At 68.2% G+C, this 112686-nt stretch carries 111 protein-coding genes, 1 tRNA gene and 2 pseudogenes (2 of these 114 cut by a window edge); 53 read left to right on the forward strand and 61 right to left on the reverse strand.

Going from position 1 to position 112686, the window contains the following annotated elements; translation table 11 throughout:
- Together RPX00_RS12265 and RPX00_RS12270 are read right to left on the reverse strand one after the other, a co-directional pair.
- A protein-coding gene (locus RPX00_RS12265; protein ID WP_406639641.1) for an ABC transporter ATP-binding protein crosses the window boundary here: on the reverse strand, positions 1 to 11 show its 5' end (the start). It extends 736 nt beyond the left edge of the window; 11 of the gene's 747 nt are visible here — the first part of the coding sequence; it begins with the start codon at positions 9 to 11; the stop codon falls past the left edge of the window.
- 78 nt (positions 12 to 89) lie between these two features.
- Positions 90 to 857, reverse strand: a complete 768-nt coding sequence (locus tag RPX00_RS12270; protein WP_406639642.1) for an SDR family NAD(P)-dependent oxidoreductase — start codon at positions 855 to 857, stop codon at positions 90 to 92.
- A gap of 61 nt (positions 858 to 918) precedes the next feature.
- Here RPX00_RS12270 and RPX00_RS12275 point away from each other — a divergent pair, with 61 nt between their 5' ends.
- Together RPX00_RS12275 and RPX00_RS12280 are read left to right on the forward strand one after the other, a co-directional pair.
- The gene (locus RPX00_RS12275) at positions 919 to 1788 is read left to right on the forward strand and encodes a hypothetical protein (protein ID WP_406639643.1); all 870 of its coding nucleotides are present in this window, start codon (positions 919 to 921) and stop codon (positions 1786 to 1788) included.
- Between the two features lie 240 nt (positions 1789 to 2028).
- Positions 2029 to 5214, forward strand: a complete 3186-nt coding sequence (locus RPX00_RS12280; RefSeq protein ID WP_406639644.1) for an arabinosyltransferase domain-containing protein — start codon at positions 2029 to 2031, stop codon at positions 5212 to 5214.
- Positions 5215 to 5258: 44 nt separating this feature from the next.
- Here RPX00_RS12280 and RPX00_RS12285 read toward each other — a convergent pair whose 3' ends face one another.
- The gene (locus RPX00_RS12285; RefSeq protein WP_406639645.1) at positions 5259 to 6407 is read right to left on the reverse strand and encodes a glycoside hydrolase family 105 protein; all 1149 of its coding nucleotides are present in this window, start codon (positions 6405 to 6407) and stop codon (positions 5259 to 5261) included.
- A gap of 281 nt (positions 6408 to 6688) precedes the next feature.
- Here RPX00_RS12285 and RPX00_RS12290 point away from each other — a divergent pair.
- Positions 6689 to 7333: pseudogene (locus tag RPX00_RS12290) on the forward strand (hypothetical protein); the annotation flags it as partial.
- A gap of 302 nt (positions 7334 to 7635) precedes the next feature.
- Here the strand turns inward: RPX00_RS12290 and clpB are convergent.
- From clpB to RPX00_RS12310, 4 genes are all read right to left on the reverse strand, one after another.
- Positions 7636 to 10230 carry an ATP-dependent chaperone ClpB gene (gene clpB, locus RPX00_RS12295; protein WP_406639646.1) on the reverse strand — a complete coding sequence of 865 codons (2595 nt, stop codon included), beginning with the start codon at positions 10228 to 10230 and terminating at the stop codon, positions 7636 to 7638.
- 93 nt (positions 10231 to 10323) lie between these two features.
- Positions 10324 to 11511: an MFS transporter gene (locus tag RPX00_RS12300; protein ID WP_406639647.1), complete on the reverse strand. Its 1188-nt coding sequence runs from the start codon at positions 11509 to 11511 to the stop codon at positions 10324 to 10326.
- A gap of 138 nt (positions 11512 to 11649) precedes the next feature.
- Complete coding sequence (locus RPX00_RS12305) at positions 11650 to 13770, reverse strand: MFS transporter (RefSeq protein WP_406642885.1); 2121 nt, start codon at positions 13768 to 13770, stop codon at positions 11650 to 11652.
- Between the two features lie 38 nt (positions 13771 to 13808).
- Positions 13809 to 14297, reverse strand: a complete 489-nt coding sequence (locus RPX00_RS12310) for a MarR family winged helix-turn-helix transcriptional regulator (protein ID WP_406639648.1) — start codon at positions 14295 to 14297, stop codon at positions 13809 to 13811.
- A 344-nt stretch (positions 14298 to 14641) separates the two neighbouring features.
- Here RPX00_RS12310 and RPX00_RS12315 point away from each other — a divergent pair, with 344 nt between their 5' ends.
- Together RPX00_RS12315 and RPX00_RS12320 are read left to right on the forward strand one after the other, a co-directional pair.
- Positions 14642 to 15820, forward strand: coding sequence for a globin domain-containing protein (locus tag RPX00_RS12315; protein WP_406642887.1), 1179 nt, complete (start codon positions 14642 to 14644; stop codon positions 15818 to 15820).
- Positions 15821 to 15855: 35 nt separating this feature from the next.
- Positions 15856 to 16563, forward strand: a complete 708-nt coding sequence (locus RPX00_RS12320) for a dienelactone hydrolase family protein (protein WP_406639649.1) — start codon at positions 15856 to 15858, stop codon at positions 16561 to 16563.
- Here the strand turns inward: RPX00_RS12320 and RPX00_RS12325 are convergent.
- A complete protein-coding gene (locus tag RPX00_RS12325; protein WP_406639650.1) occupies positions 16542 to 17240 on the reverse strand; it encodes a hypothetical protein in 699 nt (232 codons plus the stop codon). The genes RPX00_RS12320 and RPX00_RS12325 overlap by 22 nt on opposite strands.
- Positions 17241 to 17375: 135 nt before the next feature.
- On the opposite strand from RPX00_RS12325, the gene RPX00_RS12330 reads away from it, so the two are divergent.
- The gene (locus tag RPX00_RS12330; RefSeq protein WP_406639651.1) at positions 17376 to 18434 is read left to right on the forward strand and encodes a sensor histidine kinase; all 1059 of its coding nucleotides are present in this window, start codon (positions 17376 to 17378) and stop codon (positions 18432 to 18434) included.
- Positions 18427 to 19086, forward strand: coding sequence for a response regulator (locus RPX00_RS12335; protein WP_406639652.1), 660 nt, complete (start codon positions 18427 to 18429; stop codon positions 19084 to 19086). Before RPX00_RS12330 ends, RPX00_RS12335 begins: the two co-directional genes overlap by 8 nt.
- Before the next feature lies 1 nt (position 19087).
- On the opposite strand, the gene RPX00_RS12340 is transcribed toward RPX00_RS12335, so the two are convergent.
- Positions 19088 to 20020, reverse strand: a complete 933-nt coding sequence (locus RPX00_RS12340; protein WP_406639653.1) for an SDR family oxidoreductase — start codon at positions 20018 to 20020, stop codon at positions 19088 to 19090.
- Between the two features lie 83 nt (positions 20021 to 20103).
- Between RPX00_RS12340 and RPX00_RS12345 the strand changes: the two genes are divergently transcribed.
- A complete protein-coding gene (locus RPX00_RS12345; protein WP_406639654.1) occupies positions 20104 to 20679 on the forward strand; it encodes a TetR family transcriptional regulator in 576 nt (191 codons plus the stop codon).
- A gap of 103 nt (positions 20680 to 20782) precedes the next feature.
- On the opposite strand, the gene RPX00_RS12350 is transcribed toward RPX00_RS12345, so the two are convergent.
- From RPX00_RS12350 to RPX00_RS12380, 7 genes are all read right to left on the reverse strand, one after another.
- Positions 20783 to 21217, reverse strand: a complete 435-nt coding sequence (locus RPX00_RS12350) for a heat shock protein transcriptional repressor HspR (RefSeq protein ID WP_406639655.1) — start codon at positions 21215 to 21217, stop codon at positions 20783 to 20785.
- Positions 21218 to 21222: 5 nt separating this feature from the next.
- A complete protein-coding gene (dnaJ, locus tag RPX00_RS12355; protein WP_406639656.1) occupies positions 21223 to 22407 on the reverse strand; it encodes a molecular chaperone DnaJ in 1185 nt (394 codons plus the stop codon).
- 33 nt (positions 22408 to 22440) lie between these two features.
- On the reverse strand, positions 22441 to 23094 hold the full coding sequence (gene grpE, locus RPX00_RS12360) for a nucleotide exchange factor GrpE (RefSeq protein ID WP_406639657.1): 654 nt from the start codon (positions 23092 to 23094) through the stop codon (positions 22441 to 22443).
- Positions 23095 to 23143: 49 nt separating this feature from the next.
- A complete protein-coding gene (gene dnaK / locus RPX00_RS12365) occupies positions 23144 to 25003 on the reverse strand; it encodes a molecular chaperone DnaK (RefSeq protein ID WP_406639658.1) in 1860 nt (619 codons plus the stop codon).
- Positions 25004 to 25191: 188 nt separating this feature from the next.
- Positions 25192 to 26598, reverse strand: a complete 1407-nt coding sequence (locus RPX00_RS12370) for an alpha/beta hydrolase (RefSeq protein ID WP_406639659.1) — start codon at positions 26596 to 26598, stop codon at positions 25192 to 25194.
- Positions 26595 to 26813: a hypothetical protein gene (locus tag RPX00_RS12375; RefSeq protein WP_406639660.1), complete on the reverse strand. Its 219-nt coding sequence runs from the start codon at positions 26811 to 26813 to the stop codon at positions 26595 to 26597. Before RPX00_RS12375 ends, RPX00_RS12370 begins: the two co-directional genes overlap by 4 nt.
- A 19-nt stretch (positions 26814 to 26832) precedes the next feature.
- Positions 26833 to 27609, reverse strand: a complete 777-nt coding sequence (locus tag RPX00_RS12380; protein WP_406639661.1) for a DUF4097 family beta strand repeat-containing protein — start codon at positions 27607 to 27609, stop codon at positions 26833 to 26835.
- A 162-nt stretch (positions 27610 to 27771) separates the two neighbouring features.
- Between RPX00_RS12380 and RPX00_RS12385 the strand changes: the two genes are divergently transcribed.
- Positions 27772 to 28311, forward strand: coding sequence for a YbhB/YbcL family Raf kinase inhibitor-like protein (locus RPX00_RS12385; protein ID WP_406639662.1), 540 nt, complete (start codon positions 27772 to 27774; stop codon positions 28309 to 28311).
- A gap of 1 nt (position 28312) precedes the next feature.
- Positions 28313 to 28789 (forward strand): NUDIX hydrolase, encoded by a 477-nt coding sequence (locus RPX00_RS12390; protein WP_406639663.1) that lies wholly within the window; start codon positions 28313 to 28315, stop codon positions 28787 to 28789.
- On the opposite strand, the gene RPX00_RS12395 is transcribed toward RPX00_RS12390, so the two are convergent.
- The 3 genes from RPX00_RS12395 to RPX00_RS12405 are packed head-to-tail and all read right to left on the reverse strand — an operon-like array spanning position 28766 to position 30097.
- A complete protein-coding gene (locus RPX00_RS12395; RefSeq protein ID WP_406639664.1) occupies positions 28766 to 29191 on the reverse strand; it encodes a GNAT family N-acetyltransferase in 426 nt (141 codons plus the stop codon). The genes RPX00_RS12390 and RPX00_RS12395 overlap by 24 nt on opposite strands.
- A 22-nt stretch (positions 29192 to 29213) precedes the next feature.
- The gene (locus RPX00_RS12400) at positions 29214 to 29774 is read right to left on the reverse strand and encodes a TetR/AcrR family transcriptional regulator (protein WP_406639665.1); all 561 of its coding nucleotides are present in this window, start codon (positions 29772 to 29774) and stop codon (positions 29214 to 29216) included.
- On the reverse strand, positions 29771 to 30097 hold the full coding sequence (locus RPX00_RS12405; protein WP_406639666.1) for a DMT family transporter: 327 nt from the start codon (positions 30095 to 30097) through the stop codon (positions 29771 to 29773). The genes RPX00_RS12400 and RPX00_RS12405 overlap by 4 nt, the downstream gene beginning before the upstream one ends.
- 169 nt (positions 30098 to 30266) lie before the next feature.
- Here RPX00_RS12405 and RPX00_RS12410 point away from each other — a divergent pair, with 169 nt between their 5' ends.
- The 3 genes from RPX00_RS12410 to RPX00_RS12420 all read left to right on the forward strand — a co-directional run bounded on the left by RPX00_RS12410 (position 30267) and on the right by RPX00_RS12420 (position 34632).
- Complete coding sequence (locus tag RPX00_RS12410) at positions 30267 to 32558, forward strand: (Fe-S)-binding protein (protein WP_406639667.1); 2292 nt, start codon at positions 30267 to 30269, stop codon at positions 32556 to 32558.
- A 132-nt stretch (positions 32559 to 32690) separates the two neighbouring features.
- Positions 32691 to 33629 carry a hypothetical protein gene (locus RPX00_RS12415; protein WP_406639668.1) on the forward strand — a complete coding sequence of 313 codons (939 nt, stop codon included), beginning with the start codon at positions 32691 to 32693 and terminating at the stop codon, positions 33627 to 33629.
- A 10-nt stretch (positions 33630 to 33639) separates the two neighbouring features.
- Entirely contained in the window at positions 33640 to 34632 is a 993-nt protein-coding gene (locus RPX00_RS12420; RefSeq protein ID WP_406639669.1) for a cation diffusion facilitator family transporter, read from the forward strand.
- Here RPX00_RS12420 and RPX00_RS12425 read toward each other — a convergent pair.
- Complete coding sequence (locus RPX00_RS12425; protein ID WP_406639670.1) at positions 34626 to 34928, reverse strand: CAP domain-containing protein; 303 nt, start codon at positions 34926 to 34928, stop codon at positions 34626 to 34628. The genes RPX00_RS12420 and RPX00_RS12425 overlap by 7 nt on opposite strands.
- 31 nt (positions 34929 to 34959) lie before the next feature.
- On the opposite strand from RPX00_RS12425, the gene RPX00_RS12430 reads away from it, so the two are divergent.
- On the forward strand, positions 34960 to 35298 hold the full coding sequence (locus RPX00_RS12430; RefSeq protein ID WP_406639671.1) for a hypothetical protein: 339 nt from the start codon (positions 34960 to 34962) through the stop codon (positions 35296 to 35298).
- Between the two features lie 110 nt (positions 35299 to 35408).
- Here the strand turns inward: RPX00_RS12430 and rph are convergent, their stop codons facing one another.
- The 4 genes from rph to RPX00_RS12450 form a co-directional block, all read right to left on the reverse strand.
- Positions 35409 to 37874 carry a rifamycin-inactivating phosphotransferase gene (rph, locus tag RPX00_RS12435; protein WP_406639672.1) on the reverse strand — a complete coding sequence of 822 codons (2466 nt, stop codon included), beginning with the start codon at positions 37872 to 37874 and terminating at the stop codon, positions 35409 to 35411.
- The gene (locus RPX00_RS12440) at positions 37871 to 37999 is read right to left on the reverse strand and encodes a hypothetical protein (protein ID WP_406639673.1); all 129 of its coding nucleotides are present in this window, start codon (positions 37997 to 37999) and stop codon (positions 37871 to 37873) included. Before RPX00_RS12440 ends, rph begins: the two co-directional genes overlap by 4 nt.
- A gap of 156 nt (positions 38000 to 38155) precedes the next feature.
- Positions 38156 to 42100: a hypothetical protein gene (locus RPX00_RS12445; protein WP_406639674.1), complete on the reverse strand. Its 3945-nt coding sequence runs from the start codon at positions 42098 to 42100 to the stop codon at positions 38156 to 38158.
- A 105-nt stretch (positions 42101 to 42205) separates the two neighbouring features.
- Positions 42206 to 42676 (reverse strand): MarR family winged helix-turn-helix transcriptional regulator, encoded by a 471-nt coding sequence (locus tag RPX00_RS12450; RefSeq protein ID WP_406639675.1) that lies wholly within the window; start codon positions 42674 to 42676, stop codon positions 42206 to 42208.
- 71 nt (positions 42677 to 42747) lie between these two features.
- On the opposite strand from RPX00_RS12450, the gene RPX00_RS12455 reads away from it, so the two are divergent.
- Entirely contained in the window at positions 42748 to 43944 is a 1197-nt protein-coding gene (locus RPX00_RS12455; RefSeq protein WP_406639676.1) for an FAD-dependent oxidoreductase, read from the forward strand.
- On the opposite strand, the gene dcd is transcribed toward RPX00_RS12455, so the two are convergent.
- Positions 43941 to 44522 (reverse strand): dCTP deaminase, encoded by a 582-nt coding sequence (gene dcd / locus RPX00_RS12460; protein ID WP_406639677.1) that lies wholly within the window; start codon positions 44520 to 44522, stop codon positions 43941 to 43943. The two genes, RPX00_RS12455 and dcd, sit on opposite strands and share 4 nt — an antisense overlap.
- A 9-nt stretch (positions 44523 to 44531) precedes the next feature.
- On the reverse strand, positions 44532 to 45686 hold the full coding sequence (locus tag RPX00_RS12465) for an oxygenase MpaB family protein (RefSeq protein WP_406639678.1): 1155 nt from the start codon (positions 45684 to 45686) through the stop codon (positions 44532 to 44534).
- A 115-nt stretch (positions 45687 to 45801) separates the two neighbouring features.
- Here RPX00_RS12465 and RPX00_RS12470 point away from each other — a divergent pair.
- Positions 45802 to 45872: transfer RNA gene (locus tag RPX00_RS12470), tRNA-Gly, on the forward strand.
- A gap of 767 nt (positions 45873 to 46639) precedes the next feature.
- Here the strand turns inward: RPX00_RS12470 and RPX00_RS12475 are convergent.
- From RPX00_RS12475 to RPX00_RS12490, 4 genes are all read right to left on the reverse strand, one after another.
- A complete protein-coding gene (locus RPX00_RS12475; RefSeq protein WP_406639679.1) occupies positions 46640 to 46951 on the reverse strand; it encodes a DNA-binding protein in 312 nt (103 codons plus the stop codon).
- Positions 46952 to 47009: 58 nt separating this feature from the next.
- Positions 47010 to 48383, reverse strand: a complete 1374-nt coding sequence (locus RPX00_RS12480) for an amino acid permease (protein WP_406639680.1) — start codon at positions 48381 to 48383, stop codon at positions 47010 to 47012.
- Positions 48384 to 48516: 133 nt separating this feature from the next.
- A complete protein-coding gene (locus RPX00_RS12485) occupies positions 48517 to 49167 on the reverse strand; it encodes a hypothetical protein (RefSeq protein WP_406639681.1) in 651 nt (216 codons plus the stop codon).
- A 2-nt stretch (positions 49168 to 49169) separates the two neighbouring features.
- Positions 49170 to 49838, reverse strand: coding sequence for a hypothetical protein (locus RPX00_RS12490; protein ID WP_406639682.1), 669 nt, complete (start codon positions 49836 to 49838; stop codon positions 49170 to 49172).
- Between the two features lie 114 nt (positions 49839 to 49952).
- On the opposite strand from RPX00_RS12490, the gene RPX00_RS12495 reads away from it, so the two are divergent.
- Together RPX00_RS12495 and RPX00_RS12500 are read left to right on the forward strand one after the other, a co-directional pair.
- The gene (locus RPX00_RS12495; protein ID WP_406639683.1) at positions 49953 to 50330 is read left to right on the forward strand and encodes a nitroreductase family deazaflavin-dependent oxidoreductase; all 378 of its coding nucleotides are present in this window, start codon (positions 49953 to 49955) and stop codon (positions 50328 to 50330) included.
- A 12-nt stretch (positions 50331 to 50342) separates the two neighbouring features.
- Positions 50343 to 50873: a GNAT family N-acetyltransferase gene (locus RPX00_RS12500; RefSeq protein ID WP_406639684.1), complete on the forward strand. Its 531-nt coding sequence runs from the start codon at positions 50343 to 50345 to the stop codon at positions 50871 to 50873.
- Position 50874: 1 nt separating this feature from the next.
- Here the strand turns inward: RPX00_RS12500 and RPX00_RS12505 are convergent, their stop codons facing one another.
- The 4 genes from RPX00_RS12505 to mug all read right to left on the reverse strand — a co-directional run bounded on the left by RPX00_RS12505 (position 50875) and on the right by mug (position 54923).
- Positions 50875 to 51150 carry a GlsB/YeaQ/YmgE family stress response membrane protein gene (locus RPX00_RS12505; RefSeq protein ID WP_378303507.1) on the reverse strand — a complete coding sequence of 92 codons (276 nt, stop codon included), beginning with the start codon at positions 51148 to 51150 and terminating at the stop codon, positions 50875 to 50877.
- Positions 51151 to 51309: 159 nt separating this feature from the next.
- A complete protein-coding gene (locus RPX00_RS12510) occupies positions 51310 to 53154 on the reverse strand; it encodes an acyl-CoA dehydrogenase (protein WP_406639685.1) in 1845 nt (614 codons plus the stop codon).
- 157 nt (positions 53155 to 53311) lie between these two features.
- Entirely contained in the window at positions 53312 to 54100 is a 789-nt protein-coding gene (locus RPX00_RS12515; RefSeq protein ID WP_051728643.1) for a response regulator transcription factor, read from the reverse strand.
- A gap of 244 nt (positions 54101 to 54344) precedes the next feature.
- Positions 54345 to 54923, reverse strand: a complete 579-nt coding sequence (gene mug / locus RPX00_RS12520) for a G/U mismatch-specific DNA glycosylase (protein ID WP_406639686.1) — start codon at positions 54921 to 54923, stop codon at positions 54345 to 54347.
- A 322-nt stretch (positions 54924 to 55245) separates the two neighbouring features.
- Between mug and RPX00_RS12525 the strand changes: the two genes are divergently transcribed.
- Positions 55246 to 55455 carry a hypothetical protein gene (locus RPX00_RS12525; RefSeq protein ID WP_406639687.1) on the forward strand — a complete coding sequence of 70 codons (210 nt, stop codon included), beginning with the start codon at positions 55246 to 55248 and terminating at the stop codon, positions 55453 to 55455.
- A gap of 183 nt (positions 55456 to 55638) precedes the next feature.
- On the opposite strand, the gene RPX00_RS12530 is transcribed toward RPX00_RS12525, so the two are convergent.
- Together RPX00_RS12530 and RPX00_RS12535 are read right to left on the reverse strand one after the other, a co-directional pair.
- Positions 55639 to 56280, reverse strand: a complete 642-nt coding sequence (locus RPX00_RS12530) for a VanZ family protein (protein WP_406639688.1) — start codon at positions 56278 to 56280, stop codon at positions 55639 to 55641.
- Positions 56281 to 56383: 103 nt separating this feature from the next.
- Positions 56384 to 56509 (reverse strand): hypothetical protein, encoded by a 126-nt coding sequence (locus tag RPX00_RS12535; RefSeq protein WP_406639689.1) that lies wholly within the window; start codon positions 56507 to 56509, stop codon positions 56384 to 56386.
- Between the two features lie 169 nt (positions 56510 to 56678).
- Between RPX00_RS12535 and RPX00_RS12540 the strand changes: the two genes are divergently transcribed.
- Positions 56679 to 58367 (forward strand): bifunctional metallophosphatase/5'-nucleotidase, encoded by a 1689-nt coding sequence (locus RPX00_RS12540; RefSeq protein ID WP_406639690.1) that lies wholly within the window; start codon positions 56679 to 56681, stop codon positions 58365 to 58367.
- Between the two features lie 76 nt (positions 58368 to 58443).
- A complete protein-coding gene (locus RPX00_RS12545) occupies positions 58444 to 58785 on the forward strand; it encodes an MmcQ/YjbR family DNA-binding protein (RefSeq protein ID WP_406639691.1) in 342 nt (113 codons plus the stop codon).
- Here the strand turns inward: RPX00_RS12545 and RPX00_RS12550 are convergent.
- The 4 genes and pseudogenes from RPX00_RS12550 to RPX00_RS12565 form a co-directional block, all read right to left on the reverse strand.
- On the reverse strand, positions 58775 to 60433 hold the full coding sequence (locus RPX00_RS12550; RefSeq protein WP_406639692.1) for a VanW family protein: 1659 nt from the start codon (positions 60431 to 60433) through the stop codon (positions 58775 to 58777). The genes RPX00_RS12545 and RPX00_RS12550 overlap by 11 nt on opposite strands.
- Entirely contained in the window at positions 60430 to 60615 is a 186-nt protein-coding gene (locus tag RPX00_RS12555) for a hypothetical protein (protein WP_406639693.1), read from the reverse strand. The genes RPX00_RS12550 and RPX00_RS12555 overlap by 4 nt, the downstream gene beginning before the upstream one ends.
- 24 nt (positions 60616 to 60639) lie before the next feature.
- Positions 60640 to 60972, reverse strand: coding sequence for a GroES family chaperonin (locus tag RPX00_RS12560; RefSeq protein WP_406639694.1), 333 nt, complete (start codon positions 60970 to 60972; stop codon positions 60640 to 60642).
- A gap of 1 nt (position 60973) precedes the next feature.
- Positions 60974 to 62802, reverse strand: a pseudogene (locus tag RPX00_RS12565) (NHL domain-containing thioredoxin family protein).
- Between the two features lie 171 nt (positions 62803 to 62973).
- Between RPX00_RS12565 and RPX00_RS12570 the strand changes: the two are divergent.
- Complete coding sequence (locus RPX00_RS12570) at positions 62974 to 63546, forward strand: hypothetical protein (RefSeq protein WP_406639695.1); 573 nt, start codon at positions 62974 to 62976, stop codon at positions 63544 to 63546.
- A gap of 3 nt (positions 63547 to 63549) precedes the next feature.
- Here RPX00_RS12570 and RPX00_RS12575 read toward each other — a convergent pair whose 3' ends face one another.
- Together RPX00_RS12575 and RPX00_RS12580 are read right to left on the reverse strand one after the other, a co-directional pair.
- Positions 63550 to 64005, reverse strand: coding sequence for an SRPBCC family protein (locus tag RPX00_RS12575; protein WP_406639696.1), 456 nt, complete (start codon positions 64003 to 64005; stop codon positions 63550 to 63552).
- A 17-nt stretch (positions 64006 to 64022) separates the two neighbouring features.
- A complete protein-coding gene (locus tag RPX00_RS12580; protein WP_406639697.1) occupies positions 64023 to 66326 on the reverse strand; it encodes an oxidoreductase in 2304 nt (767 codons plus the stop codon).
- A gap of 248 nt (positions 66327 to 66574) precedes the next feature.
- Between RPX00_RS12580 and RPX00_RS12585 the strand changes: the two genes are divergently transcribed.
- From RPX00_RS12585 to RPX00_RS12600, 4 genes are read left to right on the forward strand one after another with little or no spacing between them, the layout of a single operon-like run.
- A complete protein-coding gene (locus tag RPX00_RS12585) occupies positions 66575 to 67084 on the forward strand; it encodes a hypothetical protein (protein WP_406639698.1) in 510 nt (169 codons plus the stop codon).
- Positions 67085 to 67690 carry a DUF3558 domain-containing protein gene (locus RPX00_RS12590; protein ID WP_406639699.1) on the forward strand — a complete coding sequence of 202 codons (606 nt, stop codon included), beginning with the start codon at positions 67085 to 67087 and terminating at the stop codon, positions 67688 to 67690.
- Position 67691: 1 nt separating this feature from the next.
- Positions 67692 to 68906 (forward strand): hypothetical protein, encoded by a 1215-nt coding sequence (locus tag RPX00_RS12595; RefSeq protein WP_406639700.1) that lies wholly within the window; start codon positions 67692 to 67694, stop codon positions 68904 to 68906.
- 27 nt (positions 68907 to 68933) lie between these two features.
- The gene (locus RPX00_RS12600; RefSeq protein WP_406639701.1) at positions 68934 to 69674 is read left to right on the forward strand and encodes an ESX secretion-associated protein EspG; all 741 of its coding nucleotides are present in this window, start codon (positions 68934 to 68936) and stop codon (positions 69672 to 69674) included.
- 37 nt (positions 69675 to 69711) lie between these two features.
- On the opposite strand, the gene RPX00_RS12605 is transcribed toward RPX00_RS12600, so the two are convergent.
- The 3 genes from RPX00_RS12605 to RPX00_RS12615 are packed head-to-tail and all read right to left on the reverse strand — an operon-like array spanning position 69712 to position 72369.
- The gene (locus RPX00_RS12605) at positions 69712 to 70485 is read right to left on the reverse strand and encodes an amino acid ABC transporter ATP-binding protein (RefSeq protein WP_406639702.1); all 774 of its coding nucleotides are present in this window, start codon (positions 70483 to 70485) and stop codon (positions 69712 to 69714) included.
- Positions 70482 to 71435 carry an amino acid ABC transporter permease gene (locus RPX00_RS12610; protein ID WP_406639703.1) on the reverse strand — a complete coding sequence of 318 codons (954 nt, stop codon included), beginning with the start codon at positions 71433 to 71435 and terminating at the stop codon, positions 70482 to 70484. The genes RPX00_RS12605 and RPX00_RS12610 overlap by 4 nt, the downstream gene beginning before the upstream one ends.
- A 19-nt stretch (positions 71436 to 71454) precedes the next feature.
- On the reverse strand, positions 71455 to 72369 hold the full coding sequence (locus RPX00_RS12615) for an ABC transporter substrate-binding protein (protein ID WP_406639704.1): 915 nt from the start codon (positions 72367 to 72369) through the stop codon (positions 71455 to 71457).
- A 166-nt stretch (positions 72370 to 72535) separates the two neighbouring features.
- Between RPX00_RS12615 and RPX00_RS12620 the strand changes: the two genes are divergently transcribed.
- From RPX00_RS12620 to RPX00_RS12630, 3 genes are read left to right on the forward strand one after another with little or no spacing between them, the layout of a single operon-like run.
- Positions 72536 to 74197 (forward strand): circularly permuted type 2 ATP-grasp protein, encoded by a 1662-nt coding sequence (locus RPX00_RS12620; protein WP_378303474.1) that lies wholly within the window; start codon positions 72536 to 72538, stop codon positions 74195 to 74197.
- A gap of 14 nt (positions 74198 to 74211) precedes the next feature.
- Complete coding sequence (locus RPX00_RS12625) at positions 74212 to 75159, forward strand: alpha-E domain-containing protein (protein WP_406642889.1); 948 nt, start codon at positions 74212 to 74214, stop codon at positions 75157 to 75159.
- Positions 75156 to 75998, forward strand: coding sequence for a transglutaminase domain-containing protein (locus tag RPX00_RS12630; RefSeq protein WP_406639705.1), 843 nt, complete (start codon positions 75156 to 75158; stop codon positions 75996 to 75998). Before RPX00_RS12625 ends, RPX00_RS12630 begins: the two co-directional genes overlap by 4 nt.
- Here RPX00_RS12630 and RPX00_RS12635 read toward each other — a convergent pair whose 3' ends face one another.
- Positions 75999 to 76979, reverse strand: a complete 981-nt coding sequence (locus RPX00_RS12635; RefSeq protein ID WP_406639706.1) for a FecCD family ABC transporter permease — start codon at positions 76977 to 76979, stop codon at positions 75999 to 76001. It lies immediately after the preceding gene.
- Positions 76976 to 77992 carry a FecCD family ABC transporter permease gene (locus tag RPX00_RS12640; RefSeq protein ID WP_406639707.1) on the reverse strand — a complete coding sequence of 339 codons (1017 nt, stop codon included), beginning with the start codon at positions 77990 to 77992 and terminating at the stop codon, positions 76976 to 76978. The genes RPX00_RS12635 and RPX00_RS12640 overlap by 4 nt, the downstream gene beginning before the upstream one ends.
- Positions 77993 to 78054: 62 nt before the next feature.
- On the opposite strand from RPX00_RS12640, the gene RPX00_RS12645 reads away from it, so the two are divergent.
- Positions 78055 to 79068, forward strand: coding sequence for an ABC transporter substrate-binding protein (locus RPX00_RS12645; RefSeq protein ID WP_406639708.1), 1014 nt, complete (start codon positions 78055 to 78057; stop codon positions 79066 to 79068).
- Between the two features lie 43 nt (positions 79069 to 79111).
- On the opposite strand, the gene RPX00_RS12650 is transcribed toward RPX00_RS12645, so the two are convergent.
- Positions 79112 to 80533: a M20/M25/M40 family metallo-hydrolase gene (locus tag RPX00_RS12650; protein WP_406639709.1), complete on the reverse strand. Its 1422-nt coding sequence runs from the start codon at positions 80531 to 80533 to the stop codon at positions 79112 to 79114.
- Between the two features lie 361 nt (positions 80534 to 80894).
- On the opposite strand from RPX00_RS12650, the gene pdhA reads away from it, so the two are divergent.
- The 12 genes from pdhA (at position 80895) to RPX00_RS12710 (ending at position 91733) form a co-directional block, all read left to right on the forward strand.
- Complete coding sequence (gene pdhA / locus RPX00_RS12655) at positions 80895 to 82133, forward strand: pyruvate dehydrogenase (acetyl-transferring) E1 component subunit alpha (protein WP_406639711.1); 1239 nt, start codon at positions 80895 to 80897, stop codon at positions 82131 to 82133.
- Entirely contained in the window at positions 82133 to 83125 is a 993-nt protein-coding gene (locus RPX00_RS12660) for an alpha-ketoacid dehydrogenase subunit beta (RefSeq protein WP_406639712.1), read from the forward strand. The genes pdhA and RPX00_RS12660 overlap by 1 nt, the downstream gene beginning before the upstream one ends.
- Before the next feature lie 16 nt (positions 83126 to 83141).
- Positions 83142 to 84521: a dihydrolipoamide acetyltransferase family protein gene (locus RPX00_RS12665; RefSeq protein WP_406639713.1), complete on the forward strand. Its 1380-nt coding sequence runs from the start codon at positions 83142 to 83144 to the stop codon at positions 84519 to 84521.
- Positions 84522 to 84630: 109 nt separating this feature from the next.
- Entirely contained in the window at positions 84631 to 85197 is a 567-nt protein-coding gene (locus tag RPX00_RS12670) for a TetR/AcrR family transcriptional regulator (protein WP_406639714.1), read from the forward strand.
- A 20-nt stretch (positions 85198 to 85217) separates the two neighbouring features.
- Positions 85218 to 87152, forward strand: coding sequence for an ABC transporter ATP-binding protein (locus RPX00_RS12675; protein WP_406642891.1), 1935 nt, complete (start codon positions 85218 to 85220; stop codon positions 87150 to 87152).
- 10 nt (positions 87153 to 87162) lie between these two features.
- Entirely contained in the window at positions 87163 to 87768 is a 606-nt protein-coding gene (locus RPX00_RS12680) for an ATP-binding cassette domain-containing protein (RefSeq protein WP_406639715.1), read from the forward strand.
- A complete protein-coding gene (locus RPX00_RS12685) occupies positions 87765 to 88949 on the forward strand; it encodes a hypothetical protein (protein ID WP_406639716.1) in 1185 nt (394 codons plus the stop codon). Before RPX00_RS12680 ends, RPX00_RS12685 begins: the two co-directional genes overlap by 4 nt.
- Positions 88950 to 88966: 17 nt before the next feature.
- Positions 88967 to 89467 carry a DNA topology modulation protein FlaR gene (locus RPX00_RS12690; protein WP_406639717.1) on the forward strand — a complete coding sequence of 167 codons (501 nt, stop codon included), beginning with the start codon at positions 88967 to 88969 and terminating at the stop codon, positions 89465 to 89467.
- A 33-nt stretch (positions 89468 to 89500) separates the two neighbouring features.
- Complete coding sequence (locus RPX00_RS12695; RefSeq protein WP_406642893.1) at positions 89501 to 89626, forward strand: SEC-C metal-binding domain-containing protein; 126 nt, start codon at positions 89501 to 89503, stop codon at positions 89624 to 89626.
- A 75-nt stretch (positions 89627 to 89701) separates the two neighbouring features.
- Positions 89702 to 90166: an FxsA family protein gene (locus RPX00_RS12700; protein WP_406639718.1), complete on the forward strand. Its 465-nt coding sequence runs from the start codon at positions 89702 to 89704 to the stop codon at positions 90164 to 90166.
- Between the two features lie 12 nt (positions 90167 to 90178).
- Complete coding sequence (locus RPX00_RS12705; RefSeq protein WP_101436811.1) at positions 90179 to 90607, forward strand: very short patch repair endonuclease; 429 nt, start codon at positions 90179 to 90181, stop codon at positions 90605 to 90607.
- A 10-nt stretch (positions 90608 to 90617) separates the two neighbouring features.
- On the forward strand, positions 90618 to 91733 hold the full coding sequence (locus RPX00_RS12710) for a DNA cytosine methyltransferase (protein ID WP_406639719.1): 1116 nt from the start codon (positions 90618 to 90620) through the stop codon (positions 91731 to 91733).
- On the opposite strand, the gene RPX00_RS12715 is transcribed toward RPX00_RS12710, so the two are convergent.
- Positions 91730 to 92308 (reverse strand): alkyl sulfatase C-terminal domain-containing protein, encoded by a 579-nt coding sequence (locus tag RPX00_RS12715; protein ID WP_406639720.1) that lies wholly within the window; start codon positions 92306 to 92308, stop codon positions 91730 to 91732. The genes RPX00_RS12710 and RPX00_RS12715 overlap by 4 nt on opposite strands.
- Positions 92309 to 92337: 29 nt before the next feature.
- The gene (locus tag RPX00_RS12720; protein WP_406639721.1) at positions 92338 to 92982 is read right to left on the reverse strand and encodes an SCP2 sterol-binding domain-containing protein; all 645 of its coding nucleotides are present in this window, start codon (positions 92980 to 92982) and stop codon (positions 92338 to 92340) included.
- Positions 92983 to 93102: 120 nt separating this feature from the next.
- Here RPX00_RS12720 and RPX00_RS12725 point away from each other — a divergent pair, with 120 nt between their 5' ends.
- Positions 93103 to 93762 (forward strand): TetR/AcrR family transcriptional regulator, encoded by a 660-nt coding sequence (locus tag RPX00_RS12725; protein ID WP_037364354.1) that lies wholly within the window; start codon positions 93103 to 93105, stop codon positions 93760 to 93762.
- Here RPX00_RS12725 and RPX00_RS12730 read toward each other — a convergent pair.
- Both RPX00_RS12730 and RPX00_RS12735 read right to left on the reverse strand, forming a co-directional pair.
- On the reverse strand, positions 93751 to 94587 hold the full coding sequence (locus RPX00_RS12730; RefSeq protein WP_406639722.1) for a MaoC/PaaZ C-terminal domain-containing protein: 837 nt from the start codon (positions 94585 to 94587) through the stop codon (positions 93751 to 93753). The genes RPX00_RS12725 and RPX00_RS12730 overlap by 12 nt on opposite strands.
- A gap of 3 nt (positions 94588 to 94590) precedes the next feature.
- Positions 94591 to 95925: a 3-oxoacyl-ACP reductase gene (locus RPX00_RS12735; RefSeq protein ID WP_406639724.1), complete on the reverse strand. Its 1335-nt coding sequence runs from the start codon at positions 95923 to 95925 to the stop codon at positions 94591 to 94593.
- Between the two features lie 96 nt (positions 95926 to 96021).
- On the opposite strand from RPX00_RS12735, the gene RPX00_RS12740 reads away from it, so the two are divergent.
- Positions 96022 to 97311, forward strand: coding sequence for an acetyl-CoA C-acetyltransferase (locus RPX00_RS12740; RefSeq protein WP_406639726.1), 1290 nt, complete (start codon positions 96022 to 96024; stop codon positions 97309 to 97311).
- A gap of 51 nt (positions 97312 to 97362) precedes the next feature.
- Here the strand turns inward: RPX00_RS12740 and RPX00_RS12745 are convergent, their stop codons facing one another.
- A complete protein-coding gene (locus RPX00_RS12745; protein WP_406639728.1) occupies positions 97363 to 97869 on the reverse strand; it encodes a DoxX family protein in 507 nt (168 codons plus the stop codon).
- A gap of 195 nt (positions 97870 to 98064) precedes the next feature.
- Between RPX00_RS12745 and RPX00_RS12750 the strand changes: the two genes are divergently transcribed.
- From RPX00_RS12750 to RPX00_RS12770, 5 genes are all read left to right on the forward strand, one after another.
- Positions 98065 to 98823 carry a MerR family transcriptional regulator gene (locus RPX00_RS12750; RefSeq protein WP_406639730.1) on the forward strand — a complete coding sequence of 253 codons (759 nt, stop codon included), beginning with the start codon at positions 98065 to 98067 and terminating at the stop codon, positions 98821 to 98823.
- Positions 98824 to 98977: 154 nt separating this feature from the next.
- The gene (locus RPX00_RS12755; RefSeq protein WP_378303426.1) at positions 98978 to 100168 is read left to right on the forward strand and encodes an AAA family ATPase; all 1191 of its coding nucleotides are present in this window, start codon (positions 98978 to 98980) and stop codon (positions 100166 to 100168) included.
- A 257-nt stretch (positions 100169 to 100425) separates the two neighbouring features.
- Positions 100426 to 100575, forward strand: coding sequence for a hypothetical protein (locus RPX00_RS12760; RefSeq protein WP_162836041.1), 150 nt, complete (start codon positions 100426 to 100428; stop codon positions 100573 to 100575).
- Positions 100576 to 100785: 210 nt separating this feature from the next.
- Positions 100786 to 101754, forward strand: a complete 969-nt coding sequence (locus tag RPX00_RS12765) for a GNAT family N-acetyltransferase (protein WP_406639731.1) — start codon at positions 100786 to 100788, stop codon at positions 101752 to 101754.
- The gene (locus tag RPX00_RS12770; protein WP_406639732.1) at positions 101755 to 102042 is read left to right on the forward strand and encodes a hypothetical protein; all 288 of its coding nucleotides are present in this window, start codon (positions 101755 to 101757) and stop codon (positions 102040 to 102042) included.
- Here RPX00_RS12770 and RPX00_RS12775 read toward each other — a convergent pair.
- Positions 102030 to 102605, reverse strand: a complete 576-nt coding sequence (locus tag RPX00_RS12775) for a peroxidase-related enzyme (protein ID WP_344282747.1) — start codon at positions 102603 to 102605, stop codon at positions 102030 to 102032. The two genes, RPX00_RS12770 and RPX00_RS12775, sit on opposite strands and share 13 nt — an antisense overlap.
- 63 nt (positions 102606 to 102668) lie before the next feature.
- On the opposite strand from RPX00_RS12775, the gene RPX00_RS12780 reads away from it, so the two are divergent.
- Both RPX00_RS12780 and RPX00_RS12785 read left to right on the forward strand, forming a co-directional pair.
- Positions 102669 to 103973: a pentapeptide repeat-containing protein gene (locus RPX00_RS12780; RefSeq protein ID WP_406639733.1), complete on the forward strand. Its 1305-nt coding sequence runs from the start codon at positions 102669 to 102671 to the stop codon at positions 103971 to 103973.
- Between the two features lie 45 nt (positions 103974 to 104018).
- Positions 104019 to 104669, forward strand: coding sequence for a hypothetical protein (locus RPX00_RS12785; RefSeq protein ID WP_406639734.1), 651 nt, complete (start codon positions 104019 to 104021; stop codon positions 104667 to 104669).
- A gap of 7 nt (positions 104670 to 104676) precedes the next feature.
- On the opposite strand, the gene mctP is transcribed toward RPX00_RS12785, so the two are convergent.
- Positions 104677 to 106341 (reverse strand): monocarboxylate uptake permease MctP, encoded by a 1665-nt coding sequence (mctP, locus tag RPX00_RS12790; RefSeq protein ID WP_406639735.1) that lies wholly within the window; start codon positions 106339 to 106341, stop codon positions 104677 to 104679.
- The gene (locus RPX00_RS12795) at positions 106338 to 106616 is read right to left on the reverse strand and encodes a DUF3311 domain-containing protein (RefSeq protein WP_378303414.1); all 279 of its coding nucleotides are present in this window, start codon (positions 106614 to 106616) and stop codon (positions 106338 to 106340) included. The genes mctP and RPX00_RS12795 overlap by 4 nt, the downstream gene beginning before the upstream one ends.
- Before the next feature lie 304 nt (positions 106617 to 106920).
- Between RPX00_RS12795 and RPX00_RS12800 the strand changes: the two genes are divergently transcribed.
- A complete protein-coding gene (locus tag RPX00_RS12800; protein WP_116199468.1) occupies positions 106921 to 107190 on the forward strand; it encodes a helix-turn-helix domain-containing protein in 270 nt (89 codons plus the stop codon).
- A 534-nt stretch (positions 107191 to 107724) separates the two neighbouring features.
- Here RPX00_RS12800 and RPX00_RS12805 read toward each other — a convergent pair.
- Positions 107725 to 108561, reverse strand: a complete 837-nt coding sequence (locus tag RPX00_RS12805) for a LysR family transcriptional regulator (RefSeq protein WP_406639736.1) — start codon at positions 108559 to 108561, stop codon at positions 107725 to 107727.
- A gap of 77 nt (positions 108562 to 108638) precedes the next feature.
- On the opposite strand from RPX00_RS12805, the gene RPX00_RS12810 reads away from it, so the two are divergent.
- Positions 108639 to 109352, forward strand: a complete 714-nt coding sequence (locus RPX00_RS12810) for an SDR family oxidoreductase (protein WP_406639737.1) — start codon at positions 108639 to 108641, stop codon at positions 109350 to 109352.
- 4 nt (positions 109353 to 109356) lie between these two features.
- On the opposite strand, the gene RPX00_RS12815 is transcribed toward RPX00_RS12810, so the two are convergent.
- The 4 genes in view from RPX00_RS12815 to RPX00_RS12830 are tightly spaced (at most 46 nt apart) and all read right to left on the reverse strand, a layout consistent with a single transcriptional unit that may run on beyond the window.
- On the reverse strand, positions 109357 to 109932 hold the full coding sequence (locus tag RPX00_RS12815) for an EndoU domain-containing protein (RefSeq protein WP_406639738.1): 576 nt from the start codon (positions 109930 to 109932) through the stop codon (positions 109357 to 109359).
- Positions 109933 to 109978: 46 nt separating this feature from the next.
- Positions 109979 to 111247, reverse strand: a complete 1269-nt coding sequence (locus RPX00_RS12820) for a hypothetical protein (RefSeq protein ID WP_406639739.1) — start codon at positions 111245 to 111247, stop codon at positions 109979 to 109981.
- Entirely contained in the window at positions 111241 to 111855 is a 615-nt protein-coding gene (locus tag RPX00_RS12825; RefSeq protein ID WP_406639740.1) for an ATP-binding cassette domain-containing protein, read from the reverse strand. The genes RPX00_RS12820 and RPX00_RS12825 overlap by 7 nt, the downstream gene beginning before the upstream one ends.
- Positions 111843 to 112686: the 3' portion of a TIGR03621 family F420-dependent LLM class oxidoreductase gene (locus tag RPX00_RS12830; protein ID WP_406639743.1), read on the reverse strand. Its footprint extends 44 nt past the window's final position; the window shows 844 of its 888 coding nt (coding positions 45–888); the start codon falls outside the window, past its right edge; the stop codon is at positions 111843 to 111845. Before RPX00_RS12830 ends, RPX00_RS12825 begins: the two co-directional genes overlap by 13 nt.

Genomic DNA, 112686 nt, shown 5'->3' on the forward strand with positions numbered 1-112686 from the left:
CCAGTCGCCATGGGGAAAACGCTATGGGCTGGCGCGGGAAAACACCCTGGGGCACACCTGCCGGGACGGGGTAGGGCTGTCCCTACCCCTCAGGTGCGGCGGCGGTTGCCGAACCCGCCGGCGAGCTTGCGCAGCACCGGGCGCGGCAGCAGTCCGCCGAGGCCGACCAGGGCTTTGTACTGCAGGCTCGGCACCGAAATCACCTTGCCGCGACGCAGGTCAGCGAGCGCTTCGTCGACCACCTGGGCCACGTCGAGCCAGAACGCCTTCGGACCCTCTCGCCGCAGGCCAGCACGCTCGTGGAATTCGGTGTAGGTGAAGCCGGGGCACAGCGCCATCATCCGCACGCCCGCCGGGAGCGACATCGCGATGCCCTCGGTGAACGACGTGACCCAGTTCTTGCTGGCGGTATACGTCGAGCCGCGTCCCGAAAAGAAGCCAGCAACACTGCTGACATTAATAACGTCGCCGCGGCCGCGTTCGACCATGCCGGGCAGTACCGCCCTGGTCAGCTGCAGGACAGCGGTCACGTTCACGTCGAGCTGACGCTGCAGCTCGTCCGCCGGAATCTCCCAGAACTCGCCGCTCAGCCCGAAGCCGGCGTTGTTGACCAGCAGGTCGACCGGCTGGGTTTCGAGCAGCTCAGCGACCCGGCGACGGCCGTCCACTTCGGACAGATCGGCGGACAGCACGGTCACCTCGACGCCGTGCCGCGCGCGCAGCTCCTCGGCCTGCGTGTTCAGCCGCTCCTCGTCGCGGGCGACCAGCACGAGGTCGTGTTTCTCGGCAGCGAGCCGGCGGGCGAATTCCGCGCCGATGCCCGCGGTGGCTCCGGTGATCACAGCAGTGGTGGTCATGTGGGTGAAGCTACCCGTTTTTCAGCTGCGTTTGCGCTGGTGGCGCAGTATGGTCCGGCACATGGGCAAGCACACCAAGCGGACGCCCGGATATTTGCCCCGGATGGCCGCCGGTGCGGCGCCCCTCGCTCTGCTGCTCGCCGGCCCGGCTTCGGCGCTGGCGGACACCCCGCGCGGGGGACTGCCGCTCGACCTGCACCAGCACGGTTCCTCCTCCGACCTCCAGTTCACCCGCGACGAGACGATCGCGACGCGCGACCTGCCTGCGTCCGCCGCGTCGAACCTGAGCCAGACGCTCGACCAGGACACCGCCGGCCAGTCCCAGACCCACGACCTGCGCCTCGGCGCGCCGGGCCGCGCGTTCACCGGCAACGACCTCGACGTGCACCACACCCGGCCGTTCGACGACGCGCACGTCGCCGGTCTGGACCAGTCGATGCGGCACGGCGTCCAGCTGCCCCACGGCGTCGACGCGCTCTCCAGCAGCAAGACCGGGGCCGAGACCGGTTTGGCCGGGCGGTTCTCCGGCGACCTGATGAGCGGCACCCGCGTCGAACGCACGTCGGCCGATGCCGTCGACCTCGGCCCGGCGGGTTCGGTGGTCGCGAACTCGGACGAAAGCATGCTCGGCCAGTTCACCGGCACGCTCGACGTGGCGCGGCTGGAGTCGACCGAACGCCACAGCGTGTCCGGCGACCTCGGCCCGGTGCACGCGCTGGCGGCCACCAGCCAGTCGACCGCCGAGCGCACGGACCGCTTCCACGGCGAGCTGTCCGCGGCGGACATCGCGGCGGCGCGGGCGAGCAGCGGTTCTACTCTGGGTATTCCGGTTACGCGGAGCCAGCATGTAAGCACCGAAGTGCTGGGCAATCCGGTCATCGACAACGGATGGACAGTTTCCGGGCCGCCGTTCACCTTCTCGCCCGGCTAAGTTCACAGCCCCGGCTTGTCCGGTTCCGGAAACCGAGTCCGGACCGTTCCCGGATCGTGAAATCGCCCGCCAGACGAGCCGTCGCGGACCAGCCAGCTTCACCCGTTCGCCGTAAGGATGGCCGGGTTTCCTTCACCCACCGTGGTTATTCGCGGCGGGAATCCCGGTTCGACCAGGTGGGTCCGCCCCCGGGAGAGTCCCCAGCGGGAAGCCCACATCCGCTTGGATAGCCTGCGGGGCGTGGTCGACCTCGAATCCGTAGCCGCCGAAAAGGCGTCGCCGACAGCTATCGGCACGAGCCAAGCCGGGCGCCGGGCGCGGTTGCTCGCTGCGGTTTTCGGAATCGCTGGCGCGATCCTCGCGATCGCGGTCCCGTTCCTGCCCGTCACGCTTGAGCAAACCACCCTCGACTGGCCGACCGCCCAGGGCACCAGAGCGGTGTCCGCCCCGCTGACCGCGCAGGCGCCGATCTCGCTCGACGCGAAGGTTCCGTGCGCGACCGCGCGGGCCCTGGACGCGCGCACTGACGGCAGCGCCGTGCTGTTCAGCACGAACCCGCCCAACTCCGGCATCGGCGTCGTCACCGGCATGGCCCTGCAGGTCGGCGACGGCAAGCTCACGCTCTCTTCACAGGGCCAGCAGCTCGGCGACGCGCCGCTCGGCGAGGGCGACTGCACGATCGCCGTGCACAGCGACGCGAAGCACACCACCGCGTCCGTCGGCGGGACCCGGCTGGCCGATTCCACCGACGACCGCCGCCCGCAGCTCACCGGGTTCTACTCGGACCTCACCAATCAGGACGACACGCAGGGTCTCTCGGTTTCCGCGCAGGTCGACAACCGCTGGGCCAGCACCGCGACCGGCATCAAGCTGGCCGCGATCGTGCTGTCGGTGCTCTGCTTCATCGGCGCGATCCTCGCGCTGTACCGCCTGGACCGGCTTTCCGGCCGCCGCGCGCCCCGGTTCGCCGCGCGCGGCTGGTGGAAGCTGAAATTCCTGGACGTCGCCGTGCTCGGCACGCTCGTCGTCTGGTGGCTGATCGGCGCGATGACCGCCGACGACGGCTACTTCACGACCATGGCGCGCATCCGCGGCGACGCCGGTTATATCGGCGAGTACTACCGATGGTTCGCCGCTCCGGACGCGCCGATGGCGTGGTTCGTCGATGTCTACGCGGCAATGGCCAAGGTCAGCTCGCTCACCCCGTGGATGCGGTTGCCGTCGCTGCTCATGGGTGTCGCGTGCTGGATGCTAATCAGCCGCGGCGTGCTGCCCCGGCTCGGCAAACAGGTCCGGACCAGCAGCGCGGCCGGCTGGGCGGCGGGCGCGGTCTTCCTCGCGTTCTGGCTGCCTTACGACAACGGCCTGCGCCCGGAGAACATCGTCGCGCTGCTGTCGCTGATCACGATCTGCACGGTCGAACGCGCGGTGGCGACCCGGCGGCTCGGCCCGGCGGCGATCGGGCTGACCGTCGCGGCGCTGTGTGTCGCGGTCAATCCGCACGGGCTGATGGCCGTGCTGCCGTTCGTGGTCGGGCTGAAGCCGCTGGCGAAGATCGTGCTGCGGCACGCCCGCCAGTTCGGCTGGGTGCCGGTGCTCGCGCCGATCGCCGCCGCCGGGCTGGTGATCCTCGCGCTGATCTTCTGCGACCAGACGCTGCGCGGCGCGCTCGAATCGGTGCGGTTGCGGTCGTCGCTCGGCCCGACCGGCTCCTGGTACGACGAGCTGGACCGGTACTCGATGCTGTTCAGCAACGGCCCGGACGGCTCCATGACGCGCCGGTTCCCGGTGCTGCTGATCTTCCTCTGCCTGGCGACCTGCGCGGTCGTGCTGCTGCGGCGCGGGAACATCCGCGGCGCGGCGCTCGGCCCGAGCCGACGGCTGCTCGGCATCAGCGCACTGTCCTTTGTGGTCCTCGCGGTGGCTCCGACCAAGCACACGCACCACTTCGGCATGCTCGTCGCGGTCGGCGGGCCGCTCGCCGCGCTCACCGCGTTGTCGACCAGTACGACTGTGTTGCTCTCGCGCCGCAACCGCGCGGCGTTCTTCGCCGGGCTGATGGTGATCGTCGCGCTGGCCTCCACCGGGCCGAACGCCTGGTGGTACGTCTCGGCGTGGGGCGTGCCGTGGTTCGACCTGCCGCCGCAGGTGTTCGGCATCAAGCTGAGCACGATGGCGCTGGTCGCGGCGGCGGTCGCGCTCGCGATCGCGGCGATCGAGCACATGAAGCACAACGAGCACGAACCGTTCGTGCCGCCCGCGCCGGTGGCGAAGTCCGACCTGGAAAACCGCGGCCGGGCGCTGCGGCTCGGGCTCGCGCCGCTGTCGACGGTGTGCGCGATCCTGGTGCTGTTCGAGATCGGCAGCATCGCCAAGGGCATCCAGAAGCGCTGGGACACCTACAACATGGGGGCGGACAACATCCGCCAGCTGGCCGGGCAGAGCTGCGGGCTGTCCGACTACATCAAGGTCGAGCGCGACCCGAAGGCCGGGCTTCTCGAAGCCGCGCCGCAGCAGCCGCGGACCGCCGCGCCCGGCTGGCAGGCCCCCGCCGAGTACCGGACCAACCCGAACGACTGGCTCACCAGCACCCAGCAGGGCTTCGTCACCAACGGCGGGATGCCGTCGGACGACAAGTGGAAGCCGCCGTACGACTTCGGCAAGGACGGCGCGCCGATCTGGGGCAGCTACCACAAGTCCGGCGACGGCGCGGGCGACCTGCGCACCCAGTGGTACTCGATCCCGGAGCGGGCGCGCGACGGCTCGGTGCCGGTCGTGGTCTCCCTCACCGGCAAGGCCGAGGACCCGAACTCGCTGACCGCCGAATTCGGCAAGAACACCCCCGCCGGGTTCGAGGTGGTCAGCCGCGAAAAGCTCGAAGCCAAGAAGAAGAACACCGAATGGCGGGACGCGCGGGTCAGCGTGCCCGCGGGCGCTGACCAGGTGCGGATCGTGGCGAAGGGCCGCGGGCTCGGCAGCGACGGCTGGTTCGCGTTCAGCGCGCCGCGGGCGCCGAAGATCGCGAAGATGACCGACGTGGTCGGGAAGGACCCGGTGTTCCTGGAGTGGGCCGCCGCGGCGCAGCACCCGTGCTTGCGGCCGTCGTCGATCCACAACGGGATCGCCGAGGTGCCGAAGTACCGGATCAGCGCTGGTGACGACCTCCGGACGGTCGGCCGGTACTGGTCCTCGCCGGCAGGCGGCGGGCCGTTCGTGTGGATGGACGCGTCGACCCAGATGCAGACGTTGCCGACGTATCTGGAAGGCGACGTCGATCGGGACTGGGGATCGTTGTACGAGGTGAAGCCCGAGGTCTCGAACGCGCTTCCGGCTTCGGCGGCGTTGCATCAGCAGTCGGTGACGCATTCCGGGCTGTGGTCGCCGGGGCCGCTGGCCAAGCCTGCCAACCCGACTGGCGAATCGTAATTTCGTGAGGGGAACCCTGAGGTCAGGGTTCCCCTCACGGACGTTTAGCCGCGGTATCGGGTGAACTGCTCGTTCATGATCAAGAACGCGCCGAGCCCGTGGAAGTCGTTGGTCAGCCGCTTCCGCGCGAAGTAGAACTGCAGGTCGCCGACGTTCGTGCCCTCGCAAATATCGGCGATGTTCGTCAGCCCGTCGGACCCGACGGACACCTTCTGCAGAACCCCGGCGTACCCGCGCTGCGCGACCTGGGCGTAGGAAGCGGGCAGGTAGCCACGCTCGATCGCCCGGGAGACGGTGAAGGCGTACATCGACGACGCGGACGTCTCCAGCCAATTCCCTTCGTCCCCGCCGTGGTCGACCACCTGGTACCAGCGGCCAGTCCGCTTATCCTGGAACCGGCGGTACCCGTCGGCGAGGAATCTGACGATCTCGATCAGCTCCGGTCGTCGCGGATGGTCGGCGGGCAGCACCTCGAGGATGTCGATCGCCGCCATCCCGAACCAGCCGATCGCGCGGGCCCAGTGGAAGCTGGAGTGCTTGCCCGGCCCGGTCGCCCACGGCTGGGTGCCGGTTTCGTCGTAGGCGTGGTAGATCAGGCCCTTCGCGGGTTCCTTGAGGTGTCCGAAGTAGACGGACAGATTCTTGGCGGACTCCTCGTAGCAGTACTTCGGATCGTTGAAAACCTTGCCGTACAAGGCGAGGAACGGCTGAGCCATGTACACCCCGTCGCCCCACAGCTGACCCTTGCGGCTGACCGCGTGCCACATCCCGCCGTCGCTGGTGCGCGGGTAGGTCTCGAAGCGCTTGCGGATCTGGTCGGCGGCTTTGCGGTACTTGGCGTTGCCGGTTTCGTTGTACAGCAACGGAAGCATCTGGCCGGCGCGCATCGAGTCGAGGCTGGTGAAGCTGTTGGAGATGCCGTCGTCGGTGATGAACCGGTCGTACCAGGCCACGACGTAGTCGAGGTATTTGCGTTCCTTGGTGCGGCGGTAGAAGAGGTACTGGCCGTAGAAGTAGAGGCCGAGCGGGTAGCTCCAGCCGCCGATGGACGACGGGGTGTAGCGCTTCATGGTGGAGTCGATGACGGCGCGGGACCAGTCGCGCGCCTGAAGTGCCGCCGCGGTCCCGGGCAGCGCGAGCGCTCCGAGCGTCGCCGCGGTCCCAGCCAGTACCGATCTCCTCGACACGGACATGCCGGTGTCCTTCCTGCTGTCGGCGGCGGCGGGAAAGGGGTCACCCGACCTCTACCCGGTGCCGGACGGCTCCGGCAAGGATCCTGTCCGGGGATGTCCGCTGGTTTCGCTGGATAGGCGCAGCCGGGCCCTCGGTCAGCGGGAAGTCGTCCGGAATGGACACCCGAACCCGGCGATTAGCCGATTTGTCGACCTGACCTGGCCGGTTCCGGCCAAACGGGGCGCGCCGACACGGTGCGGCCGTCCCGGGAGCGGGGCCCGGCAGCGATACCCTGACCGGCGTGGGTATCTCGGCGTGGATCTGGTTCGTCATCGCCGCCGTCGCGCTGGTGGCGGGGCTTGGCCTGCTCTTCGCGGACCGGGCCAGGGAAGGCTCGCGCAACCGTGAACGGCAGCGCTGGGCCCAGTTGCGCGGGTGGCAGTTCGTGGAAGAGGACGAACGGCTGCCCCGGCAGTGGTCGGGGGCGCGATCGGCTACTTCGGCGCCGACGCGGCGGTGAACGTCGTCGCGGGCTCCACCTTCACCTCCGACGGCCGCCGTCCGGTGTTCATCTTCGACATCGAATCCCAGGGCCAGGTGCCCGCGGTGGTCGTGGCCGTGCGCTGCAACAAGACGCACCGGGTGCCGGTCGAGATGTGGCTGTCGAGCGTGCCGTTCCAGCGCGAGAACATGCCGGAGATGCTCGGCCCGATCGGCCAGCGCTACGCCTTCGCGGACGACTCCGAGGGTGCCCGCCAGGTCATCACCCAGGACCTGGTCGACGCGGCCGACCAGCTCGGCGGCGACGTCGGGGTGGCCTGGCTGGAGAACGAGTGGGTGCTGGCGAGTGTGGTGCCGGGTGCCGGACCGTCGCGGCTGGAGCGGCTGCTGCGGGATCTGGGCGAGATCGCGGACATCGTGGACCCGTTCGACGAGGACTACGACTCGAACCGCACCTGGACGCCTGCCGCGGGCACTCCGACCAGCGCGCCATCCCCGGCGGACACCCAGGCGACCCGGCCGGTCGACCCCCGCGCGGTCGAGACGTCGGCTCCGTCCCCGGCGGACACCAGGATGACGGAGCGGCAGCCTTCACCGCCCGCGCCGCGGACTCCGCCGGGCCGGGGTGAGGTTCCGCCTCCTCGGCCGGTGGAATCGGATCGTCCTGAGGATGCTTCTTCCTGATGTGAAAACCGCCCGGCCGCAGTCAGCGGCCGGGCGGTTTTTTGTGTGGCGACCTGCGTCAGGTCAGACCCGCGACACCTTCAGCGTGTCCCCGGTCTCCAGCTCCGGCAGGTCCACCTTCACGGTGTCCCCGTCCCGAACCTCACCCGACAGCAGCTGCTTCGCCAGCTGGTCCCCGATCGCCGACTGCACCAGCCGGCGCAGCGGGCGCGCGCCGTAGATCGGGTCGAAGCCGTTCAGTGCCAGCCATTCCCGGGCGCCGTCGGTCACCTCGAGGTGCAGGCGGCGCTGGGCGAGGCGCTTGGCGAGCCGGGCGACCTGGATGTCCACAATGGACGTCAGCTGCTCGGTGCCCAGCGCGTGGAACACCACGATGTCGTCCAGCCGGTTCAGGAACTCCGGCTTGAACTGGCGCTGCACGACCTCCATCACCGCGTCGCGGCGCTGGCGTTCGTCGAGTGCCGGGTCCGCGATCGCCTGCGAGCCGAGGTTCGACGTCAGGATCAGGATGGTGTTGCGGAAGTCCACCGTCCGGCCCTGGCCGTCGGTCAGCCTGCCGTCGTCGAGGACCTGCAGGAGCACGTCGAACACGTCCGGGTGCGCCTTTTCGACCTCGTCCAGCAGCACCACCGTGTACGGGCGGCGCCGGACGGCCTCGGTGAGCTGGCCGCCCTGGTCGTAGCCGACGTAACCCGGGGGAGCACCGACCAGGCGAGCCACCGAGTGCTTCTCGGAGTACTCGCTCATGTCGATCCGCTGCATCGCGCGTTCGTCGTCGAACAAGAACTCCGCCAGCGCCTTCGCCAGCTCGGTCTTGCCGACGCCGGTCGGGCCGAGGAACAGGAACGAGCCGGTCGGCCGGTCCGGGTCCGCCACGCCTGCCCGTGCGCGCCGCACGGCGTCCGCGACGACCTGGACTGCCTGGTCCTGGCCGATGACGCGGCGGTTCAGCTCCTCCTCCATCCGGAGCAGCTTGCCCGTCTCGCCTTCCAGCAGACGTCCGGCGGGGATGCCGGTCCACGCGCTGACCACGTCGGCGACGTCGTCCGCGCCCACCTCTTCCTTCAGCATGACGTTCTGCTTGCTGGCCTCGTTCGCGGCCATCGCGGCCTCGAACTCCTTCTCCAGCACCGGAATCCGGCCGTAGCGCAGCTCGGCGGCCTTGCCGAGGTCACCGTCCCGCTCGGCGCGTTCGGATTCGCCGCGCAGTTGCTCCAGCTGCTCCTTCAGCTCACGGACGGTCTCGATCGAGCCCTTCTCGTTCTGCCAACGAGCGGTCAGCGCGGTGAGTTCCTCGCGCTTCTCGGCCAGCTCGGCACGCAGTGCGGTGAGCCGTTCGAGGGAAGCGGCATCGTCCTCCTTGGACAGTGCCATCTCCTCGATCTCCATACGCCGCACGGCCCGCTCGACCTCGTCGATCTCCACCGGACGCGAGTCGATCTCCATGCGGATCTTCGACGCGGCCTCGTCGACCAGGTCGATCGCCTTGTCCGGCAGGAACCGCGCGGTGATGTAGCGGTCCGACAGCGTCGCGGCGGCGACCAGCGCGGCGTCCGTGATCCGGACACCGTGGTGCACCTCGTAACGCTCCTTCAGCCCGCGCAGGATCGCGATGGTGTCCTCCGGCGACGGCTCGCCGACCAGCACCTGCTGGAAACGCCGCTCCAGCGCCGGGTCCTTCTCGATGTGCTGGCGGTACTCGTCGAGCGTGGTCGCGCCGACCATCCGCAGCTCACCGCGAGCCAGCATCGGCTTGATCATGTTGCCCGCGTCCATCGCGCCCTCGCCGGTCGCGCCCGCGCCGACGATGGTGTGCAGCTCGTCGATGAACGTGATGACCTCGCCCGCGGAATCGGTGATTTCCTTGAGGACAGCCTTCAACCGCTCTTCGAACTCGCCGCGGAACTTCGCGCCGGCGACCATCGACCCGAGGTCGAGTGCGACGACTCGCTTGCCGCGCAACGATTCCGGCACGTCGCCCGCGACGATCCGCTGGGCGAGGCCCTCGACGATCGCCGTCTTGCCGACGCCCGGTTCGCCGATCAGCACCGGGTTGTTCTTGGTACGCCGGGAAAGCACCTGCACGACGCGGCGGATCTCGGTGTCCCGGCCGATGACCGGGTCAAGCTCGCCCGCGCGCGCCCGCTCGGTCAGGTCGACGCCGTACTTCTCCAGCGCCTTGAACGTGCTTTCGGGGTCCGCGCTGGTGATCCGGGCCGACCCGCGCACCTTCGCGAACGCCTCGCGCAGCGCGTCCGGCGTGGCACCGTGCCGCTTGAGCAGGTCCGCGACCTGCGCGCCCTCGGTGGCGAGGCCGACGAGCAGGTGCTCGGTCGACACGTACTCGTCGCCGAGTTCGGTGGCCAGCTTCTGCGCCTGCGTGAGCGACTTGACCGCGGGCGAGTCGAACTGCGGGGTCGACACGGTCGCGCCGGTCGCCGACGGCAGCGCGTGAATGATCGGCTCGAGTTCCTTGTGCACCGTCTCCGGGTCCGCCCCGACCGCGGTCAGCAGCGGTGCGGTGGTCCCGTCACCCTGCGCCAGCAGGGCGCCCAGCAAATGGGCGGCCGACACGTGCGGGTTGCCGGCCACGGTGGCCGCCTGCGCCGCGGACGAGATCGCCTGCTGGGTCTTCGTGGTCGGGTTGAAAGCGTCCATCCCTCACCTCATGCGTTCGTGGAAATACCTGGTGACAGGCCCGACCAAGGCCCATCGACAGGTATAACGTCAGCAAAGTTGAGTCTGTTCCGCTCAACTCTGAATTGGTGCCACCGCAGCCGCGGGCAGCCTCGGTCCCAGCCTGCCGAGCCCGAGCGCGGCGAGGCAAGCGCAACCCCCGACCAGAACCCAGGGTAACCATGCCGCCACGGAGAACAACGACACCACCGCCGGAGCGAGCACCTGAGCCACAGTGAACGCGTATTGGAACGCGGCGAGGTAACGGCCCTTCGCTTCGGGCGGCGCGGCGGCCTCGGCGAGCGCGCCGGAGCGTGGGCCGAACACCAGGTCACCGGCGGCGAAGAAGAGCGTGGCGGCCAGCAGATACGGCACTTGCCAGCTTCGCGGCACCAGCAGCACGCCGACGCTCGCCAGGCACCACGCGGCGAACAACGCGGACCCGGCCCGCATCGCGCTGATCCGGCTGAGCCCGCGCGTGAGCCGCAGCGCGACCGTGCCGCCGGCACTGGTCAGCACGGTCAGCAGGAACAGGATCGCGCCGGGCAGCCACGTCGGCGCGTGCAGCCGGTCGAGCACGAACACCGGCGTGCCGATGAGGAAGAAATCGAGCGACAACCCGAACAGGCCGCTCAGCAAGATCAACGTCAGGTACGGACGGTTGCGCAGCACTCCGCTTCGGACCCGGACCGCGGGCGGGAACCGGCGGCCGGGAGGGATGAACGCCGCGACGAGGCCCGCCGCCGCCAAGAACGTAAGGACGTCCACGACGAGCGCGACGCCGTAGCCGCGATCGCCGAACCAGGTGAGCAGTGCGGACGACATCAGCCCGCCGAGTCCGAAACCGCCCGCGCGCACCATCCCGACTTCGGCGAACGGCCGGTCCTTCGGCACGTCTCCGGCGACTTCGGAGATGAGCGCGAACAGGCAGCTGTAGAACAATTGTTGCCCGGCACCAAGCATGATGGCGGCCACCACAACGCCGCCGATGCCGTGCGCGAACAGATACGCGCTGATTCCGGCAGCCTGCAACAGTTGCGCCGCGAGAACTCCGGTTCTCGGACCGGCGCGGTCCACCAGCCGCCCGGCGAGCGGTGGCATCAAAAGCCCTGCCGTGGTGCCCAAAGTCACCGCTGTGCCCGCTTCGACGAGCGGGACACCGATCACCCGCGTCACGTAAAGCAGTGCGAGCGGAAGGAAAAGTCCGGAACCGAAGTTGTCGATCCCCATAGCCAGCAACATCGCGACCCTGCTTCGCGTCACATATTCGACGCTACCTCCGGGGAAGGGGGACGAGGCAGGGCCGGGAGGGCGCATCGCTCGGCGGCAAATGCCACTCCCAGTAGAAAGCTCGTGAGTGTCTATCGCGGTTCTAACCGCGATAAACACTCACGAGCCCCTTTAGTCGACGCTAAGTGTTCCTTGGTGCCTAACGAACTCTCGCTCCACGGCTTCGCTCAACTCGACATCGTGCTGTGCCGCGGCACCGTCCCCAACGGTCATCGGCTCCGCGTGCGGCGTGTATCCGTGTGCAGACACAGTGAGCGTGTAGGCGCCCGGTTCGATTCCCGTGAATCGGTACGTGCCGTCGCCGCCTGCAATGTGCGTTGCAGTAACAGTGCCCAGGCGATCGGTAAGCGTCAGCACCGCGCCTGCGACGGCGGCGTGTCGCCCGGCTGCGCGTACACGGCCCGAGATAGCGCCCTGACTGTCCAACAGCAAGTCGTGCCAACGCGCATTGCCGTTAAGTCGCACTGTCGACACCGCGGGCCGCGTCGAACCCGCTGTCGCGAGAAGCACGTGCTCGCCCGCAGTGTTCGCCGACAGTTCGTACGCGCCGGTACGTCCCGTACGGCCAACGTCGACCTGACGCCCGGCCATGTCGGTGAGCGTGAGCACGACACCGGACACGGGCTGACCGTTCGCGTCGAGAACCCGGCCACGCAACACAGTGGTCACCTCGACCGGCGCTTCGACCACGGAGACAGCCTCGGCCGAAACAGCAGCGGGAGCCGGGGCTGGCGCGTCCGCGTCGAGCGTCCGGCGCAGCGGCACCTCCTTGATGAACAGCACCGCGAGGAAGGTGACCACGGCGATGCAGCCCGCGACAAAGAACACCGTGCCGGTCGCGTCGCCGAAAGCTCCGCGCACCACCGGCTGCAGCGCTGGCGGGAGCGAGTTGATGGCGAACGTGCCGCCGCCACCGGAAACCGCGCCGCCGCTGTGAATCCCCATGTGCGACAGGGAGTTCGCGATGTTCGTGGCCACCCGCGCGGACAGCACCGCGCCGAGCGCGGACACGCCCGCCGCGCCGCCGAGCGACCGGAAGAACGTGACGACCGAGGACGACGAACCGATGTCCTTCATCGCGACCGTGTTTTGGACTACCAAAACCAGGTTCTGCATCAGGAAGCCCAGTCCGAGGCCGACCAGCGCGAGGTAGACGCCCATCAGCGTCAGATTCGTCGCGTGGTCCACCGTCGAAAGCAGGAACAGCCCGGCCAGCAGCGAAACCCCGCCAGCGATCATGAACGGCTTGGTGCGCCCGGTCCGGGAAATGACCTGCCCGGCTCCAGTCGACGCGATCGCGAGGCCCAGCACCATCGGCAGCGTCATCAGACCGGCGTGCGTGGGCGAGAACCCGCGCGCGATTTGGTAGTACTGGCCGAGGAAGACCGAGCCGCCGAACATCGCGGTGCCGACCGCCAGCGAGGCGAGCACGGACAGCGTGAAAGTGCGGTTGCGGAAGAGCCGCAGCGGAACCACCGGCTCCGCGACCCGCGATTCGACGAACACCGCCAGCGCCAGCGCGACAATCGCCCCGCCGACGTACGCGACGCTCGACCACGAAACCCACCCGAAGCTGCCGCCCGCCAGCGAAACCCAGATCAGCAGCAGCGCGACGCCGCCGACCAGCAGGGTCGCGCCCAGCCAGTCGATCCGCACCTTGCGCTTGAGCACCGGCAGCTTCAGCGTCCGGCCGAGCACGATGAACGCGACGACGGCCAGCGGCACGCACACCCAGAAACACCAGCGCCAGCCGAGCGGCGAGTCGACGATCAGCCCGCCGATCAACGGGCCGGACACGGTCGCGACGGCGAATACCGCGCCGGTGTAACCGGTGTAGCGGCCCCGGTCGCGCGGGGCGATCATCGCCGCGATGACGACCTGGATCAGCGCTTGCAGCCCGCCGAGCCCGATGCCCTGCAGCGCGCGGTAGGTGATCAGCTCGGGCATCGACTGCGCGATCCCGCCCAGCGCCGAACCGGCGGTGAAGACGACGATCGCGATTTGGTACAGCAGTTTCTTGCTGAACAGGTCGGAGAGCTTGCCCCAGATCGGGGTGGTGGCGGTCGAGGTCAGCAGGGTCGCGGTGACGACCCAGGTGTACTCGCTTTGCGAACCGTGCAGATCGGCGAGGATCGTCGGCAGCGCGTTGGACACGATGGTCGACGACAGCAACGCCACGAGCAGGGCCAGCAGCAGCCCGGTGAACGCCTTGAGGATCTCCCGGTGCGTCATCGGCTGCCCGGATGCGGTGGTTTCCACTTTTCGCTACTTCACTTTCCCGCGTGCGGGGCCTGGCCGGCGCAGTACCCGGACGGGCCGAGCGTCGCGCGCAGACCTTCGTTCAGTTCGGCGAGCTGGGACGTGAGGCCCTCGATCCGGGCCTCGTCCCATCCGCCCAATGCCGTCTCGAAGAACTCGAGATACTGCTTGCGCCACAGTTCGAGGCGCTCGAGGCCGGCCTCGGACACGCTGATCAGCGACGCGCGCCCGTCCTCGGGGGCGGGACGGCGCTGGATCAGCCCGGCGGCCTGCAACTGGGCGATCTGCCTGCTGATCACCGAAAGGTCGACGAGCCTGCGCTTGGCGACCTCGGACGGGCGGGCCTCACCGTGCTTGGCGAGGTCGGACAGCAGCATCGCCGAGGCCGGGTGCAGCCCCGGCTCGTTCTGCCACGCCTGCATGATCCACAGGTGCTGGAGCTGGGCGGACGCCTTCAGTTCCCGCAGCAGTTCGAGCCGCACATCGTCGCCGACGCTCATGGTTCCTCCTGGGCCCCTGCCCACTTGCTTGTATTCTACAAGTTTAGACACCGAAGGTTGCGTAGGGCAACTATCTAATCGGTGAGCTGCCCCACGTCCCGACCGGCCGGTAACCCGACCGGAGCAACGATGCGGGCAATCCGCCTCAGTGCGGCTACTCTGCGGACCAGACGTCCCGCGATGCCGACGCGGCGAGCACGTCCAAGGACAACGAGGAGCAGGAGTGGCGAATTCCCCCGCGCGGACGCGCGAGCCGAATCCGACAACCGCGACCGCCCCGCGCCCGTGACCGTTCCCTCCCAACCCCCGGCCTCCGGTCCCGACCCATGAACGACGACAGCCCGATGACAGCCGATTCGATCAGCCCGCTCCCGCGCACGTCCGCCGCGCCCCGGCAGGCGCCCGCGGCCGTCGTCGCGATGGTGCGGCTCATCCGCGACACCTGGGCCAAATCGGAGCCGTACGCGCCGGAGATCTCCCAGTTCTTCTACGGGATGCTGTTCACCCTCGCGCCCGCCACGCGCGATTTCTTCCCGATCAACATGGAGGTGCAGGGCGGGCGGATCATCCGCGCGCTGGCCCGCGTCGTGCAGATGGTGGACCGGCCGGACGATCTGCTGCCGTTCCTGCGCCAGCTCGGCCGCGACCACCGCAAGTTCGGCGTGGCCCCCAAGCACTACGAGGCCGTCGGCACCGCGCTGCTGGCCGCGCTGAAGAACCACCTCGGCCCGGACTGGACGCCGGAGGTCGAGCGCGCGTGGGCGGAGGCGTTCACCATCGTCGCGCGCGCGATGCAGGAGGCCGCGGCGGCGGACGAGAACCCGGCGTCGTGGTCGGCCACCGTGGTCGAGCACCGGCGGCTCACCTGGGATCTCGCGCTGGTGCGGGTGATCCCGGACCAGCCGGTGCCGTACTCGCCGGGCCAGTACATGAGCGTCGAGGTGCCGCAGCGGCCGCGGTTGTGGCGGTACCTGTCGCCGGCCAACGCGCCGCGCGAGGACGGCGGCATCGAGTTCCACGTGCGCGCGGTCGACGGCGGCTGGGTGTCGCGGGCGATCGTGAGCCACACGCAGGCGGGCGACGTCTGGCGGCTCGGCCCGCCGCTGGGCCGGATGACCGTCAACCGCGAGCAGTCGCGCGGCGTGCTCATGGTGGCGGGCGGCACCGGGGTCGCGCCGCTGCGGGCGATCCTCGACCACCTCGCGCTGTGGGGCGAGAACCCGAAGACCCGGCTGTTCTACGGCGGGCCGACCCGGGAAGACCTCTACGACCTCGAAGAACTGCGCGCGCTCGCGGCGACCAACCCGTGGCTCACCATCACCCCGGTCGTCGAGCGCGGCGACCACCTGCCCGGCTGCGAACACGGCACCCTCGCCGAGGCGGTCACGCGGTACGGCGCGTGGCCGGACCACGACATCCTGGTGTCCGGTTCGCCGGCGATGATCCGCGCGACGGTGTCCCGGATGCTGGTCGCCGGAAGCGCGCTGGACCAGATCCAGTACGACCCGTTCACCGCGGACTGAGGCGGTTCTCAGCTCGCGCGATTAGGGTCGGTGCCATGGACATCCGGATTCCGGTGGCGGACGGGGACATCGGCGGCTACCTGGCGGTGCCGTCCGGCGACGGGCCGTTCCCGGCCGTCGTGCTGATCCACGACGTACTCGGGCTGAACCAGGACGCGCGCGAGATCACCGACCGGTACGCGGCCGCGGGCTATCTCGCGCTGAGCCCCGATCTGTACTCGCGCGGCGGCATGATCCGCTGCGTGAAGCGGACCTTCCAGGACCTGTTCGCCCGCGAGGGCCGGGCGTTCGCGGACATCGAGGCGGCGCGGGTGCTCGTCGCCGGACGGGAAGACGCGACCGGCAAGGTCGGCGTCGTCGGGTTCTGCATGGGCGGCGGGTTCGCGTTGGTGGCCGCCTCCCGGGACTTCGACGCTTCCGCGCCGTACTACGGACAACTGCCGAAGGATCTGTCCGCTTTGGACGGTTCCTGCCCGATCGTCGGCAGCTTCGGCGGCAAGGACTTTTCCCTGCGCGGTGCGGCGGCCAAGCTCGAAGCCGCGCTCACCGAACGCGGAATCCCGCACGACGTCAAGGAATATCCGGACGCCGGGCACGGCTTCGCGAACCACTACCGGCCCGCACCGCTGGCCGCGCTCGCGAAGGTCACGGGGATGGGCTATCACGCGCCGTCGGATTCTGATGCCTGGCACCGAGTCATGGCGTTCTTCGAGGAGCATCTTCAGCCCAGCGTGCTCAAGTAACTGAGCGCGCCGACCGCGACCGCGCCGAGACACGCGAGGCCGACGGTGCGGCGATCCGCCCGCTGGGCTTGCGTCAGCAACCGGATCCCCGACGGCACGAAAGCCACACACAGCCCGACGGCGGCGACGATCGACCACGCCGTTGTTCCTTTGAGGACACCGAGCGGCAGGACGGTCGTGGCGGCGAGCGCTACCGAGCGCACCCGGCCGAGCACTCCGGCGCGATAGGCCGCGAAAGCCAGCAGCGGCCAGCCGAACATGATCGTGAACGACAAGAAGCTGAACAGGTGCAGATCGCCGTACGCCTCCGCGACGAAGGCGGTCGCGTAGTCCGCCCCGCGATGGCGAGCAAGATCCATTGCGGCTTGGTCGAATCCGGCGTGGAAGACCCGCTCCGCCAGCCCGACCAGCACGAGCGCACCGGACCACGCCGCCCAGCGCGGCTGCATCACCGCGATCTGGCGGACCACTGTGGACACTGCGCAGAGAAGCACCACCTGACCGGCGAGGAAACAGCTGTAAGCCGCGGTCATCTGGGCCGGATGCTGCACGGAAGCGGCTAGCTGGTGCGGAAAGAAGAACGGGTACGGCAGGCGTAGCAGCACACCGGCGAGCACGAGCACCGGACCGAGGACGAGCGCCACTCCGCCGAGGCGAGGGCCGGGAAAGGTCGACATGCCGCTCACCGTGCCCGTCCGGATACCCCGCGCACATCGGTCTGGGGCGGACAGTTCCGTGCTGCGGAACTAAACCACGGGATGACCCACCACAGCACGATGTGCACGCGCGCCGCACTGGCTAACGTAAGTGCTATGTCCCCTTTGCGAGTGAGCGACGTCGCGCTGGCGGCAGGTCTCCTCGTCGCGGACGTCGGTCTCGCCGGGAACCTGCTGATCGACGCAGAACCCTGGCGGCTGCCCGTGTCCGCTGTGATCGCGACGCTGATCGCCGCCGCGGTGCTGATGCGTCGCCGGGCTCCGGTGCCGCTATTGATCGGTGTCATGGCCGTTTCCGCGTCGGCTGCGGCTTTTGGGTTGCTGTGGGATCCCTTCGTCGGCGCGGCCGCGGTGCTGTACCTCGTGCGTCCGCCGCGCGCTTTGCCTGCGGCGGCCGGGGTTGCGGCGGTGTCGGTGGCCACGGCGGTGGTCGGGCACTGGTGGTACGCGTTCGGCGTTCCGCTCGCGTTGCTCACGTGGGGGCTTGCCGAAGCGGTCCGGTCTCGACGCGCGCAAACGGCGCGGCAGGAACGGCAACGCGAGCATCGGATCCTGGTCGACGAGCGCGTCCGCATCGCGCGCGAGCTGCACGACGTCGTCACGCACGGGATGGGCTTGATCGCGGTGAAAGCGGGCGTCGCCAACCATGTCGCGGACAGCCGACCGGAGGAAGCGCGCGACGCGTTGCGCGTGATCGAAGCGACCAGCCGCGCGGCGCTCGGCGAGATGCGGCGGTTGCTGCACGTGTTGCGCGACGACGCCGACGAGACCCCGGCAGACCCGCTCACCGCGTTGCCGGGGCTGGCCGAACGAGCACGCCAGACCGGCGTCGACGTCGAGCTGACCGTCTTGGGTACCGCACGGGTGCCAGAACCGGTCGCGCTGGCCGCGTACCGCATCGTGCAGGAAGCGGTAACGAACGTGGTGAAACACGCCGCGCCAGCCAGCTGCCGGGTGGTCGTCGCGGTCGGCGCGGACGAGATCCGGATCCAGGTCACCGACGACGGCACGGCACCGATCGGCGAACTACGGCTCGGCCACGGGCTGACCGGCATGCGTGAACGCGTCGCCCTCTATGGCGGCGAACTGCTCGCCGGACCCGGTCCGGACGGCGGGTTCCGCGTCACCGCGACCCTCCGGTGCGCCGATGGCTGACCAGATCCGCGTCGTCGTCGCGGACGATCAAGCCTTGCTGCGCGGGAGTTTCCGGCTGCTGCTCGACAGCGAACCGGACTTCACCGTGATCGGCGAGGCCGCGACCGGGGCCGAGGTGGTCGAGCTGGCCGTGGCGGAGCAACCGGACGTGGTGTTGATGGACGTCCGGATGCCGGTGATGGACGGGATCGAAGCGACCCGGCTGATCGGCGAGCGGGCCCCGGACGTGCGGGTACTCGTGCTGACCATGTTCGACCTCGACGAGCACGTGTTCGCCGCACTGCGCGCCGGAGCGACCGGCTTCCTGCTCAAGGACACCCGCCCGGCCGACCTGTGCGCGGCGGTACGCGTGGTCGCCGCCGGGGACGCGCTGCTCGGCCCGTCCATCACCCGGCGGCTGGTCGCACAGTTCGCCCGGATCCCGGACGCCCCGCCGCGTGCGGACGTCGCCGCGCTTGCCCCACGGGAACGCGAGGTGCTCACCTTAGTCGCTAGTGGACTGTCCAATGTGGAAATCACCGAGCGGATGCAGCTTTCGATGGCGACGGTGAAGACCTACGTCGGACGGCTGCTCGCGAAACTCGACGCCCGGGATCGTGCGCAGCTGGTGATCGTCGCGTACGAATCCGGCCTCGTGCGCGCCCGGCGTTGACCTACCGCCAGACCGCCTCGGCCCGGTCGCTGGCTTCCGGAGTGAAGTAGTCGCCGGTCTCCAGGTCTTCCAGCAGCGACGCGTGATTCGGCGTCCAGCCCAGCAGTTCCTGAGTGTGCGCGCTGGAGGCAGGCACGTCGAGGGAGAAAAACCTTGCCAGGAACGGGTTCCCGAGGTGTTCGGCGGCTTCTTCGAGCGTCAATGACTTTACGCGGAGGTCGAGCAGCTGCGCGATCTTCTCCGCGACGCTCTTGATCGTGACGGTTTCCCCGACGCCGTGCAGCACGCTCCCGGCAGGCGCTTTTTCCAACGCCAGCCGGAAAAGCACCGCCGCGTCATCGCGATGGACCGCGGGCCAGCGGTTCGTGCCTTCGCCGATGTACGCCGAAACCCCGGCCCGGCGCGCGCCCGCGATGAGCGCCGGGATGAACCCGTGGTCGCGCGGTCCGTGCACGGTCGGCGCGAGCCGCACGACGCTCGCCCGGACGCCACGGTCGGCGAACCCGAGGCAGGTCTGTTCGCCGGGAATCCGGAAGTAGGCCACCGATTCAGGGTCGGCCGGGTCGAGTTCGGTGCTGACCTGGCCGGCCTTCATCACCAAGGTGCCCGACGTGCTGACGAACGGTTTGCCGGTGCCGACCAGCGCCTGGCCCAGCGCGTCGATCGCCTCGCAGTCGCGGCGGATGAGGTCGTCCGGGTCGGCGTAGCTGCCGCCCTGCGCCATGTGCAGCACGCCGTCGGCGGCTTCGGCACCGCGGCGCAGGCTGTCGAGGTCGTCGAGCGACCCCTGGTGCGGCGTCGCGCCAAGCGATGCGAGCCGGGCGGCGGAGGTGTCCGAACGAGCCAAGCCGGTAACCGCGTGCCCGGCCCTGACCAGCTCGGCAACGACGGCGGGCCCGGTCTGGCCGGATCCGCCAGTGACGAAAACGTGCATTTAAGGCTCCTTAGTGTCAGTCACTGACTCTACACGTAGCGACAGTGACTGTCACTTGTGCGCGCGACAGGTAGGCTCACGACGTGCCACGGTCCGGAGCAGAAGCGCGCAGCCGCCTCAAACAGGCGGCACTGGAGCTGTACCGGGAAAACGGTTTCGACAAGACGACCACCGCGGAGATCGCCGCCCGGGCCGGCGTCACCGAGCGCACGTTCTTCCGGCACTTCCCGGACAAGCGCGAGGTGCTCTTCGACGGCGAAGCCGACCTGCGCGAGGACCTCACCCAGTCGGTCGCCGAAGCCCCGGAAGGCCTTGCGCCGCTGGAAATCCTGCTGCGGGCGTTCAAGAAGGCCGGGCGGATCATGGAGCGGAATCTCCCGTTCGCCGAACCCCGGCGGGATCTGATCGCCGCTACGCCGACACTGCGGGAGCGCAATTTGGCCAAGGCCGCGTCGCTGGCGGAGGCGCTCGCGGAGGCGTTGCGGGAGCGCGGGGTGGAGGATCGGGTGGCGCGGCTGGCGGCGCATGCCGGGTGGGCGACGTTTCACCACGCGACGCAGGCTTGGATCAGCGCGCCTGGGCGGGGGTTGGATGAGTATCTGGATGAGGCGTTCGCGGATCTGCGGGAGCTGGGGGCTGGAGTCCAGTTAGGACAGTGAGCGGGGACAGGGCAACAAAAAGCCCCTCCGGCGGCGGTCGGGAGGGGCGGGGTCTCGTGAGTGGCGATCACGGTTCTAACCGCGATCGCCACTCACGACAAGCTCAGCGGCGCTTAGGCTTCCACACCACCATCGAGGTGGTCTGCCGCAGCGGCACCAGGTCCTTGCGATAGGACGCGTGCACCGCAGCGGCGGCTTGTTCGGCGGCCGCATAAGCGGCGGCGAGTTCTTCGGTCAGCTCGTGCACCCGGGACTGCAGCGCGTCGACCTGGTTCTCCAGTTCGATGATGCGCTTGATGCCGGACAGGTTGACGCCGTCCTCCTGCGAGAGGCGCTGGACCTCGCGCAGCAGGGCGATGTCGCGCAGCGAATAGCGCCGCCCGCCGCCGGCGGTGCGGCCTGGCGAGACCAGGCCGTGCCGGTCGTAGGAGCGCAGGGTCTGCGCGTGCAGCCCGGAAAGCTGGGCCGCCACCGAAATCACGAATACCGGGGTGTCCTCGTCCGCGCCGTGCGGGAGTCCCGGATTGCCGCCGAACATCACCCTCACCTGCCTTCGAGCAACTCGGTGATCTCAGGCCTCGGGTCGTGGCCCTTCATCGCCTCGGCGTAGGTCTCGAGTGCCGACCGCGCCTTGTCGTCGAGCTTCTCCGGGACCGCCGCCTCCAGCGTGACCAGCAGGTCGCCCTGCGCGCCGTCCCGCTTCTGAATGCCCTTTCCGCGCACGCGCAACACTCGGCCACTCGCGGTACCCGCGGGCACCTTCAGTGACACCTTGCCTTCGAGCGTCGGCACCGTGACCGTCGTGCCCAGCGCGAGTTCGGTGAAGTCCACCGGCACGGTGAGCGTGAGGTTGAGGTCCTTGCGCCCGAACAGCTTGTGCGGGGCCACGTGCACGCGCACGTACAGGTCGCCCGCCTGCGCGCCGCCGCGGCCGGGTTCGCCCTGGCCGGCCAGCCGGATCCGCTGGTCGTCCTTCACGCCCGGCGGGATGCGCACGGTGAGCGTGCGGGTGCGGGTGCTGATGCCCTCGCCAGCGCACTCCGGGCACGGTTCGTCGATGATCTTGCCCCGGCCGCGGCAGTCCTGGCACGGCTCGGAGAACGCGAACGCGCCCTGGCTGCGGCTGACCAGACCGGACCCGCTGCAGGTCGGGCAGACCCGCGGCGAGGTGCCCGGCTTCGCGCCGTTGCCGCCGCAGGTGCCGCAGGTGGCCGGGCTCGACAGCCGCAACGGCAGCGTCGCGCCCTTGACCGACTCGAGGAAGTCGATCCGCACGTCGGTCTCGACGTCCGCGCCGCGCTGCGGCCGGTTCGCCGTCGCTCCGGCGGCACCGCCCCGGCCGCGGCCGAAAATGCCGCCGAGGATGTCCCCGAGGCCGCCGAAGCCACCCTGCTGACCCTGTGCGCCCGCCTGATTGAACAGGTCGCTCATGTCGAACCCGCCGGCTCCGCCGCCACCGGGGAAGCCGCCGAATCCGCCCGCGCCGCCGGAGCCGAAGAGCGTGCGCGCCTCGTCATACTCCTTGCGCTTGGCCGGATCGGACAGCACGCCGTACGCCTCGGACACGGCCTTGAACTTGTTCTCGGCCGCGGTGTTGCCCGCGTTGGCGTCCGGGTGGTTTTCCTTCGCCAGCTTGCGGTAGGCCTTCTTGATCTCGTCCGCGGTCGCGTCGGAGGAGACACCCAGCTCTTTGTAGAAGTCCTTGCCGATCCACTCCCGAGCACTCATCGGGTGTCTCCTCCTTTCGCTGCAAACCGATTGTTACTGCTGGCCGGACTCATCGACCGAACCGTCGAGCGGCAGTTCGCCGCCGACCGACCCGTCCACCGGCTGTTCCGCCGGAGCCTCGCCGGGCTCGTGGTCGGTCACGCCGACCAGTGCCGCCCGCAGCACCCGCTCGCCGAAGCGGTAGCCGCGGCGCATGACGAGGGTGACCGTCGGGCCCTTCACGTCCGGGGACGTGTTGTGCTGCACGGCCTCGTGGATGCTCGGGTCGAATTCCTCGCCCTCGGCGCCGAACGCTTCCAGCCCGGCCCGCTCCAAGCTGCTGACCAGCTTGTCGGCCACCGACTTGAACGCGCCGGTGAGGTCGCCGTGCTGCTCCGCGCGCTGGAGGTCGTCCAGCAGCGGCAGCAGATCGCCGACCACGGACGCCTTCGCGCCCTGCACCACGGCCTCGCGGTCGCGGTCGACCCGCTTGCGGTAGTTCGCGTACTCCGCCTGCAGACGCTGCAGGTCGGCGGTGCGCTCGGACAGTTGCTTCTCGACGTCGGACGCGGCCGGAACGGCTTCGTCCACGGAATCGCCCAGCGAGGGGCCCGCGTGCTGCGCGGGCTCCTCACCGGCCGGAGTCTCCTCCGCGGCGGGCGGGCGGACCTCGCCGGTCTGCGGGTCCACCCGTCGCCGATCCCGCACGACTACCGGTTCCTCGGGGCCAGTGCCCTCGGTCTCGGAGTGGCGGGGGTCACTTCTTCTCGTCCTCTTCCACGATCTCGGCGTCGACCACGTCGTCCGCCTTGCCCTTCGGCTGCTCGCTCGAGACGCCGCCCTCAGCGCCCGCGCCCGGGGCGCCCTGAGCACCTTCGGCGTTCGCGTACAGCGCGCTGCCCAGCTCCTGCGAAGCGGTGTTCAGCTTCTCAATGGACTCGCGGATCTTGGCCGAGTCGGTGCCCTTGAGCGCCTCGTTCGCCTCGTCGATCGCGGACTTGACCTTGCCCTTGAGGTCCTCGGGCAGCTTGTCCTCGTTGTCCTTGACGAACTTCTCGGTCTGGTAGACCAGCGTCTCGGCCTGGTTGCGGGTCTCGGCCTCGTCGCGGCGCTTCTTGTCCTCTTCGGCGTGCGCCTCGGCGTCCTTGACCATGCGGTCGATGTCGTCCTTCGGCAGCGCGGAGCCGCCGGTGATCGTCATCGACTGCTCCTTGTTCGTGCCGAGGTCCTTCGCGGTCACGTGCACGATGCCGTTGGCGTCGATGTCGAAGGTGACCTCGATCTGCGGCACGCCACGCGGGGCGGGCGGAAGACCGGTCAGCTCGAACATGCCGAGCTTCTTGTTCGCCGCCGCGATCTCGCGCTCGCCCTGGAACACCTGGATCTGCACCGACGGCTGGTTGTCGTCCGCCGTCGAGAAGATCTCGGACCGCTTGGTCGGGATCGTGGTGTTGCGCTCGATCAGCTTGGTGAAGACGCCGCCCTTGGTCTCGATGCCCAGCGACAGCGGGGTCACGTCGAGCAGCAGGACGTCCTTGACCTCGCCCTTGAGCACGCCGGCCTGCAGCGCGGCGCCCACGGCGACGACCTCGTCCGGGTTCACGCCCTTGTTCGGCTCGCGGCCGCCGGTCAGCTCCTTGACCAGCTCGGCCACCGCGGGCATGCGGGTGGAACCGCCGACGAGCACCACGTGGTCGATGTCGCCGACCGAGATGCCCGCGTCGCGGATGACGTTGTTGAACGGGGCCTTGGTGCGGTCCAGCAGGTCCGAGGTGATCTTCTGGAACTCGGCGCGCGACAGCGTCTCGTCGAGGAACAGCGGGTTCTTGTCGCCGTCCACCGTGATGTAGGGCAGGTTGATGCTGGCGGAGTTGGAGCTGGACAGCTCGATCTTCGCCTTCTCGGCCGCCTCGCGGATGCGCTGCAGCGCCATCTTGTCCTTGGTCAGGTCAATGCCGTTGGCGGCCTTGAACTTGTCGACCAGCCAGGTGACGATGCGCTCGTCCCAGTCGTCGCCGCCGAGGTGGTTGTCACCCGAGGTGGCGCGCACCTCCACGACGCCCTCGCCGATCTCCAGCAGCGAGACGTCGAACGTGCCGCCGCCGAGGTCGAAGACCAGGATGGTCTGTTCCTTCTCGCCCTTGTCCAGGCCGTAGGCCAGCGCGGCCGCGGTCGGCTCGTTCACGATGCGGAGCACGTTCAGGCCCGCGATCTGGCCGGCTTCCTTGGTGGCCTGCCGCTGCGCGTCCTCGAAGTACGCCGGGACGGTGATCACCGCGTCGGTGATCTCCTCGCCGAGGTACGCCTCCGCGTCGCGCTTCAGCTTCATCAGCACGCGGGCGCTGATCTCCTGCGGCGTGTAGCCCTTGCCGTCGATCTCGGTCTTCCAGTCGGTGCCGATGTGCCGCTTCACGGACCGGATCGTGCGGTCGACGTTCGTGACGGCCTGGTTCTTCGCCGGCTGGCCGGTGAGCACTTCGCCGTTCTTGGCGAAGGCGACGATGGACGGGGTGGTACGGGAGCCTTCCGAGTTGGCGATGACCGTCGGCTCGCCGCCCTCAAGGACGGCGACGACCGAGTTGGTCGTGCCGAGGTCGATGCCGACCGCTCGCGCCATGGTGCTTCCTCTCGTGTTCTTCTCCGGTGCTGATGCTATGTTCGTGACCTGCGGTTTCGAGGCACTCTTGAGTACCTTCTTAGCAGGTTCCGCCGGTCTCGCGCTCGGCCTGGTCCACCAGACTTGAGCCGACTGCACTCAACCTTGCTCTCAGGATAACGGGCAACCACCCGAACTTGTTCCCGGGTTCACCCGCAGAATTCGCCCCGCCGTGGTGTGACACCACTCACCAGATACTGGACCTCGGCCTGGCGCACGCACTCGGAGTTGAGCAGTCCGGTGTGGCCGTCGCCGAGGTACGTGAGCAGCGCCGATCCGTCGATGCTCGCGGCGAGCCCGTGCGCCCACGGCAACGGGGTCGCCGGGTCGTGCGCGCCGCCCACGACGAGGATCGGCGGGGCACCGTGCACCGGATGCGGCTGCGGCGGGTTCAGCGCCGGCAGCGGCCAGCCGGTGCAGCCCGCGGAGAGGTCCCAGTACTCGGTGTAGCGCCAACTGTGCGGGGCGACAGCGCGGATCGCCCGTGCCGTCGCGCGCAGGTCCGCCAAGCCGGTGAACGGCGACGGGAAGTCCTGGCAGCCGATCGAGCGGTACGCGCCGTAGGTGTCGCTCGCGAACTGCGAATACGTCGCGAGCGCACTCGCGTCCGGGTCCGCCAGTGCCTTGCTCAGGCTCGGCCATTGCGAAGGCAGATAGAGGTTCCCGTATGCGCCGGAGGCCAGTTCTTCGCCGGTTGCCTTGCGGCCCAACGCTTTCGCGTACGCGCCGTGGGTTACGAGGTCGTCGTAGCGGGCGAGCGCGTTCTTGCCGTGCAGCGCGCAGTCCGTCGAGCGATCGCACCACGCGGCGAACCGCAGCAAGGCGTCCTCGGTGGCCGCGGCCTCCTCGACCATCGCCTGCCGCATCGGCCGGGCATGGTCTACCGCGCCGTCGAGCACCATCGTGCGCACCCGGTCCGGATGCTTCGACGCGTACACCGCGCCCAACTCGGTGCCATACGAGACGCCGAGCCAAGAGATCTTCTGCTCGCCGAGCGCGCCGCGGATCGCGTCGATGTCCTCGGCGGCGCTCTGCGTGTCCACGTGGCCGAGCATCGGACCGGTCTTGGCGAGACAGTCTTCGCCGGCCGCGCGGTTGTGCGCGACGAAGGCGTCGTACTCCTTGTGCGTGGTGGGGAAGAGCCCGATCTTCGGGTCGTACAGCTTCGACTGGTCACAGCTGATCTTCGGGTCGCTGAACCACACGCCGCGCGGATCGAAGCCGACGATGTCGAAGCGGTCCCGCAACGGTTTCCGCGCCGAGCCGATGACCTTGGGGTCGAGCCCGCCGAACCGCACGAAACCGACCCCGGATCCGCCCGGCCCGCCCGGGTTGACCAGCAGCGAACCGATCCGGTGCGGCTGGTCGGCCGCGGGCAGGCGGGTGAGCGGGATGTGCGCCGTGCCGGTTTCCGGGTGGGCGCGGTCGATCGGCACCTCGATCTGGCCGCATTGCGCGGTCGGTTCCTGCTCGGTCCCGCACGGCGTCCAGGTCAACGCCGGAGCCGGCGCGCTGACCAGCGGAAGCACGGCCAGGACAGCCGCGGCGAGGTTCATGCGCGCCGCACCTGCACCGCCCGGTCCTCGGCCGCGGTGCGGAGCACGACGGTCTCCGCGTTCCGGACAACCCCCTGCTGCACCGGAACCTCCACCACCGCGACCGGCGTCGTGGCCTGCGGTTCAGGCGAGTGGCCGATCGCCGCGGTGATCGCGAACGCCCCCACCGCGCCCGCCAGCACCGCGGCCAGCAGCCGCGTCTCGATTTTGCGCATGATGTGTCTGCTCTCCCCTTCAGACGGCCTTGACGGTGACGCTGCCGCTGTCAGTGGTGACATCGAGCGTCTTCGCGTCCGGACCCGAGTTCTGCGGAATGTCGATGCTGCGGTGACCGCTCTCGCTGTTGCCGGTCACCTGGTAGGACCCGCCGCGCGGCACGGTCAGCTCGACGCGGCCGGAGTCGGCCTGCGCCTTGACGTTGTTGGGCTGGGTCATCGTGAGTTCGATCCGCCCGCTGCCCGCGGAAACGTCGACCGGCCCGCGCACGCCGTCGCCCTCGATCCGGCCGGACTGGCTGTGCACCCGCACCTCGCCGACGTTGTGCAGTTCCGTCCCGCCGCTGTCCAGCTGGAGCTTGACCAGCCCCGGGATGTCCCGCATCTGCGCCCGCCCGGAATCGGCGGTGACGTCGACGCTGCCGACCCCCGCGAAGTCCAGCGTGCCGGAGTCGGAGTTGCCCGTGACCGGAATGCCCGGCGGGACGATCAGCTCCATGTCGGCGGTGCAGTTGCGGCCGCAGTCGAGGATGACCAGCTGGTCGCCGTCGACGCGGTAAGCGTCGCCGGGCTCGCCGCTGAAGTGGTACCGCAGGGTCTGATGCACGCGGGCCGCGCCGGTCGCCGTGCGGATGCGCACGTCACCGGACCCGTTCTCCAGCTTCACCCCGCGGATCTCCTGCGTCAGCGTCGCGTCCCGCGACACCGTCGACCCGAACCCCCACCCGCCGAATCCGATCGCCACCCCAATGCCGATCACCGCGAGGCCGGCCAGTGCCAGAAGCGGGCGTGCCATGTCAGTTCCCCTCAGTACCACTCTCGGCTGTCTGGAGAGACGTTAGAAGGTGCGGGCCCCCGGGGACATCCGGTAAACCCCCCGAAACATCCCTGAGGCGGCGTCGCTCAACCCGGGGTCCTAACCTGGCGGCCGGAGAGCCCCGTGGATCAGGAGGAACCCATGCCCCAGCCGCCCAATCCGTACGACTACCTGCCGTCGGTTCCCTCGTTCACCCTGCGCAGCACGGACATCGCCGACGGCGAGACCCTGGCCCAGCCGCACCTGTCGGGCATCTTCGGCGCTGGTGGTGAGGACCGGTCACCGCAGCTGTCGTGGGAAGGCTTCCCGGAAGGCACCCGCAGCTTCGCGGTGACGGCGTACGACCCGGACGCCCCGACTGCCAGCGGGTTTTGGCACTGGGCGGTGTTCAACATCCCGGCTTCGGTGACTTCACTGCCGTCTGGTGCCGGAGATGCCGCCGGGTCGGGACTGCCGGACGGCGCAATCACGCTTAAGGGTGACGGTGGAGTGAAGCAGTTCCTGGGCGCCGCGCCGCCTCCCGGACACGGGCCGCACCGGTACTTCTTCGTGGTGCACGCGCTGGACGTGGAGACGCTGGAGGTGCCGGAGGACGCTACGCCGGCGTTCCTCGGGTTCAACCTGTTCGGGCACACGCTGGGCCGGGCGACTCTGGTGCCGGTTTACGAGAACAAAGGCTGAGGTGGCGGAGCCGCGGGTCGCGGTTGCGCCTGAGCAACCGCGACCCGATGTGGTCGGCGGGGTCGTCCTCAACGCCGAGGGACGCGCGTTCGTCCAGCTCCGCGGCCCGGACCGGCGTCTCTACCCGAACACGTGGGACGTCGTGAGCGGCCACGTCGAGGACGGCGAGACGCCGGTCGAAGCGCTGGCGCGAGAGGTCTTCGAGGAGACCGGGTGGCGGCTGCGCCGGATTGTCCGCGACCTCGGCAGCTTCCACTGGCCGGACAACGAAGGCGTCAAGGTGACCGGTGCCTACTTCCTGATCGAAGTCGACGGCGACCTGTCCCGCCCGGTCTTGGAGTGGGACAAGCACTCGCGCTACGCCTGGGCCGGTGCCGAGGACCTGGAGACCCTGCGGGAGAACTGCGCGCCGGACGACACCTTGATCAGGGACGTCGTCGCCCGGGCGCTGTCCTCAGTGGACCCCTTCGCGTTCTAGGTACCGACCCGCGGAATGCTCCGCGAACCCGAACTTCCGGTACAGGTCGTGCGCATCCGACGTGTGCAGCATCCAACGGAAGTTCGCGCCCGGCCCGTTGTCGATCATCTCCCGCACGATCTCCTTGCCCAGCCCGGCTCCGCGCGCGTCCGCGACGATGAACACGTCCGCGAGATACGCCATCCCGACCCCGTCGGAGAACGCCCGCGCGAACCCGACCTGCCGCCCGCTCGCCGTCTCGTACACGCCCACGACGCGCCAGGCCGTCCGCACCTGTTGCTCGACCTGCTCCCGAGTCCGCCACCGGGCCCAGTACGCCTCGGTCGACATGAACTCCCACACGACGTCGAGATCGACCCGCGAGACGTCGTCGTCCAGCTCGTAAGCACCCACAGTCCTCATGGCCGCAAGGTAATCAGCGGCGTCAAGCGGGTTTGAGCAGGTAATCCACCACCGGCCGCAGTTCCTCCGCGGACGGTGGCTCGTCGTCGATCAGGCCCTGGATCAGCAGCCCGTCGATACCCGCGAGGAACACCCGGAAGGCGACCTCGTCGTCGTGCCGGACCATCGACGTCAGCACGTCCAGCCAGCGTCGCGCGGCCGGGCGCAGTTCGGGTTTGCGCGCGGCCAGCAGGTACAGCTCGTACTCCGCCATCGTGCGACCGCGCCGGGGGCCGAGCGCTTCCGCGAGCAGGCCAGCCACTTCCTCGGCACCGCGGCTGCCGCGGGACCGGGCGCGGTCGATCATCCAGTACACCTCGGTCGCCATGTCGCGCGCGCACGAGATCAGCGTCGCCACGAGGAGGTCGTCCAGCGAGGAGAAGTGGTACGTCGTGGACGTGGTCGGCACGCCGGCTTCGGCGGCGACCGTGCGGTGCGTGACCCCGGCGACGCCGTCGCGTTCGATCACCCGCAGGGTCGCTTCGATGATCTCCGTCCGCCGCTTCTCGCCGCGGACCTTGCGGCCGTCGGTCTGGATTTTCACGATTGGCTCCCGACCTCGATGAGCACCACCCCGCCGATCACCAGCACCAGCCCGGAGATCACCGCGAGGTTGACCGGCTCCTTCAGGAACAGCACGCCGACCAGCGCGACCAGCGCCACGCCCGCCGCGGCCCAGATCGCGTAGGCCACCCCGATCGGCAGCCCGAGCTTCAGCACCCGCGACAGCGCGAAGAACGCCAGCCCGTACCCGACGATCACCAGGATCGACGGCGTCACCTTGGAGAAGCCCTCGGAAAGCTTGAGCGAAACAGTGGCGGTCACTTCTGCGGCGATGGCCAAAGCGAGGTACAAGTAAGCACCCATAGCAAAAGAAAGTACCTGAACGATCGTCCCATTTGCTAGCGAGGCGTGCACCACATCGGTGGGACTTGGGACCGTCGGACCGGTTACCCATCAGTAAGAAGCGTTACCCTGCTCGGCACCGGCGCGCTCGCGCGGCGGCACCACCACACCGGACGAAAGGCACCCGACGATGGGCGCTGTACAGCTGACGCTCGGGGGGATCTCCGTCCTCCTTGGCGTCGTCGCCTGGGGAATGTTCATCGCGACCATTGCCCGCTTCGTGCGGGTGATCAAGCTCGGCCAGCCCGACGCGACGCGCAATGGCCCGTTCATGGCGCGCTTGATGACCCTGGTCAAGGAGTTCGCGGCACACACCCGCATGGCGAAGTTCCGCCAGGTCGCCCCGTGGCACTGGCTGGTCATGTGGGGCTTCCTGATCGGGTCGCTCGCGCTGTTCGAGGCCTACGGCGAGGTGTTCGTCCCGACCTGGGGCTGGCCGATCCTCGAGGACTGGTCGCTGTGGAGCCTCCTGATGGAGCTGCTCGGCGTCGGCACGGTCGTCGGCGGCGTCGCGCTCGCGATCGTCCGGCAGGTGAACCACCCGCGCCGGGCCGACCGGCTGTCGCGTTTCGCGGGCTCGAACTTCAAGTGGGCCTACTTCGTCGAGGCCGTGGTGATCGTCGAGGGCATCGGCATCATCGGCGTGCGCGCGGGCAAGGCCGCGATGCACGTCCACGAGACGCCGACCTGGGCCGCGTTCGTGTCGAACCCGCTCAGCGAGCTGCTGCCGTCTAGCGCCGCGATGGTGTCGGTGTTCGCCTTCATCAAGCTGATGAGCGCCACGGTCTGGCTGATCGTGGTGGCCCGCACGATGACGATGGGCATCGCCTGGCACCGGTTCAGCGCGTTCTTCAACATCTACTTCAAGCGCGAGGCCGACGGCGGCGTCGCGCTCGGCGCGGTCAAGCCGATGATGAGCAAGGGCAAGGTGCTCGACCTCGAAGAGGCCGACCCGGACGAGGACACCTTCGGCGTCGGCGCGATCGAGGACTTCAGCTGGAAGGGCTGGCTGGACTTCTCCACCTGCACCGAATGCGGCCGTTGCCAGTCGCAGTGCCCGGCGTGGAACACCGGCAAGCCGCTGTCGCCGAAGCTGCTCATCACGCAGCTTCGCGACCACGCCTACGCGAAGGCGCCGTACCTGCTCGCAGGCGGCAAGCGCGACATGGCGGGCGATGAGGTCGGCCTGTCCGGCGACAACATGTACGCGGGCATCGACGTCCTCGCGATCGCTGAGTCGCAGAAGGCGCTCGTCGGCGACGACGGCGGCGTCATCGACCCGGACGTGCTGTGGTCCTGCACCTCCTGTGGCGCCTGCGTCGAGCAGTGCCCGGTCGACATCGAACACGTTGACCACATCGTCGACATGCGCCGCTACCAGGTGATGATCGAGTCGTCGTTCCCCACGGAGCTGAACGGCATGTTCAAGAACCTGGAGAACAAGGGCAACCCGTGGGGCCAGAACGCCAAGGACCGTCTGCAGTGGACGGAGGACCTCGACTTCGAGGTGCCGGTCTTCGACGGCGACCTCGGCGACGCGGAGTACCTGTTCTGGGTCGGCTGCGCCGGTGCGTTCGAGGACCGCGCGAAGAAGACCACCCGCGCCGTGGCCGAACTGCTGCACATCGCGGGCGTCAAGTACACCGTGCTCGGCTCGGAGGAGTCCTGCACCGGCGACCCGGCTCGCCGCGCGGGCAACGAGTTCCTGTTCCAGATGCTCGCGCAGCAGAACGTCGAGGTGCTGAACTCGGTCTTCGAGGGCCGGGAACGCAAGGCGCGCAAGGTGGTCGTCACCTGTGCGCACTGCTTCAACACCCTCGCCAACGAGTACCCGGAGCTGGGCGGCCAGTTCGACGTCGTGCACCACACGCAGCTGCTGAACCGCCTGGTGCGGGAGAAGCACCTGACGCCGGTCGCGCCGGTCGCCGAGGACGTCACCTACCACGACCCCTGCTACCTGGGCCGGCACAACAAGGTCTACGACGCCCCGCGTGAACTCGTCGGCGCGTCCGGTGCGCAGTTGCGCGAGATGCCGCGGCACGGCGACCGCTCGATGTGCTGTGGCGCGGGCGGCGCGCGGATGTGGATGGAAGAGAAGATCGGCAAGCGGATCAACGTCGAGCGCGTGGACGAGGCGCTCGGCACCGCTCCGTCGAAGATCGCCACCGGCTGCCCGTTCTGCCGCGTGATGCTCACCGACGGCGTCACCTCGCGCCAGAGCGACGGCATGGCGAGCGAGAAGGTCGAGGTTGTGGACGTCGCGCAGCTGCTGCTCACGGCGGTGAAGCGCAAGCCGGAGCCGGCACTGGTGGCCTCGGGCGCGCCGTCGCTGGACGAATCGGACACGGAGCTGTCCGCCAAACCGGACGTCCCGACCGACGAGAAGCCGACCGGAACGCCGTTGCCCGAGGGCGACGACTGAGGTCCGCTCCCGACGACGGCCCCTGGCATCCGCGGATGTCAGGGGCCGTTCTCGTTCCCGGGACATTTGTCAGTGCCGGATCATGATGTTCGGCCTGGGTGCGGAGATCGGCGCGCTGCGACTCTTCGCGGCATGACCTTCCGGAAGACCGCGATCGCGTCCCTGGCCGCACTTTCGCCGTTCTTCGCCGAGTTCCTGCTCGGCGACCAATACCTGTCGGGCCCGCCAGAAGTCGGCCGGCAGCTGGCCATGTTCGCGATGTTCATGACGATGTACGGGGCCGGCGCGGTGTTGATCCGCGAGGTCGCGCGGCGGAGGAATCGCGGCTGGCCGACCATCCTCGCGTTAGCGCTCGCGTACGGCGTCGTAGAAGAAGGACTGCTGACCCAGACCCTCTTCAACCCGCACTATCTCGGTCTCGACCTACTCAAGTACGCGTACGTTCCCTGGCTGGGCATGGGCGGGCAGTGGACGGTGTACGTGCTGACGCTGCACGTGGTGTGGAGCATCGCGACGCCTATCGCGATCGCAGAAGCCTTCTTCGGCCGTACGCCGTGGTTGCGCCGACCTGGCCTATGGGTGTGGAGCGGCGTATTGCTCTTCGGCTGTGCGGGAACGTTCTTCGTGACCTACCGAATGGGTCAGCACTTCCTCGCTTCTCCGGCACAGCTGATCGGCGCGTTCCTCGTGGCCGCCGGGCTCGTGTACGCAGCCCTTCGGCTGACGGCCACCCCGAAGCCGGTGCGCGGCAACGGGTGGCTCGGTTTCGCGGTCGGCCTCATCGCAAGCACTGCGTTCCAGTTCGTCATGAAGATGGCGCACCTGCCTCCGTGGCTGGCTGTGGTCGTCATGCTGGCACTGGAAGTGGCAGTGGTTGCGTACGCGATCCGCGTGCGTCCTCCCGCCATTTCGCTGGCCGCGGGTGCCACCGTCACGTACGGATGGGTCGGGTTGCTGACGGCCGTGGACGCGGGCCTCGCCGCGACGGTCGAACAGTCGGTCTTGGTCGCGGGCGCATTCGCGCTAGTCGTGGCCGCTTGCAGCAGGCGGCGCACCCCGCAGTGCGGTTAGTCTTTTCCGCGTGAGCGACCAATCCGAGGGCGGCGGCGAAAGCACCCTCACCGTTGTCCTGGCCGGCGGAGTCAACCTGGCCATCGCGGTCATGAAGCTCGTCGCGGGCATCATCACCGGGTCGGGCGCGATGCTGTCGGAGGCCGCGCATTCGGTCGCCGACACCATCACCGAGGTCCTGCTGCTCACCGCGTTGAAACGGTCCGAGCGGCCGGCTGATCGCCGCCACCCGTTCGGGTATGGCAAGGAGCGGTACTTCTGGTCGCTGCTGGCCGCGGTGTCGATCTTCGCTTCCGGTGCGGTTTTCGCGCTGTACGAAGGGTTTGCCACCGTTTTCGGCGAAGGCGGAGAGCAGACGAAACCGATCGTCGGCTACATCGTGCTGGCGCTGGCTTTCGCGATGGAGTCGGTGTCCTGGACGCAAGCGGTCCGCCAGGTCCGGCGCGACGCGAAGGCCGAGCAGCGTCCGTTCTTCGCTTACCTGCGGATGATTGACGACCCGGCCCCGAAAACGGTGCTCTTCGAGGACTCGGCCGCGCTGGTCGGCCTGCTGCTCGCGTTCGCCGGGATCGGCCTGCACCAGCTGACCGGCTCGGACGTGTGGGACGGCATCGCGTCGATCCTCATCGGCGTGTTGCTGGCGTGCGTCGCGTACCTGCTCGGCAGCACGAACCGGGGCTTGCTGGTCGGCCGTCAGGCGGATCCGCGTCTGGTCCGCGGCATCCGCGATCACCTTGGCGCGGCACCGGAAATCGACGCGCTGGTGGATTTGCAGACCATGCTGATGGGCACCGACCACGTCCTGGTGTGCGCCCGCGTGGACTTCGACGACGCGCTCGGCGCCGCGGACCTGGAACGCGCGTGCGTGCGGATGGCGGACGAGCTGAGCGAGCGGTTCCCGGACGTCGCAGAAGTGTTCATCGAGCCGGTCCCGCGCACGGATCCGAAACTGCGCGCGGCGGTGCTGGCCCGGTACGGCGTTCCGCCGCGGCCGAGTCAGTAGCCGAAGTCCTGGGTCCAGTACCAGCCGTCGGTCGCGACGCCGACGCCCAGTTTCGTCAGCGAGCAGTTGAGGATGTTCTTGCGGTGCCCGCTGGAGTTCATCCACATCCGCATCACCTGGTCGGCGCTGGTCGCGCCCTTCGCGATGTTCTCCGCGCCCGGTTTGGAGTATCCGGCGGCGGTGATGCGGTCGGCGAAGCTCTCGCCTTCCGGAGTGTCGTGGGAGAAGTAGTCGCGCTGGGACATGTCGTCGCTGTGCCCCTGCGCCGCCTTGTCTAGATGTGGTTCCTCGGTCACCGGGTCGCAGCCCGCTTTGTCCCGCTCGTCGTTGACCAGGCTGAGGACCTGCCCCACCAGCGTCGGCGAGCTGCGCGGCTTCGGCGACGGCTTCGCGCTGCTGCTCGTCGGAGTGTCCTCTTTGGACTCTTCAGCGGGCGGCGGGGGCGCGGGCTTCGCCGAGGTCGACGGGGTCGTCGTGGCCGCGGGCGCGCTGGTGGTCGGTGTCGCCGACGTGGAGGACGCCGGCGACACCGCGAACGGTCTCAGCGCGCTCGCCGACAGCTCGCTGTCACGTGTTTGCGGGACAGCGACGCTCAGTGTGCCGGGGTGCCCGGAGCGCAGCGCGAACGTCCCGCCAGCTGCTCCGAGCCCCCGAAGAGAACACTGAGAGTCACACTTACGACCCGGACGCGCACACTAATGGAGGACACAGCCGCGGAAACTATCACGAACTGATTACGATGGTTACCTCCAAATGGCGCAGCGGCCCGGTACCCACTACCGAGCGTCGAGCACCTCGAGATATCCGTCCGTCCCGTTGACCCGGATGCGCTGGCCGTCCTTGATCAGCCGGGTCGCGCCTTGCACCCCGACGACCGCGGGCAGGCCGTACTCCCGTGCGATCACCGCGCCGTGCGTCATCAGGCCGCCGACCTCGGTCACCAATCCGGTGATCGCCACGAACAGCGGCGACCAGCTCGGGTCCGTGTACGCGGTGACGAGGATGTCGCCCGGTTCGAGGTCGGCGTCGGCCAGATCCAGGATGACGCGGGCGCGTCCCTCGATCGTCCCGGCGGACACCGGCAGCCCGACCAGCGCACCTTCGGGCAGGTCGTCGCGGCGGTAGTTGCCGGAGACCGCCTCGCCGTCGGAGGTGAGCACCCGGGGCGGCGTCAGCGATTCATAGGACCGGAACGCTTCCTTGCGCTGCCGGATCAGCTCACCGTCGACCTCGTTCGTCCGCACGACCTCCTGGAATTCCTGCAGCCGCAAGAAAAAGAGGTCTTCCGGATCGCTGAGCACCCCGGCGCGCACCAGCCGTTCGGCCTCGCGAAGCAGCGCCTGCTTGTACACGAAGTAGCGGCTGATCATGCCGTACTTCGGGTACTCGCGGTATCCGGTGAAGGTCCGGACGCGCTCGATCATCCGCTGGGTTTCCTCGGCCTTCGCCTCGCCGTCCGGCAGGGCGCGCAAGCGTTCCAGCACCTCCTGCGCCTTGTCCATCGCCTCGCGCCGCCCCTCATCGAAGCGGCGCTGGCCTGCACCTGGCTCGAAGTTCTTGATGTTGGACAACAACATCGGCACCAGCGCGACCGGCTGTTCGCTCCACCGCGGCCGGGTAATGTCGATCTCGCCGACGCAGCGCATGCCGTACTTGTCGAGATACCCATGAATCGCGGCGCGCGATTCCTTCCCGCCGGCCAGCTTGGGCAGCTCGTCCAGGAACCCGTTGTCCGCCACGTCCCGCAGGAACGCGACGACCTCGGGATAGCCCCGGAGCACATCCGCGACATCGAGGAGCGCCAGGCCCATTTCCGCGGTGATGTTGTGCGGAACGGACTGGGTGAGCGTGTCGGCGACGTTCTTCTCGCCGAGCCATTCCTGGAGGTGATCGTTGAGCCACCAGGACGCCTGCATCGCCGCGGTGAACACCTGGTGGCTGCGCGGATCGAACAGGATCCGGCGCATTTCCTTCATATCCTCGAAGATGAAGTCGAGCAACTCGCTGCCCGACTTCGCGGCGATTTCGCGCTGTGCCTCAGCGATAGAGGCCTCGCTGTGCCGGATCAGTTCGGTGACGACGGTCGGATCGGTCGCGATCGTCGCCGGTTCGACGCCGGGAATCTGCTCGCCGGGACCGTCGTCGTCGGCCAGCGGGAGGAAGCCGTCGCGGGAAAGGACGGTCTCCAGCGCGTCGCCCATCAGCGGGTCGGATTTCCCCGCTACCTCAAGGAAACCGGCGCGACTCTTGGCTACCGACAGCAGCGCGGTCGCGTCGGCGAACAGCCGTCCGCCCGCTTCGGCCATCGGACGCGGGGTCGTCAGCTGCCAGACCGACAGGCCCAGCGGCTTCATCGCGTCGGTCATCATCTGCTGGTGCCCGACGGAGACGTAGACGTGGTTGCCCTCGTCGGCCGCCGCCGGAATCGGGAACAGCGTCGTGATCGGACGGCTCTGGACGATCTGGAACTCGCCGTCGGCCAGGCACCATTCGATGTCCTGCGGACGGCCGAAATGCGCTTCGATCGTGCGGCCGAGCGCCACCAGTCCGAGCACCTGCTCGTCGGTCAGCGCGGCCTGTTCCTGCTGGTCAGCGTCGATCAGCTGTTCTTGAGTGCCGCCGCCCGGCACCGCCAGGATCGCCCGCTGCTTCGCGGCGATCGCCTTGTCGATGATCTCGCCGTCGCGCACCTGGTAGCTGTCGGCGTTGACCAGGCCGGAGACCAGCGCCTCGCCGAGGCCGAAGCTGGCCTCCACGGTCGCGATCTTCCGGTTGGACGTCACCGGGTCCGCGGTGAAGAGCACCCCGGCCGCCTGCGGGAAAACCATCTGCTGCACGACCACGGCCATGTGGACTTTCCGGTGGTCGAAGCCGTTTCGCAGCCGGTAGGTCACCGCGCGCTCGGTGAACAGCGATGCCCAGCACTGACTGATGTGCCGCAGCACCGCCTCCGCGCCGATGACGTTCAGATAGGTGTCCTGCTGACCGGCGAAGGAGGCTCCCGGCAGGTCCTCCGCGGTCGCGCTTGACCGGACCGCGTAGGCGACTCCCTCGACGAGCGCGCCGGTGATCTCCGCCGCCAGATCGTCCGGGATGATGATCGCTTCGAGCACTTGGCGCACCTCTGCGCTGCCCTCGCTGATCGCGTCCCGGTCGTCCGGGTTCAGGTTCGCCAGCCGTTCCAGCGGCCCGGCCAGTTCCGGCGCGTTCTCGACGATCCGCTCGAAGGCGTCGGTCGTCACGCAAAACCGGGCGGCACGCGGACGCCGTCGATCCGCGCGAGTTCGCCCAGGTGCGCGCCCTTGCCCCCGACGATCGCGACCTGCGCCTGGTCGATCTCCTGGAGACCGAGCACGTAGCTGCCCATTCGTTCGTTTCCCCCGTACCTTGGTGTTCTCGTCTTCGCCCGCGAGTGGCAGCCTTCTGGCCGGAGATTCTGCGGTACCACCCGGGTCTTGCGGCAAGTCCCCCAGTGCGTTATAAGTTAAATACGGCAGGGAGAGGTGTTCTCCTTGCTTCTTTTTTATCGGGGGACGACCTCTGTCTTCGTGGTCGCCGCCTTCGTCACCGCACGGCCGGTCTGGTCGGTCGCGGTCGCCGTAGTCGTCGTGGTTACGTCCGCGCGGGCCGAGAGCGTGCAGGCGCGGGTCACCTGCTCACCCGGGGCCAGCTCGGCGACGGTGAACGAGCACGCCGGGTCGGTGTCGCGAACGGTCACGTCGTGCAGGGGCGCGTCGCCAGTGTTGCGGAGGGTGCTCACGTACGTCACTGGGTCGCCCGGTCGGATTGGCTGCTGCAGGTGGTCTCGCCGCAGGTCCATCGCGGGATGGAGCACCGTGAAGTCCGCCTTGCCGGTCGCGGTGACCGGCGGGCCCCACGGCGCGGCCGCGGTCACGGTGGCCGGGGTGGCGGCCGTCGCGGCAGGGGCCACGCACTGGTAGCGCTGGGTTCCGCCGACCGGCAGCTCGGCGAAGGTGTGCCCGCAGGCCGCTTCGTCCGTCCGCAGGTCGTGCAACGGCTGGTCGCCGGTGTTAGTGAGCACGACCTCGAACGGCACCGAGTCGTCGGCTCGATACGCGCGGGCGGTGGCGTGTTTGGCGACGGCCAGCGCAGGCTTCTTCACTTTGAATGACGCCTGCGCGGAGCCGCTTACCGTGCGCTGTGTCGGGTCCGTGCCGGTCACCTTCGCGGTGTTGGTGAAGCCTTCCGGACCCGCGTTGATCGTGCACTGGTACTCGATCTGAGCGTCCGGGGCCAGGCTCGGGATCTGGTGCGCGCAGGCCGGAGTGCGATCGTCCACAACGGACACCGCGGTCAGCGGGACGTCGCCGACGTTGCGGACCAGCAGCGAGAAGGTGACCTTTTCGCCCTGGCGCACCTCGTACGGCTGGGCGTCCTTCATGATCGCGATTTCCGGGTGGATGACGTCGATCTTCGCCGAGCCGGACGCGGTCACCGGGCGGTTCGTCGGGTCGGTGCCGGACAGGGTCGCGAGGACGGTGAAGTCGTCCGGTTTGGCCTTCACGGTGCACTGGTAGCTCTGCGCGGCACCGGGTTCGAGGCGGTCGAACTTCTTCGGACAGCTGGCACCGTTGCTGGTCACGCCCGTGAGCGGAACGTCGCCGGTGTTGGTGACGGAGATCGTTACGGCGAGGGTGTCGCCGACGCGGGCGACGGCCGGGTTCGCGGTCGTCATCACGGTGAGCGCGGGGTGGATCACGTCGATGTGCGCGTCGGCGGACGCGGTGAGCGGCGGGCCGACCGGCGGGTTTCCGGTCGCGTGCGCGGTGCTGACCGCGTCGTCGGCCGGGGCGGGGATGGTGCAGTCGTAGGTCTTGTTCGCCTTCGGGGCGAGAGTGTCGAGGGTTTTCGCGCACGGGCCTTGGTCGGCGACCTTGACGGCGGTCAGCGGCGCGTCACCGGTATTGGTGACGGTGAGGGTGAAGGTGACCGGATCGCCAGGGCGGAACGGGCCACCGTGAACGGCCTTCGTCAACGCCAATCCCGGGTGCACCACGGTGAACGCTGTGTCTGCGGTGGCGGTGACGGTACCGCCAATCGGGTCCGCGGCGGTCACCTTCGTGGTGTTGGAGTAGCCGTCGTGTCCGGCCTTGGCAGTGCAGGTGTACCGCTGTTCTTCTCCCGGGGCCAAAGTGGGGAAGTCGCGGGCACAGTCCGGCGTCTTTTCGTCCACAATGGACACATCGGTCAGCGGGACGTCTCCGCTGTTGCGCACGGTGACAGTGAAGGTGACTTGGTCCCCTTCGCGCACCTGCGTCGGCGCGACGGTCTGGGTGACCTGGACGGCGGGGTGGATGACGTCGACGTGCGCGCTCGCGTTCGCGGTGACCGGACGGTTGGACGGATCGGTACCGGTCGCGGTGGCGTCGCTGGTGAGGTCGTCGGTCACCGGCCGGGTGCAGGTGTAGGTCTGTTTCGCCTGCGGGGCAAGGGTTCCTAGCCGTTTGACGCATTCCGGGGCGGCTGGGTCGGTGACCTGGGTGTCGTGGAGTTCGGCGTCGCCGGCGTTGGTCACGGTCAGCGTGAACGTCGCGGGCTCGCCCGGGCGCACGACTGTCGGCGCGACGCTCTGCGCGAGCGTGATGAGCGGGTGGATGACGTCGATCGCGGCTTCGGTCGCCGCCGTCACCGGTGCTCCGACCGGCGGCTTCGCGCTGACCTGCAGCGCTTCGGTCACGTCCGCGCCCGGTGCGGTCGTGGTGCAGTCGAGCGCCCAGGAGGCTCCGGGGTCGAGCGCGTCGTGTTGCTGCGTACAGCCTTCAGCGCGGGCCATGGACGTGACGGCCAGCCCGGTGAGCGGCACGTCGCCGGTGTTCGCCACGGTCACGTGCACCGCAACGGCGTCGTTCTCCCGGAACGGTCCACCTTGGACAGTCGCGGTCAGCTTCACCGCGGGATGCTGCACGGTGAACGCCGCGCTCGCCTTCGCGGTCACTGCGCGACCGGTCGGATCCGTACCTGTTACGGCCAGGTCGTTCGTGAAGCCCTGTGCTCCGGCGACCGTAGTGCAGGTGAAGGTCTGTTTACCTTGCGCGGAAAGGGATCCGAGCGTTCGCGCACACTCCGCGACCCGGTCATCAGCCACCACGACATCACGGAACTCAGCATCGCCGGTGTTGCTTACGGTGACCGTGAACGTGACACGGTCCCCTTCGCGCACCTGATCCGGCGCGGCAACGACAGTGGCTGTCAGCGCCGGGTGCACCACGTCAACCCGCGCGTCCGCGGTTACGCGCTGTGTCGCACCGAGCTGATCTTTGCCAGTCGCGACAACGGTATTCGTCACGTCGTCCGCCGGAGCTAACTGTTCGCACTTATACGTCTCGACCGCGTTGGGAGCGAGCGTGTCGAACTTGCGGACACACCCGGGCACGCTGTCGTCAGCCACGGCGACATCGTCAAGCGGCACGTCGCCGGAGTTGCGCACGGTGACGGTGAAGGTGACACGGTCCCCTTCACGCACCTGCGCCGGGGAAGCGGCCGCAGTGACCGCCAACCCAGGATGGATCACCGTGACAGTGGCCGAGGACTTGGCCGTGACCGGTCGCCCGGTGCCGTCCGTGCCCGTCGCAGTGACGGTGTTCGTAGTGGTCTGGCCAGGATTAGCGGTGCACGAGTAGGCCTGCTGAGTGCCAGGTGTGAGCACGCCAAAGGACCGCGAGCACGCCGGATTTGCATCGTCGGTGACGTCGACCGGATTGAGCGGGCTGTCACCGGTGTTGCGCACGGTGACTTTCCAGGTGACCTGGTCCCCGCCGTGCACCACGGGCGGAACGGCCTCCTTTGAGACGGTCAACGCAGGGGCAATGACCGGGACTTTCACCTCCGCGGCCGCGCTGACGACCTTGCCGAGCGGGTCGATCCCCTTCACCGTCGCGCGGGCCCCGTTCGGCAGCGGAACCGTTGCCGTGCAGGTGCCCACCACCGACTGTCCCGGCGCGAGCGAACCAATCGCACGAGCGCACGAGGGGACCCCTGGGTCGCTAAGGGTTACGTCGCGCAACGGAACATCGCCGGTGTTCACGGTCTTGAGCGTGAAGGTCGCCTGATCGCCAGCCCGATAAGCCGGTTTGTCGACCTGCTGGCTCAACGTCAACGCCGGGCGTAGGACATCGACGTGGCTGCCCGCCGAAGCCGACAACCGCTGCCCGCCCGCACCAACGCCAGTCACCTTGACCGTCGCGACGAACCCCTTCTCCGGCGCGGCGAACGTGCACTGATACCGCACCGTGGCCCCCGGAGCCAGCGAGCCGATCTTCTTGCCACACTGCGGATTCCGCTCATCCGTGACGTCCACTTCGGACACTGCGGCCGCGGCCGGGTTCGTGACGCGTACGGTGAACGTCACCTGGTCGCCAGCGTGCACCCGATGCGGCTCGGCGACCGCGGCGACCTGCAAGTTCTGCGCTGGCGCGGCGTACGCAGCCGGAGTCAGCAGAGTGGCCATCAGGCCGAGGACTAAGAGCAGACGTTTCCCGGCCGAAACCATGCCCTCGATTTTTCCACCATCCGGTGACGTCGCGGCGATTTCCTACCCGGCAGTGGGATTACCTCACTCCGCTGAGCGATTGGTGAGACGCACGGTTGACTCGTGGGTGATCGCCGCCGCCTGATTGAGGAAACCGATCACCGTTTGGAGTTGCTCGTCGGAGTAGCCGGCCGCGACCGCTTTCGTCGCCGCGATGATGTGGTCCCACAGCGGCGCGATGCGCTCGACGCCCGCCGGGTCGATGCCGACAAGGACCTTCCGCCGATCCTCCGGATGCGGCATCCGGTTGACCACGCCCTTGCGCTCCAGCCGGTCGACCAGCGCGGTGACCGACGCCGGCGCGAGCCCCGCGTACTCGGCCAGCTCCTTCGGCGTGAGCGGACCGAGCCGGGCGAGGTAGTCGGCGACCTTGCTCTCGACCGTCGAGAGGCCGTTCCGCTCGGCGAGGGCGGTGTGGAACATGACCGTCTCGGTCGACAGCACCCTGGCGCGAAGCAGCAGCTCAGCGACCAGATCCTCGCGTTCGCTTGACATGCCCCGGAGTCTAGCGGACTATTTAGTTCGACAGAACGAATTACTTTCTAAGATATTCGAAAGGGCGAACCATGGCACGAGTCTTGATCGCGGGCGGGGGCATCGCGGGGGCGATCACCGCGATCGCGCTGCACGAGGTGGGCCACGAACCGGTGCTGTACGAGGCGTATGACCGCAGTGCGGAGGGGGTCGGCGCGTTCCTGACGCTCGCCGTGAACGGCCTCGACGCGCTCACCCCGTTAGGGCTGAAACCGCTGGTCAAAGACCTGGGATTCGACACGCCGCGGATGACGCTCGGGCTCGGCAACGGCCGTCAGCTCAGCGAATTCCCCCTCGGCGGGGCGCTGCCGGACGGCACGGTGAGCCAGACGGTTTTGCGCTCCGACCTCTACGTGGCGCTGCGCGACGAAGCGGTCAGACGCGGCGTACCGACCGAGTTCGGCAAGCGCCTCATCGACGCCAGCCAGACGGCCGACGGTGTCACCGCGACCTTCGCGGACGGCACAAAAGCCCACGGTGACCTGCTGATCGGTGCCGACGGCCTACGGTCGACCGTCCGCCGGATCCTGGATCCGTCCGCACCGTCGCCGCGATATGTGCCGCTGCTCAACACCGGCGGTTTCGCGCGCGGCCTCGACCTGGACGACGAGCCGGGCGTCATGCACATGGTGTTCGGCCGCAAGGCGTTCTTCGCGCACGTGCTCGCCCCGGACGGCGCGGTCTGGTGGTTCGCGAACGTGCCGCACGCGAGCGAACCGACGGAATCCGAACTCGCCGCAATGCGCGGCCCCGGCTGGCGGAAGCGGCTGCTCGACCTGGCCCGCCCCGACCGCACTCCGGCCACCGCGATCATCGAGGCCAGCGAAAACATCTACGAACCGTGGGCGACCTACGACTTCCCGACGGTCCCGGTGTGGCACCGCGGCCGGATCGGCCTCATCGGCGACGCCGCGCACGCGACGTCACCCGCGGCAGGCCAGGGTGCGGCGATGGCGATCGAGGACGCGGTGACGCTTGCGAAGTGCCTGCGCGACGTCTCCGACCCGGCGGCCGCGTTGACGACCTTCGAGGCCTTGCGCCGGGAGCGAGTGGAAGCCGTTGTGGCCCAAGGAAAACGCAATGGCGACGCCAAGGCCCCCGGCCCGGTCGGCCGGGTGCTCCGGGACTTCTTCATCACACGCGCGATGCGCAAACCAGCCGCGGACGACCCGAACCGGTTCATGTGGGAGCACCGGATCGACTGGGCCGAACCGGTGAAAGCGGCCTAGCGCCAGGTGTCGACGCGGTGGAAGTTCTTGTACGCCCGGCTCGGCGTCGGCCCGCGCTGCCCCTGGTAGCGGGAGCCCGCCTCGCTGGAGCCGTACGGGAATTCCGCCGAGCTGGACAGCCGGAAAATGCACAGCTGGCCGATTTTCATCCCCGGCCACAGCGTGATCGGCAGGTTCGCGACGTTCGACAGCTCGAGCGTGATGTGCCCGGAGAAGCCCGGGTCGATGAAGCCCGCGGTGGAGTGCGTGAGCAGCCCGAGCCTGCCGAGCGAGGACTTGCCCTCGAGCCGCCCGGCGAGGTCGTCGGCGAGCCGGACCTGTTCGAACGTGGACCCGAGCACGAACTCGCCGGGGTGCAGCACGAACGGCTCGTCGCCCTCTTTTTCGACCAGCGACGTCAGCTCGTCCTGCTGCAGCTGCGGGTCGATGTGGGTGTACTTGCTGTTGTCGAAGACCCGGAAGTAACGGTCGAGCCGGACGTCGATGCTGGACGGCTGGACCATGTCAGCGTCGAAGGGGTCGATGCCGAGCCGGCCGGCGTCTAGCTCTTTGCGGAGGTCACGGTCACTGAGCAGCACGGATGCAGCCTATCGGGCGGCTGGACGCGGCCGGGGCACCCCCATCCGCTTGAGGTAGCGCCGCCGCCCGAACGCCCCGAGCGCTTCCTGCAGCGCAGTCGCGCCAGGAACGAGCTGCCGCACCGTCTCCGCCGCGTAATTCACCCCCGCGGCGGCGAGCACCACGGCCTGCGCGACCGGGTTGTCGGGCAGCCCGAGGAAGTCAGCGTTGTCCCGCCCGAGCACGAGCCGGCTGATCGCGGAATGCACGCCGACGTTCACCTGCCCGAGCACCTTCCCGGCAACCCCGCGCCCCTCGCCGATCGCCGCGTGCGTATCGACGAGGGCGCGGGCGAGCCGCTTCGAGTCGTCGTCCGGGATGAACTCGGTGGCGGCCAGCATCCAGAGCAACCGCCAGGCGTCGTCCTCGTCGGCGGGCAACAGCTCGTCGGTGACGCCCATCAGCCAGCCGACGTAACGCCAAAGATGGAGGATGTCGGCCTTCTCGCGGGCGGTGTAGCGGAGGCCGAGCAGCTGCGTGCCGAAGACGTAGACGAGGGAGAAGAGGAGAAGGGTGCCAGCGGTCTGGACCTGATTGATCGGCCGGTCCCACCGGTCGTAATCCCAATCCGGCCGGTTGTTCATCGCGCGCCGGACATGCGCGTGCACCAGCCGAATCCGCAGCGCGGCCTGGTATCCGGTGCCGTGTTGCTGGAGCGCCCCCGGAGTCGTGACGTCGATCCACCACACCGCGGTCTCCACCAGCCTGCGCGGTGCCCGATACTCGATCTCACCGGTGCCGACCAGCGATTTCGTCGCGCGGGAGGCGAGGTAGCCGCCCATGAGCGACATGTCGCCGAGGGGAAAGAGACCGAGCAGCCCGGCGCGGGTGATCGCCTTGGCTCCGCTGATGAGCCGCTGGTGATCGACCCAGTACGGAGTGGCTTCAACGCTGGCCATGAAGGCTTCCAACTCCGGCGGCCCCGGTTTCCCGGCCAGCGCCTCGTCAACCCGGCTTCGGTTGTGCGGTTCCCGGTGCAGCCACTCGACGACCGCGTCGGCCAGGGCGTCTTCCTGCTGCGCGAAGGTACGAAGCCGCTTGAGCTGCCCTTCGTCGGCGGCGGAGCCTCTCGTCCGAGCCGCGAGCCGGAACCCGCCTTGACGGAACATCTCGGGGTCGTCCATCGCGCACCTCCGCACCGTGGGTCGACAACAAGTGTTGTCACTTGGCTGGCGAGGCGTCAAGGCATGCCCCCGCTGGACATGGGGGTGCCGTGGTTGTGTATGCTGGCCGAGTACTGCGGATGTAGTTCAATGGTAGAACATCAGCTTCCCAAGCTGAATACGCGGGTTCGATTCCCGTCATCCGCTCTCTTGCGAAAGCCCCAGGTCACGCAGTGTCTACTGTGGACCTGGGGTTTTTGTTTTTGCGCATTCAATTCACCTGTTGCGCCACTGGCCTGCCGGTGTTGGTGCTCCGACCGGATCATTGCCATCCAGGACTTTGCCCTTGCCCTGCGCAGTCCACGGGCTAGCGACGACCAAGCGTAGGCAGGCCGCCGCTGACGATCCGGATGTACCGACGCCTCCTTTTACCGGAACGTCGTCCATCTGCACCCGGGGAACGCTGACAGTCAGGTTGAGAAAAACTGTCGTCGACGCTCATGCGTCCTGCGTCCGAGCCAGATGGGTGACGCACCCGCGCTGGATTGGCCCCGCTTCGGGCCGGGGTTATGATCTGCGTTTCGTCGAGGCTGTTGCGGCACCGCTCCGCCCGCCCGAGGAGTTCATCTCGCCTCCGCACTTGCGCAGGCAAGTTTTCCAACGATTTGATCAAGCGGCCTGCGTCGGTACACAGCCTCAATCGCCTGTCTTCGGCGACGAGCGGGGCCTTGAGCTTGTTCTTGCCTTGAGAGACTTGGTACGTCTCCAGGTGTGCTCGCACGCCTCGTTCCAGGGCGTCGAGTCGCTGAAGCAGGCCTCGGTACTTCTTAAGGAGCCGCGTGTCTCCCCCAACGAGGTGCTGGGCGGCCACATTCCGTCCTGCCATGTCGTTTCTATCGCGCAACGCAGGCCGGACGTTCCACCTCGCCGGTCACGATCTTTGCCAGAGCCCTTGCACCGGCCGGTTTCGGCCGTCAAGGCAACAAGGTGAACGCGGATATATGCCTTGGCTTGACGACAGGGAAGTGTCGGGTGTCAAGGGTCGCGACCCGCGTAATGCCAAGCCGCTCAGCCAGTGCGCCCACGCACCAGCGGAAGATCGACTCGACGGTATAGAGCCCATCAGCGACGTCCCGAAGGAAGTCGGCCTCTGCTGAAGCGCTGGCACGCGAGCCGAGCATGTAGCCGATCTCGACTAGCAGAGGCTCCGGCAAGACCAGCGGCCTAGTGTCGAAGGCAGCAACTCCGTTGGCACGCCGACCGAGGTCAGGCTCGCCGTCGAACACGCCTACCGTGCGACACCGACGGCGAGGCGGCTCGGCCTCCGGCGGAGCGATCCCGACTCTAGTTCTGGGCGTAGGACTTGTCTGCCTCAGTCGACGAAGTTGCCCTGCGGTGAAACCAGAACAACCCGCACAACACCGCCAACCACACCACCCCGACAATCAGCGCCAGGCGGGTGTCCTCAGCGAACGCCATCACCACGAAGATGAACACCATGAACGCCATCGTCAAAATCTGGCCCACCGGCCAGAACGGCACCGGGAACTCCAGGCCCTCAGCAGGTGACTGACGCCGGGATCGGTAGTGCGTAAGCAGGATCATGAACCAAACCCACACCGTCGCAAAGGTGCCCACCGATGCGATCAGCAGAAAAGCACTGTCCGGCAACAGGTAGTTCAGAACGACAGCCAGGCTTAGGGCCGCGGCGACCACGAGGACGGTCATCCATGGGATGCCATTCCGCGTAACCCGAGCCATTACAGCAGGGGCTTGGCCACGCCGAGCCAGGCCGTAAATCATCCGTCCGGCGCCGAAGATGTCGCTGTTGATCGCGGACAACGCGGCAGTCACCACGACGATGTTCAAAACCGTTGCGGCGGAGTGCAAACCCAAGCCGGAGAAGATTTGGACGAAGGGGCTGCCGGAATCGCTGATCGTGTTCCATGGGTTCAGCATCATGATGATCGCCAGGGTCGCTACGTAGAAAAGCAGCACCCGCACGGGGACGGTGTTGACGGCCTTCGGCATGGCGGTGCGTGGGTCTTCGGACTCGGCTGCGGTGAGGCCCAGGATTTCCGTGCCGCCGAAGGCGAACATCACCAGGGCGAAGGAAGCGATGAAACCGCCGATGCCGTTGGGGAACCAGCCGCCGTGGGACCACAGGTTGGTGATACTCCCAGAATCAGCACCGAAGATCAGGATTGCTGCTCCGCCAAGGATCATCGCGACGATCGCGACTACCTTGACCAGCGTGAACCAGAATTCCAGCTCACCGTAAACCCGTACGCTGACCAGGTTCGCGGCGGCGATGACCAGGATCGTCAGCACTACCCAGATCCACCGCGGCACGTCGGGGAACCAGAATCCCATGTAGACAGCCAAAGCTGTCACGTCGGCGACGCAGACGATCACCATTTCGAACGCGTAGGTCCAGCCGGTCAGGAAGCCTGCCAAGGGGCCTAGATGTTTCCGGGCGTATTCGCCGAACGAGCCGGGGGCGGGGTCGTTGACGGCCATTTCGCCCAAGGCGCGCAGTACGAAGAAGATCGCCGCGCCACCAATAAGGTAGGCGAGCAGGACGGACGGGCCCGCTTTGGCGATGGTGTCCGAGGAGCCGTAGAACAAACCGGTGCCGATCGCCGAGCCCAAGGCGATGAACCGGATGTGCCTGCCGTTCAAGCGGCGGCTCAAACCATCCCCGGACTTCGTCGTCATTGACGCCTGCCTCCCGAAATCGGTAGCCCGCGAGTGCGAGCGGGTCGGCACAGTAGAACTGATCCGGCCCGGGCCGCCCAACCGATGGCTACCGGAAAGCGTCTGCGATTTCAGACGGTCTACAAAGGACTCCTCAGCCCTCGACCAGCTCCCACGGCGCACCGGGTTCCGCGCGGTCGAACACCTGGCCCGGCGCGGCGAGCAAGGTCGGCACGACGTCCGGGTACAGGTGCACGACGTGTTCCAGTTCCAGGCCTTCCACCTCGAAGTCCTCCGCCTCCGGGACCTCGAAGCCGACGAACAGCCAGGTGCCGTCCGGTTCCCGGACCACCTGACGGACCGCGCGCGCCGGTGCCGCGGCATCCGTGCCGATTTCGGTCAAACCGGTGCTCAGCTGGACTTCTTCGAGCGGTGAACCAGGATGCGGCCAAGCGGCGATGCGGGCGTCGCGGTGGGCGAGGTCTTCGTCGAGGTCATCCGAATCCGACACCGAGCTGAGCAGCCAGGTGAGGCGGTCCGGATCCCAGTCGGCGGCCATGCCGGCGGGCACGTCGGCCAGCGCGGTCAGGTGCGGCAGCAGGGCGACCGCCTCGCGCAGGACCATCGCGCCGAACAGCTGGCGGTTGACCTCCATGTCCTCTTCGAACTCGGCACCGTCGCTGATGAACCAGTCACCGTCGTCGTCGAGGACGACGAACGCCAGTTTTTCCGGGTGCTCCACCAATTCGTGCGCGATGATCACCGGGGATTCCGGGTCCTGTCGCAGCGGCCATTGCTCGGACATGCTCACTCCCCGTCGTCGATCATCTGCATCCACTCGGCATCCGGCGCCTCGCGGAAGAACACTTCGCCTGGCTCCGCGTCGAGCAGCTCGGCCACGTCCGGGTACAGCTGCGCCACGTGGCCCAGCTCCAGTGTGTCGACCTCGACGTCGGTCTCCTCGTCGGGATCGGGCACCTCGAAGCCGACGAACATCCACGTGCCGTCCTCGCCTCGGCTCGCGTAGCGCACGCCGCGGACCGGAGCGTCCGCCGCCGTGCTGATCTCTATCAGCCCGAAGCTGAGGTTCGCCTCGTCCATCGGCGACCCAGCGTGCGGCCAGGCGGCGGCGCGGGCCTCCCGGTACGCACGAGTTTCCTCGTCGTCGTCCGGAACGAGCGGCGAAATCAGTACCCAGGACGCGTTGCCGGCGTCCCAATCCGCACCCATCCCGGCGGGCAGCTTGGCCAGCGCCGTCAGCTGCGGCAGCAGTTCCACGACGTCGTGCAGGCACATCGTGGCGAACTGCTCCTGGTCCAGTTCCGGATCGTCGCCGAACTCCGTGCCGTCGCTGACGAACCAGCCTTCCTCGTCGTCGAGGAGGACGTGGTCCAGCTCCTCCGGATGCTCGATCAGGCCCTGCGCGACAAGCACCGCGGCATGCGGTTCCTGTCCCATCGACCAGTCTTCCGACATGCCCGCTCCCCACCTCGCGTACGACTGCGGGCCCATCCCACCAGACCCGCCCGCCCCGGTGCACAGCGCGTCTCCGGCAGGAAATTCCACGTGCGTTGGATTAGGCTGGACGGCATGGTGCTGCCCGAACGTCTCGCCCGGTTCAACCGCGTGGTCACCAACCGGGTCACGAAACCTTTCGCCGACAAACTGCCTGGATTCGGCGTGATCGTGCACCGCGGCCGCAAGTCCGGCCGCGAATTCCGCACTCCGCTGAACGTCTTCCGCTCCGACGACGGATTCGTCGTCGCGCTCACCTACGGACCGGACGCCGACTGGGTGCGCAACGTCCTCGCCGCGGGCGGCGCGGAGGTGATCACCCGCGGCCGTAAATACCGCGTGCGCGATCCGGAACTCGTGCATGATGAGTCGCGCCGGCCGATGCCGCCCGGGGTGCGGCAGTTCCTCGGACTCGTCGGCGTCACGGATTTCCTTGTGCTGAAACGAGAATAAAGGGGGAGCGGGATGCTCACCGGGAAGCTGGTGCGGCTGCGGGCGCTCGAACCGTCGGACGCCGAATCGATCTACCGGTGGATCCACGATCCGGAGGTCGGCCGGTACATGACCGGCGATTACCCGCGTTCGCTCGCCCAACTGCGCCAGCGCGGCGAGGAACGCCCGGTGAACACGTACGAAAACGTCGTGCTGGGCATCGAATCCCTCGAAGCGGACAAGCTGATCGGCATCGTCGACCTGCGCGACGCCCGCCCAGAGATCGGCCGCGCCGAGCTGGACATCTACATCGGCGAGACCGACCACTGGGACGGCGGATACGGCACCGAGGCGCTGAAACTCATGTGCCGGTACGGATTCAACGTGATGCGGCTGCACCTGATCGCGCTCTGGGTGGTCGCCGAGAACGAGCGCGCGCGGCACGTCTACCGCAAGGTCGGGTTCGTGGAGGACGGCAGGCACCGCGAATGTCATCGCGGGCCCGACGGCCGGTACCACGACATGTACCTGATGAGCCTGCTCGAACCGGAGCTGAACGACTGAGCTAGCTCTTGACCTGCCGCTTGCCCCACAGGCTGGCGGCGAGCGTCACGCCGATCGCGGCCAGCACGACCTGGGTGATGATCTCCAGCCAGTCGATGCCCTTGGTGTCCGCGTAGCCGATTCCGCGCGCGATCGCGGTGCCGACGAACGCGGCGACGATGCCCACCAGGAGCGTGAGCCAGATCGGGATGGACTGTTTGCCAGGTGCGACCAGCTTGCCGAGCAGGCCGAGGATCAGGCCGATCACGACCGCGCTGATGATGCCGGAAACCGCCATGGCGAAACTCCTTCTGCCGAGAGGACCGGGCTCGACCGGTTTAACCCGGAACCCGGGGCGCCAAACCCGGCTTACCGCCCGCTCGCGGCCACCGCCACCGGAAGCACGAAAAATGCCCCGGTCCGGGTGCGGAACGGGGCATTTTTCCAGCCAGTGCGATCAGAACGCGGCTTCGTCCACGTCCATCAGCGCGTTGTCCGCGGCCTCCACGATGGCGCGGCGCGAGGTCAGCTCGGGCAGCACGCTCTTCGCGAAGAACGACGCCACCGCCAGCTTGCCCTCGTAGAACGGCTTGTCCTTGGCCGACGCGCCGTTGTCGAGCTTCTCCAGCGCGACCTCGGCGCCCTGCAGCAGCTTCCAGCCGACCAGCAGGTCGCCGACCGACATCAGCAGCCGCACGGTGTGCTGGCCGACCTTGTTGATGTTCTGCGGGTCTTCCTGCGACGAGGTCAGGTAGCCGATCAGCGAGCCCAGCATGCCCTGGGTGTCCTCGAGCGCCTGCTTGAGCAGCGCGCGCTCGTTCTTGAGCCGGCCGTTGCCCGCCTCGGACTCGATGAACTTGGTGATCTCGCCGGCGACGAACGCGAGCGCCTGGCCCTTGTCGCGGACGATCTTGCGGAAGAAGAAGTCCAGCGACTGGATCGCAGTGGTGCCCTCGTACAGCGAGTCGATCTTCGCGTCGCGGATGTACTGCTCGATCGGGTAGTCCTGCAGGAAGCCGGACCCGCCGAGCGTCTGCAGCGACTGCACGAGCTGCTCAGTGGCCCGCTCGGAGCCGACACCCTTGACGATCGGCAGCAGCAGGTCGTTGACGCCGTGCGCCAGCTTCAGTGCGGCTTCGTCGCCCTCGCCGGTCCACAGCTGGTCCTGGAACGACGCGGTGTACAGGTAGATCGCGCGCAGGCCCTCGGCGTACGCCTTCTGCAGCATCAGCGAACGACGCACGTCGGGGTGGTGCGTGATCGTGACGCGCGGCGCGGCCTTGTTGAGCATGTTCGGCAGGTCAGCGCCCTGCACGCGCTCCTTGGCGTACTCCAGCGCGTTCAGGTAGCCCGTCGACAGCGTGGCGATCGCCTTGGTGCCGACCATCATCCGGGCGTACTCGATGACCTGGAACATCTGCGCGATGCCGTCGTGCACCTCGCCGAGCAGCCAGCCCTTGGCCGGGGTGCCGTGCTGGCCGAAGGTCAGCTCGCACGTGGTGGACACCTTGATGCCCATCTTGTGCTCGATGTTGGTGACGAAGGCGCCGTTGCGCTCGCCAAGCTCGCCGGTCTTGGAGTCGAAGTGGAACTTCGGGACCAGGAACAGCGAAAGGCCCTTGGTGCCCGGCTTGGTCTCGATGCCGGGACCCTCGGGACGGGCCAGCACCAGGTGCATGATGTTCTCGACCATGTCGTTCTCGGCCGAGGTGATGAACCGCTTCACGCCGTCGATGTGCCAGGAGCCGTCCTCCTGCTTGACCGCCTTGGTGCGGCCGGCTCCGACGTCCGAACCGGCGTCCGGCTCGGTGAGCACCATGGTGGCTCCCCAGCCGCGGTCGATCATCAGCTGGGCCCAGTGCTTCTGCTCTTCGGTGCCGTTCTTGTCCACGATCATGGCGAAGTTCGGACCGGCGAGGTACATGAACAGCGGGGCGTTCGCGCCGAGGATCAGCTCGGCCGCGGCCCACTGCACCGTCGGGGGCAGGCCGAAGCCGCCCAGCTCGTTGGTGAGGCCGAGCCGCCACCATTCGCCGTCGACGAGCGCCTGGTAGCTCTTCTTGAACGAATCGGGGATGGTCACGCTGAACGTCTTGGGGTCATACACCGGCGGGTTGCGGTCCGCGTCGGCGTAGGACTCGGCGAGCGGGCCGGTGGCGAGGTTGTTCAGCTCCGACAGCACGCCGCGGGCGGTCTCCTCGTCCGACTCGGCGAGCACGCCCTTGCCGAGCCGTTCCTGCACGCCGAGTACCTCGAAGAGGTTGAACTCCAGGTCTCGGACGTTGCTCTTGTAGTGGCCCATGTCGTCACTCCGTGTCGTGTTCGGCTTTCCGGCCGGGCACTGGTTCCCTTACTCGCCGGTAACATCAGGATATTACCTACCGGTAACCAGAGCAAGCGAATCCGCCCTTCCAGGGGTGCCGATTCGCTCGGAATAACGGGTCGACCAGGGGACCGCCTCACCGCGTGCCGCGCGCCACGGCCTCCTGCACGGCCGGCGGACCGGCACTGTCGTCAAGCTGGGGGACCAGGATGCCGCTGCGGAACGCGATGGTCACCGCGTGTGTCCGGTCGCGGGCGGAAAGCTTGCGGAGAATGCTCTTCACGTGGGTCCGCACGGTTTCGACGGACAGGAAGAGCAGTTTCGCGATCCCGGAGTTCTCCAGCCCTTCGGCGACCAGCTGCAAAACCTGGTACTCGCGCCGGGAAAGCGGCATGGCGCCCTTGGGCTGTACGAGGTGCCCGTCGACCGGAGCGGCTCTAGGCGACGGTTCGCGCTTGGGCCGCGCGGTGAGCGCGGACAGCGCCGGGTCGATGTAGCGACGGTCGTGGTGCGCGCGCCGGACGGCCTCGGCGAGCCGCCGCGAATCGACCGCGCGCGGCACGATGGCGTGCGCACCCGCCCCGATGGCGGCGGCGAGGTACTGCTGAGTGCGGTTCGTGTCGCGCACCAGGGTGACCAGCACCAGGGCCGGATCGCCCGCGTTGAGCAGTTTCGCGAGGTGGCAGTTGGGGTCGAGCGCGGAATCGAGGATCACGACGTCCGGGCGGACCTGCTCGCACAGCTGCATCGCCGCGTGGTGGCTCGCCGCCTGGCCGGACCAGTGCAGGCCCAGCGTGCGGTGCACCATCGCCGCGATGCCCTCGCGGAAAATCGGAATGGGGTCGACGACCGCGACTCCCAGGCTGCGACCGCCGGCCGGTTGACCGGCCGACATGGGCGTTCGGTGGGGCTCGATGCCACGCATCTCGGGCCTCCGTCCTCAATGGTCGCTCCCGGTGACCGGCACGCCCCCTCGGCGTGCCGCCGGTCCCCCTGCCGGAACCGGACGGGAACGACACCTTGTCCCTGGTTCGACTCCGCCGAGAGCGGCTTGTGACGCGGTTTCCCCCTCATGGCCGTAACGGCTGGTCGCAGCAAACTCTGAGTAGAAAAGTGGCCCCGAGATGCGCGTGAACGGCCCAGCGGGGGCCCGCCCACTCGGGTTAGCTCTACTGAGGGTTTAACTGCTCGGGTGAACCTCCGGTGACCGCCCGTGCGCGCAGCCGGCCGAACTCCTCGGCGAGGGTTTTCGGGGTCCAGTGGGCGTTCAAACCGCTGGGATTGGGCAGGAGCCAGACGTTCGTTGTCCCAATTGTCCGATCTTGTGGACCGACGGCGGCCCGCCGATCGCCGAACGCGACGCGGTAGGCAGTGATTCCGACCACGGCCAGCCAGCGCGGGCGGTACTTCTTTACCTTCGCGGTCAGGATCTGGCCGCCTTCGCGGAGTTCGTCGTCGGTCAGCTCGTCGGCGCGGGCGGTGGTCCTGGCTACGACGTTGGTGATGCCGAGGCCGAGGTCGAGGAGCTGATCCTGTTCGCTCGGGTCCAGCTGGCGCGGGGTGAAGCCGCTGGCGTGGAGGGCGGGCCAGAAGCGGTTGCCGGGGCGGGCGAAGTGCAGGCCGAGCGCGCCGGAGTAGAGGCCGGGGTTGATGCCGCAGAACAGGACGTTCAGGTTGGGGGCGAGGACGTCCGGGATGGTGGTCCCGTGCGCGGCGGCTTGTTCGGCCTTGGTGGGTTTGGCGGGCATGGGTTCAGTTTCCCGGGAAGGTGGGGGGATGAGCGTGACGCCTGATGGCTGCCCGGTCGATCTCTATCTGGAGCTGCCCGCGGCTGGGGAGCCGGAGGGGGTCGCGTACATCTGAGGCGCTGAGACCGTCCGCGCCCGGATCGGTGAGCTTCGGCTGGACCGGCGGTTCCCGACTGTCGTACCCGGCAGCCATCTGAACAACGGGCCGGATCGGACTCGCCAATGGCGGCAGTGGGCTCCGGTCGGGCAGCTGCTGGTCGAATGGCATCCGCCCGCCTGGTTCGACCAGGTCGCCGACGGTCCGGGCGGGCGGCTGGGCGACGTGCTGATCGCCCTCGAAGGCGTCCGCCGGGACGGCGACCGGCTCGCTGCCACCGTCCGCTACTCCCTCGGCCACCGGACCTGGAAACAGCCCTTCACCTGCGAAACCTTCCCCCTCGAACCCACCCTCGACCAAGCCGGGCTGAGGTTCGAGCGCTGGGTCACCGCTGAGCGGGACTGGTTCCTCGCGCGATCTCGACCCGCGGGGTAGCCAACCCAGCACCCCGGTCGGTAGCCTGTGTGATCCCTCGCACAACGGCGTCGATGAGGAGAGCACATGCAACTGTGGCTAGTGCTCGGCCTGGTAGCACTGATCATCGCCATCGCGTCCCTGATCGTGATCCTGGAAGACCGCCGTGCCGCGCGGCAGGCGGCGATCGCGAGGCGAGCCCGGTTAGCGCGTCTTGGCGAGGTCGATCCGCTCGCTCCGGGCAGGCTCCACGCGGAGGGTTGAAGAGATCGGCCGGAGGGCGAGCAGCAGCGCCCCGGCCAGCCAGCCGAGTCCGGCGCCGAAGGTGTTGGTCATGAGGTCGTCGACGTCGAAGATCCGGTAGACGAACGGCGCGGTTCCGAAGTTCGCCGTGAGCTGGGTGATCTCGACGGCCAGTGACACCGCGAAGCCGATCGCCAGCGCGCCGACCACGCCGCGGCGCCACAGCGTCCTGGCGAAGAAACCCAGCGGGACGAACAAGAGCACGTTCATCGCCGCCTGCTGGAAGGTCTGCGTGGTGAACCAGTCCGCCGCCGAAAGACCGTGCTTTACCAGTTCGGTGTGGATGTCGGCGATCCACTGGAACGGCTCCAGCTGCACGGTCTGCTCCAGCCGCCTGCTGTTCGGGCCGGGCAGCGGCAGGAAGACGACCGCCAGCGCCATGCACGCGTAGAACACGACCGCCGCCGAGGTCACCAGGTTGCGCAGCCGCGGGCGGCCGTGGCGCGCGATCTGGAGCACGAACTGCGGGACCAGGATCGTCGCCCATACCGCGAGGAACCCGATGAACCCGTACTGCAGGGCGGTGACCTGTGCGTTCGTCATGCCAAGAACGCTATGGATCTTGCCGCGCGGGCACTTCGGTCGAAGAGCCGGAGGGTCTGGACCACGGGTCGGCCAGATGGCCGAGTGGGCGCTGACCGATCGGTCAGCGGTCGGGCGAAGGCGGTTCGTCGTCCTGGTCCACGCGCTCGGAGCGCCAGGCCGCGAAGACGGTGCCGGCGATCAGCAAAAGGACCACGCCCAGCACGAGCACGACGAGCTGCGTTTCCATTTGTCCCCCTCGGTACCCAACGCACAGATCGGGCGGGGGCGGCCGAACGTTACCGAAACTTTCATCCGGGTCCGGCCGTTCTGCCCTGGTCCCCACCGTCCAGTTTGGGCAGACTGCTTCGCCGGGCGTCCGCATCAGGGGTCAAGCGGGCGCGAACACCGGAGGAAACATGAAGCTCTTCACCCGGCTCGCGGCCACCGCCGCGGCCGCACTGGCCACCGTGGCCGTCACGAGCGCGCCCGCCGAGGCCGCACAGACCACCGACGTCCGGATCATCACCTTCAACGACCTGCACGGGAACCTCGAACCGCCGTCCGGGTCGAGCGGCCGGATCACGCTGCCGGACGGGACCAAGGTGGACGCGGGCGGCGCGGCCTACCTCGCGACGCACGTCAAGCAGCTCGAAGCGCAGGTGCGCAATTCGATGGTGCTGTCCTCGGGCGACAACGTCGGCGCGTCGCCGGTGATCTCGGCGCTGTTCCACGACGAACCGACCATGGACTTCCTCAACGACCTCGGCGTGAAGGCGTCCGTGGTGGGCAACCACGAGTTCGACGAGGGCTACCAGGAACTGCTGCGCATGCAGTTCGGCGGCTGCAACAAGACCGACGGCTGCCAGTTCCGCAAGAGCTACGACGGCGCGCGCTTCCCGCTGCTCGGGTCCAATGTGTACTTCGACAACGGGGTGCCCGCGCTGCTGCCGTTCAGCATCCAGTTCTCCGGCGGCGTTCCGGTCGGCGTCATCGGCGCGACGCTCAAGGACCTCCCGTCGGTCGTGACGCCGGAGGCCATCAAGGGTCTCAAGTTCGGCGACGAGGTCGAGGCGATCAACCGCACCGCGAACATCCTCGACCGGCTCGGGGTGAAGTCCCAGGTCGTGGTGCTGCACCAGGGCGACGAGGCACTGCCCGGCGCCGGTCCGAACGACTGCAAGGTGCAGCCGAACGGCGCCGCCGCGACGATCGCGAAGAACGTGACGCCGAAGGTCGACGCGATCTTCACCGCGCACAGCCACCAGCAGTACAACTGCGTGATCAACGACCCCGCCGGCCAGCCGCGACCAGTGATCCAGGGCGCGTCGTTCGGCCGGCTGCTGTCGGTCGTGGACCTGAAGATCGACCTGCGCACGCGTGACGTCGTCCGGTCGCAGACCAAGGCGCACAACGAGATCGTCACCCGCGACGTCACGCCGGACCCGGCCGTGACGAAGCTCGTCGACGAGGCCAAGACGAAGGCCGCGCCGATCGCGAACAAGCAGGTCGGCACCATCACCGCGGACCTGCCCGCGGCGGGCGGCCCGTCCGGCGAATCGCCGCTCGGCGACGTGATCGCCGACGCGCAGCTCGAAGCGACCAAGTCCAACAACGCGGTGATCGCGATGACGAACCCGGGCGGCATCCGCGCCGACCTCACGTACAAGTCGTCGGCGGCGGGCGAGGGCGACGGCGTCGTCACCTATGGCGAGGCGTTCACTGTGCAGCCGTTCTCGAACATCATGCAGACGATCACGCTCACCGGCGAGAACCTGAAGAACGTGCTGGAGCAGCAGTGGGGCCAGTCCGGCGGCACCAAGATCCTGCAGATCTCGAAGTCGCTGCACTACACGTACTCGGCGGCCGCGCCGGTCGGCTCGCGGGTTTCGAACATCACGATCGACGGCAAGGCGGTCGACCCGGCAGCCAAGTACCGGGTGTCGGTGAACAACTTCCTCGCCGCCGGCGGGGACGGGTTCACCGAGTTCAAGAAGGGCACCGACCTGGCGGGCGGGCCGGTGGACCTGGACGCGTTCATCGCCTACCTCGGCGCGCATCCGGGCATCGCTCCGCCGCCCGCGGACCGGATCACCGCCGCTCCGTAATCGCCGAGGAGCCCTCGCCCACCCGGGCGGGGGCTCCTCTCGTTTCTCCAAGACAGCGCGGCGGGGGCGGGGCACGATGGTCGGCATGACGATGACCTGGGACGACGTGACCGCGTGGGCTGTGGAGGAGCTGCCGGAAACCGAGGTGTCGACCTGGTACCGCACGCCCGCGTTGAAGGTGGCGGGCAAGGGTTACGCGCGGCTGCGCACCGAGGCCGAGGGCGGGCTGGTGCTGTTCGTCGGCCTCGACGAGAAGGCCGCGCTGCTCGCGTCGGGCGATCCGGCCTTCTTCACCACCCCGCACTACGACGGGCACGGCTCGATCCTCGTGCACCTCGACCGCGTCGATCCGCAGCAGCTGCGGGAACTGCTCACCGAGTCCTGGCGATCGAAAGCCCCGGCACGGCTCAGCAAATGACGATCGGCTGCGGCGAGTACGTCGTGCTGCGGCTTTCCTCGCGGACCTCGCCGCCGCTGGCCAGGTCGTAGAACACCCGGGTGTCGCTGACGGTGAACCCGGACGCGCCCGGCGACGCGTGGCACTGACCGTCCGGCCCTGGCCCGAACTGCACCGGCGGCGGCACCTGGTTCGACGGCGAGCCGCTGCGGCCTTCGACGCGGAAGTGCTTGGTACCCCAGATCTTCACCGTCACCGAGCCGCCGCTGGCACTCGCCTGTATCGCGAATCCGGTCGGCTCGTTGTTGGCCAGCTTGAGATCCACGGCGTTGCCGGAGCTGTCGACGGCTACCGCGTCGCGGCCCGCCGGGTAGCGGTTGATGAAGTGCTCGTGCGCCGCGTGGCCGCCGTCGCCGAGACCAGCCAGGTAAGCCGCGTTGTACAAAGTGGACGAAAGCTGCGACAGTCCGCCGCCAGCCACCGCTGGGCCGGTACCGTCCTCGTCGACCGGCGCGGACGCGTAACCGCCGCCACGATAGGCGTTGAGGCTGAAGGATTCCCCCGGTTTCACGATGACGCCGTTGATGCGTCCGGCGAGCGTCGCGACGTTCGCCGCGGCCGGACCGCTGAGCCCGCCGGTGGTGTACTCGCCGATGACCTCCTTGATGCCAAGCGCGTTCGCGCCGTCAGTCGTCAAGGTCGGGTGCTTCTGGTCGTAGGCGACCGGCAGATCGCGGCCGGTCGGCTTCGCGAGCACCGCGGTGAGGGTCTTGAAAGTGTTGGCCCAGTTGATCTTTCGGCCGTCCTCGGACGGCGTGACCGCCGGTACGCCGGAGGCGAGGCTGATCTGCGCGTCCTTGCCCTCGGCCTCGGTGGACGCCAGATCCGGCTGGACGGCCGCGCGCAGTTTCTCCTGGTCGATCCGCAGTTCGAGACCGCCGCCGCCGTTCGGCTGGAACTGGAACGACGACGCGATCGCCGCCGGCGCCAGCGTGGTGTCCTTGCCCTGCCCGTGCAATACGACCGGCGCGGAAACCGCGGGCGCGACCACGGTGTCCAGCAGCCGGTGCACGTCGGAGGAGGTGGTCTTGGGCGGCGTCACGGCCATCTTCAGCGTGACCCCGCGCGGCGAAAGCCAGTCCGCCACCACGGTTTGCACCGCAGCCGGGACATCGGTCAGCTCCTGGCCCTGCCGCGGTTCGACCGCATACGCGGTGACGCCGTCCGGTGCCTTCGGCGTGAACCCGATGCTGCCTTCGACCAGCGGATGGTTGAGCTGCTTTCCAGCAAGCTGCTGCACCGCGTCGGTGACTTCGAGCTGGTCGCTGCGCGTCACGACGCCGACCTCGCGCGTGGTGAAGAACGACATCAGCCGCGTGATCGGGCTCCATGGCTGGTGACCGGCCTGGGCGAGCGTGCCCGGCCAGTCGAGGCCGAGCCCGGAATCCGCGGGCACGAGCGTGGTGGTGACGTCGCCGGCGTGCACCGGAACCGGACGCGTGAGCCGCGGCGCGAGTTCGGTGTGCAGCTTGGCTTCGGCCTCGGCGTAGGACAGGTCGCCGACGTCGATCCCGGCCACCTGCACGCCGCGCGGTACGTCGCCGGCGCTGGTCATCAGGTCGATGGTGTACAGCAGCACGAACAACCCGAGCAGGCCGCCGACGATCATGAAGCTGCGGCCGACGCGTTTGCGGAAGCGGCGGAAAGGCGTGTTCGGCGGCGGGGCGCGTCGGCCACCGCGAAGATCTCGGTGGCCAGATCGGGTTCTCCGGCCAGGGCGGGGTCGTTCAGCAGCTCGTCGCTCAGCAGGTCGTCGGCGAACGACGCCGACGAACGGTCTTCCTCACGCAACGCCTGCCTCCCCTGGTACGGGAGCTACAGGTAGAGCCCCGTCCCGTGTTCGGTCCGCTCCGTGGCCACCGCGTGGATGTCGCGTTCGCGCATCACCAGGTGACCTTCCCCCTGGATCTCGACCTCCAGCTGGTCCTCCGGGTTGAAGAGCACCCGGTCTCCCTGCTTGACGTTCCGCACGCTGTTGCCGACACCCAGTACATCACCCCAAACCAGCCTGCGCGCGACTTGCGCGGTGGCGGGAATCACGATGCCGCCGCTGCTGCGGCGCTCGCCTTCCTCCTGCGACAACCGCACGAGGACGCGGTCGTGCAGCATCTGGATCTCGAGCTTGGGCGTGTCCGGCACGCCGTCCATGCTACTGACCGGACACCGGCGCCTTGGGCTCGCCCGCCATCATCAGGCTCAGCGCCTTCCCCCTCCTGCCTCGAAACGCACCGGGACGCCCCAGTCCTGCCGGGTGATCCGGCACGCCGGGTGCTCGCCGCCGTCGTCGCAGCTCGCGGCCTGCGCCACCACCTGCAAGACACCTTCGGTCGCTCCTTCGGCGAACTTGATCCGCCGAACGAGATCAGTTCCGACCCCGGCTCCGTCGGCGAGCAGTTCCGGCGGCGACGCGGTGATCTCCAGCCGCGTCGAAGGCCCGTAGCGCTCGTCGAGCTTCTCGCCCGGCGGCGGGGTGAAGACGACGGAGAACTCGATCTCGCCCGGAGCGAGCACGGTCGGCGGACGCTGTACGGCCTGGCGAGTTCCCGCGACGGCGGTCGCCTGGCCATTGCCCCCGAGCGGGGTAACCCGGTTGCCCGCCGACTCCACGACGTACAGCTCGCCGTCGTGGCGCACCAGGCCTTGCGGTTCGGCGAAGCCGGTCGCGAGGGTCGTGACGTCGCGGGTGAACGGGTCGTAGCGGCGGATCGCGCCGTTGTAGGTGTCGGCGATCGCGACCCGGCCGTCGGACAGCACGGTGAGGCCGAGCGGATGCTGCAGCAGCGCCTGGTCGGACGGGCCGTCCGCGTGGCCGAAGGTGAACAGGTCCGTGCCGACCGCGGTGTGCACGGAGAACGACTCGCCCGCCGGTTCGATCCAGCGCAGGGCCGACGTTTCCGCGTCGACGAACCACAGTTTCTGGCCGTCCACGGCGAATCCGGACGGCTGGGCGAAGAACGCCTCGTGCACGTCACCGTCGCGCAAGCCCTCGACGGTGGTGCCGGCGAACCGGCGGATGGTGCCGGAGACCGGGTCGAACACGCTCAGCGTGTGGTTGCCCGCCATCGCGACGACCACGCCGCCCGCGGGAGCCCACCACGTGACGTCCCAGGGGCTGGTGAGGTCGATGTCCAGCGCTTTGCCGGTGTCGGTGCCGTCGCGCCACTGTTTCCCGGTTCCGGCAACGGTTTTCACCTCGCCGGTGTTGAGGTCGAGGCCGCGCAGTCGGTGTCCGGCGGTGTCCGCGACGATCGCGTGGTACCCGGCGCGCTCGGCGACCTCGTTGGGCAGCAAGGCGATTCCGGACGGTTCGGCGAACTCGGCCACGTCGAACGGCCCGTCCTGCGTGCCCCGGGTGCCGCTGCCGAAGCGGCGGATGACCGTCTCGCCGTCCGAAGCGAACTCGACGATGGAGTGATGTCCGGTGTCCGCCACCAGAATCCGCCCGCCCGCGGTGACGACGGCCTTACTCGGGAAACGCAGTTCCGTGCGCTGCTCCTCGACCGGCACGTACGGGCTGCCGCCCCTACGGAGCGTGCCCTTCGCGTCATGCTTGGCGACCAGGTCGGCGATCACGCGGCGTAGCGCTTCGCCGTGGCCTTCCCCCGCCGCGACGTGCACGACGTAGCCCTCGGGATCCACGACGACCAACGTCGGCCAGGCACGCACGGCGTACTGCGACCACAGCTCCATCTTCGGGTCGTTGACCACCGGATGGTGCACCTCGTACCGGCGCACGGCGGCCTCGATCGAGGTGCGTTCCCCTTCTCGGCTGAACTTCGGCGAGTGCACCCCCACCGTGACCAGGACATCCGCGAATTCCTGTTCCAGTGGACGCAGTTCGTCCAGTACGTGCAGGCAGTTGATGCAGCCGCTGGTCCAGAAGTCCAGCAGCACCACGCGTCCGCGCAGCTGCGCCAGAGTCAGCCGGCTGCCGCCGGTGTTGAGCCAGACGTCGCCGGTCAGCTCGGGCGCGCGCACGCGGGCTTGCCGGGCTTGCGGTGAGGAAGTCACGGGAGGAGTGAACTACATCCGGTCACGCGGTGTTCCGTCAACCACGGCCGGAGAGAAGAACCTCACCCCGGCGAGGGAGCCCATTCCGGTCAAAAAAGGGCGCGCGGACGGGGCAGGGCGCTACGTACGCTTCGGGGCATGGCACACGTTCAGCCGGCCGAAGCCTTCACCGTGGAGGAGGCCCGCATCCTGCAGCAGAATCTCGGCGAGCCCTTGCGGCCTGGCCTCACGCCCGCCGAACTGAGCGACGTCGAGGACCAGTTCGGGTTCACCTTTTCCGACGACCACCGGGTTTTCCTCACCGCGGGCGTCCCGGTCGGCGACCGCTGGCCGGATTGGCGCCACGGCGACCCGGACCAGCTGCGCAAACGCCTCGACTGGCCGGTCGACGGCGTCCTGTACGACGTGGAGAACAACGACCTGTGGCTGCCCGAATGGGGCAACCGGCCGCGGTCGATGTGCAACGCGCTGGCGGTCGCGCGACGGCACCTGGCGACGGTGCCGCAGCTCGTGCCGGTGTGCGGGCACCGATATCTGCCCGCGACCGCAGGGGAATCCGGGTATCCGGTGCTGTCGGTGTATCAGACCGATGTGGTCTATTACGGCTGGGACCTGCGCAGTTACCTGCGGCACGAGTTCGGCGGGGAGCCGTTGGGCGAGGAGCCCGCGGACGTCCGGGTCGTGGAGTTCTGGTCGCGGTTCGTGGAGTGAGCCCTATTCGACGGCGCGCTTGATCCGCGCGAGCGTCTCCTCGATGTTGACGCGGTTGGTCACCGAACGGTCCTTGACCCCAGTGGCCACCACGGTCAACGGCGTGAACCAGCCGGGCCGCTGGTCCCACATGCTCTCGGTCACCACGCAGCCGTCGCCGGCGGGCTCGATCACGTACTCCCAGCGCGACACGGGGATCGGCCCGAGCTTCACGTCGAAGGCGAACCGGCGGCCCTCGTCCGCGGCCGTGATGACAGTGGTGGTCGACCAGCGGCGCACCCCGCGCCGGTTGGTGCCGCGGAATTTCGCGCCGACCACCGGCCCGGTCGCGCCGCCGAGCCAACGGTGCCCGCTGTACTCGGTGGCCGCCTTTGCGAGCGCGCCCGGGTCGCTGACCAGCGCGTACACCTTCGCCGGGGCGGCACTGACCTCGATCTGACCCGTCGCATCAGGATTCACATACCCAGAGTATGCGATCAGGACTCCCTCCGCAGCATTCGGCTGACGCCCGCCGCGACGGTCGTCGCGAGGATCCAGCCGGACGCGGTGAACCCGGCCGCCACCCAGTTGTCCGCCCCGTGCATGTACCAGCGCGACTTGTTGCCGAAGTCGACGATCGGGACCAGCAGGTCGGCGGTGTAGATGACCGGATTCCACTGCAGTCCGGAGTCCTGCTGGTTGACCAGGCAGCGCGGCCCGCTCGTCATGTAACGGCCGGTGTGGTCGTTGACGCAGTCGTCCTTGCCGAGGCCGAACCACAGACTGCCGAGCACCAGCAGCGTGAACAGCCAGCCGAGCGCGCGCACCGGACGGAAGCCGTAGCCGACCATCGAGCGCTGGAGCCAGCTCCACACCCGCACGCCGGGGCCGAAGAACTTGAAGCCCTTCGCGAGCGCTTCGTAGCGGAACTGCTGTTTCCGCAGGGCGACCGTCGAGGCGTGTTCTTCGTTTCCGGCCGCGCGCAGGGTCGCGGCGAGCTGATCGTAGGGGCCTGGCCGGTAGCCGCGCATTGCCTTACGCAGCAACTCGATCCGGTGGTCGAGCGCTTTGTCGTCGTCGAGCGCGATGCCGTGTTTCAGTGCGTCGTAACGGAAATCTTCCAGCTGGAGGCCGTCGGTGGCGTTCCAGATCTCCTCGTTGTCGGCCAGCGAACCGCAATGCGCCCTGCGCAGCCGCACCGACCCGCTCGGCGGCTCAGCGGGAGACAGGACGAACTCGTCCGCCGTGACGTCACTGGCGTCGAGCGCGATGTCATGCGGGGCAAGGGATCCGAGCTTCGCGCCGCCCAGGTCGAGCCGCCGCGCGATCTGCGCGCCGTCGAGGTTCACCCCGCCCTCAGCCAGGAACGGCCGGTCCTTGTCCTCAGTCAGGACCAGGTCGCGCCCGATCCGCGCGGTGCGGATGTCGAGGGAGAAACTGCTCGATTTCCGTTGCCCGGGCTCGGTCAGCAAGGTGCCGAACATGTTCACGCTGCCGCCGATTTCCGCGCCCTGCAGCCGGAGCGTGCCCTTCAGCGTCGCGTCGGTCAGCTGGAAATTCCCGGAAATCTTGGCGCGGCGCGCGGAAAACACGTCGCGTCCCGGATGCAGGAACATCGAGTTCCAGGCGAGGAAGTTGCCGCCGACCGTGACATCCGCGAGCCGGAGCTGCCCGATCGGCACCCGGAGATTGGTCGCCTCGATGTCGCCGCCGATCGTGGACCCGTCGAGATGCAACGCCCGGTCGTAATACGGCGTCGCGCGCCCGCGCACCATGGTGATCTCCGCGCCGGCGAGCCTCAGCGACCCGCCGATGCGCGCGTTGACCATGCGTAGCGTGCCGAAGGCCCTTAGCCCGTCGGACAATTCGAGATTCCCGTCGACCTTCAGCCGATCCGCGACCAACGCGGGCCGCGGATCGAGGTACGGATCCCCGGACTTCCAGGCGTCCACGACGATCGGCCCGCGCTGATCGACCTGAAGCCGCGCCTCGCGCATGACGATGTCACTGTCCACAGTGGCGCTGGGGAGGTAGAGGACTCCCTTGGCGGAGAACCGTTTCCGCTCACTGGCCGGCCCGTAGTTGTCGACCTCGCACAGCAGGCTGCCGCCGATGTGCAAGCCGTTCCCGTTGAACGCGAAGCCATCCGGATTGTCGAACGTAGCCCCGGAAAAGTTGACGTTACCGCCGGTCCGCATACCCGGCAGCCGCACCTCGCCCTTGGCGACCATCCGATATGCCAGGAGAGCACCGGTGATCACCAGCCGGTCGCCCTGAATCGCCTTCCCGTGCGGATGGCTGATCGTGGTCCTGGTGAGCACCACCGACCCGTCGATCACCGCGTCGGTGAGATTGACCGCGGCGTTGGGCATCCCGCGCTCGCGATCGTCACCCCGCTGCACGGTGGTGGTCTCCACCTCGAATTCATCCGCCGCGATTTCCACGACACTGCGGATTAACCGAACGTCATTCCGGCTGCGCAAATTCCGCGCTCGAAGCCCAGGAAGCCAGCATTTCCGGAAAACAAGCCCGAGCAGGGTCGCCTCACGCACGTCCGGCGGATGCTCGAACCGGCAACGCTCGAATTGAAAAAGGAAATTGAGGTCCGCGGCGCGCAGATCGAGCGTCCCGGTGATGTAAGCGTCCTCGACCTGCACGATCGGCGCGTTGGTGGCCTGTCTCCGCCAGCGAAGGATGCCGCCGGTACCAGGTTTGAGCAGGTCCGCGGCCTTCACCTCGTACCGTTTGTCGGGAACCCCGGCAAACGGATCAAGCGGCGGCAAGGTCGTATCGGTCGGCACGAGCCCCTTCTCCCCACGATCGTCGGCCTTCAGGCAATCGGATCAACGGCGGATGAGCAAGGGGCCGGGTGGAGTAGTGCCGGTTCGGCTACCGAGCGCGTGCGGACGACTACGTGGGTGATCCGAGCGATCTTGTCCGAACAGCCATCCCGGGTGGTTGACGCCTGCTATGGTCACTAGTCGAAGCTGATCAAGAACAGAGGGTAGGCCGCGCCCAGGAAGCTGCGGCCCGTGCGGGGAGGCACGACATGCCAGACGGAACGAACAGCGGACTGCAGGGTGTCCAAAACGAGCTTCTCTCGACGGCCCCGACCGCTCCTCCGCCCGGATCCGGGTTGATCCCGGGAGCCAACGCGGCCGCGCCTCCACCGCCGCCTCCGCCGAATTTCGGAGCCCTTGGATCGGGCCAGGCGAAGGCCGACTTCGCGGCGGCCGCGTCCAACGGCGGCTGGGAATTCAACCCGGAAGCGATGGACAAGGTAATCAAGCAGCTCGAGGACAGCTTGGACAACGAGTACGCGAGGGCCCGAACCATCGCGCTCCAGTTCGCGCAGCTCGGTCAGCCGGGTTCGGACACCGTCACGACGGCATACTCGAAGGCAGCGGACCGCGCCACCACCGCGTACAACGAATTTCTCCGCGGAACAGTCGATTACCTGGATTCTTATGTCCAAACCCTCAAAGATATCCGAACCGCGTATGTGAAGCAGGACCACGCTGCGATCGACGCGCTGCGCGGAACCCGAAAGGTCGACTGAATGCGAATTCGTAGCGTCTGCCAACTCGTACTCGCCGGCGCGGGCGCGGTACTGCTGACGGCTTGCGGAGGAGGGTCGACCGGGGGGCAACCGACACCAGCGCCAGCCAGTTCGCAGTCGTCAGAGGCCATGCTTGCCCCGAAGGTCGCCGTGCCGCTGACCAACACGGCCCAGTACGAGGCCGACCCCTGCTCCGCCCTCCCGACGTCCGAGGTGGAACAGGTAGGCGGCAAGGTCAAGGGCACCTCTGTCACCCAGTCGATCGTCGGCAAATCCTGCCAGTGGACGTTCGACGGAAGCGGCGGCAACGTCAGCGCTGGTTTCTTCTCCGGCAACAAGCGCGGCCTCGACAGCCTCTACCAGGAGAACAAGGCAGGCAGGCTCACCACTTTCAAGCCACACGCGCCGATATTGGGCTACCCGTCGGTCGTCTACAGCAAAGGCGACGAGGGGACCGGATCGTGCGCGCTCGCGGTGGGGGTCCGTGACGACCTCACCTACACCGTCAACACCCAGCTGCGTTCGGGAAGCCCGGCGGTAGCCGACCCGTGCGGGATGGCGGAGAAGCTGGCCGCCGCCGAGATCACCCGGCTGAAGGCAGGTTGACATGGCACTCAACGGTCATGACATCTACAACCAGATCCACGACCCGGGCGACACGACAGGCCTGAACGCCATGGGCGGCGGCTGCGGCGACCTCAAATCCATCCACAACGAGGTAGCCAACAAGCTCACCGAAAGCCAAGCGGCGCTCAATTCTTTCTGGAAAGGGCAGGCCGCGGAGACTGGCAAGGCCGGACTTGCGCCCTTGATCGCTACTTCCCACATCGCCGCGGAAAAAATGGACTCGATGCAGAAGTCCATCGCGGAACAGTCGGCGGCGTTCAACTATGTGAAGAACGCTGTTGTTCCAGTCGCGGCGAGCAGGCCTGATGATCAGAAGCTCTCGGACTACGTTTCGATCGGGGCAAGCGACGACGAGATCGCCGCCGCGGAGTTCGACGACAAGACCAAGAAGAACGTCGAGGCGTACGGCCAGTACCAGCTGAGCACCGATCCTCGAACCCAGACCATGCCCATGGACTATCCGGCAGCTCACGATCCGGATGTGTCCTCGACTGGCATCACCCCGGATCAGCAGACTCCGGGGACCTCTTCAGGGCGGATCGGTTCCGGTATCGGGCACCACTCGTCCGGTGGTGGTTCCTCGCACAACTACAGCAGCGGACCCAGCAGCTACTCCGCTCCTCCCGGCGCGGCGGGCATGCAGGCGCCTCCGCCGCCTGGGCACGGTGGGGCCGTGGCACCGCCGCCGGTGCAACCGCCGAATGACAGCACTCGGGCGGCTTGGGCTGATCCCACTCCGCCGCCTCCGTCTGCTTGGCAGCCGCCGTCCGTTTCGCCTGGGGGCGGGAATCCTGGGGGAGCGAACAGCACGTTCGGGCCGGTCGGCGGGTTCGGTGGCTTTGGGCCTACCAGCGGCGGCGGGTTCGGGCCCGGCGGGTCCGGGTCTGGGGCAGGGTCCGGTGGGCCTGGCGGTTCGAGCAGCGGTGGTGCTGGGCCGCGTGGGGTCGGAGGCGGTACCGGCGCAGGAGCGCTCGGCGAGAGCGCGGGCGCGGCTCGTCCTGGTGCCGGTGGTGCTGGAGCGGCCGGAGCCAAAGGCCAGCCTGGGATGGGCGGCATGGGTGGCGGCGGCAAGGGCGGCAAAGGCCCGGAGGACGAGGAGCACCAGCGCAAGATCTTGCTGGCCGAGGACGACCCGGACTCGATTTTCGGTGGTTACGACGGTGGCAGGCCGACGCCACCGGTCATTGGGGCTTAGCGGGATGGCTAGGGGGAGGGAAAAGCGGTGCTGCGCAAGCCCGTTGAGCTGAGCCTGCAGACTTTCGAAGTACTGCTGGAGCGGCTGAATCTCGGCGACATCCACCCGACACTGGTTCGCGGTGCGCTCTGGTACTCGCCGGAGGAGCGGCGGCAGTTGGCCGCCGACACCGACCGCGAGTTGCACAATGTCGGGTTGATGCAACGCGGACGCCTCGCCGACGAGTTCGTCGAGACGATGCATCTGTTGCAGCGGCCGGGCGTCGAGTACTACTCGTGGGTCAAATCGGAACGTGGCGAGCGGACGGTGCGCGCTGCGGCGAGCGGGCGGGACGCGGCGACTGTTGTTGCGGTGAACCAGAAGCTGTACATCTCGCCGTGTTCGGCGGATTCGTTGGTGCGCGAGTTCATCGCGTTGCTGCCTGAGGCGCCGGCGGCGAGGGTTCTCTCGCTGAACTGCTCGGACGCGGATCTCGAGCTGGTCAAGAGCGGGCAGAACACCGGACGGACTAGTCCGAGTATTCGGGACGCTAAGCAGGTATTGCAGTGGCTGGATAAGCCGCATACGTATTTCGGGCGGCTGTACGTCGCGGTCCGGGACAGTCGCGGGAAGCGGCGGCGCAATGAGAATCCGCCGGGGTGGGCGGATATGGAGGAAGGCCGGATTCTGTTCGGGGTGGACAAATCCGGCTGGATCAGCCTGGCGGGGGCTGGGCCGCAGGAGCTGGCGAAGAAGTTGCAGCAGCTGGAGAACGAGCTGCGACAGTGAGAAGGGCCGCCCGGATAATCTCCGGGCGGCCCCACCATCAAGCGTTCGGGTTCAAGACCCGGGACAAGAACGCCTTGGTCCGTTCATGCTGCGGATCACCGATGACCTGCTCCGGAGAACCAGACTCCACCACAACGCCGCCGTCCATGAAGAAGACCTTGTCGGCTACTTCGCGGGCGAACTGCATTTCGTGGGTCACCACGACCATCGTCATGCCGTCCTTCGCCAGTTGGCGCATGACGCCCAGGACGTCACCCACCAGTTCTGGGTCCAAAGCGGACGTTGGTTCGTCAAAAAGCATCAGCTTCGGTTGCATAGCCAGCGCTCGGGCGATGGCGACCCGTTGTTGCTGGCCGCCGGAAAGCTGGCCTGGGTAGGAACCCGCTTTGTCGGCCAGGCCGACTCGGTCCAGCAGCTCCTGGGCACGCTCTCGCACTTGCGCTTTCGGCTCGCGGCGGACCTGCACCGGGGCCTCCATGACGTTTTCCAGCGCCGTCATGTGCGGGAACAGGTTGAACCGCTGGAAAACCATCCCAATATTCTTGCGCTGGGCCGCGATTTCCTTGTCTCGCAGCTCATGCAGGCGGCCGCCGCGTTCGCGGTAACCGACCAGCACCCCATCGACGTACAACCGGCCCGCGTCGATTTTCTCCAGGTGGTTGATGCAGCGCAGCAAAGTGGACTTGCCGGAACCGGACGGGCCGATCAGGCAGAGCACCTCGCGGTCGTGTACCTCCAGGTCGATGCCCTTCAGCACGTCCAGTGAGCCGAAGCTTTTGCACACCTTCTGTGCGGACACTACGGGAGTCACTGCGAGACACCTCCTTCGCGGCCTCGGCCAAAGCGGAAGCCCAGCATTCGTGATCCCCACTTAGCCTGCGTCGCGGTGGCCTGAGAGCTGCTCCTGGAGAAATGCTTCTCGATGTAGTACTGGATGACCGTGAGCACCGAAGTCATGAACAGGTACCAAGCCGCCGCGGTGATCAGCAACGGCACGGTTTCGTAGTTCTGCGAATAGATCGTCCGAACCACTTGCATCAGCTCGAAGTACCCGATCACGACGACCAAAGACGTCGTCTTCAGCATCGAGATGGTTTCGTTCCCGGTGGGCGGGATGATGACGCGCATCGCCTGCGGCAGGATGATCCGGCGCAGCGTTTTGCCCCGGCTCATGCCCAATGCGGACGCCGCTTCCAACTGCCCGCCGTCGACCGACTGGATGCCGCCGCGGACGATCTCGGCCATGTACGCGGCCTCGTTCAACCCGAGGCCGAGCAGGGACGCGGTCAGCTGCGTGATCAGCGTGTTCGTGTCCCAGCTGACGAACGTCGTGCCGAACGGGATGCCCAGTCCGACCCTCGGGTACGCCAGCGCGAGGAAGTTCCAGATGATCAGCTGCGTGATCAATGGAGTTCCGCGGAACAGCCAGATGTAGATCGAGGCCGCCCCGGACATCAGCGGGTTGGGGGAAAGCCGCATCACCGCCAGGAGAATCCCGCCGACAATGCCGATCACCATCGACAGCACGGTCAGCAGCAGGGTGTTCTGCAAACCGTGCAGGATCCGGGAGTCGAAAAGATAGCTTCCGACGACCGGCCACTTCAGCGCCTGGTTCGTGATCACGCTCTGGATCACGATAAACGCGAGGAAAAGGATGATCACCCCGGCGATCCAGCGTCCGTAATGCCGGACCGGGACCGCCTTGATCGGGGCGGCATCGTTCGGCACCCCTGGTCGGGATGCTTCGGTGGACTCAGACACGAGAAACTAAATCCTTAGCTCAGGGGGTCGGGTTGATCTCCGACTTCGCGACCGCGCCGGAAGCGGACAGACCCCACTTTTCGAGGATCTTCTTGTACGTTCCGTCGTCGATGAGCTTCTGGACCGCCCCCTCCACGGCCTTGCCGTAGTCGCCGCTGTTCTTCGGAAGCACGATCCCATACGGCGCGGTGTCGTACGGTTCGCCCACGGCCTCGAGCTGCTCGTTGGTCACCTTGACCGCGTAGTCGATCACCGGGGAGTCGGCCAGTTCCGCGTCCACCCGCTTCGCGGTCAGCGCGAGGTTCACGTCGGTCTGCGCCTCGAAGGTGGTCACGTTGATCGCGGGCTTCCCCGCGGTGGTGCAGGCCTTCGTGCGCTTCTGCAGATCCTCGACCTGCGTCGTGCCCTGCTGCACCGCCACGTTCTTGCCGCAGAGAGTATCCGGGGTCAGTTTCTCCGGGTTGCCCTTGAGCACCGCCAGCGACGTGCCCGCCTTGTAGTAGGAGATCATGTCGATCGACTGCATCCGGTCGGCGTTGATGGTGAAGGACGAAACGCCCATCTCGTACTTCTTCGCCTCGATGCCGGGGATGATCCCGTCGAAGGTCGAGTTCTGGAACTCCATCTGCACCCCGAGCACCTGCCCGACGGCGTTGGCGATGTCCACGTCGAACCCGGTGACCTTGCCGTTCGGGTCCTTGAACTCGTTCGGCGGGTAGGTCTGGTCCTGCCCGACGACGATCTTGCCGTCCGCCTTCACGCCCGCGGGCACCAGCGCGGCCAGCGCGTCGTCCTTCTTGGCCGCCGGCGCGGCCGCGTCCGAGCCGCCCGGAGCCTGGCTGGCCCCGGAGTCGCCCATGCCGTTGCCGCCCGCGCCGCACGCCATCGTCATGCCGACGAGCGCGAAGGCTGGGAGAAGGGCGAGTGCCTTCATTTGCTGTCCTCGGGCCACTTCGTCACTCCTCGTAGTTCTCAAGGGTTGAGAGCTGGCATATTGCCACTCGGAAGCGGGTATGCACAGCACTGATGCGTCACGGGGAAGTTTCGCACAGGACTTGCCGGAAGACGGGTGTCGCGGCCGTCGCGCACGGTAAGTCAGGATGTCCCCCATGAACAGCAACCCCGGTCCCCGGCTGCCGCCAGCCGGACGACGTGCGCGAACGGTGAAAGGCCGCCGCGCGGCCCGGCCCGGCGCGCAGTTCGACGGCTACCTCGCTCCGGAGCGGCCGCACGCCGGCGCCTACGACGAGATGTTCGCGCCCGACGGCGTGGTTCGCGGGCCCTACCGCGCGCTGTACGGCTCGATCGCCGCGCTCGACGCCAGCGACCTCACCAACCGCTCGCAGGCCCTCGACCGGGCGATGGTGGACCAGGGGATCACGTTCTCGCTTTCCGGCCAGGAACGGCCGTTTCCGCTCGACCTCGTGCCCCGCGTCATCCAGGCGACCGAATGGTCCCGGCTCGAACGCGGCGTGACACAGCGGGTCCGCGCGCTGGAGGCGTTCCTCGCCGACGTCTACGGCGACCGGCAGATCCTGCGCGACGGCGTGCTGCCGCGCAGGCTGATCACCTCGTGCGAGCACTTCCACCGCGAGGCCTACGGCATCAAACCGCCCAACGGCGTGCGCATCCATGTGTCCGGAGTGGACCTGGTCCGCGACGAAGAGGGCACGTTTCGCGTCCTGGAGGACAATCTCCGCAACCCGTCCGGCGTGTCTTACGTGATGGAGAACCGGCGCACGATGGCGCGCGTGTTCCCGGACCTGTTCGCGCGGCACCGGGTCCGGCCGGTCGGTGACTACGCGTCACATCTGCTTCGCGCACTGCGAGCGGCCGCCGCGCCGAACGTCGCCGACCCGATGGTCGTCGTGCTCACCCCCGGCGTCTACAACTCGGCCTACTTCGAGCATTCGCTGCTGGCCCGGCTGATGGGCGTGGAACTGGTCGAGGGCCGCGACATGTTCTGCCGCGACAACGTCGTCTACCTGCGCACCACCGAGGGCGAACGCCAGGTCGACGTGATCTACCGGCGGATCGACGACGAGTTCCTCGACCCGGTGCACCACCGGCCGGACTCGGTGCTCGGCGTCGCCGGCATCCTCAACGCCGCCCGCGCGGGCAACGTGGTGGTGGCGAACGCGGTCGGCAACGGCGTCGGCGACGACAAGCTCGTCTACACCTACGTGCCGGAAATGGTGCGCTACTACCTGAACGAGAAACCGATCCTGCCCAATGTGGACACTTTCCGCTGCTGGCTGCCCGACGAATTCGACCACGTCATGCAGCACGCGGACGAATTGGTGATCAAACCGGTCGAGGGTTCCGGCGGATACGGCATCGTCTTCGGGCCGGACGCGTCCAAAAAGGAACTGGACGCGTTGCGCCGCAAGGTGCGCGCGAACCGGCGCGGCTGGATCGCGCAGCCGGTGGTGCAGCTGTCCACCGTTCCGTCCAAGGTGGACGATCGGCTCGCGCCGCGGCACGTGGACCTGCGGCCGTTCGCGGTCAACGACGGCAAGGAGATTTTCGTGCTGCCCGGCGGTCTCACCCGGGTCGCACTGCCCGAGGGCAGCCTGGTGGTGAACTCGTCGCAGGGCGGCGGCTCGAAGGACACCTGGGTACTCGCGTCGCGGTCCTCGACGTCGGAGCAGGAACTCGACCGTCCCGCGCTCGGCGATGTGTCCGTTGTGGACGGTGTGGCCGCGGAGCAGGGTCCGGAACTGTCCACTTCGCAGCAGCAGCAACAGCAACAGCAGAGCTGAGGGAGGGAAACATGATGCTGGCCCGCAACGCGGAGTCGCTGTACTGGATCGGCCGTTACGTCGAACGCGCCGACGACACCTCCCGCATCCTGAACGTCTCGGTGCATCAGCTGCTGGAAGACGCGAGCGTCGACCCGGACCACGTCAGCCGTCAGCTGCTCGCCGTGCTCGGCATCCCGTTCGACGCCGGCGACGCGCTCGACGTCTGGAAGCTGACCGAGCTAGTCGCCTACGCGAAGGACAATCCGTCGTCCATTGTCGGCTCGATCAACTCCGCGCGGGAAAACACCCGCGGCGCGCGCGAAGTGGTCTCGACCGAGCTGTGGGAATGCCTGAACGCGACGTGGAACGCGGTACCGGACCGGCAGCGTTACGCCCGCCGCGCCGGACCGCACGCCTTTCTGTCCTTTGTGGAGGAACGGGCGGCGATGTTCGCCGGTCTCGCCGATTCCACGATGAGCCGCGACGACGGCTGGTTGTTCCTGGTGCTCGGCCGGTCGGTCGAACGCGCGGACATGGTGGTCCGGCTGCTGCTTTCGCGAGTTTCGGACCGGGCTTCGTCGCCGGGCTGGATGACTGTGTTGCGCTCCGCAGGCGCGCAGGACACCTACCTGCGCACCAACCGTGGCGCACTTGACGCCGCCCGCGTGGTGCAATTCCTGCTGCGGGACACGCTGTTCCCGCGTTCGGTGTTCCACGCACTGCGCCAGGCGGAGGACTGCCTGCGCCAGCTGGACCCGGGAATCAACGCGCGGGGCAACGAAAAGTCCGAGGCCGTACGGCTGCTCGGCCGCGCCCGCAGCGAACTGGAGTTCCTGCACCCCTCGGCGCTACTGGACGACCTGCCACGACGGCTGCGCGGGCTGCAGGAAGCGATCAAGGAAATCGGGGAAGCGGTGTCGATGCAGTACTTCCACACGTCACCGTGGGTGGCTTGGAGCGGCGCGGAGGTATCCCTGTGACCTGGCAATTGCGGGTGACACACCGGACCGGCTACCGGTACGCGACGCCGGCCACCCAGTCGTACAACGAAGCCCGGCTCACCCCGCGCTCGGACCGGCGGCAGACCACTTTGGCCACTCGCATCGAAACCTCCCCGGCCACTCGCGCGTATCGCTACACCGACTACTGGGGCACCGACGTCACGTCGTTCGACTTGCACGCGCCGCACACCGAGTTCACCGTGCTCGCGACCTCCGTGGTGGAGACGGCGGACGAGGCGGAACCGGTGCACACGGCGACGTGGAAGGACCTGCAGAGCGAGACCGTCCGCGATCAGCGCACGGAGTATCTGACGCCGACGCCGTACACGCCCAATGATCAGGAACTGTCCAAACAGGCCCGTGCGCTGCGCAAAGGACTGGACCCGGCGGACGCGGTGCTCGCGATCTGCGGCTGGGTCAACGACCAGCTGAAGTACCAGCCCGGAACGACCGGTGTGCACAGCACGGCGACCGATTCGTGGCGGGCGCGCGAGGGCGTGTGCCAGGACTTCGCGCACGTCACGCTGGTGATGCTGCGCGCGATCGGCATTCCGGCGCGCTACTGCTCGGGCTACCTGCACACCAAGCCGGAGGCCAAACTCGGCGAGAAGGTGGAGGGCGAAAGCCACGCCTGGGTCGATGTGTGGACCGGCGGCTGGTGGGCGCACGATCCGACCAACGCGATCCCGGTCGGACCGCGGCACGTCTGGGTCGCGACCGGACGCGACTACGCGGATGTGGCCCCGTTGAAGGGGATCTTCACCGGGGCCAGTCAGTCCACTTTGGATGTTTCGGTGGAACTGACCAGGTTGGCGTAGTCACGCGGTCTGCCGGCGACGGGAAACCACCAACAGCCACAGCAGGTACCCGCCGCCCAGTGCGGCCGCGACCACGCCTACCGGCAGCAGCGAAGCGTCCAGCACCCGCTGGCCCACGTAGTCCGCCGCCAGCACCAGCACCGCGCCCATCGCCGCGGAGGCGAGCAGGTTCGGTCCCGGGCGGCGGGTCAGGCGGCGCGCGAGCTGCGGCGCGGCGAGGGCGACGAACGGGATCGGCCCGGTCGCGGCGGTCGCGGAAGCGGCCAGTGCGACCGCCGCCAGCAGCACCACCGCACGCACTCGCGGCACCGCGACACCGACCGCGACGGCGGCGTCATCGCCCATTTCCAGCATCCGAAGTGCGGGCTGGTGCACGAAGATGAACGGCGCGAGCACCACGACGGCCAGGCACAACGGGATGAAGTAGTTCCAGTCGCGGCCCGCGAGGTCGCCGGTCAGCCAGCCGACCGCCTGTGCCGCGGCCTCGAGTTTCGCTTGCACCAGCAGGTAACCGTTCACTCCGGCCAGCACGGCGCTCACCGCGATGCCCAGCAGCACCAGCCGTGAGCTGAGCAACCCGTGCGGCGCGCACAGCGCGGTGACCAGCAGCGCGGTGAGCAGGCCGCCCGCGATCGCGCCGACCGAAACCAGGCCGGGACCCGCGCCGAACAGCAGGATCATCATGATCCCGCCGGTCGCCGAGCCGGTGGTGAAGCCGATGATGTCCGGGCTGCCGAGCGGATTCCGCGTCACCGTCTGGAAAACCGCGCCCGCCAGCGCGAGCGCGATGCCGACGAAGATCGCGACCAACGCGCGCGGCAGGCGGCCGGTGACCACCAGGTACTGCGCCTTCGTGCCGGACCCGGCGAGCGTCTGCAGGACTTCGACCGGCGACATCTCGTAGTCGCCGGTCCCCACGGCCAGCACCAGAAGCACCGCCGCCACCAGGGTCAGCAGGCCGACGACCACCCACGTCCTCATCGCCGCACCGCCTTCAACCGCCGCGCCACGACCACGAAGGCAATACCGCCGATCACGTCCGTCATCACGCCCACCTGGATTTCGCCGTTACCGCCGAGCAGCCGGCCGAGTACGTCGCAGCCGAGCAGCAGCACCGGCCCGAGCAGCGCGGACAACGGCAGCACCCACCGTTCGTCCTGGCCGACCAGCGCGCGTACGACGTGCGGGATCATCAGCCCGACGAAGGCGATCGGCCCGCACGCCGCGGTCGCGGTCGCCGACAGCAGGCCGACCGCGATCATGCCGACCGCGCGGGTCAGCACTGGGTTCGCGCCGAGACCGCGCGCGCTGTCGTCGCCGAGTGCGACCGCGTTGAGCGGCCGGGCGAGCACTCCCGCGATCACCAGCGCGACCACGAAGAACGGGAGCAGCCCGGCGAGGCTGTCGAGGTTCCGGTTCACCAGGGAGCCGACGAGCCAGTACCGCATCTGGTCGAGGCTGTGCGTGTTGATCATCTGCATGCCCTGGTTGATCCCGACGAACACGGCCTGGATCGCGACGCCCGCGAGCACCAGCCGCAGCGGGCTCACCGAGCCGCCGATCACCGTGACCAGGACCGTTCCGGCCAGCGCGCCGAAGAACGCGAACCACACCAGCTGCTCCGGCGAAGACACCGAGAACACCGCGCCGCCAAGGACGATCGCGACCGCCGCGCCGTGGTTGATGCCGAGCAGGCCGGGGTCCGCGACCGGGTTGCGCGTGATCGCCTGCAGCAGCGCGCCGGCCAGCCCGAGCCCGACGCCGACGGCGAGCCCGAGCAGCGTCCGCGGCAGCCGGGCGTCGCGGATCACGACGTCCTCGAACGTGCCGCTGTAAGAGAACAGCGCGTGCCAGACGCTGCCGAGCGGCAATCGGTTGGAGCCGAAGGCGATGGACAGCACCACCACCGCGACGAGTGCGACGAGCGCCGCGACCAGCACTGTCGCGCGAACGCCCCAGCGCCGGGATGTGACGCGCTCCCCAAGCAGGACCATGGCGTTTACCCTAAGGCAAGGCTAACCTCAGGCGGTACCTCACCCGATCCTCCGGAGTTCCGATGACCATCTCACCGGCGCGGCTGTCCCGCCGCGGCTTCCTCGCGGGCACCGCGGCCGCGGGCACCCTCGGCCTGCTGAGCGCCTGCGGGTACAAAGACGACCAGCCGGCGGCGAGCGGCGGCACGACGTGGTCCTTCACCGACGACCGCGGCCGCAAGCTCAGCGGCGAGCGTCCGCAACGCATCGTCGCACAGGTGACCGCCGCGGCCGCGTTGTGGGACTTCGGCGTGAAGTCGGTGGGCATCTTCGGCCCGTCGAAGCTCCCGGACGGCAAGCCCGATCCGCAGGCGGGCGGCGTCGACCTGAAGTCGGTGACGTCGCTTGGCAACGTGTGGAACGAGTTCAACTTCGACAAGTTCGTGTCGCTGAACCCGCAGCTGCTGGTCAGCGTGATCTACCTGAAGCAGCAGATGTGGTACGTGCCGGACACGATGGCGGAGAAGGTCGACAAGGCCGCCCCGAGTGTCGGCATTGGACTACAAGACATCGCGATGCCGCAGGGGATCGCGAAGTTCGAGGCGCTGGCGAAGGCGCTCGGCGCGGACGTCGCGACGCCGGAGATCCAGCAGGCGAAGGAAAAGTACGAGGCCGCGGACGCCAAGTTCGCCGAGGCGGTGAAGAAGACGTCCGGGCTCAAGGTGCTGCTGCTGTCGGCGCAGAAGGACACGACGTACGTGGCCAACCCCTCGAAGTTCGCGACCTCGAAGCACTACCAGGAGAAGGGGATGCAGTTCGTCCTGCCGGAGAAGCCCGACGAAAGCCAGGGCGGCTACTACGAGCAGGTGAGCTGGGAGAACGTCGGCAAGTACGCGGCCGACGTGATCATGTACGACTCGCGCGGCGGATCGCTTTCGCTCGGCCCGGACGGGCTCGGCGGCGTCCCGACCTGGCAGCAGCTGCCCGCGGTGAAGGCGGGCAAGCTGATCCCGTGGAACAACGAGACGCCGTTCTCGTACCAGCGGTTCGCGGCGGAGCAGACCCGCGTGGCCGACGCGCTGGGCAAGCTGGCCTGAGACCTGTGCCTGCGCCGGGCGAACCCGGCGCAGGCACACGACGTCAGCTGCGGGCGTGCGCGTCCAGCAGGTGCGCCACCGCTTCGGTGACCTGCTGGGCGTAGTCCAGGTTCAGCCACTCGTCGGGAACGTGGATGTTGGAGTCCGCCCCGCACGCGCCGGTGACCAGGAACTGCGCCTCCGGGTACTTCTCGCCGAGCAGGCCCATGAACGGGATCGACCCGCCCATGCCCGCGGCCCGGTGCGGACGGCCGAACACCTCGTCGTCGACCCGGCGCAGCGCGTCGGTGAGCCACGCGGCTTCCTCCGGCGCGTTCCAGCCGTTCTCGGCCTGCTGGTCCTCGGCGATGGTGACCTTCGCGCCGTACGGAACGTCCGTGGTCAGCGCGCGCTTGATCGCCGCCAGCGCGTCTTCCGCGACCGCCGTGGGCGGCAGACGGAAGCTCAGCGTGAGCGTGGTGCTCTGCCGCAAGACGTTGCCGGCTTCGGCGGGCTTCGGGAGCCCTTCGCCGCCGATGATCGACAGCGTCGGCCGCCAGTAGTTGTTCAGCAGCAGCTCAAGCGCGTCCTCGGACACCGTCTTGCCGCCGCTCACCAACGGGAACGCCGTGCGCAGCGCTTCCGGAGCCACCTCCGCGACCGCCTCGATCTCGGCGCGACGGCTGGCCGGCACCTCGACGTTCAGCTCGGACAGCTTGATCTCGCCGGTTTCCGCGTTCTCGATCCGCTCCAGCAGCTGCCGCAGCACGCGGAACGAGCTGGCGACGACCCCGCTGGCCAGGCCGGAATGCTGTGCGGTGGCGAGCAGCTGGACGTTGACCGTCAGGTGCACCATGCCGCGCAGGCTGGTGGTGAGCCAGAGCCGCTCGTAGTCCATGCCGCCCGCGTCGAGGCACACGACGAGGCTGACTTCGCCGAGCCGCGCGCTCAGGTGCTCCAGGTAAGCGGGGAGGTCCGGGCTGCCGGATTCCTCGCCGGTTTCCAGCAGCAGCGCGATTCGCGCGTGCTCGCCGCCGGCCGCGTGCACCGCTTCCACCGCGGCACTGGCCGCGTACCCGGAGTAGCCGTCGTCGACCGAACCGCGGCCGTACAGGCGACCGTCGCGGATGACCGGCGTCCACGGGTCGAGGCCCTCGGACCAGCCGCCGACCGGGGGCTGCTTGTCCAAGTGCCCGTACATCAGGACAGTGCCCTTGTCCGTCGCGCCCGGGGTGGCCGGAACGTCGACGAACAGCAGCGGGGAACGGCCTTCCAGCTCGACGACCTCGATCCGCGCGCCCGGCAGGTCGCGCCCTTCGAGGTAGGCCTTGACGTGCTGGACAGCGGCGGCGAGATGGCCGGTCGACGCCCAGTCCGCGTCGAACGCCGGGGACAGCGCGGGGATCGCGACCAGACCGGACAGGCTCGGCGTGACGTCGTTGATCCACGTCGAGACCACGGATTCGCGTACGGATTTTTGTTCCACAGCGCCATCTTGCCACGGTGACCGACGTCACCGGCACGACTGAACGTCGTGAGTGTTCAGTCCGGTTAGCGACGGCAACGCCGCTCGCGAGGGCAGGTAGGACGCGGGATGGCCGCCCGACCATCGCCTCTCCCATACTCGGGCGTCCAAACGTTTCCCCTGTTCAGCGAGGTTTTCTCAGCAACAAATCAGCAACTGCCGCTCTCCATCGGAGCAATTCTCGTGCCAGGATGTGGCCACGAACCGTCAACGCCGACGGTGACCGGAGCACCTCGGACCCGAGGCGCCGGTCCCCGCCGGTGCAGTCGCTGTGGCCGCCACAAGCGGCCGTCAGCGGCGCCGACACCGAGGAGAACTGCTCATGCCGTCCGAACAGTGGACGCACCCGGAACCTGGAGACGGCCCGGCCGCCGTAGCGGCCCAGCCTTCCCCCGAACAGGTGATCGCCGGTTTGCGAGCGACAAGCGAAGGTGGCGCTGAGCTGACTCAGCTGCTCACCCCCGAGGGCCAGCGCGTCCCGTCCGAGCGGTTCGACCGCTACGTCGCGGACGTCGACGACGAAACGCTGAAGAACCTCTACCGCGACATGGTGCTGGTGCGCCGCGCGGACCGCGAGGCCAACGCGATGCAGCGGCAAGGGCAGCTGGGCATCTGGGTGCCGCTGCTCGGCCAGGAAGCCGCGCAGGTCGGCTCCGGCCGCGCGCTGCAGCCGCAGGACATGGCCTTCCCGAGCTACCGCGAACACGGCGTCGCCTACACGCGCGGCATCGACATGCGCGACCTGATCGGGATCTTCCGGTGCACCGACCACAGTGGATGGGACTACCGGGCGCACCGGTTCCACCCGTACACCATCGTCATCGGCAACCAGGTGCTCAACGCCGCTGGCTACGCGATGGGCCAGAAGTTCGAGGGCAAGGTTGGCGATGAGGGTGGCGAGGCCACCATTTGCTACTTCGGTGACGGCGCGACTTCGCAGGGCGACGTCCACGAAGGGTTCGTGTGGGCCGCGGTGTACGACGCGCCGCTGGTCTTCTTCTGCCAGAACAACCAGTGGGCGATTTCCGAGCCGACCGAACGCCAGTCGCGGCTGCCGCTCTACCAGCGCGCCCGCGGCTACGGGTTCCCCGGCATCCGCGTGGACGGCAACGACGTCCTCGCCTGCCTCGCCGTGACCCGGTGGGCGCTGGAGGAATGCCGGCACGGCAACGGCCCGGTGCTGATCGAGGCGTTCACCTACCGGATGGACGCGCACACCACCACCGACGACCCCACCCGCTACCGGCTCTCCGACGAGCTGGAGGAGTGGAAGCTCAAGGACCCGATCGAGCGCGTGCGCGCGTTCCTGGCTCGCGGCGGGCACGCCGACCAGGCGTTCTTCGACAGCGTCCAGGCCGAGGCGGACCAGTTCGCCGCCGAACTGCGCGATTACACGTTCAACATGCCGGAGCCGCCGCCGGACCGGGTGTTTTCCCAGGTGTACGCCGAACCTTCGCCGGTGCTGGAAGCGCAGCGCGAGGAGTATCTGTCCTATCTCGACGGTTTCGCCACCGAAGAGTCGCTTGCGGGCTCGAGCATCCACAATCGAGGTGAGCACTGATGACTGATCTGCAGAAGCTCACGATCGGCAAGGCACTCAACCTCGGTCTCCGTCGCGCGATGGAGGAGGACCCGAAGGTCCTGATCATGGGGGAGGACGTCGGCAAGCTCGGCGGCGTCTTCCGGATCACCGACGGACTGCAGAAGGACTTCGGCGAACAGCGCGTGCTGGACACGCCGCTGGCCGAGTCGGGCATCATCGGCACCGCGGTCGGCCTCGCCGTGCGCGGATTCCGGCCGGTGTGCGAGATCCAGTTCGAGGGGTTCATCTTCCCCGGCTTCGACCAGATCTCCTCGCAGCTGGCGAAATTGCACTACCGCACGCAGGGCAAGGTCAAGATGCCCGTCGTGATCCGGGTGCCCTTCGGCGGCGGGATCGGCGCGGTGGAGCACCACTCGGAGTCGCCGGAATCGCTGTTCTCGCACATCGCCGGCCTGAAGGTGGTGTCGATTTCAAACGCCGTGGACGCGTACTGGGGCATCCAGGAAGCGATCCGCTCGGACGACCCGATTCTCTTCTTCGAGCCCAAGAAGCTGTACCACTCGGGCGCGCTGCGGATGGAGGTCGACACCTCGGCGTCGCCGTCGCGAGTGTTCCAGTCGCAGGTGGTGCGCGAGGGCACGTCGGCCACGGTGGTCGCGTACGGCCCGTCGGTGAAGGTGGCGCTCGACGCCGCGACGGCGGCCGAGGCCGAGGGCAAGTCGCTGGAGGTCATCGACCTGCGCACGCTCTCGCCGCTCGACCTCGGGCCGGTGTTCGAGTCGGTGCGCAAGACCGGACGGCTCATCGCGGTCAGCGAAGCGCCGTCGGAATCCTCGCTGACCTCGGAGATCGCGGCCAGGGTCCAGCAGGAGTGCTTCTACTCCCTTGAGTCCCCTGTCCTGCGCGTGACCGGATTCGACACGCCGTACCCGCCGGCGAAGCTCGAGGAGCACTACCTCCCCGACCTCGACCGGGTACTGCACGCTGTCGACCGTTCGCTCGCCTGGTAAGGGGGTTCCTTCCGAAATGCCTGAGTACAAACAGTTCCCCTTGTCGGACACGGCGGAGGGGCTCACCGAGGCGGACATCCTCGCCTGGCGCGTCAAGCCGGGCGACACGGTCACGGTCAACCAGATCGTGGTCGAGGTCGAGACCGCGAAGGCCGCCGTCGAACTGCCCATCCCGTGGGCCGGGGTCGTCACCGAACTGCACGTGGAACCGGGGCAGACCGTCGAGGTCGGGACGCCGATCCTGACCATGGACGTGGATCCGGACGGGAAGGCCGCGCCCGCCGCCGCTGCTCCCGCTGCCGCCGAGTCCGCTGCGGCCGCTCCGGCCGAGGAGGAGATGAAGCCGCTGGTCGGCTACGGCTCGAAGGCCGCCGGTACCACTCGCCGGGCCCGAAAGCACCCCAATGTGGCATTGGGTGCGTCAGACGCAACCAATGCCACATTGGGTGCGTCGCATGCACCCAATGCCACATTGGGGCAGCCCCCGGCCCAAGCAGAACCGGCGGCCCCGCGTGGCGGTTACGTTCCGCTGGCCAAGCCGCCGGTCCGCAAGCTGGCCAAGGACCTCGGCGTCGACCTGCATTCGCTCACCGGCAGCGCGGACGGCGGCGTGATCACCCGCGAAGACGTCCACCGCGCCGCCAACGGTTCCGCCGCACCCGCGGTGTCCACTGTGGAGTCTGGCTACGACCCGGCGACCCGCGAACGGCGCGTGCCGATCAAGGGCGTCCGCAAGGCGACCGCGGCCGCGATGGTGCAGAGCGCGTACACCGCTCCGCACGTCACGGAGTTCCTCACCATCGACGTCACGCCGATGATGGAGCTGCGCGAGAAGCTCAAGAAGTCGCGTGAATTCAGCGGCGTGAAGCTCACTCCGCTGGCGTTCGCGGCGAAAGCCGTGTGCCTCGCGGCGAAGCGCACGCCGGACGTCAACGCGGTGTGGGACGAGGCGGCGCAGGAGATCGTCTACAAGGACTACGTGCACCTCGGTATCGCGGCGGCGACCCCGCGCGGGCTCGTGGTGCCGAAGATCCGGGACGCGGATTCCTTGTCGCTCAAGGAGCTCGCGGTCGCGCTCACCGAGCTGACCGACGTCGCACGCGAGGGCAAGACCACGCCGGCGGCGATGCTGGGCGGCACGTTCACGATCACCAACGTCGGCGTGTTCGGCGTCGACACCGGCACGCCGATCATCAACCCTGGCGAGTCGGCGATCCTGGCGGTCGGCGCCATCCGGGACACCCCGTGGGTGGTCGACGGCGAGATCAAGGTGCGCAAGGTGATGCAGCTGTCGCTGAGCTTCGACCACCGGGTGGTCGACGGGCAGCAGGGGTCGGAGTTCCTCGCCGACGTCGGCGCGCTGCTCGCCGATCCGGCGGTCGCGATCACGTACTGAGCCGAGGGGCCGTGTCCAGGTGGCACGGCCCTTCGCTTTATCGAGTTGACGGAGTGAGCACTCACTCCGTACCGTGGAAAGCATGGAGACGCGAAAAAGAGCACCTGGGATGGCGCCGGACGATCGGCGGCGGATGATCGTCCGCGCCGTGCTTCCGCTGGTCGTCGAACACGGCCGCGGGGTCACCACCGCGCAGATCGCCCGTGCCGCCGGGATCGGCGAGGGCACCATCTTCCGGGTTTTCCAGGACAAGGACGAACTGTTCGACGCGTGTGTGGAAGCCGCGCTCGATCCGGCGGAGGCGTTGGAGATGATCGGGGAGATCCCGGCTGAGCTGCCGCTGGACAAGCGGCTGGCGGAGGCCGCCGAGGCGATGAACGCGCATCTGCAGCGGATGGGCGCGGTGATGGCCGCGGCCTCGACGGGGCGGCCGCGCCCGGAGGAAGCACGCAACCGCAAGTCGGTAACCGGGGACAGTCGCCGCGAGTCGCTCGAGGCGATGCAACGCGCGGTGCGGGAGCTGTTCATTCCGGACTCCGACCGGCTGCGGCTGCCGGTGGACAAGGCCGCTTCGCTGTTCCTGGCGCTGCTGTTCACGCAATCCCGGCAGATGCCGGGCGCCCCGACTACCGACGAGGTCATCGACGTCTTCCTGCACGGTTCGGTGCTGGCGTGATCCCCGGCGGTGGGGGCGGGATCGAGATGGTCCTCGGCCGCCGCGGTCGCCGCCGGATGGCGCAATCCGTGCCGGACAGCGGCCTCACCGGCCCGGTCGACATCGCGGAACCGGAGCAGCCGGAACAGCCGAAAGGCCTGCGGGCCCGGTGGTCTCGGATGCGTACTTCGGTGGCCGGCACCGTCCGCGGCCTGCCGAAGGTCGCGAAGCTGACCTGGCAGGCGAGCCCGACGCTGACGATCCTGCTCGCGGTGGTCACGCTGGCGTCCGGGCTGCTGCCGACAGTCACCGCGTACGTCGCGAAAATCCTGCTGGACTCGGTGGTCGCGGCGATTCAGCATCGCGGGTCGACCGCGGACATCGTGCGCATCACGCTGTTCCAGTTCGGCGTGCTGGCGGCGACCGCGATCAGCAGTGCGATCACCACGATCGCGCAAACCCTGCTGCAGGAACGGATGACACTCACCATCCGGCACCAGGTCATGCGGCATGCGAGCGACCTGCACCTGGCGTACTTCGAGGGTTCGGCGTCGTACGACATGCTGCGCCAGGCCGCGCAGGAAGCGCCGACGCGGCCGTTGTCGATGATGACCTCGGCACTCGGCCTGATCCGCACGATGATCACCTTCGCCAGCATGATCGCGCTGCTCGTGTCGATCAGTCCGTTGCTCGCGCTGGTCGCGTTGCTGGCACCGATCCCGGCGTTCATCTCGCAGTCGAAGTACGGTTCGCGGGCGTTCTGGCTCACCTTCATGATGTCGCCGATCAAACGCCGGATGGACTATCTGTCCTCTTTGGTCACGACGGACACGTATGCCAAGGAGACCAAGCTGTTCGGCCTCGGTCCCTACTTCGTGGAACGGTTCGCGAAGCTGGGCGCGGTGTCGTATGAACGGCAGCGAAAGCTGACCGTGAAACGGAATTTCAGCTCGACGTCGTGGGGATTGCTCAGCACGCTGGTCGGTTCGGCGATCGCGCTGTACATCGCGCTGGAAGCGGTGGGCGGACGGCTCACGCTGGGCGACCTGGCGCTGTACACCGCCGCCGCGACGTCGGTGCAAAGCTCGGTGACCGGATTGTTCAGCGCGTTTTCCGGGATGTACGAGAACAATCTCTACCTGGACACGCTGTACAAATTCCTCGACACCAAGCCGGAAATCACCGCACCGGAGAAACCGCGGCCGCTTCCCTCCACTGTGGACGGACACATTCAGTTCGAGTCGGTGAGCTTCAGCTACCCCGGCGCGGACGAACCGGCGCTGCACGGCGTGAGCTTCGAAATCCGTCCCGGCGAGACCGTCGCCGTGGTGGGCCGCAACGGCGCGGGCAAATCGACGCTGTTCAAGCTGCTGTGCCGGTTGTACGACCCGACGGCGGGCCGGATCCTGCTGGACGGCGTGGACATCCGCGAGTACGACCCGGTCGAACTGCGCACCCGGATCAGCGCGATGTTCCAGGACTACGTGACCTACCAGGGCACCGCGGCGGAGAACATCGGCCTCGGCGACCTGAACCGGCTCACCGATCGCGAGCACATCGAGGACTCCGCCCGCCGGGCCGGAGCCGACGAGCGCATCGCCCGGCTGCCGACCGGCTACGACAGCCCGCTCGGCCGCTGGTTCGACCAGGGCGTCTCGCTGTCCGGCGGCGAATGGCAGAAAATCGCGCTGGCCAGGGCTTTCCAGCGAGAAGCCCCGATCCTGATCCTGGACGAGCCGACCTCGGCGCTGGACGCGCAGGCCGAGCACGACCTGTTCGACCGGCTGCACACGTTGTCGCGCGGACGGACGACGCTCTACATCTCGCACCGGTTCTCCACGGTCCGCCAAGCCGAGCGCATTCTGCTGCTCGACCACGGCAAGGTCGCGGAATACGGAACGCACGAGGCGCTGATGGCGGCCGGGGGCGGGTACGCGGAATTGTTCACGCTACAAGCGGAGGCTTACCTGAAGTGATTATCTTGGGGTGATCAGCCGAGGGGGTTTCGTGCTCATCACCACTCAAGACCTGGGGGTCACCGCGGGCGACACCGAGCTGTTCAGCGGCCTCGACCTAGCCGTCGACGCCGGTGAATGCCTGGTCGTCCGCGGTGCCAACGGAACGGGCAAGTCGACGTTGCTGCGGTGTCTCTACGGGAACCAGACGCCGACGTCGGGTTCCGTGTCCGTCTGCGGCGGACCGCCGGACGAGCGGTCCGCCGCGTTCCGCCGCCGGGTTTCGGTCCTTTTCGACGATTCGGCGCTCTTCGACGAACTCACGCCGCGCCAGCATCTCGACCTGCTGCGCAATTCGTTCGGCGGCGAACTGGCCGACGGCCCGATCCCCGCCCCCGACGTGCCCGCGTCGGAGCTTTCCGCTGGACAACGCCGCCGACTCCTGCTGCACGCCGCGGTCGCGCGCCCGCACGAGGTCCTGCTGCTGGACGAACCGGAACGCGCACTGGACGCCGACGGCCGGGCCTGGCTGTCCACCCTGGTCACCACCAGCACGGGACGCGGCGCGGCGGTGGTCGTGGCGAGCCACCATCCGCCGCTCGCGGACGAGGTCGCGGATTACGTGGTGGACCTGTGAAACGCCCAGACTTGGTCCTGGCGCTGGTCATCGCCGTCGGGCTCTTGGGATCGCCGTTCTACAACACCGAACTGGTGCGGAGCCAGCTGATCGGCGGCGCACCGGTGGGCGCGCTCGGCAGCGTGCTCGTGCTGTGCACTGGCCTCGCACTGGCGTGGCGAGCGACGCTGCGGCGCGGGTACGTGTGGGCTCATCCAGCCACGCTGACCTGGGACGATTTCGACGGCCGCCGCCCTTCCGTGCTCACCCAGCGGCTGGTGCTGGACTGGGCCGCCCGGTTCGGCGTGGCGGCTTACTTCTTCGGTGTGTCCGGCATGCTCATCGGCTTCCCGGCGTCGCTGGCCGGTCCGATCGCGCTCTTCGTCACCGTCGCCGGGCTGGCCCTGGCGATGGGCCGCCGCCGGACGTTCCCCGGCGAATCCCTTCTGCCCCTTACCCTTGCCCTGGCCCTGGTCGTTCCACTGTGGACATACGCGGTTGTCGCCGGACTCTCCGCGCTCGCCTTGTCCCGGTCCTCTTCCTTACCGCACAAGGCTTCCCGCGACACCTTGATCCGGCACTACGCCGAACGCATGGTGCGCCGGACGTCCGCCGCCTTCCTGGACGTCTGGGCACTCCTCCCGGCCGGACGTCCCGTTCCCTGGCGGACCGCGCTGGCCGGACGTTTCATCGTCACCCGGTATGTCGTCACGGGGACTCTCGCGCGCCGCCACACCCTCGGCCTGCCGGTCTTCCTGGCACTCGCCGTACTCGCCACGCACGCGACGTTCCCCGCCGTGACCTCGGTCTGGCTGCTCGGCATCGGCGGCTACCTCGGTCTCCTGCCCTTCACCGCCCCCGTCGCGCAGGTGCATCGCGTGCCCGGACTGCGCCGCTGGCTGGCCGCGTCAAACCTGCGCCTGCATAGCGTGACCTGCGCTTTTCTCTGCCTGCTCGCCCTGATCTGGGCGACCGTGGTCCTGCTGCTGGGCATCCCGGCTTCGATCGGTGCGGTAGCCGCTGTCCTGATCGCCGCCCTCGCGGCCGTTCGCTCGGTAACCCGCGGCCCGCTCGACTTCAGCTCGATGGGGATGGTGCTGTACGAGGGCGTCCTGATCCCGGCCGGGCTGGTGCGACAGCTCGTCCGGGGCCCGGATCTGCTGGTGCTCGGCTTAATTGCCGCGAGTTTTATCCCGGTCTAGTCCTAGGCTCCCTCGACATGGGCCGACGCATCATGGTCACCGGGTGCTCCGGGGCCGGAAAATCCACCCTGGCCAGGCACCTCGGCGCAGCCCTCGACATCCCGGTCACCCACCTCGACCGGCTCTACTGGCGCCCCGGCTGGGTCCCGGCCCCACCGGAGGAATTCCGCGCCGCGGTCGCCCAGGCCGCGAGCACGGACAGCTGGGTGATCGACGGCAACTACAGCAAAACCTTCGACCTGCGGCTGCCGTTCGCCGACACCGTCGTGCTCCTCGACGCCTCCCGCTACGTCTGCCTGTTCCGCGCGGTGCGCCGGCAGCTGCGCGAATGGGGCCAGGAAACGCAGGCCGCCGGGTGCGTGTCGAAGATCGACGCCGAACTGGTCCAGTGGATCTGGAAGTGGCCGAGCCGCCGCCCGCTGATGCTGCAGCGGATCGCCGCCGAGGCCCCGTCTGCGCGACAGGTGCTGCTGCGCTCGCCCCGCGAGGTGTCCGCGTTCCTGCAACACCTGCGGTGATCGCTTGCCGGGCCGGTGAGCTGCTGGAACATCGTGGAGAGCCGCAGCAGGCGCTCGCCTGATGGCGCGCTGAGCTGGCCGCCCGCGCGCAACGAACGCTGCTGGTGCGGCTCGGGCGCGAAGTACAAGAAATACCGCGGCCGTCCCAGCCTCTCCTGACCGCCCACGACAGCCAGCTGACCTGCACTTATCCCCCCTCGGGAGCAAAACCCGGCACTCGTTCGTTCACTGGATATGGCTGTCGTGTTCCTGCTCTACGTCATCGCTGAAGTCGCCGCCATCTGGGCGGTCGGCTCGGTCGTCGGTGTGCTCGGCACGATCGGTCTGCTGATCGCGGGCGCGTTCGTGGGCTCGTGGCTGGCCCGCCGGGAGGGCGGCAAGGCGATGCGCGCGTTCATGGCCACCGCGCAGTCGGGCCGCAATCCGGAGAAGGAACTGACCGACGGCATGCTCGTCGCGCTCGGCGGCGTGCTGATCATGGTCCCCGGTTTCGTGAGCGACGTGCTCGGCCTGCTCTTCCTGCTGCCGCCGACCCGCTCGGTCGCCCGCCGATTCTGGCTGCGCCGCGCGGAGAAGCGCGCGATCCGGTACGCCAACCAGCGCCGGGGTCCGGTGATGGTGGTGGACAGCGAGGTCGTCACCGAGCAGCCGCGGCCGTCGAACCACCCGGTGATCGAAGGCCGGATCGTCGAAGGCTGAGCCTTTGCCACAATGACTCCCGTGGAGCGGCTGGAAACCACCTCCGCGGTGAGTGCCCGGATGAGCAAACAGAAGTCCCGCAACACCGGGATCGAAATGGCGCTGCGCAAAATCCTGCACGCCGCCGGGTACCGCTACCGAGTGCACCGCCGTCCGGTCAAGGGCGTCCGCCGCGAGGCTGACCTGGTGTTCGGCCCCGCCCGAGTCGCGGTTTTCGTGGACGGCTGCTTCTGGCACGGCTGCCCCGAACACGGCACCTGGCCGAAGAACAATGCGGACTATTGGCGGACCAAGATCGAAACCAACCGCCGCCGAGACGCGAATACTGACGCACTGCTGCTCGAAGCGGGCTGGCTGTCCGTACGAATCTGGGAACACGAGGCGACGGACGTCGCCGCGTCGCGAGTGATCGAGACCGTGAAGGAACGCCGGCCCCATTAATGTTGGCGCCATGCCTCTACCGGGTCAGCCCACCGCCGCGGAGTTCTTCGCGGGCATCGGTCTCGTGCGCCTAGGCCTCGAACCGGCCGGCTTCGACGTCGCGTGGTCCAACGACATCGAACCGGCGAAGCAAGCCATGTACGAGGCACACTTCAACGACCAGGGCGCGCACGAGTACGTCCTGGGCGACGTCGCCGCCCTGCGCGGCACCGATCTGCCCGCCGGACTCAGCCTGGCCTGGGCCTCGTTCCCCTGCACCGACCTGTCCCTGGCCGGCTGGCGCCGCGGCCTAGCCGGCTCGCACTCGTCGACGTTCTGGGAGTTCACCCGCATCCTCGACGAACTAGGCCCCGACCGCCCGCCCGTCGTAGCGCTGGAAAACGTAGTAGGCCTAGCCACCAGCCACGGCGGCGAAGACCTCCGAGCCGCGATCCGGGAACTCAACCGCCTCGGCTACTCCGCGGACGTCCTGACCCTGGACGCCCGGCGCTTCGTTCCGCAGTCGCGTCCGAGGTTGTTCATCGTCGGCGCGCAAAACCCGCCGTCGGACTCGCCTACCCCTTCGCCACTCCGCCCGACCTGGCTCGCACTGGACCCGTCTTTGCGGACACATCGCGCCGCCCTGCCCGCGCCGCCGCCACTGCTGGTCACCGGCCTGTCCGCAGCCGTCGAACGCCTGTCCGCCGATGACGAGCGCTGGTGGAACCTCCCGCGCTCGGAGGCGTTTATCGGATCGCTGTCGCCGCTCCAACTGGAACGACTTACGCAGCTCAAGGCGGGGAAGAAACTGGTGTACCGGACGGCTTACCGCCGCACCCGAAACGGAAAACCGGTGTGGGAAGTCCGTCCGGACGACATCTCCGGCTGCCTGCGCACTGCCCGCGGTGGGTCGTCCAAACAAGCAGTGGTTCAGGCTGGCCGAGGGTCGGTGCGGGTCCGATGGATGACGCCGCGAGAGTACGCCCGGCTGATGGGGGCGGGGAAGTACGAGCTGGGGGGACTGCGGAACAACCAGGCCCTGTTCGGCTTCGGGGACGCGGTGTGCGTGCCGGTGGTGCGGTGGCTGTCGGAGAACTACCTGATGCCGTTGGCGCGTGGGGAGATGAGCCTCGAAGCCGCGGGCTAGTCCGCCCCAGTCGGCTTAGGAATGTCGAAGTACCCCGACAACCGCACCGCCGGTGCGTACTCGCCCTTGACCTTTACCTTCCCCGTCACGAACATCGCCGCCACCGCCGCGGTCCCGGTCGCCATGCGGATGAAATCCTCCACCGCCACCGTGATCGTCGTGTCCGGTGTGCGGGCCAGGTCGGTGCTCGACACGCACAGCCCGTCCTCGATCACCGTTTGGTAGCGGTCGAAATCGTCTCCCGCCGGGAAGCGCCAGGAGACCACGATGTCCACGTGCCGGGCCCGTTCGGGGCGGAAGTGTTCCGACATCCGGCGGAAGATCTCGTCCAGGAACACCGCACGCAGCTCGTCGTGGTCGGCGATGCCTTTCAGCTGTTCCCTCGAAGCCGCCGCGACGACATCCACCAAGGCTTGGGTGGTCAGCGAGCCGATGTCGATGCCGGCTCCGGCCGTGCCGAGCATGTGCAGGGTCTCCAGGACCTGCACGAACTGCTCCGGCGTCAGTTTGCCCACCTCAAGAGTGCGGGCGAAACCGTTCACCGCGTGCTCACCGGGTGAGTGCGCGGCACGCATGCGCGAGCGCCAGCGGGACACCGGAGCGCTCAGGCCGGTCGGGGGAGGTCGAAGTGGCCGACCAGCCCGGCTGCGAAGGCCAGGTCGCCCTTGACCTTGAGTTTTCCGGTCACGAACAGCACCGCGGGCGTCGCCTGGTGGGTGATGATGCGGAAGAAGTCCACGGGCGAAAGCGTAATCGTCACGCGGGGTTTCTCACGCATTTCGCGGGACACGGTGCAGGTTCCGTCGGAAAGCACCGTCTCGTAGCGGTCGTAGCCGCCCTCTCCGGTGCCGCCGGACAGACGCCAGTGCACCACCGCGTGCAGCGACTTCGCCCGGATGTGCGCTCCCATGCGCGCGAAGATCTCGTCCAGTACCCGCTCGCGCAGCGTGCGTTCGGCGACCACGGCCTCCAGCTGTGCCCGCGACGCGCGTGCGACCAGCGTGGCGAACTTCGTCGGGTCGACCTTGTCCAGCGAGAACGCCGGCACCTGTTCCGACAGCCGGACCAGCGCCTTCAGCAGCCGGTTCATGTCGGAACGGCCCAGTTCGCGGGGGTCGATCGCGTCGGCGACCGCGTTGACGTCGAGTGCGCTCGCGTCGACGGCTTCGGTGCGGTCCAGCGCGTCCAGCAGCGCGACCCCGCGCAGGCCGGCCAGGTCAGTGCTGGTCGCCTCCGGGTTGTCGGCCATCTTCCACCCCTTCCGGAACTTTCCGCCGTAAGGCTACCGGCGAGTAGGTAGCGCGGCAAGCAACGCCGCCGACCTGGGGACGGGTACCGTCCGTGCCAGCGAGAGGGAGGAAAGAGGACTGTGCCCGACGAAGATCAGCGCCCACCAGAGCGAGCGAGACGGCTCCCGAGGGCGGTCCGCGAACGGCAGATCCTGGACGCCGCGGTGCAAGTGTTCTCGAAGCACGGCTACCACTCGGCCTCGATGGACGAGATCTCCGAGGTCGCGGGCGTCTCCAAGCCGATGATCTACACCTATCTCGGCTCGAAGGAAGACCTGTTCGGCAAGAGCATCCAGCGCGAGGCGACCCGCCTGCTGGAAGCCATCCAGGCCGGCGTGCAGCCCGATCTCCCGCCGGACATGCAGTTGTGGCACGGCCTGCGCTCGTTCTACCGCTTCGTTGCCGAGTACCGCGAGTCCTGGACAGTGCTGCACCGCCAGGCGCTGACGGTCGGCGGCGGGTTCGCGGCGGAAATCACCGCGATGCGCACGCGCGCGATCGAGCTGGTCGCGGCGCTCGTGGTGGCCGCGGGCACCCGCAAGGGCCTCGGCGAGCAGACGGAGTTCTCCGGACCCGGCCTAGCCGCGGCGCTGGTCGGCGCGGCCGAATCGCTGGCCGACTGGGCCCTGGACCACCCGGAGATCTCCGACGGCGTGCTCGCGTCGTGGCTGATGAACCTGGTGTGGCTCGGGTTCAACGACCTCGTGGAGGGGCAGGTCTGGAAGCCCTCAGAGGGCTGAGACCACCCCGTCCAGATGTGGTTTCGGCTTCCGGGCGTGCCACAGCTCGAACGCCCACCCGTCGTCGGTCTGCCAGGTCGTGAACGCCGCGCGGCCCGGCAGCAGCACCGGCTGCTTGAACCGCACCGCCACGCTGAACGCGTCCGGCAGCCGCCCCTCGAAGGACGCTAGAGCGTGCGCCTTCGTCCACATGCCGTGCGCGATCGCCTTCGGGAAGCCGAACAGGCGCGCGGTCAGCGGGTGCAGGTGGATCGGGTTGCGGTCGCCGGAAACCTCCGCGTAGCGACGGCCGATGTCGCCGGGGACGTGCCACAGGGCGGACGGCGTCGGGGGCGTCAGCTGAGTCCGCGGACCAGAACTCGAACCAGCCCCGGTGCGGCGGAGATAAGTCGACACCTCGCTCCACACGAGGTCTCCGCCGGAGTGGGCCTCGCTGATCATGTCGAACTGGCTGCCTTTTTCGTGCGGCCGCAGGTTTTCCGCGCGAACGCTCACCCGGAAGGTCTCGCCGAGCAGCAGCGGACGGTGCTGGGTGATCCGGTTCTCGACGTGCACCAGGCCCAGCAGCGGGAACGGAAACCCGGGCTCGGTCATCAACGCCATCTGCAGCCCGAACACCAACATGTGCGGATACGTCGCCGGCAGCTCGTCCGAAAAGCGGAATCCGCAAACCTCGTTGTAGGCCGCGACGTGCGCCGGGTCGACGACGACCTCCGGGCGCACCAACTCCGTCGACGGGAGGGTGGAGCCGCCGCCGCGGCGTAGCAGGGCTTTCGGGTACAGCGTCGCCAGGCTTGGCGCGCTGGTCAGTTCACGGACGGCCATGCCTCACGCCCCCAGCAGTGCCTGGCCGCACACCCGGACCAGGTTCCCGTTGACCGCCGCCGACGCCGGATTGGCATACCAGGCAATGGTTTCCGCGACGTCCACCGGCAGCCCGCCCTGACCGAGGCTGGACAGCCGCCGTCCGGCCTCGCGGATGAACAGCGGTACCGCGGCGGTCATCTTGGTCTCGATGAACCCGGGTGCGACCGCGTTGATCGTGCCGCCGTACTCCGCGAGCTGCGGCGCGCCGACGTTCACCATCCCGATCACGCCCGCCTTCGACGTCGCGTAGTTCGTCTGGCCGACGTTGCCCGCGATGCCCGCGATCGACGAAACCCCGATGATGCGGCCGTTTTCGCGCAGGATCTTGTCGCCGAGGAGCTTGTCGTTCACCGCGAGCTGCGCGGCGAGGTTCACCGCGATCACGGAATCCCAGCCGCCCTCAGTCAGGTTGCCGAGCGTCTTGTCGCGGGTAATGCCAGCGTTGTGCACCACCACATCCACGCCGCCGTGCCGCGAAGTCAGGTACTCGGCGAGCTTGGCCGGCGCGTCGGCCGCGGTGATGTCCAGCTGCAGCGCCGAACCGCCGATCCGATTGGCCACAGTGGACAGATCGCCGCCCTGAGCCGGGATGTCCAGCGCGACCACGTGCGCACCGTCGCGCGCGAGCGTTTCGGCGATCGCCTCGCCGATACCGCGCGACGCACCGGTGACCAGCGCGACCTTCCCGTCCAGCGGCTTGTCCCAGTTCTCCGGCGCGGACGCGGTCTTCGCGTGCGTGCCGACGCGGATGACCTGGCCGTCCACGAACGCCGACTTCGCCGACAGCAGGAACCGCAGCGTCGATTCAGCCGCGTCCTCGGCCCCCTCGGCCACGTACACCAGCTGCGCCGTCGCGCCGCGCTTGAGTTCCTTGCCGACCGAGCGGACGAAACCCTCCAGCGCGCGCTGTGCGATCCGCTCGCGGCCCTCGGCCAGCTCCGGCGGAGTGCCGAGCACGACCACCCGGCCGGATGAACCGACCTTGCGGATCACCGGGTGGAAGAACCGGTAGACCTCACGCAGCTGTCCCGGGTCCTTGACGCCGGTGGCGTCGAAAACCAGCGCCGCGTGCCGGTCGGCGGGCGCGCTGATCACCTCGATGCCCGCCTCGGTGAGCTGCGCCCGGACGGTCTTCTCCAGCCGTCCGCCAGGCGCGGCCCCGAGAAGTGCGGGACCCTCGAGTGCGGGCTGACCGGGACGGTACCGGCGCAACGTCGCGGGGTTGGGCAGGCCGAGCTTCGGCACCACGAATTTCCCCAGCGGGGTCTTCGTGAACTGCTGGTACCTGTCCGCCATCACGTGCCTCCCGTGCAGTCTGCGTCACGTCGCAGTCTAACCTACTCGCTAGTAGGTTACAGTGTGAAAGGGACGACTCCGAAAGAGGTGGACGGCATGGCGACCAGGAAAGCGCCGGCGGTACGCAAGGTCGCGATCGTCGGCGGGAACCGGATCCCGTTCGCGCGGTCGAACGGCCCGTACTCGCGGGCCTCGAACCAGGACATGTTCACCGCCGCGCTGGACGGTTTGGTCAGCCGGTTCTCCCTGCAGGGCGAGGTGATCGGCGAGGTCGCGGCCGGTGCGGTGCTCAAGCACTCCAAGGACTTCAACCTCGCCCGCGAAAGCGTGCTCGGCAGCAAGCTCTCGCCCGCGACGGCGGCGTCGGACGTGCAGATGGCGTGCGGCACCGGATTGCAGGCGGTCATCAACGTCGCCCACAAGATCGCACTCGGGGAAATCGATTCGGCGATCGCGGGCGGCGTGGACACCACGAGTGACGCGCCGCTGGCGGTAAACGCCAATCTGCGCCAGATCCTCGTGCAGCTCAACGCGGCGAAGACGCTCGCCGACCGGCTCAAGCTGGTCGCGAAGATCCGGCCGGGACACATCGTGCCGGAGATCCCGCGCAACGCCGAACCGCGCACCGGGCTGTCGATGGGGGAGCACGCCGCGCTCACCGCGAAGGTCTGGGACATCACCCGCGAGGCGCAGGACGAACTGGCCGCGACCAGCCACCGCAACCTCGCCGCCGCCTACGACCGCGGCTTCTTCGACGACCTGGTCACGCCGTACCTCAAGCTCGCCCGCGACCAGAACCTCCGCCCGGACTCCTCGGTCGAGAAGCTGGCCAAGCTCAAGCCGGTTTACGGCGGCCCGGACGGCACCATGACGGCGGGCAACTCGACGCCGCTCACCGACGGCGCGTCCACCGTCCTCCTCGCGACCGAGCAGTGGGCCAAGGCGCACAAGCTGCCGGTGCTGGCGTACCTGACGTTCAGCCAGACCGCCGCGGTCGACTACGTGCACGGCGACGAGGGCCTGCTGATGGCTCCCGCGTACGCGGTGCCGCGGATGCTCGAGCGCGCCGGATTGACGTTGCAGGACTTCGACTTCTACGAGATCCACGAGGCGTTCGCGTCGCAGGTGCTCGCCACGCTCAAGGCGTGGGAGGACCCGGCGTTCGCCAAGGAGAAGCTCGGCCTCGACGCGCCGCTCGGCTCGATCGACCGCGCCAAGCTGAACGTGAACGGCTCCTCGCTGGCGGCCGGCCACCCGTTCGCCGCGACCGGCGGCCGGATCGTCGCGACGCTCGCGAAACTGTTGCACGAGAAGGGTTCCGGCCGGGGCCTGATCTCCATCTGCGCGGCGGGCGGCCAGGGCGTCACCGCGATTCTGGAGAAGTAAGCGCGCGAAAGGCCGCCGCCCGAGCACTCGGGGGCGGCCTTTCGCGTGCGATCAGTCGGTGAGCGACTTTTCGGCGCGCTTGGCCAGTTTGTCGGCGCGCTTGCCCGCCTTCTTCGCCGTGCGCCGGGCCCGCCAGCCCAGCGACGGTTTGCCCGCCGTGTCGCCAGCGGCCAGCAGCAGACCGCCGGCCAGCGACGCGTTCTTGATGAACTGGATCTGCTGTGCCTGCTTCTCGCCCGGATCGGTCAGCTGCCAGAACCGGTGCGCGGACAGCGTCGTCGGCACCAGCGAACCGAGCAGCGCCACCGCCGCCAGCCGCGGCGCCTTGCCGCTCGCCAGCGCGAGCCCGGCCCCGATCTTGACCGCCGCGTCGATCCGCACCAGCGTGGCCGGATCGCGCGGGACCTGGTCCGGAACCAGGCCCTCGACCTTGTCGAAGGTCTCGGTGAGGAACGGTTCGGCCGCCTTCGCGTGGCCCTGGGTGTCGCGCAGGGCACCGATGCCGCCGAACACGAAGATCGACGCGAGCAGTGGACGTGCCACCCGGCGCAGTATCACGGTCTCGCCTCTCTGGTCTGGAATCCCTGAGAAAGAACCTACAACCGGAATTGCCCGGCACGCTCCCCGCCGAACCGGGCTAGCGATACCTAGCCGAATATTGCTCTAGCGCTAGATAGCGCTAGACAGTTCTAGCGGACTCTAGCGAACCTCGGACTTGACCTTGACGCTACGTCAACCTCTACCGTCGAAGCCGTGGTCAGGAAGGAATGGTCGATCCAGGACATCGCCCGATCCGCGGGCACGACGAGCCGGACCCTGCGGCATTACGACGCCATCGGGCTCCTGCCGCCGACGCGGATCGGCAGCAACGGCTACCGCTACTACGACGAGACCTCACTCGTCCGGTTACAGCGGATCCTGCTGCTGCGCGAGCTGGGACTGGGTCTGCCCGCGATCGCAGAGGTGCTCGACGGCCAATCCGACGGCGTCGCGGCCCTCGAAACGCACCTGGCGCTGCTGAAGCAAGAGCAGCGGCGGATCGGGCGGCAGATCGATTCCGTGCGGACCACGCTGCGAAAACTGAAGGGAGGTGAACAACTGATGGCAGAGGAAATGTTCGACGGCTTCGACCACACCCAGTACGAGGAAGAGGTCACCCAGCGCTGGGGAGCCGAGGCCTACCGCAAGGGCGACCAGTGGTGGAGTTCGCTGTCGGCGGCCGAGAAGAAGGCCCACCAGCAGGAACAGGTCGACATCGGCTTCGCGTTCGGAGCCGCTCGCGACGCTGGGCACGACGCCGGTTCGACCGAGACCCAGGCGGTCACCGCGCGGCTGCACGAGTGGCTGAAGCCCACCGGGATGGAAATCTCGAAGGGCTACTTCGCCGGTCTCGGGGAGATGTATGTCGCCGACCCGCGGTACGGCGCGTACGACGAGAAGCACGGCCCCGGCACGGCCGAGTACATCCGCGACGCGATGAAGATCTACGCGGAGCGGAACCTGACGGACTAACGCTCCGTCAGAGGGTGCGCTGGGGGTAAGGATGGACGGGGCTGCAGACCCGGCCATCTTTCTAAGCGCCACGCACTAGCTCTTTCTACGACACGCACTAGCTGTATATGCGCGAATATCGGGCCCACGCTAGATACCTCGATACGGTGACAGAGTGGACCCCATCCGCAATCCCTTCGCGCCCGGCGCCGGGCAGCGGCCGCCGGAGCTGGCAGGCCGGGAACGGGAGCTGAAGGCGTTCGAGGTCGTGCTCGAACGGGTCGCCCGCGGACGGCCGGAGCGCAGCCTCGTGCTGACTGGCCTGCGCGGCGTCGGCAAGACGGTACTGCTGGGGGAGCTGCGGTCGATGGCCGTCCGGCACCGCTGGGGCGCGGGCAAGATCGAGGCGCGGCCCGAGGCGGAGCTGCGGCGTCCACTGTCGGCGGCGTTGCACCGGGCGATCCGCGACCTCGCCGTACGGCATCGCGCACCGGACCGGGTCGAGGAAGTACTCGGGGTCCTGAAGGCGTTCGCGCTCAAGGCGAACAAGCCGGACGCGAAGCTGCGCGACCGCTGGCAGCCCGGCATCGACGTGCCCGCCGCACAAGGCCGGGCGGATTCCGGTGACATCGAGATCGACCTGGTCGAGCTGTTCACCGACGTCGCCGAACTGGCCGCGGACGTCGGCACCGGCGTAGCGCTGCTGATCGACGAGATCCAGGACCTGCAGCCGGACGACGTTTCGGCGCTGTGCGCGGCGTGCCACGAGCTGTCGCAGTCCGGCGCGCCGCTGGTCGTGGTCGGGGCCGGGCTGCCGCATGTGCCGGCGGTGCTGTCGGCGTCGAAGTCGTACTCCGAGCGGCTCTTCCGCTACTCGCGCATCGACCGGCTCAGCCGCGAGGACGCCGACTACGCGGTGATGGCCCCGATCGAACGCGAGGACGCCGGCATCGAACCGGAGGCGCTCGACGCGCTCTTCGACGCGTCCGGCGGCTATCCGTACTTCATCCAGGCCTACGGCAAGGCCGCCTGGGACGCCGCGCCCGCTGACCCGATCACGGTCAAGGATGTGCAGGTCGCCGCGCCCGAGGCGGAATCCGAGCTGGCGGTCGGGTTCTTCGGGTCGCGCTACGAACGCGCGACGCCCGCCGAACGCGAGTACCTGCTCGCGATGGCCGAGCTGACCCAAGGCCGCGACGAGGCCGCCGGCACCGCCGATGTGGCCGTCTACCTGGGGCGCAAGCCCTCGTCGCTGTCGCCGGCGCGCGACAGCCTGATGAAGAAGGGCCTGGTCTACTCCGCCGAACGCGGGCAGATCGCCTTCACCGTGCCGCACTTCGGGCACTACCTGCTCGGCCGCGACTGACCGGGATTCTCGCGCTCGCTACCGGTCTATGCGGCTGCCTAGGTGACTCTAGGGATTTTGGTAGATATCCGTAGAAGCCGGTAGTGCGTTAGCGACTTGTGACCGCCAACACGCAATCTGTCCGGCGATCTTCAGGTCACTGCCGATGATTATTCGGCAAGTGCCCCATGTCACCGTAGATTCGTTGGCTTCCTTGTGAAAAAGGTGCATACTAGAGACACAGCCACCGAAGACCTCCGAAGGGGATGCAGAAGACCATGAGCAACATCGCCGCCAAGCTCCGTGCCCGTCGCGCCGAGGCTCGCACTCGCCGGGCGCTGAACCGGGCGATCGACACCGCGGCCACGTCCACGGTCCGACAGGAGCTGATCGCGCTCGCCCAGGCGCGTCAGCCGTTCATGCGCTGACCTGCACAACCAACCTGTTGGTGGGTCACTCACGCGAGTGATCTAGACCACAGCGATTCCTGGGTGTAACGCCGCGGAGAGCCGCGTCGATACCCACTACGACCCCGTGATGCTGGCGGACCCCCGACCTGGCAGCATCACGGGGTTTCCATATGTCTGGACCACTTCACCTCCGGGGGAATTCCCTTGCCCCGGACGGGCGAGCGGGCGATGCTTGACTCAGTCAACGATCGAGTCAAGGTGGTCCTCGTGCCGGATTCCGTCCTCGCCGAACGCGTCGCCACAGTCCGTGCGTTCAACCGGCTCTACACCGGCGTGATCGGCGTCCTCGACGAGGGACCGGCCGACGCCGAATACTCGCTGAGCGAAGCGCGCGTCCTGTTCGAACTCGCCCAACAGGACCAGCTGCAGGTCAGTGATCTGCGCAAACGGCTGGCGCTGGACGGCGGTTACGCGAGCAGGCTGCTCGGCAGGCTCGAAGGCCGCGGCCTCGTCACCCGGGAACGCTGCGCGGACGACGCGCGCCGCCAGCTCGTCACGCTCACCGCCGAGGGGCACGCCGCGTTCGCCGACCTCGATCACCGGTCGGCCAGCCAGATCGGCAGCCTCCTCGACCAGTTCGCCGACGCCGACCAGCGCCGCCTGCTCGGCGCGATGGGGACCATCACCGCACTCGTCGGCGAATCAGCACCGGAACCGGCGGTCACCCTGCGCGCCCCACGACCGGGCGACCTCGGCTGGGTGGTGCACCGGCACGGCGCGCTGTACGCCGAGGAGTACGGCCTCGACGAACGCTTCGAAGCCCTCGTCGCCCGCGTGGTCGCCGACTTCGCCGAACACCGCGACGACCCGCGCCAGGCCGGCTGGATCGCCGAACTCGACGGCGAACGAGTCGGCAGCGTCTTCTGCACCCCCGGCGAGGAGGACGGCGTCGCGAAGCTCCGGCTGCTCCTGCTGGAACCGGCCGCGCGCGGACACGGCGTCGGCAAACGGCTGGTGCGCGAATGCGTCGATTTCGCCAGCGCACAGGGATATCGGTCGATGGAGCTGTGGACGCTGTCGCTGCTCGCCGCCGCGCGCGGGATCTACCGCGGCGCCGGATTCCAGCTCGTCGACAAGGAGGAGACCGACGCGTTCGGCCCCCTCGTCACCGGCGAAACCTGGCGGCGGGAGTTATAGATGTTCGTTCTGTACTGCGCGGTGTGTGATCGCCGGACGCTGCTGGGCGTCGACGAGGTCGACTGGGTCGAGAACCTGACGCGCGGCGTGATCTCGGTGTCCGGCCACTGTCCACTCGGCCACGACGCGGTCGTCCTCACCGGCGACGCGTTCACCCCGCACGCGGACCCGCGCTATTTCGGGCCCGCGCCGCGAGTGTGGACGAAACCGGTGCACCGCCTGCGCGGCTGGCTGCGCGACCGGTTCGAGCTGAGCCGCGATCTGCCGGGTCCGTTCTATCGTTTTTGACGGCCCATCAGGTAAAACTCCGGATTCGGCTTGAGCGCGGTCAGATGCGCGAGCCGGTTCGACATCGCGAACAACGCGGTGATCGCGCCGACGTCCCAGATCTCGTCCTCGGTCAGCCCCGCCTCGCGCGCCATCGCCAGGTCGCCCTCGCCGAACAACGCGGAATCGCGGGACAACGCCAGCGCGAGATCGACGATCGCCCGGCCGCGCTCGTCGAGTTCGACCTGCCACGGATTCGTCGCGACCTGGTCGGACAGCTCGGGATCCTTCGCGCGGATCCGCAGAATCGCCCCGTGCGCGACGATGCAGTAGGTGCAGTGGTTCGCGCCGGACGTGGCGACGACGACGAGTTCGCGCTCGGCCTTGGTGAGTCCTCCTTCGCGTTCCATGAGCGCGTCGTGGTAGTCGAGGAAGGCCCGGAGTTCGGCAGGCCGGTGGCCTAGGGCACGGAAGATGTTCGGCGTGAAGCCGGATTTCTCCGCGATGGCGCCGATGCGCTCGCGCAGATCGTCGGGAAGGTCTTCGAGTTCCGTCACGGGGAACCGGCTCACGGGGTTGGTCATGGTTTCCACGCTAACCCGCGCGGTTCGCGGACGGCAGGGGGCCGGATGCGCCAAGGTGAGCAGGTGAATGAGCGACAGACGCTGCGGCCGATCCCGCGGTGGGTGATCTGGGCCGGGCTTCCGGCGATGGTGGTGCTCGCCGGGGTGGCGGTGTGGGTGCTGCTGGCGTTCGCACCGGATTCGGCTCAACTGGACGCGATCCGGACCGGCGGGACGCTCGGGGTCGGCCTGGGCGGGGCAGTGGCGTTGTGGCTGGCGGTGCGGAAGCAGCGGTCTACGGAGCTGGACTTGCTGCAGAAGGAGGCATCGCATCGGCTCGCGGAGCAGGTCGCGGCGGATACCCGGGAACATCAGCTGCGGACGGCTGCGGATGCGCGGGAGGACGCGCTGGCTCGTCGGGTGACTGAGCAGTATGGGAAGGCTGTTGACCAGCTCGGATCGGAGCGCGCGCCGGTGCGGTTGGGTGGGTTGTATGCGCTGGAGCGGCTTGGACAGGATCATGCGGACGGTCCGCTGCGGCAGATGATCGCTGATGTGTTGTGTGCGTATCTGCGGATGCCGTCGGACGACACGGCCGAAGAGGCGCAGGTTCGGCGGACGGCGCAGAAGATCATCGCGAACCACTCCCGGCCGTCCGATGAACGGCATTGGCCCGGGCTGCACCTCGATTTCTCCGGGGCGAACCTCGACCAGGCCGACTTCGGCCAATGCCGGTTCGACAGCATCCTCTTCACCAGCGCCGCCTTCACCGGCATCGCCAACTTCGCGGGCACCGTATTCAGCGTCCGCGCCGGTTTCATCGGCGCGAGTTTCAGCGGGGTGGCGGACTTCGAGAACGCGCGGTTCCCCGCGGAGGCGGACTTCCGCGGTGCGGAGTTCGCCGCCACCGCGCAGTTCTCGAGCGCCCGTTTCGCCGACGCACAGTTCGACATGGCGAGCTTCGCCGACGCACAGTTCACCGAGGCGAAGTTTCGCGGCAGTACCTCCTTCGACAGCTCGGTATTCTCCGAGCGCGTCACGTTCCAGAGCGCCAAGTTCGGCGGGCACACGTCATTCGACCATGCGAGGTTCCGGCACGACGTCTCGCTGTACAAAGCGCGCTTCGCGCACAGCGCGTCTTTCTCCAGCGCGTCCTTCCAACGCTATGCGGGTCTGCGCTCGGTTCATTTCGAGGCCATGGTGAGTTTCGGCGAAGCCCGGTTCGGCGGGGATTTCGACTTCGGCGATTCGGAGTTCACCGTCGCGCCTGGACTGACCGGTGCCCGAATCCGGATCGATCGGGAAGGAGCCGTGCTGCACAACTGGCCGGACGGTTGGACCCTCGGCGATCCTGAGGACGGCTGGGCCCCGCTGACTCGAACCGACTGACCCCCGGATGCACCCCGTTCACCCGGAAGGAGTTTGCTTATCCCCGTGAACTGGACCGCGTACGTGGACGGTTACTGCGAGCGCACCGCGCCCGGACTCTGGGGAGAGCCGCTCAACGACCTGGCCAACCTGGCCTTTCTCGCTGCCGCCGGGATGGTCTGGTGGCGTGCCGACGGGCAGCGGACCGGGCGGATCCTCGCTGCCCTGATCGGGTTGATCTTCGTTGCCAGCAGCGTGTTTCATCTGGTCGCCACGCGCTGGGGCGCGGTCGCCGACTCCGCCGCCATCCTGATCTTCGTGCTCTTCTACGCCGCGGTTTTCCCACGGGTTTTCTTCCACGCGAAAGCGAAGTGGGCCTGGCTAGGGGCACCGGCGTTTCTCGTCCTCACCGGCGTGTCGGCGGCGTTCGGTGGTGGGCTGTATCTGCCAGCGCTCGTCGGGCTCGCGGGGTTCGCCATCGCGTTGGGAGTAAAGCGCGATCCGTACTGGCTGCATTTCACCATGGCAGCCGCGGTGTTCGCGTTGTCGTTGTCCTTCCGCACGATTGACGCAGTCGTATGCGGGGACTTCCCAATAGGTACGCACTTCTTGTGGCATTTGCTGAACGCGGTGGTGCTGTACGTCGTCGCGAAGGCGATGATCGGCAAAACGCGAGAGGCCCCCGCGCCAGTGAATGACGCGGGGGCCTCTGTCTAAAAAGGACTCAGTGTGCGCCGATCGGGCGCAGGTCCTTGTCGTGTTCGTCGGCGTGGTAGTCCTCGGGGGCGGTTTCGTCGCTGCCCGGGCTCCACTTCAGCGCGCGGGCGATCACCGAAACCACCGCGGCCACCACGATGTTCGCGACCAGTGCCACGAAACCGGGGTAGATCTGGACCGCGGCGAGGCCGGTGCCGCTGAACGGGTGCCAGCCGAAGATCGACAGGTTGCCCATCGCGAGCGCGGAGCCGCCGAAGTGCAGCTTTCCGTTGGCCGGGTTGGGAATGCCGTAGAGCATGATCAGGCCCCACGCCATGCCGACGATCCAGCCCGCGATGAGACCCGCCTTGTGGAACCAGCGGGTGTACAGCGCGATCGCCACGGCGGGCAGCGTTTGCAGGATCAGGACGCCGCCGATGAGCTGCAGGTCGATGGAGAACTGCGGGTCGATCAGGATGATCACCAGCACCGCGCCGAGCTTCACGATCAGTGACGCCAGTTTGGCCTGCTTCGCCTCCTGCTTCGGCGTCGCGTCCTTGCGGATGTATTCCTTGTAGATGTTGCGGGTCCACAGGTTCGCCGCGGCGATCGACATGATCGCGGCGGGCACCAGCGCGCCGATGCCGATCGCGGCGAAGGCGATGCCGGCGAACCAGCTCGTGAACTGCGAGTCGAACAGCAGCGGGACGATCGTGTTGCCGTCCGGCTTTCCGGTGGCGGCGTTCTTCAGCGGTTTGACGCCGGCCGAGATCGCGACGTAGCCGAGCAGGGCCAGCAGGCCCAGCACGAACGAGTAGGCCGGCAGCGCCACCATGTTCCGCTTGATCACGTTGCGGCCGCGCGAGGCGAGCACGCTCGTGAGCGAGTGCGGGTACAGGAACAGCGCGAGCGCCGAACCGAGGGCCAGCGTCGCGTACTGCAGCTGGTTGCTCGAGGTCAGCAGGATCGACCCGGCGGGCTTGCCGGTGTTCGGGTTCGGCTTGGCGAGCGTTTCCTTGGCGGTGCTGAAAATGTGGTCCCAGCCGCCGAGTTTCGAGGGCAGGTAGAGGACCGCCACGATGATCACGATGTAGATCAGGATGTCCTTGACGAACGCGATCAACGCGGGCGCGCGCAGGCCGGACTGGTACGTGTAGAGCGCCAGGATCACGAACGCGACCAGCAGCGGCAGATGCCCGACGATGCCGGACCCGTTGATGCCCATCGTGCGCAGCACGGCTTCGAGGCCGACCAGCTGCAACGCGATGTACGGCATGGTCGCGACGATGCCGGTGATCGCGATCAGCAAGGCCAGCGTCGGCGACCCGAAGCGGCCGCGGACGAAGTCGGCCGGGGTCACGTAGCCGCGCGAACGGCTGACCGACCACATGCGCAGCGCGGGCAGCAGGACGATCGGGTAGACGACGATCGTGTAAGGCAGCGCGTACAGGCCGAGCGCGCCGGCGCTGAACACGAGCGCGGGCACGGCGACGAAGGTGTAGGCGGTGTAGAGGTCCCCGCCGAGCAGGAACCAGGTGATCCACGAACCGAATTTGCGGCCGCCGAGGCCCCATTCGTCGAGGTGGTCGAGGCTGCCGCCGGCCTTCCAGCGCGAGGCGACGAAGCCGAGCACGGTGACGACGACGAACAGGAACGCGAAGACGATCAGCTCGACCCACTGGATGTTGCTCATCGGGCATCACCCTCGTCGAGGTCGTCGACGCTCAGCTCGTCCCGGCCCTGGTTGCGCGGCTTGTCCTTGGTGGCCAGGTAGACGATGCCGGTGCACAGCACGCCGAGCACGACGAACGCCAGCTGGAACCAGTAGAAGAACGGAAGGCCGAACAGCCGCGGCTCGTCGAAGTTGAACAGGGGCGTGACCAGGATCAGCAACGGGATCAGCAACAGCAGGTTCCAGGCACTGAACTGGAACCCGCGCACCCGCCCGCCCGGTTTGGCAGTGGACATCGAACCTCACCTAACACTTACGTGACACGCGACCGCCTGACCCTAGACCGCGGTCATCCCGGCGTCATACGACTTCGATATCGATTCGATCAGCACTCCACATCGGTTCCAGGGTGTGGACAACCTCGGGGACAACCCGCCCGCGCACGACCTCGGCGGCCGGTTCGCTACCCCTATCGGCGGGGACGAGCCACCCCGAATGCCCCAAGAACTTGTGCCAACCGGCGGTTGTCCACGGGGTTCGGCAGCTTGTGCACAGAGTTATCCACAGGCAGTGGACAACTCTGTGGCTAAACTGGACGGCATGGTGCGCGTGCCCCTCACCGACGAAGAACGCTCCCGCGGCGAGCGGCTCGGCCTGGTGCTGCGCGCCGCACGAGCCAGCCGCAGCATGGTGGACGTGGCCGCCGAAGCGGGCATTTCGGTCGAAACCCTGCGCAAGATCGAGACTGGGCGCATCCCGACGCCCGCGTTCTTCACCGTCGCGGCGATCGCCGACGCGGTGGGCATGCCACTGGACCGGCTGCGGGTCGCGTGCGACGGGGATCCGGCGGCGTTTTCGCAGGCCAGTTGAGGTTTTTGGGGTTTCTGGGGAGATCGGGCAGCTGCGCTCGAAGGATGGGCAGAGTGGCTGAGTCTTGCCGGTGGGGGCAGGGTCGGCGAGTAGATCGGGCATGGCGGGCGCGGCGGATTGGGCAGCGCGGCTGAATCCGGCTCGCAGTCGAAACTGGCGAGCAGATCGGGCAGAGTGACCGAGCCCGGCCGCTGGGGCGGATCAGCGAGCTGAACGACGCAGAGCCTCTGATCCCGGCCAGCGGGGACAGATCCGGCGGGCAGATCGACCGCCCACTGGCCGAGGCAGATGCGCAGCGCGGTGAAGTCCGACTGCTGAGGGGCAGAGTCGGCGGGCAGATCCGGCAGGCGAACGAGATAGCACCTCGCTCCGGCCGCCAGGAGCCGAGCGGACCGCGCACACTCGCCGAGGTGAAGGGGCCAGGCTGAACCTGGCCCGCAGTCAGAACGGGCGAGCAAGTCGCGTGAGACAGATCCGAGCCCTGCGGCCACCGCGACAGAACCCACCCGGCCCCTGTGGACAACTGTGGATAACTCAAGCCTCGTCGCGAAGGGCGACCGCCGCGCGGACCAGCGCGGCGACCTCCGGGGAGCGGCTGTTCGGGGGCCAGCCGATCACCGTGGTGACTTCTGGGGCGTCCACGACCGGGACCGCGACGTGCTCGGGCCACTGCCAGGCTCGGCTGGACTCCGGGATCACCAGCAAAGTCCGGCCGAGGGCGACGAGTTGCGCGAGTTTCGACTGGGTGCGGACCTCCGGTCCCGGGCCGTCCGGATAGCTGCCGTCGAGGCGGGGCCAGCGGGCGATTGGCAGGTCCGGGACGTCGCTGACCTCGGCCAGCGTCAGCGTTTCCCTGGCGGCGAGCGGATGGGCCGCGGGGAGGATCGCGACCTGACCTTCGACCTGCAGTGGCTCGGTGTCGAAGCCGGCTAGGTCGTCGTACGGGTGGTGCATGATCGCGACGTCGGCGGAACCGTCGCGGAGCAGGCTGGCCTGTTCGCCGACTTCGCACAGCAGGATCTCGACCGGCGGGCTGGCGTCCAAGAGCCGTTGCAGGATTTCGTGTGACGCGCCGGCTTTGGTCGCCAAGACGAGCGGATGGTTTCCGGCTCGACGGGTGCGGCGGGCTGCGGCGGCGACGGCGTCTAACGCCAGGCGGGATTCGCGGAGCAGGACCCGGCCTGCCTCGGTCAGGGCGACGCCGCGGCGGTTTCGGTTGAGGAGTTGGACGCCGAGCCGTCGCTCCAGTTGGGCGATCGCGCGGGAGAGCGGCGGCTGGGCGATTCCTAGGCGTTCAGCGGCACGGCCGAAATGAAGCTCTTCGGCGACCGCGCTGAAGTAGCGAAGTTCGCGGGTCTCCAGATCGTCCACAAGGCACAGCGTAATACCTGCTGGGTATCACAGCGGACCGGATTGATCTTGGCCGAAGCAGCCCTCCCGAACCAATCATGGGTGGCGTGAACGACACGAAGACCGCGCTGGTCACCGGCGCGAACAAGGGAATCGGCCTCGCCATCGCGCGCGGTCTTGGCTCGATCGGCTTCACCGTCGCGGTGGGCGCGCGGGACGAAGCCAACCGCGAGAAGGCTGTGGAAGAACTGCGGGCCGAGGGGATTGACGCGTTCGGGGTCGCGCTCGACGTCACCTCGGAGGACAGCGTCGCGGCGGCGGCTAAGGCCCTCGATCGGCTTGACGTGCTGGTCAACAACGCCGGAATCAGCGGCCCGTTCGACGACGGCGCGCAGGATCCGACGACGCTCGACCTCGACGTCGTCCGCACGGTGCTCGACACGAACGTCTTCGGCGTCGTCCGGGTCACGAACGCGATGCTGCCGCTCCTGCGCAAAGCTGAGTCGCCGCGCATCGTCAACATGTCCAGCAATATGGGCTCGTTGAAGCTGCAATCCGGGCCGGTGCTCGCCGCCTACGCGCCGTCGAAGTCGATGCTCAACAGCATCACCGTGCAGTACGCGCGCGTGCTCGCCGACACGAACGTCATCATCAACGCCGCCTGTCCTGGTTACGTAGCAACGGATTTCAACGGTTACGCCGGGACGCGGACGCCGGAACAGGGCGCGGCGATCGCGGTCAAGCTCGCGACCTTGCCGGATGACGGCCCGCGCGGCGGGTTCTTCGACGACGCCGGAGTCGTGCCCTGGTGACGCCTCATCCACGCAGGTCGGCGAGGACGCGGTCCCTCTCGTTGAGGTAGCGGCAGTCGCGGGCTGGCAGTTCGAAGGAGTTCAGCAGCTTCTCGAAATCCGCGTACTCGTCCGGGTTGAGCTGCATGCCGGTGACCTCGATGTGCGCGGCCAGGGTGTCGGCCAGCTCCTCCCATTCGCCGGACCACTGCAGATCGCGGTAGTGGTCAAGGTCTTCCGGCGGCATCCGGTGGGCGAGCAGGCGCAGCACGCTGTCGGCGAAGTAGCTGATCCGGTTGTCCGCGCGGTCGTCGACGGTCGGGTTCGCCGGGTCTCGCGCGGCGTCCGGATTCCGGACGATGCCGGGGCCCGGCAGCGGGTAGCTGGTGTGCACGTGCCCGTCGCCGTTGACCAGGACGACCACGCGCACGCCATATCGTTCGCCGACGCAGCGCCAGCGTCCGTTGTACTGCTGCCGCCGCGGTTCGCCCGGGTCGTTCGCGACGTCCTTGACCACCGCGATGATCTGCTCGTCGGTCCACCCGGGCGGAAACTCGCAGGTCGCCCTGCGGCCGATGCCGGAAGCGTGTCCACCGCCCACGTTCGGCTCCTCTCGTCGGCAGGGAGCCTAACCCGGGCGCGGCCGTTCAGCCGACTAGCGCCAGCACCAGGATGCCGAACACCAGCAGGTCCGGACCGCGGAATAGTTGCCGCATAAGGTTTGCTGGCATCGGGCCAGCGGGAGTGTCGACGAAACCGGCGCTGCTGTAGTCAACTGGCTGCCGGGTGACCGTGCGCAACACCGAAAGCACCGCAAGGGCGACAGTCACCCACGAGAGCGCCGAAAACGTCGTGCCCAAAGCCAAAAGCGCCACTGAGAGCAGAGCGGACCAGACGAGCCCGACCACAACGAGCGCCACGCCGTGCGCAACCACCAGCTCCCACGACGACGAACCCAGCCACCTTCGGCGGCCCGGATTCCGCCACAGCACGCCAAGACCGGCCCCGAATGGAGTAAGCGCGACGTACGCGCCGAGCCCGACGAGCACTGGGCCCGGCAGCGTGGGAACGGCAACATGACCGACGGCTACCGCGAAAGCGACTAACAAAACCGCGCCCGCGTACCGGGAACGGCCGACGATCCCGACCCACGCGAGCCGGAACGCGGTGGGCGGGCGCAACGACCACGAGCCGACCGGCGCGGACTCCGGCAGCATCATCATCGGGTCGAGGAACGTCACCGCCATCGCGCGCAGGACTCTCGCGTTCCATCCGTCGAGCAGCACCGCACGGCCAGCACCGCTGACCGCTTCGCCGCCGAAAGCCAGCAGCAGCCCGCATAACGCAAGCGCCGCGCCGACGTACTGCACCGCCATCGCGTCCAGCCTCGCCGCGGCGATGACGACCCCAGCCACCGCGACCAGCAGCGGGCCAGCGGCTTCAAACAGGAAGGCGGTGCGGCGTGCGGTGGTGAACGCCAGGATCGTGCCGCCGGCGACGAGCGCTGCGGCGGCGCGCCACCAGTCGATCGAACCGCCGCCGACCGCGAGCATCAGCGCGGCGAGATAGCCAAGCACCACCACGAATCCGGTGAGCACGCTGGCCAGCCGGGTCGCGACGACGCGGCGGCGATCCACCTTCGCGAAGTCCATCCAGGTCAGCTCGGCCGGTTCGGCCCAGACGAACCCGCGCCGCAGCAGGCTTCGCCAGCCGACCGCGGCGCACAGCGCGACCAGGCCGAGCACCGCCGAGTAGTCCACTGCGGACGGTCCAAAGAGGACTTTGTGCCAGGCGTCGGTGCGGAAGAAGGCGGTGAACAGGAAGCCGACGCCGAACATCAGCACGAACGTGGGGCTGTCTCCGCTGAAAATGCCACCGAACCGCTTGCGGCCGGGCACACGCAACCGGGTCACCACAGTTCGAGCACGCTGTCCGCTGTGTCCAGCAACGGTTGATGGTGCGTGGCAACGACCACTGCCGCACCGGCTGAGGTGGAGCGGCTGATCAGCTCGACCAGCCATTCCTTGCCCTCGGTGTCGAGCGCGCGCTCGGGCTCGTCCAGCAACAGCACGCGATGCGGCCGTGCGGTGACGCCCAACAGAAGCAACCGGCGACGCTGTCCGGCCGAGAAATGCCCGGCGGTGACCCGGGCGCGTTCGGCGAGACCCGCGTCCGCGATCAGTTCTTCGAAATCGCCGAGATCCTCACCGAACGAACCGGAAAGCAGCTCCAGGTGCTGCAGCGGGGTGAGTTCGGCGAAGAAATCGGAATCGTCGAAGAGCACGGACACCTTGCGGCGGAAGGAAACGCTGCGCTCGTCCGGCTTCGCGCCGTCGATCAGCACCCGGCCCCGCTGCGGTTGCTGCATTCCGTACAGGCACCGCATCAGCGTGGATTTGCCGACACCGTTCGGCCCGACCAGCACCGCACATTCGCCAGGATCGACCGAGAAATCGAGATCCTCCAGCAACCACAGGTCTCCGGCCTTCACGCCGAGCCCGCGCGCGTCGACTACCGGCGACACAGCAGATCCACCACCGGGGCCAGCACCTCGAGATTGGGCTCCAGGATTGTGTAATAGCTGAAACCGAACCGGGCGCGGTGCGCGACCAGTTGTTCGGCGATTTCCTCGACCGTACCGACCAGCACGGTGGGGACTTCGGCCAGCTCCTCAAGAGTGAGCATGTCGCCGAAGCGGGCAAGGATTTCGCGGAGCGCGCTTTCGCGATCATCAGTGATCTGGACTAATTGCACGAGAACGTTGAATTCAGCGTCGCGGCCGTCGAGCCGCTCGGTGACAAACTGGACGCGTTCTTCAACCGCGTCCGCCGTCGCCAGCATCGGCGGCGCACCGTCGCGCACCTTTGCCACGCCGCTGAAGGCAATCGTCGCCGCGTGCTCGGCGGCGAGCGAAAGCAGCCGGTCGCCGCGACCGGCGATCATCAGCGGGGGACCGCCGGGCTGCACAGGCTTCGGCGCGTATTCCGGATCCGCGTACAGCCGCTGAAGTTCCTTGATCGTGAATTCGAGGTGATCGACCCGCGCCCGCGCGCCAGGGAACGGCATTCCGGCCGCTTCGAACTCCTCTTTCACATAACCGGCACCGAGGCCGAGTTCGAGCCGTCCGGATACGAATTGGTCCGTGCCCGCGACCTCGCGCGCGAGCAGCACCGGATTGTAGAACGGCGCGTTGAGCACGAAAGTGTTGAGCCGCACCCGTTCGGTGACCGCGCCGGCCAGTACGAGCGCGGGAAACGGCGGCGCGATGCCGAGATGATCGGCCACGCTCAGCACGTCGTAGCCGAGTTCCTCGACCCGGCGGCACTTCGCGACCCACTCGTCGCGTGAGCCCGGC

The sequence above is a fragment of the Amycolatopsis sp. WGS_07 genome (genome assembly GCF_045278895.1).
GTDB lineage: Bacteria > Actinomycetota > Actinomycetes > Mycobacteriales > Pseudonocardiaceae > Amycolatopsis.

Excerpts from the sequence above, each read along its gene's own strand:
- RPX00_RS12270 (WP_406639642.1), bottom strand. The coding sequence starts at position 857 with ATGACCACCACTGCTGTGATCACCGGAGCCACCGCGGGCATCGGCGCG.
- RPX00_RS12275 (WP_406639643.1), top strand. The coding sequence starts at position 919 with ATGGGCAAGCACACCAAGCGGACGCCCGGATATTTGCCCCGGATGGCC.
- RPX00_RS12285 (WP_406639645.1), bottom strand. The coding sequence starts at position 6,407 with ATGTCCGTGTCGAGGAGATCGGTACTGGCTGGGACCGCGGCGACGCTC.
- clpB (WP_406639646.1), bottom strand. The coding sequence starts at position 10,230 with ATGGACGCTTTCAACCCGACCACGAAGACCCAGCAGGCGATCTCGTCC.
- RPX00_RS12305 (WP_406642885.1), bottom strand. The coding sequence starts at position 13,770 with ATGACGCACCGGGAGATCCTCAAGGCGTTCACCGGGCTGCTGCTGGCC.
- RPX00_RS12310 (WP_406639648.1), bottom strand. The coding sequence starts at position 14,297 with ATGAGCGTCGGCGACGATGTGCGGCTCGAACTGCTGCGGGAACTGAAG.
- RPX00_RS12315 (WP_406642887.1), top strand. The coding sequence starts at position 14,642 with ATGACAGCCGATTCGATCAGCCCGCTCCCGCGCACGTCCGCCGCGCCC.
- RPX00_RS12320 (WP_406639649.1), top strand. The coding sequence starts at position 15,856 with ATGGACATCCGGATTCCGGTGGCGGACGGGGACATCGGCGGCTACCTG.
- RPX00_RS12325 (WP_406639650.1), bottom strand. The coding sequence starts at position 17,240 with ATGTCGACCTTTCCCGGCCCTCGCCTCGGCGGAGTGGCGCTCGTCCTC.
- RPX00_RS12330 (WP_406639651.1), top strand. The coding sequence starts at position 17,376 with ATGTCCCCTTTGCGAGTGAGCGACGTCGCGCTGGCGGCAGGTCTCCTC.
- RPX00_RS12335 (WP_406639652.1), top strand. The coding sequence starts at position 18,427 with ATGGCTGACCAGATCCGCGTCGTCGTCGCGGACGATCAAGCCTTGCTG.
- RPX00_RS12340 (WP_406639653.1), bottom strand. The coding sequence starts at position 20,020 with ATGCACGTTTTCGTCACTGGCGGATCCGGCCAGACCGGGCCCGCCGTC.
- RPX00_RS12350 (WP_406639655.1), bottom strand. The coding sequence starts at position 21,217 with ATGTTCGGCGGCAATCCGGGACTCCCGCACGGCGCGGACGAGGACACC.
- dnaJ (WP_406639656.1), bottom strand. The coding sequence starts at position 22,407 with ATGAGTGCTCGGGAGTGGATCGGCAAGGACTTCTACAAAGAGCTGGGT.
- dnaK (WP_406639658.1), bottom strand. The coding sequence starts at position 25,003 with ATGGCGCGAGCGGTCGGCATCGACCTCGGCACGACCAACTCGGTCGTC.
- RPX00_RS12370 (WP_406639659.1), bottom strand. The coding sequence starts at position 26,598 with ATGAACCTCGCCGCGGCTGTCCTGGCCGTGCTTCCGCTGGTCAGCGCG.
- RPX00_RS12375 (WP_406639660.1), bottom strand. The coding sequence starts at position 26,813 with ATGCGCAAAATCGAGACGCGGCTGCTGGCCGCGGTGCTGGCGGGCGCG.
- RPX00_RS12380 (WP_406639661.1), bottom strand. The coding sequence starts at position 27,609 with ATGGCACGCCCGCTTCTGGCACTGGCCGGCCTCGCGGTGATCGGCATT.
- RPX00_RS12385 (WP_406639662.1), top strand. The coding sequence starts at position 27,772 with ATGCCCCAGCCGCCCAATCCGTACGACTACCTGCCGTCGGTTCCCTCG.
- RPX00_RS12395 (WP_406639664.1), bottom strand. The coding sequence starts at position 29,191 with ATGAGGACTGTGGGTGCTTACGAGCTGGACGACGACGTCTCGCGGGTC.
- RPX00_RS12405 (WP_406639666.1), bottom strand. The coding sequence starts at position 30,097 with ATGGGTGCTTACTTGTACCTCGCTTTGGCCATCGCCGCAGAAGTGACC.
- RPX00_RS12410 (WP_406639667.1), top strand. The coding sequence starts at position 30,267 with ATGGGCGCTGTACAGCTGACGCTCGGGGGGATCTCCGTCCTCCTTGGC.
- RPX00_RS12415 (WP_406639668.1), top strand. The coding sequence starts at position 32,691 with ATGACCTTCCGGAAGACCGCGATCGCGTCCCTGGCCGCACTTTCGCCG.
- RPX00_RS12440 (WP_406639673.1), bottom strand. The coding sequence starts at position 37,999 with ATGGGCAGCTACGTGCTCGGTCTCCAGGAGATCGACCAGGCGCAGGTC.
- RPX00_RS12445 (WP_406639674.1), bottom strand. The coding sequence starts at position 42,100 with ATGGCCACTCTGCTGACTCCGGCTGCGTACGCCGCGCCAGCGCAGAAC.
- RPX00_RS12450 (WP_406639675.1), bottom strand. The coding sequence starts at position 42,676 with ATGTCAAGCGAACGCGAGGATCTGGTCGCTGAGCTGCTGCTTCGCGCC.
- RPX00_RS12455 (WP_406639676.1), top strand. The coding sequence starts at position 42,748 with ATGGCACGAGTCTTGATCGCGGGCGGGGGCATCGCGGGGGCGATCACC.
- RPX00_RS12465 (WP_406639678.1), bottom strand. The coding sequence starts at position 45,686 with ATGGACGACCCCGAGATGTTCCGTCAAGGCGGGTTCCGGCTCGCGGCT.
- RPX00_RS12480 (WP_406639680.1), bottom strand. The coding sequence starts at position 48,383 with ATGACGACGAAGTCCGGGGATGGTTTGAGCCGCCGCTTGAACGGCAGG.
- RPX00_RS12485 (WP_406639681.1), bottom strand. The coding sequence starts at position 49,167 with ATGTCCGAGCAATGGCCGCTGCGACAGGACCCGGAATCCCCGGTGATC.
- RPX00_RS12490 (WP_406639682.1), bottom strand. The coding sequence starts at position 49,838 with ATGTCGGAAGACTGGTCGATGGGACAGGAACCGCATGCCGCGGTGCTT.
- RPX00_RS12495 (WP_406639683.1), top strand. The coding sequence starts at position 49,953 with ATGGTGCTGCCCGAACGTCTCGCCCGGTTCAACCGCGTGGTCACCAAC.
- RPX00_RS12500 (WP_406639684.1), top strand. The coding sequence starts at position 50,343 with ATGCTCACCGGGAAGCTGGTGCGGCTGCGGGCGCTCGAACCGTCGGAC.
- RPX00_RS12505 (WP_378303507.1), bottom strand. The coding sequence starts at position 51,150 with ATGGCGGTTTCCGGCATCATCAGCGCGGTCGTGATCGGCCTGATCCTC.
- RPX00_RS12510 (WP_406639685.1), bottom strand. The coding sequence starts at position 53,154 with ATGGGCCACTACAAGAGCAACGTCCGAGACCTGGAGTTCAACCTCTTC.
- RPX00_RS12515 (WP_051728643.1), bottom strand. The coding sequence starts at position 54,100 with ATGCGTGGCATCGAGCCCCACCGAACGCCCATGTCGGCCGGTCAACCG.
- mug (WP_406639686.1), bottom strand. The coding sequence starts at position 54,923 with ATGCCCGCCAAACCCACCAAGGCCGAACAAGCCGCCGCGCACGGGACC.
- RPX00_RS12530 (WP_406639688.1), bottom strand. The coding sequence starts at position 56,280 with ATGACGAACGCACAGGTCACCGCCCTGCAGTACGGGTTCATCGGGTTC.
- RPX00_RS12535 (WP_406639689.1), bottom strand. The coding sequence starts at position 56,509 with ATGGAAACGCAGCTCGTCGTGCTCGTGCTGGGCGTGGTCCTTTTGCTG.
- RPX00_RS12540 (WP_406639690.1), top strand. The coding sequence starts at position 56,679 with ATGAAGCTCTTCACCCGGCTCGCGGCCACCGCCGCGGCCGCACTGGCC.
- RPX00_RS12545 (WP_406639691.1), top strand. The coding sequence starts at position 58,444 with ATGGTCGGCATGACGATGACCTGGGACGACGTGACCGCGTGGGCTGTG.
- RPX00_RS12550 (WP_406639692.1), bottom strand. The coding sequence starts at position 60,433 with ATGATCGTCGGCGGCCTGCTCGGGTTGTTCGTGCTGCTGTACACCATC.
- RPX00_RS12560 (WP_406639694.1), bottom strand. The coding sequence starts at position 60,972 with ATGGACGGCGTGCCGGACACGCCCAAGCTCGAGATCCAGATGCTGCAC.
- RPX00_RS12570 (WP_406639695.1), top strand. The coding sequence starts at position 62,974 with ATGGCACACGTTCAGCCGGCCGAAGCCTTCACCGTGGAGGAGGCCCGC.
- RPX00_RS12585 (WP_406639698.1), top strand. The coding sequence starts at position 66,575 with ATGCCAGACGGAACGAACAGCGGACTGCAGGGTGTCCAAAACGAGCTT.
- RPX00_RS12590 (WP_406639699.1), top strand. The coding sequence starts at position 67,085 with ATGCGAATTCGTAGCGTCTGCCAACTCGTACTCGCCGGCGCGGGCGCG.
- RPX00_RS12595 (WP_406639700.1), top strand. The coding sequence starts at position 67,692 with ATGGCACTCAACGGTCATGACATCTACAACCAGATCCACGACCCGGGC.
- RPX00_RS12615 (WP_406639704.1), bottom strand. The coding sequence starts at position 72,369 with ATGAAGGCACTCGCCCTTCTCCCAGCCTTCGCGCTCGTCGGCATGACG.
- RPX00_RS12620 (WP_378303474.1), top strand. The coding sequence starts at position 72,536 with ATGTCCCCCATGAACAGCAACCCCGGTCCCCGGCTGCCGCCAGCCGGA.
- RPX00_RS12625 (WP_406642889.1), top strand. The coding sequence starts at position 74,212 with ATGCTGGCCCGCAACGCGGAGTCGCTGTACTGGATCGGCCGTTACGTC.
- RPX00_RS12635 (WP_406639706.1), bottom strand. The coding sequence starts at position 76,979 with ATGAGGACGTGGGTGGTCGTCGGCCTGCTGACCCTGGTGGCGGCGGTG.
- RPX00_RS12640 (WP_406639707.1), bottom strand. The coding sequence starts at position 77,992 with ATGGTCCTGCTTGGGGAGCGCGTCACATCCCGGCGCTGGGGCGTTCGC.
- RPX00_RS12645 (WP_406639708.1), top strand. The coding sequence starts at position 78,055 with ATGACCATCTCACCGGCGCGGCTGTCCCGCCGCGGCTTCCTCGCGGGC.
- pdhA (WP_406639711.1), top strand. The coding sequence starts at position 80,895 with ATGCCGTCCGAACAGTGGACGCACCCGGAACCTGGAGACGGCCCGGCC.
- RPX00_RS12660 (WP_406639712.1), top strand. The coding sequence starts at position 82,133 with ATGACTGATCTGCAGAAGCTCACGATCGGCAAGGCACTCAACCTCGGT.
- RPX00_RS12665 (WP_406639713.1), top strand. The coding sequence starts at position 83,142 with ATGCCTGAGTACAAACAGTTCCCCTTGTCGGACACGGCGGAGGGGCTC.
- RPX00_RS12670 (WP_406639714.1), top strand. The coding sequence starts at position 84,631 with ATGGCGCCGGACGATCGGCGGCGGATGATCGTCCGCGCCGTGCTTCCG.
- RPX00_RS12690 (WP_406639717.1), top strand. The coding sequence starts at position 88,967 with ATGGGCCGACGCATCATGGTCACCGGGTGCTCCGGGGCCGGAAAATCC.
- RPX00_RS12700 (WP_406639718.1), top strand. The coding sequence starts at position 89,702 with ATGGCTGTCGTGTTCCTGCTCTACGTCATCGCTGAAGTCGCCGCCATC.
- RPX00_RS12705 (WP_101436811.1), top strand. The coding sequence starts at position 90,179 with ATGACTCCCGTGGAGCGGCTGGAAACCACCTCCGCGGTGAGTGCCCGG.
- RPX00_RS12710 (WP_406639719.1), top strand. The coding sequence starts at position 90,618 with ATGCCTCTACCGGGTCAGCCCACCGCCGCGGAGTTCTTCGCGGGCATC.
- RPX00_RS12715 (WP_406639720.1), bottom strand. The coding sequence starts at position 92,308 with ATGCGTGCCGCGCACTCACCCGGTGAGCACGCGGTGAACGGTTTCGCC.
- RPX00_RS12720 (WP_406639721.1), bottom strand. The coding sequence starts at position 92,982 with ATGGCCGACAACCCGGAGGCGACCAGCACTGACCTGGCCGGCCTGCGC.
- RPX00_RS12730 (WP_406639722.1), bottom strand. The coding sequence starts at position 94,587 with ATGGCCGTCCGTGAACTGACCAGCGCGCCAAGCCTGGCGACGCTGTAC.
- RPX00_RS12735 (WP_406639724.1), bottom strand. The coding sequence starts at position 95,925 with ATGGCGGACAGGTACCAGCAGTTCACGAAGACCCCGCTGGGGAAATTC.
- RPX00_RS12740 (WP_406639726.1), top strand. The coding sequence starts at position 96,022 with ATGGCGACCAGGAAAGCGCCGGCGGTACGCAAGGTCGCGATCGTCGGC.
- RPX00_RS12760 (WP_162836041.1), top strand. The coding sequence starts at position 100,426 with ATGAGCAACATCGCCGCCAAGCTCCGTGCCCGTCGCGCCGAGGCTCGC.
- RPX00_RS12765 (WP_406639731.1), top strand. The coding sequence starts at position 100,786 with ATGCTTGACTCAGTCAACGATCGAGTCAAGGTGGTCCTCGTGCCGGAT.
- RPX00_RS12770 (WP_406639732.1), top strand. The coding sequence starts at position 101,755 with ATGTTCGTTCTGTACTGCGCGGTGTGTGATCGCCGGACGCTGCTGGGC.
- RPX00_RS12775 (WP_344282747.1), bottom strand. The coding sequence starts at position 102,605 with ATGACCAACCCCGTGAGCCGGTTCCCCGTGACGGAACTCGAAGACCTT.
- mctP (WP_406639735.1), bottom strand. The coding sequence starts at position 106,341 with ATGAGCAACATCCAGTGGGTCGAGCTGATCGTCTTCGCGTTCCTGTTC.
- RPX00_RS12795 (WP_378303414.1), bottom strand. The coding sequence starts at position 106,616 with ATGTCCACTGCCAAACCGGGCGGGCGGGTGCGCGGGTTCCAGTTCAGT.
- RPX00_RS12800 (WP_116199468.1), top strand. The coding sequence starts at position 106,921 with ATGGTGCGCGTGCCCCTCACCGACGAAGAACGCTCCCGCGGCGAGCGG.
- RPX00_RS12810 (WP_406639737.1), top strand. The coding sequence starts at position 108,639 with ATGGGTGGCGTGAACGACACGAAGACCGCGCTGGTCACCGGCGCGAAC.